We start from the raw sequence: 97,293 nt of genomic DNA, 5'->3' as shown, positions 1-97,293 counted from the left end.
CGGGCGCTTCCCTTCGGTGTTTCCAACCTTACCAGATCCGATTTCTCGTTTCCGGCCCCCTGTCGGAGCGGGGTTTCTCGCCTTTCCGCTTTCGCTTTCCGGCGATTCCGACTTTATCAGATTCGAGGCGAGCCGATCACATCGGCTTTTTCGCTTCCGATAAGGAGTCGAAGATGCTCCGCGTGAATCACGTTCACTGTCGGAAGCGTTTGAGATGCTAACCGTTGCCGACGAACCAGTCCAGTCCGTCTCAACCGTTCGAATCTACCTCCCCCCTCCACCCGTGTCAACGGGTTTCCTGGGGCAGATTGAGACCTTACCAGGCACCCAGCGCACACCGCACATCCGGCCTGGGGTCCAGCCTGGGGTCCGGCATCGGGGCCGGTCAGCCAAAGAGGGAGGGCGGGCTCTCCAGTTCCTCCAGCTCGATGCCCGGGGCCGACAGGACGACGTCGCCGGCCAGGTGGACGGTGTGCTGCTCGCCGGTGTCCAGGGCGCTGACCTGGTACTCGTCCACCTCCAAGGGGGCGTTGTCAGTGGGGTGTGCTGTTCTGCTCACCAAGGCCCACGCCTGATCGATGGTGCGGGGTGCGAGCACGGGGGCGGTGAAGGTGACGAGTCGCAGACGGGTGGCGGGGGCGCCGGGGGTCAGCCTGGCCAGTCGGGCGAGGGCCACCAGGAAGGCGGGGGATGTGCCGCCGAAGCCATGGGCTCGCACATTGCCCTCGGTGGCGTGCTCGCCGGTCGGGTCGGTGCGTACCCAGGTGACGCCGTTGATGGCGGCGCCGCGCACCTGCCAGTCGGCGGAGCGGAGCTGGAGCCGGAGGGGGCGGCCGAGAGCGTCGACGGTGAGATCGACGGAACCGGTCTCGGCACCGGACGGAGCGGTGATCCGGGAGACATAGCGCCAGCCGGAGGGGCCGGTTGCGCACTGGAAGTGTTCGGCACCGAGGGGGGTGCGATCGTGCGGGTCGTGAAGCGAGTAACGGCCGCGGGGCATGGCGGGATCCTTGGCGGGAAAGGGCCAGGCCCCCGCCCTGGAGGCGGGGGCCTGGCCGGCCGGCTGGTTCACCGGCTGCTGACGTCGGTGCGCTCGGCGCGGTGGGCACTGATGCGGTGGTCGGCGTCCTTGGCGCTGTGCTCAGTAACGGTAGTGGTCCGGCTTGTACGGACCCTCGACCTTGACGCCAATGTAGGCGGCCTGATCCGGGCGGAGCGTGGTGAGCTTGACGCCCAGGGCGTCCAGGTGGAGGCGGGCCACCTTCTCGTCCAGGTGCTTGGGCAGCACATAGACGTCGGTCGGGTACGACTCCGGCTTGGTGAACAGCTCGATCTGGGCCAGCGTCTGGTCGGCGAAGGAGTTGGACATCACGAACGACGGGTGGCCGGTGGCGTTGCCCAGGTTCAGCAGGCGGCCCTCGGAGAGCACGATCAGCACCTTGCCGTCGGGGAACGTCCAGGTGTGGACCTGCGGCTTGACCTCGTCCTTGACGACGCCGGGGATCTTGGCCAGGCCGGCCATGTCGATCTCGTTGTCGAAGTGACCGATGTTGCCCACGATGGCCTGGTGCTTCATCTTGGCCATGTCCGAGGCCATGATGATGTCCCGGTTGCCGGTGGTGGTGATGAAGATGTCAGCGGTCTCCACCACCTCGTCCAGGGTGGTCACCTGGTAGCCGTCCATGGCCGCCTGGAGCGCGCAGATCGGGTCGATCTCGGTGATGACCACGCGGGCGCCCTGCCCGCGGAGCGACTCCGCGCAGCCCTTGCCCACGTCGCCATAGCCGCAGATCACCGCGACCTTGCCGCCGATCAGGACGTCGGTGGCGCGGTTGATGCCGTCGACCAGCGAGTGGCGGCAGCCGTACTTGTTGTCGAACTTCGACTTGGTCACCGCGTCATTGACGTTGATGGCCGGGAAGAGCAGCGTGCCGGCCTGCTGCATCTCGTACAGACGGTGGACACCGGTGGTGGTCTCCTCGGTCACGCCGCGGATCTCCGAGGCGAGCTGGGTCCACTTCTGCGGGTTCTCCGTCAGGGTGCGGTTGAGCAGCGTGAGGATCTGGGCGTACTCCTCGCTGTCCGCGGTGGACGGGTCCGGGGCCGCGCCGGCCTTCTCGAACTCCACGCCCTTGTGCACCAGGAGGGTGGCGTCACCGCCGTCGTCCAGGATCATGTTGGGGCCGCCGGTGGGGGCGTCCGGCCAGGTCAGAGCCTGCTCGGTGCACCACCAGTACTCCTCCAGGGTCTCGCCCTTCCAGGCGAAGACCGGGACGCCCTGGGGGTTGTCCGGAGTGCCGTCCGGGCCCACCGCGATGGCCGCGGCGGCGTGGTCCTGAGTGGAGAAGATGTTGCAGGACGCCCAGCGCACCCGGGCGCCGAGCGCCACCAGGGTCTCGATCAGCACCGCGGTCTGCACCGTCATATGCAGCGAACCGGTGATCCGGGCGCCCTTGAGCGGCTGCGCCTCGGCGTACTCCTTGCGGATCGCCATCAGGCCGGGCATCTCGTGCTCGGCGAGGGTGATCTCCTTGCGGCCGAAAGTGGCCAACGACAGGTCGGCGACCTTGAAGTCCTGGCCGGTGGAGGTGGTGGTCATCTGGGCTGCTCCTCTGAAGGGCGAGCGAGGGATGGGTACGGCCGTGCTCACGGCCAGGCTCGACTGACAGATGAGCCCACAGTGGCCCCCTGCTCTCCCCTGGCCGTAGCGCAGTCCGTCGGAGGCCCTCTCTCCCTCGGCCGGTCCGTCGTGCGAACCGCCCGACCGCCATCAGCAGCGACGTCTGGCTCTGGCCCCGAATCTACACCGGACCGGGAGGCGTTCCCCAGCCCCCACCGGCCGCCGATACAGCGGAAGATGAGGTTCCGGACAACCGTCACCATGACGGCGCTGCCCGCCCCCTTTGATCCACTGACGCGCTGTTGCAGGATGCGGTGCGCGAAGGCACGGCGCGGTCCCGCGTACGCCCCGTCAGGAGGAGATCCCTGTGACCAGTCCAGCCGGTCCCCCCGAGGGTGCCGGGAGCGGTGGGCACGATGGGCGGCGGCTGAGGCTGATCGCGGTGACCGCCTGCCCCACCGGTATCGCGCACACCTATATGGCGGCGGAGAAGCTGGCCCAGGCGGCGGAGGCGCTGGGGCATCGGATCAAGGTGGAGACCCAGGGATCCATCGGGGCCGAGAACGTTCTGACGGACAGCGACATCAGCCAGGCCGACGCCGTCATCATCGCCGCGGACACCGAGGTGGACCGCGGCCGGTTCGCCGGGAAGCCGTTGCTGGCGGTGGCGGTGGCGGAGGGGATCCACCACCCGGAGCAGCTGATCGAGCGGGCGCGGCAGGCGCCGGTGTACCGGGGCGGCGGGGGCGCGGGTGCCGCAGGCGCTGCGATGGCCGCGGCGGTGGGCGGTAAGGGCCGCGGGATCACCTACAAGGCGCTGATGAACGGCGTCTCGTACATGATCCCGTTTGTGGTGGTCGGCGGTCTGCTGATCGCGGTCTCCCTGGCGCTGGGCGGCCATGCGACATCGCATGGGCTGGTGATTCCGGAGGGCTCCTTCTGGAAGCACGTCAATGACATCGGGGTCATTGGCTTCACGCTGATGGTGCCGGTGCTGTCCGGCTATATCGCCTATGCCATCGCCGACCGTCCGGCGCTGGTGCCGGGCATGATCGGGGGCTGGATCGCCAACACGGGGGCGCTCTACGGGTCCAAGTCGGGCGCGGGGTTCATCGGGGCCATCGTCACCGGCTTCCTGGCCGGATACACGGTGCTGTGGATCAAGCGGGTGCGGGTGCCCCGGTTCGTCCAGCCGATCATGCCGATCATCGTCATCCCGGTGCTGGCCACTTCGGCGGTGGGGCTGTTCTTCGTCTATGTGCTGGGCAAGCCCATCGCCTGGGTCTTCGAGCACCTCACCGACTGGCTGGGCGGGCTGACCGGGGCCAGTGCGGCGGTGCTGGGAGTGCTCATCGGGCTCATGATCGCATTCGATATGGGCGGGCCGGTCAATAAGACGGCCTTTCTGTTCGGCGCCGGGCTGGTCTCGAAGAACCCCGAGGTCATGGGCATGTGCGCGGCGGCAATTCCGGTTCCTCCGCTGGGGCAGGGGCTGGCGACGCTGCTGCGCCGCCAGATGTTCGACGAGCAGGAGCGGGAGACCGGGCTGGCGGCGCTGTTCATGGGCTTCTTCGGCATCACCGAGGGGGCCATTCCGTTCGCCGCGGCACGGCCGGCGCGGGTGATTCCGGCCAATATGGCGGGCGGCGCGGCGGCCGGGGCGATCGCCGGGCTGGCCGGGGTCAAGGACCGGGTGCCGCACGGCGGTCCGATCGTGGCGGTGCTGGGGGCGGTGGCCGGCGTGCCGATGTTCCTGGTGGCCATGGCCATGGGAGCGGCGGTGACCGGGTTGCTGACAGTGACACTGATGTCCTTGGGGCGTCCGCGTCCGGGGCTCGCCAGGGGGATCATGGCGCCCGTGGGGTCCGGGGCTCAGGTGGGATCCGTGGCGGTGGTCCCCTTGCCGGAGGCCGGGCACCGGCCGGAGGTGCTGTCCGGGTATCTGACCGAGCGGACGGTACGGCCCTTCCTCGCGGCGGACCACAAGGAGACGGCGATCCGGGAGATGGCCGGTCTGCTGGGCGAGAGCGGAGCCGTACGGGATGAGGACGCCCTGGTCTCGGCGGTGCTCGCCCGGGAGGGCCTGGGGACCACCGGGCTCGGTGAGGAGATCGCCATTCCGCATGCCAAGACGGATGCGGTCGGTGCGCCGGTGGTGGGATTCGCCCGCTCCGCGGAGGGCATTGAGTGGGGTTCCATGGACGGCACCAGGGCCCGGCTGATCTTTATGATCGCGGTCCCGGAGGCGGGGGCGGAGAACGAGCACCTGCGGATCCTGGCGCTGCTGTCCCGGCGTCTGATGGACCGGGGGTTCCGGGAGCGGCTGCTGATGGCGTCGGATCCGGGGGAGGTGATGCGGGTGCTGGCGGAAGTGCGGTAGGCACGGTGGCCGGTGCGCCGTGTCTTCTGCCGCGCTTGCGCGGCGTTGGCCAGTTCGGGGTCTCCCCCGCGTTGCGTTTCGGGTGCGGGTTGTCGGTGGTTGATCGCGCCCACGCGGCGGAGCCGCACGATTGAGTCGCCCCGCGCCCCTAACGGGCGCCGCCCGGGGTTGCCATGGGGTCTTCGCCTGCTGCGGCGGCGGCTGGGTCGTAGATATCCGGTTCGAGGTAGATGACGCGGGCGATGGGGACCGCGGCCCGGATGCGGGACTCGGCGGCGTCGATGGCGCGGGCGACCTGGGCGGCGGTGTGCTCGTGGGGTACCGAGATCTTGGCGGCTACCAGCAGTTCCTCCGGGCCCAGGTGGAGGGTGCGCATATGGATGACGCCGGTCACCGTCTCACCGTCCACGGCGGCGGCCCGGATCCTGGCCACCTGTTCGGGGCCGGCCGCCTCGCCCAGCAGCAGGGACTTGGTCTCGGCGGCCAGCACCAGGGCGATCAGCACCAGCAGGGTGCCGATGCACAGGGTGCCCACGCCGTCCCAGACGCCGTCCCCGGTGGCGACCGAGAGGGCCACTCCGGCGAGCGCCAGTACCAGGCCGACCAGGGCGCCGAAGTCCTCCAGCAGCACCACCGGCAGTTCGGGCGCCTTGGCCGTCCGTACAAAGCGGGTCCAGGACTGCTCCCCGCGCAGCTGGTTGGACTCCCGGACGGCGGTACGGAAGGACATGCCCTCGGCGGCCAGGGCGAAGAACAGCACGCCGACCGGCCAGTACCAGTTGTCCAGCCGGTGCGGGTGACGGACCTTCTCATAGCCCTCGTAGAGGGCGAAGACCCCGCCGATGGTGAACAGCACGATGGAGACCAGGAAGCCGTAGACATAGCGTTCCCGGCCGTAGCCGAAGGGGTGTTCCTCGCTCGCCCTGCGCTGGGCCCGCCGCCCGCCGACCAGGAGCAGCGCCTGGTTGCCGGAGTCGGCGACCGAGTGCACGCCCTCGGCGAGCATGGCGGAGGAGCCGCTGAAGGCGAAGGCGGTGAACTTGGCGACGGCGATGGCCAGATTGGCGCCCAGCGCGGCGATGATGGCCCTGGTGCCGCCCGAGGCGCTCACGCCGGGATCACCGTCGTGGCCCGGAACACGGTGCATTCGCCGCCCAGCCGGACCCGCTCCCCCGCCCGCAGGAAGGCGGACCGGCCGCGTTCCAGGGTCAGTTCCTCCCCGTCCGCGCCGTGCAGCAGCGCGGTGCCCTCGGTGCACAGCAGGATCTGCGCGGCGGCCGGGTCCAGTTCGCGGGGCGGGGCGCCGGCCGGGCGTACCCAGCGGGAGAGGCGGAACTCGTCCACCGGGGTCTCATAGACCTCCTCCTCGCCCGCGCCGGCCTCCGGGCGCAGCACGGCGGGGGTGCCGGCCTCGAAGCGGACCACGCGCAGCAGTTCGGGGACGTCGATATGTTTGGGCGTCAGGCCGCAGCGCAGCACATTGTCGGAGTTGGCCATGATCTCCACGCCGAGGCCCTCCACATAGGCGTGCGGCACTCCGGCGCCCAGGTAGAGCGCCTCGCCGGGCTGGAGCCGGATGTGGTTGAGCAGCATGGCGGCGATCACCCCGGGGTCGCCGGGGCAGTGCCGGGCGAGGGTGGCGTAGGCCGCGTACGCCGCCTGGTACGGGCCCGGTTCGGCGGCCAGCGCTTCGGCGGCGGCGGCCGCCTGGGTCACGGTGCCGGCCATGGCGCTGCGTTCGGCGGTGAGGACGGCGGTGAGCACCTCGCGCAGGGCGTCGGCCTCCGGGTGGGCGTGCAGCAGGTCGGCATAGGGCTTGAGGCTGTCGACGTTCAGCGCGGCCAGCAGCTCGGCGGTGTGCAGCGGGTCCCGGAAGCCGCACAGGCCGTCGAAGGGGGTGAGGGCGCAGAGGAGTTCGGGCTTGTGGTTGGGGTCGCGGTAGTTGCGGTCGGGGGCGTCGCGGGGGACGCCCCGGGCCTCCTCGGCGGCGAATCCGGCCTCGGCCTGTGCCAGGTCGGGGTGCACCTGCAGGGACAGCGGTGCGGCGGCGGCCAGCAGCTTGAGCAGGAAGGGCAGCCGGGGGCCGAAGCGCCGGACGGCCGGGGCGCCGAGTTCGCCCTCGGGGTCGGCGGCGATGAGCTCGGACAGCGGGCGCGGGCCGTCGCCCCGGTCGGTCAGCGAGGGGGCGCCGGGGTGGGCGCCCATCCACAGCTCCGCCTGCGGTTCGCCGGTGGGCGGGATGCGGAGCAGTTCGGGGATCGCGGTGGTGGAGCCCCAGGCATAGGGGCGCACGGTGGTGACGAGGCGGTCCATGGAGCGGTTCCTACGGGTTTGGTACGTCCGCTACGGGGTGCCCGCGAGGGCCAGGTAGACGGCGGCGAAGTCGGTGACGGCCAGCAGTTCGGCGGCGGTCTCCAGCGGGCTGCTGCCCTCGGCCGCCTCCAGTTCGCTGACCGGGGTGTCGCGGTGCAGGGCCAGGTCGCGGGCGGCGGCCGCGGGTGAGGTGACAGTAGGGGCCTGCTCACGGAGCAGCACCACCCGGGCGTGCAGGGCCTCGGGCTCCTCGACCCGGTCCCGGAAGAAGTCCTCGGGGTCGGCGCCGGCGGCCAGGGCCCCGGCCAGCAGGGTGCTGTGCGCGGTGAGTGCCTCGGGCAGTTCGGCGGGCAGCGCCGGGCGGCCGGCCAGCGCGGCCAGCACGGTGGCGAAGCGGCGGCCCACGGCGGCGGCCAGTTCGCCCTCGGTCCAGATCAGCGGGAGGGTGTCGGCCAGCTCGGCGGCCAGGGTCTTGGCCGGGTTGCTGTAGGTGGCGATGGCCGGGCCGCAGCGTTCGGCGAGCTGGTCCAGCCGGTCGGCCAGGGTGTCCAGGGAGACGCCGGGGGCGCCGAGCAGGCCGATGCGGTCGGCGAGCGCCAGCAGCGGGGTGAGCAGCGACCAGAGGGTGCCCGGCCCGGTGGGCAGCACCCGGGCGGCCTGCTCGGTGTCCGCGCCGCGCTCGCCGCCGGCCGTCGCGTTCTCGTACCAGGTGGTGGTGAGCGGGATGGCCAGGCCGCGGGCCTGGGCGGTGGCTTCGGCGAGCGGGGTGCCGGCCGGGCTGACCGAGACCACCGAGCAGCCCCGGCGGTATGCCTGTTCGATGAGCAGGCCCAGACCCGGCTCGGTGCCGTCCGGGCTGGCGACCAGCAGCAGGTCCAGCGGTCCGGTCCAGCCGGGCAGGGTCCAGCGCAGGGCGCCGGGGGCGGGGGCCACGCCGGAGGGGCGGATAAAGGCCACCGGGCAGCTGCCGTCGGCCAGGGCGCCCAGCAGGTCGGCGGCGGAGCCGGCGGCCGGGCCCGGGCCGGCGACCAGGACGGCGCGCGGGCGGCCGTCCGGGGTCAGGGTGCCGACGCCCGCCTCGTCCGCGTTGCGCATGGCGGTGCGTACCCGGGCGCCGGATTCGGCCGCGCCCCGCAGCAGACCGTGCAGGTCCGCGCGGGAGAGGGCGTCGGGGTCATCGAGGAGGGACTCGTCGAACACGGTGGATCAACTCCGATCGCCATGGACTCGGTTCACGGTTCGCCGGCCGGCTGGGCCCTACTGCGGGCGCCGGGCCTCGTCGACCAGGAGCACCGGGATGCCGTCGCGGACCGGGTAGGCCAGGCCGCAGCTCTGGCCCTGGCAGACCAGCTCGGTGGCATCGCCCTCGGCTGCCGCCGTCTCGCTCAGCGGTGCGTGGCACTCCGGGCAGGCGAGGATCTCCAGCAGGCCGGCGTCGAGCGGCATGGGTCTTTCCCTTCGAGGGTCTTGCGAGGGTCTTGCCGAGGGCTTTGGTCTTGCGCGGTCAGCGTACCCGCCGGGCCGGGGGCTGGGCGGCCTGGCGCGTCAGGCGCGGACGATGGCCAGCACCTCGTCGCGCACCCGGCGCACGGCGGCCTCCTCGCGGGCCTCCACATTCAGCCGCAGCAGCGGCTCGGTGTTGGAGGGGCGGAGGTTGAACCACCAGTCGGCGGTGGAGACGGTGAGGCCGTCCAGTTCGTCCAGTTGGACGCCCTCGCGGTCCTGGTAGGCGGTCTTGATGGCGGCCAGCCGGCCGGCCTGGTCGGCGACGGTGCTGTTGATCTCGCCGGAGGCGGCGTACCGGTCGTACTGGCGGACCAGCGCGGACAGCGGCTCGGCCTGGCCGCCGAGCGCCGCGAGCACATGGAGGGCGGCCAGCATGCCGGTGTCGGCGTTCCAGAAGTCGCGGAAGTAGTAGTGGGCGGAGTGCTCGCCGCCGAAGATGGCGCCGGTACGGGCCATCTCCTCCTTGATGAAGGAGTGGCCCACCCGGGTGCGCACCGGGTTGCCGCCCTGCTCACGGACCACCTCGGGCACCGACCAGGAGGTGATCAGGTTGTGGATGACGGTGCCGCCGGGGTGCTTGGCCAGTTCCCGGGCGGCGACCAGGGCGGTGATGGCGGAGGGCGAGACGGGGTCGCCGTTCTCGTCGATCACAAAGCAGCGGTCGGCGTCGCCGTCGAAGGCCAGGCCGATGTCGGCCCGGGTCTCGCGGACCTTGGCCTGCAGGTCGACCAGGTTCTTGGGGTCGAGCGGGTTGGCCTCGTGGTTGGGGAAGGTGCCGTCCAGCTCGAAGTAGAGGGGGACCAGGTCGATGGGCAGGCCGTCGAAGACGGTGGGGACGGTGTGTCCGCCCATGCCGTTGCCCGCGTCGACCGCCACCTTCAGTCGCCGGATGCCGCCGAGGTCGACCAGCTTGCGCAGGTAGGCGGCGTAGTCGGCGAGGACGTCCCGCTGGCTGACGGTGCCGGGCACGGCGGCCGGGACGGGGGCACCGAACTCGCACCACTCCTCGACCAGGGCGCGGATCTCGGACAGGCCGGTGTCCTGGCCGACCGGGGCGGCGCCGGCGCGGCACATCTTGATGCCGTTGTACTGGGCGGGGTTGTGGCTGGCGGTGAACATGGCGCCGGGCAGGCCGAGGTGGCCGCTGGCGAAGTAGAGCTGGTCGGTGGAGCAGAGGCCGATCTCGGTGACGTCCACGCCACGGGCGGCGGCGCCACGGGCGAAGGCCCTGGACAGGCCGGGCGAGGAGGGGCGCATGTCATGGCCGATGACGATGGCGTCGGCACCGGTCACCTGGGCGAAGGCGGCACCGAACAGTTCGGCCAGCGCCTCGTCCCACTGGTCGGGGACCACACCACGTACGTCGTACGCCTTCACAAGCTGCGACAGATCAGCCACGGTCAACCCCTCCTGGAGCCGGTACAGGGGCACCAACCTACCTGGCGGGACCGACAATCCGGACGTCGGACGGGTATCGGGGAGCGGAAGTGGCCGCGGACGGCGGGCGAACCCACGGGGTGTCAGAGGGACGGGATGTCAGGAGTCCGGTGAGCGCAGCACTCTGAGGTGGCCTCGGCGGGCGACCTCCATGGGGTTGTCCTCGCGGCCGGAGGGGGCGGCGACGACGGCCGGGCCGGTGCCGGTGGCACGCTCCGGCGGGCGGGCCGCCTCACGCACGGCGTTGGCCAGTGCTTCCAGGTCGTCACCGCTGGGGCGGGCGGGGCCGGACTCCATGGCCAGCCGCACCACATCCCAGCCGCGGGGGGCGGTCAGCCGCTCCGAGTGCTCGGCGCACAGGTCGTAGCAGTGGGGTTCGGCATAGGTGGCGAGCGGGCCGAGAACGGCGGTCGAGTCGGCGTAGACGTACGTCAGTGTCGCGACGGCCGGGCGGCCGCACGCGGTGCGCGAACAGCGACGTACAGGGCTCACGAGGTGGGACGGTACCGCACTCTTGAGCGGGCCGCGATGACTCACCCCTGGCTCACTCCTCCGTGTCGTACCGGTTCGTCCGGTGGACGCCGCCGTTGGGCCGCCCGGTTGACCTGCGAGGAGAGCCGGTGGGCGGGGTTCGGTGGCATGGCCGGACCGTCATCAGTCGGTATCCATAGTGGCATTCGGCATGCGCGCCCCGATCCGGGAGGTGGCTTTAACCGATCGCAAGGGCGACCAGAACGCTCATTGGGCGACATGCGATGAGATGCGCGGCTACCGCGTGCACACCGCCGGGTGGCGGATACTCTCGGAGGTGATGGAGAGCCCCGTACCTCCCCCGGCCGGTGCCGGGGAAAGCCCCGGTCCCGCCGAGCCCCGGCCGCGTCGCCGCGACCGCCATGGCCGCGGTATGCGCGGCCCGGTCGCACCGCCCCAGGTGCCGCTGTCGGTCAGCCGGGCGGAGGCGTTCGTCGATCTGGTGCGGGACTCCGCGGAGCGCCTGGAGCGGCGCTGGCCGCAGCTGGCGGGCGTGGAGTTCGTGGTGCGCGAGGTGCCGGAGCCGGGCGGGGAGAACGGCGCCGGCCTTGACCTGGACCTCCTGGACGGTGAGTCGGTCCCGCTGGGCCGGTACCAGGCCGCGCACGGCGACCACCCGGACCGGATCGTGGTCTACCGGCGCCCGGTGGAGATCCGCTCCAAGAACCGGGACGAGCGCGCCCTGCTGGTGCACGAGGTCGTGGTGGAGCAGGTCGCCGAACTCCTGGGGCTGGCCCCGGAGTCGGTGGATCCCCGCTACGGCCAGGACTGACCGGCCGCCCCCGGCAGCCCCCTTCGGCGTCCGGGTCCCCGTTCAGCGTCCGAGGACGGACAGATCCGGGCTCGCGGCCGGGACGGCCACCGTGGAACGGTCGTCCGGCACCGGCTGGATGGTGAACATGGGGATGCCGTCCTTGGGCAGCGCCAGCGTCCGCGCGGCATAGAGCGGTCCGCCGGAGACCTTCTCCACGGTCAGCGCGTAGGGCCCCTTGCCGCCGGCGGGCTGCGGCGGTTCGACGGCCAGCGTGGCACCGGCCTTGACGGTGTAGCTCTTGGCCGCCGCGCCGCCCTCACCGGTCGCGGTGACCTTCACCTCCGCCGCTTCGCCGGGGGCGGTCAGGGACAGGGTGGTGCCCTTGGGGCGGTTGTCCGCCACCGTGCCGCGGATCTCGATGGGCGCGGTGGCCGGGATCCAGGCGGTCTCCTGCTTGTCGTCCTTGCCCCGGGTCACCCGGAGCGCGGCCACCACCGGCCCGCCGGCGTCATCCGCGCTCAGCAGCAGCGAACCGGCCTCGCCCTTGGTGAGGCCGCCCAGTTCGGCGACGGTCGTCATCCCGCTCTTGATGTGCAGCGACTCATGGCCGGCCGGGGTGATGGAACCGCCGGCTCCGGCCAGCCGCAGCTTGATGTCGCTGTCCTCGGAGCCGGGCGCGAAGACCACCAACCGGACCGCGGTGGCATCCGCCGGGATGCCGGGCAGCACCAGCCGGCGGGCGGCGTCGGCGGTGGGCGGCAGCCAGTCGCCGCCGGACTTCTCGTCGGCGGTCTGCAGCGCGGCGGCCACCCGGCCGGAGCGGGCCACGGCGTGCACGGTGAGGCTGTCGGCGGGGCCGTCGGCCAGCGCGGAGAGCAGCACCGGCACGGTGGCCCGCGGCGGCACCGTGATGCCCTCGCCGGACGGGGCCTTGAGCTGGCCGTCCTTGCCGTAGAGCTCCAGGTCGACCACGGCCGGGGCGTTGTCCGGGTTGACCAGGTGGACATAGTCCTGGCGCCCCTTGGCGATGCCGGCGCCCGGGAACCAGAAGGAGGTGCCGGGCGCCGTGCAGGTCAGGCCGTGCAGGCCGCGCCCGATGCCGGCGCTGATCACTGTGGTCTGCTGCACCGTCCAGCCGGGGGCCAGCGCTCCGTCGGCGGTGCCGATCAGGGCGGGGGCGTCGGCGCTGTCGGTGCCGGCGGTGTAGGTCCGGCCGGGCTGTTGCGGCGCCAGCACCGGCTTGCCGCCCGAACCGGCCTTCTTGGCGCCGGCCGCCGGGACGAGCGTGGCGGAGCCCTTTTTGGTGCTCTGCCCGGCCGGGGTGAAGGAGGTGTAGGTGGTGTCCGCCACATCGGAGGCGGACGGGGCCGGGCACAGCAGGGCGGACTGCTGCACCGGCAGCCGTCCGGGCGCCGTATGAGAGGCCGTCACACGCTTGCCGGACGGCGCGTCAAGAGTGGCCGTACCGGCGACGGCGGCCAGCGCCGCGGCGGCCGCGAACAGGGAGAGGGTGGTGCGCTTCACTGCTGCTCGCTTCCGTCGCGGTGCGTCCGGCCGTCCCCATGGCCCGGGCCCTGGGGCTGCTGACCGTAGCCGTAGGGGTCGTAGACCATCGCCTCCGGGTAGGCGGCGGTGGCGTACGGGTCATGGGGGTCATGGGGGTACGCGGCCTGCTGCGAATAGCCGGTGTCATACCCGTACGGGGCCTCCTGGTACGGCTGGTAGCCGGGGTACGCCTGGGGCTGTGCGGGCTCGCCGGCCCAGGTGGCGTCCGGGGTGTACTCCGGGGCGTACGGCTGCTGGTGGGGCAGCGCGGCATAGGGGTCGGCCGAGGGCTGTTCATAGGGGTCGGCCGAGGGCTGCTGCTGCGCATAGGGCTCGGCGTAGGGACCGGCCGGCTCCGGGTCCGTCAGGGGCGCGGCGGCCGGGGCGGGTTCGGCGGTCTCCGGCTGTTGCTGGGCGGCGGCGCGCAGCCGGCGGGCCCGGCGGCCCTCACCGGCGGTGTCCTGGGCGGGCACCGGGGCCACCGGCTCGGGCTCCGGCAGGTCGTCGTCCATCTCGCGCCGCCGGCCCGGCAGCGCCAGCACCACCAGGACCAGGGCGAGCAGGCCCTGGGTCCACAGCCAGCCGGTGTGCGCCGTGGAGTCCTGGTAGCCCAGCGACAACTTTCCGCCGCCGGCCGGGAGTTGGAAGCCCTGGGCCCAGCCGTCGACGGTGGTGCGCTTGAGGGCGTGCCCGTTGAGGGTGGCCTGCCAGCCGGGCGCGGCCTGGTCGGCCAGGCGCAGCACCCGCCCCTCGGGGCCGTCCGGGATGGTGGTACGGGCGTTCACCGGCCCGGCCGCCACCGGCACCGGGTCCGCCTTGTCGCTGACGATCGTCAGCCGGGCGGCCTTGCGGTCCAGCCGCCACAGCGAGCTGTGGCTCTCCTGGCTGAGCCGGGTGAGGCCGGGGGTGGCGTCCAGGGCCTGGCCGATCGCCTTGTCCGCGCTGTCCCGGACCAGGACATAGCCCACCGCGTAGCCGCCCAGCCGGGCCGCCTGGTCGGCGCCGGAGCCGGCCACCAGGCCGGCCACGGCGGAGTCCAGTCCGCGATCGCGCAGGCCGTCGGCGGTTTCGGCGTCGCCCAGGCGTACCCCGGAGCCGCGCACCAGGGCGTAACGGACATGGGCCGTGTCCCCGTCCAGCACCAGGGTGCGGGCCTGGTCCCGGGTGCCGGCCTCCTCGGCGACAAAGGCGGGCACCTGGGCGGGGTCGCGGCGCTGCAGCGGTCCGCCGGCGCCGGACACCGCCCAGCCCGCCGCGGCCACCAGCGGCGCGGCCACCGCGGCGACCGCGATCAGACCCGCGACCGGCTGCCGCCAGCCGAAGCTGAGCGCGGCCACCCGCTCCCGGGCGCCCTCGGCGCCCACCAGCGCGGCGGCGATCAGGGCCAGGGCGTAGACCAGGGTGGCGGCGCCGGCCCAGTGGTCGTGGTTGAGCAGGACCGCGCAGAGCAGCCCGGCCAGCGCGGCGGCCCAGGCGGTGCGTACGGCCAGCGGCCGGTCGGCGCGCAGCAGGGCGGCCAGCGCGGCCAGCACCAGGCCGAGCAGCAGCACCGCGCCGAAGTTCTTGGGCCCCCCCGGGTCGGCGGTGAGCAGGCCCAGCGGGGCGGAGGTGCCCTGGCCATAGGCGGCGCCGGCCTCGGTGAGGAAGCGGCCGGGGTGTGTGAACAGCCCCAGCGACCAGGGCGCCAGCAGCAGCACCGGGGTGCCGGTGATCACCAGCAGCGCCGGGCCGTGCGCGGCCAGCCGGGCCGCGCCGCCGCGCACCGTGTGCAGCACCAGGGTGCCCAGGCCCAGGAGCAGGGCGAGCGGCCAGACCACGGGGGTGAAGGCGGTGGTGACGGTGAGCAGCAGGGCGTAGGCCCAGCAGGCGCGCCAGGACCGGCGGCCGTCCGGGTGACGCAGTCCGCCGGCGGCCACCGCGGTACGGGCCATCAGCGGCAGCAGGACGGCGAGCACCGCGGTGCCCAGCCGGCCGGTGGCCAGGGCGCCGGTGACGGCGGGCAGGAAGGCGTAGGTGACGGCGCCCCAGGCGCGCAGCAGCCGGGAGTCGACCAGCGGCCGGGAGGCGAAGTAGGCGCTCAGTCCGGCCAGCGGCACCGAGCAGACCAGCAGCAGGCTCAGGGTGAGGCCGGTGGAGCCCAGGAGGAGACCGGCCAGCGCGGACAGCAGCGCCAGATAGGGCGGCGCCCCGCCGGTGCTTCCGGTACCCACCGGGTGCCAGCCGTCGGCGTACCGGCCCCAGAGCTCGCCGAGGTGGTCGGGCACCGGCAGCAGGGCGCCGCCGGAGAGCGCGCCGCCGCCGTACAGGCCGCGGCAGGCGATGGCGGAGACCAGCAGCAGCAGGAGGAAGAGCATGGGCGCGGGTTTGCGGGCGATGCGCCGGACCCTGGCGAACTGTTCGATCTCCAGGAAGTCGGCGTCGTCGCCGCCGGGGCCGGACTCCACCGCGCCATGCCGTCCGGCCGAGGAGGTTTCGGCGTCCGCGCGGCCGCCGAAGCCGGCGGCCAGTTGTTCCACGGTGACCCGCAGGGTGGCGCCGGGGGGTGGGAAGAGCGGCCGCAGCTCCGCCGGGGTGACGGCGCTCGGGCCGCGCCGTTTGCGGGCGGCGCTGACGCGGCCGGGGCGCAGCAGCACCGAGACCAGGCCGGTGATCTCGTCCAGCGCCTGGCCGGGCGCCTTGCCCACCAGGTAACCCAGGGTGCGCAGCAGGGTGCCCAGCACGATCCGCAGCAGGACATAAGGCAGCGCCCGGCCACGGGAGTTGGCGAGCAGGGTGTGCACGGCGCCGGCCTTGTCGACCCGGTGCGGGGAGACCTTGCGGCGGCCGGCGCAGTCCACCGGGCGGCGTTCCCGGGAGGCGGCCTCGGCGTGCCGCAGCACGGCGTCGGGTGCCACCAGGACCCGGTGGCCGGCGGTGTGGGCGCGCCAGCACAGGTCCACATCGTCGCGCATCAGCGGCAGCCGGCCGTCGAAGCCGCCGAGCTGCTGGTAGACATCGCGGCGGATGAGCATGCCGGCGGTGGACACCGCCAGCACGGTGCGTACCTGGTCGTGCTGGCCCTGGTCCTGTTCGCGGCGGTCCAGGCCGGTCCAGCGGCGGCCGCCGCGGGCGATGGAGACGCCGACCTCCAGCAGCTGTCTGTGGTCGTACCAGCTGCGCAGCTTGGGGCCGATGACGGCGGCGGGCCGGCCGGCGGTGATCTCGGCCTCGGCCGCCCGCAGCAGTTCGTGCAGGGCGCCGGGTTCGGGGGCGCAGTCGTCGTGCAGCAGCCACAGCCACTGGACGGGCTCCTGGTCCCGCTGCTCGTAGGAGTCCTCGGTCCAGGTGCGGCTGACGGGGTCCCAGCCACTGGGGGTCCGCAGATAGGGCAGGTCGTCCTCGGTGGGCGCGGGGGTGGCGCGCACCGCCTCCTCGACGGCGGTGCCGAAGCCGGCCCGGCGGGCCAGGTGCAGCACCCGCTGGTCGCCCAGCGCTTCGGCGAGCAGCCGGGCGGAGTCGTCGGTGCTGCCGGTGTCGGCGGCCACCACCCGCTGGACCGGCCGTTCCTGGCCGAGCAGTCCGTCCAGCGCCCGGGGCAGCCAGCGGGCGCCGTCATGGGCGACCAGTACGGCGGTGACCACATGCCGGGGGAAGGCGGGGGCGGTGGCGTCGAGGGGGTCGGTGGCCGGGTAGTGGGCCGTCGTATTGCTGTGCGTCGTATTGCTGTGCACGGACATCGGCGTACGGGCCCTCCGGCCGGGAGCAGCCGCCCGGGGGACGCCCCGGCGGACTGGCGGTGCTGGACTGCGGTACACACCCGGGGGCATGTCTCGGACGGCACCCCAGACTAGTGGCTGCCAACACGACGGTCCGCCTCCCAGAGTGCGGGGCGCGGGAGGCGGACCGTGGATGTGCGTGCTGGTGCGGTGCTGCTGCTGTGCTGGTGCCGGGAACCGCTGGACGGGCTGGTCCCGTCCCCGGCGTCAGACCGCGGCCTTCTTCAGCCGGCGGCGCTCGCGCTCGGACAAACCGCCCCAGATACCGAAGCGTTCGTCGTTGGCGAGGGCGTACTCAAGGCATTCCGAACGGACTTCACAGGCGAGGCAGACCTTCTTCGCCTCTCTGGTGGATCCGCCCTTTTCCGGGAAGAAGGACTCGGGATCGGTCTGGGCGCACAACGCGCGCTCCTGCCAGCCGAGCTCCTCGTCCGCCTCCTCGACCAGCAGTTGCTGAAACAGCTCGGTCATGTGCGCCCCTCGTCTGTCATTGCGTCCCTGTGATGCTGCCGTGAACAGGTACGGCAGAAAGACACGAGTGAAATTACAAGTGCGCCGATCCGGGCCAGTCAAGCCGGGATCTGCTATTGAGCCCCTTATTCACTCTGCGGAACCAAGGACGAGCAGAAAGTTGCCAAATCACCACAAGAATGGACACTTCTCTCGCTCGCCACAGGCGTCCCAGTTACCCCCGGTGAAGGGAAGGACGCCGCGACCCTTGATGCAGTTGCAGCGCCCGGCGGTTCGTCCGTCGGCGGCTGCCCAGCAGACCCGACGCAAAACCCTCCGGTGACCTGGCCCACTGGATGAGGTGAAAGATTCCACCAAAACGGACATCCGGTTGACATGACGCGTCCGTCCCAGGTCTCCTTGTCTGCATGCCAGCGACCTCGCACCTCTGCCTGACCCGTGCCTACGGGTCGCGTTGTGCTGTCCAGGCTCGCTGTCGCTGTTCCAGCTGTTGATGCCGACGAGCTCCGGCTGACCCCGCCTCCTTACCTTCGGGCCCGACCGGCCCGGGCGAGGCGTTCGCGCGCACCCCCTCCTTTGCCTTGCGTCCCCTTTTCGCTTCCCGTCGAGGAATCCGTATATGAACAGCGACGTCCAGATCGCCGGCGACCCGCTTGCCCTCCCCCACCTGATGCCACCGCCCGCCGCCCACCCCGCCACCGTCGCCGAGTGCGCCGGGCTGGCCCGGGCCATCGCCGCCGACCGGGCGAGCTGGGCACACCTGGTCCGCTATGACGCGGTCAGCCGCTGGTACCACCGGCTGCGCACCGGGCCCGGCTATGAGGTGTGGCTGCTCAGCTGGGTGCCCGGACAGGGCAGCGGGCTGCATGACCACGGCCCGTCCTCCGGGGTGCTCACCGTGCTGGACGGCGCGCTCACCGAGCGGCACCAGGACGGCGGGCGCGCGGTGCGGCGCCGGCTGACGCCGGGCGCACAGCGGGTGTTCGCGCCCGGCTACGCCCATGAGGTGGTCAACGACTCCCTGGAACCGGCGGTCAGCCTGCATGTCTACTTCCCCGGCCTGACCGAGATGCCGCTGCACCGGCCGCAGTGCGCCCAGGCGGTGGCCGTCGGCGGCTGAGCGCTCCGCTGGAATTGCGGTACTTCGGCTGCGGGTGATCCGCGGCTGGTCGCGCCCACGCGGCGGAGCCGCATGACGCTGCCGCCCCACGCCCCTTACGGAGCGCGGAACCGCACTGGACTTCGACAAGTCCGCTCAGGACCCCCCGCAATGGCAGCCCTTCGGGCTGACAGACTGACTCCCATGCAGCGCATTGTGGTTCTGGCCGGTGGAATCGGGGGCGCCCGCTTCCTTCGTGGCCTCAAGTCAGCGGTCCCCGACGCGGAGATCACCGTCATCGGCAACACCGGCGATGACATCCACCTCTTCGGCCTGAAGGTCTGTCCGGACCTGGACACCGTGATGTACACCCTCGGCGGGGGCATCCACGAGGAACAGGGCTGGGGCCGGACCGGTGAAACCTTCGCGGTCAAGGAGGAGTTGGCCGCGTACGGGGTGGGGCCGGAGTGGTTCGGGCTCGGCGACCGCGACTTCGCCACCCATATCGTCCGCACCCAGATGATGGCCGCGGGCTATCCGCTCAGCGCCGTCACCGAGGCACTGTGCCGGCGGTGGCAGCCCGGCGTGCGGCTGCTGCCGATGTCCGACGACCGCGTCGAGACCCATGTGCTGATCGACGGCCCCGACGGCACCCGCAAGGCGGTGCACTTCCAGGAGTACTGGGTGCGGCTGCGTGCCTCGGTGGCGGCGCATGCCATCGTGCCGGTCGGCGCCGAACAGGCCAAGCCGGCGCCCGGCGTGCTGGAGGCCGTGGCGGCCGCGGATGTGATCCTCTTCCCGCCCTCCAACCCGGTGGTCAGCGTGGGCACCATCCTGGGCGTGCCGGGGATCCGGGAAGCGGTGGCGGACGCCGGGGCGCCGGTGGTGGGGCTGTCCCCGATAGTCGGCGGCGCGCCCGTACGGGGCATGGCGGACAAGGTGCTGGCGGCGGTCGGCGTGGAGGCCACCGCGGCGGCCGTGGCCCGGCACTACGGTCCGGATCTGCTCGACGGCTGGCTGGTGGACACCGTCGACGCCACGGCGGTGGCCGAGGTCGAGGCGGCGGGCATCCGCTGCCGGGCGGTGCCGCTGATGATGACCGACACCGAGGCCACCGCCGCGATGGCCGCCGAGGCGCTGGCCCTGGCCGAGGAGGTACGCGCATGACGGCGGTCCCCGCCTACCGGGTGTGGGCGCTGCCCGGCATCCCCGAGGTGCGCCCGGGCGACGACCTCACCAAGCTGATCGCCGGTGCGGCCACCGCCGAGGGGCTGCCCGGGCTGGCGGACGGCGATGTGCTGGTGGTCACCTCGAAGATCGTCAGCAAGGCGGAGGGCCGGATCCTGCGGGCCGAGGACCGCGAGGCCGCCATCGACGCGGAAACGGTACGGCTGGTGGCCCGGCGCGGCACCCTGCGCATCGTGGAGAACCGGCTGGGGCTGGTGATGGCCGCGGCCGGGGTGGACGCCTCCAACACCACGGCCGGGACGGTGCTGTTGCTGCCCGAGGACCCGGACGCCACGGCCCGGGCGCTGCGGGCGGGCCTGAAGGAGACGCTGGGAGTGGATGTCGGTGTCCTGATCACCGACACCTCCGGGCGGCCCTGGCGCAGCGGGCTGACCGACATGGCGATCGGCGCGGCCGGCGTGAAGGTCCTGGACGATCTGCGCGGCGGCACCGACGCCCAGGGCAACCCGCTGGTGGCCACGGTGGTGGCCACCGCCGATGAACTCGCCGCCGCGGGCGACCTGGTGAAGGGCAAGGCGGGCGGACTGCCGGTGGCGGTGGTGCGCGGGCTGCCGCATGTGGTGGACGGGGACGCCGAGGGGGCGCGGGCGCTGGTACGGGGGGCCGCGGACGACATGTTCCGGCTGGGCACCTCGGAGGCGATCCGGGAGGCCCTCGGATTCCGGCGCACGGTACGGGAGTTCACCGACGATCCGGTCGACCCGGGGGCCGTGCGCCGTGCGGTGGCCGCCGCGGTGACGGCGCCCGCGCCGCACCACACCACGCCCTGGCGGTTTGTACTGCTGGAGTCGGAGGAGTCCCGGACCCGGCTGCTGGACGCCATGCGGGAGGCATGGATCGCGGACCTGCGGGCGGACGGCCGCTCCGAGGAGAGCGTGGCCCGGCGGGTGCGCCGCGGGGACGTCCTGCGCAGGGCGCCGTACCTGGTGGTGCCCTGCCTGGTCATGGATGGATCGCATGACTACCCGGACGCCCGGCGGAGCACGGCCGAGCGGGAGATGTTCGTGGTGGCGGCCGGGGCGGCGGTGCAGAACTTCCTGGTCGCGCTGGCCGGGGAGCGGCTGGGGTCGGCATGGGTGTCGTCCACGATGTTCTGCCGGGAGGTGGTCCGGGAGGTGCTCGGCCTGCCGGAGTCCTGGGATCCCATGGGGGCGGTGGCCGTGGGGCGGCCGGCGGTGGCACCAACTCCCCGTCCTGAACGGCCGGTTGATGCGTTCATCACGGTCCGCTGACACCGGCGGGGCTCTCTGCCTGCGGGAGACCTTCCGCAGGCGGACGACGGTCACGGCGTTCGTCACGATCCGCTGACGCCGGCGGCGGGCAACCGTCCACGGGAGGGCTTCCGCACGCGGACAACGGTCACGGGTGGGGCGAGCCGCCCCGCAGGGGCGGCCTGAATCAAGGCCTAGATCCCCGCGAAGTCGCGGACCGCGAAACGCGGCGCCCGCCGGGGCGGCCGTGCCCCGCTCAGCAGGATGTACCGGCAGGCCCGGTACCGCTGCCCCGCATACGGCTCCAGCAGCTCCAGCATCCGCTCGTCATCCGTGTTCCGGTCACCGGTCAGCGCGTATCCCACGATCCGTGGCAGATGCAGGTCGCCGACCGTCACCGCGTCCGCCGGGCCATTGCTGCGCTGCAGCGTCTCGGCGGCCGTCCACGGGCCGATGCCGGGGACGGCCCGCAGCCGGGCGGCGGCCTCGGGGGCGTCCATGGCGGCCGCCTCCTCCAGGCGGCCCGCGACCCGCGCGGCGCGCAGGATGGTCGCCGAGCGCTTGGCGTCCACCCCGGCCCGGTGCCACTCCCAGGACGGGATCAGCGCCCAGCCGCGCGGGTCCGGCATCACCCGCATCCGGGCGGCCGGGCTGCCGGCCGGGCCGGGCGCGGGCTCGCCGTGCCCCTGCAGCAGCAGGCGCCAGGCGCGGTACGCCTCGTCGCTGGTGACCTTCTGCTCCAGGACCGAGGGGATCAGGGACTCCAGGACCAGGCCGGTGCGGACCAGGCGCAGGCCCGGATGTCTGCGGTGGGCCTCGTGGACGAGACGGTGCCGGGGGGTGAACGCGGCGGGCTCGTCCTCGGCGCCCAGGAGGGCGGGGAGGCGGTCGAGCAGCCAGTCGGCACCGGGGCCCCAGGCCTCGGCCTCGATCCGGCCGTCGCGCGCCGCCAGGTGGAGGGTGCCCGGCCCGAGGGGCGTGCGGGTGGCTCGCCAGATGCCGTCCATGACCTGGTACGCGGGGTCGCCGGGTCCCCGGGTCAGCACCCCCAGGGTGCGGGCGAGGTCATAGGGACCGGGCGGGGTCCAGGAGCGGCGGGTGGGCATGGTGGCCAAGGGTACGTCGCCGTGGGCTGAGATCCCCGCCCTGGCGGGCGGCCGCCCTCGGCGGCCGCGGATCAGCACACCTGGGCGATTGTTCACGTAATGCGATGAACGCGGTCGTGCCACGTTACCGAGCCGGTCCGGTCGAGCAGGCTCAGATGTGACTCGGTGGCGGGAGCGTGCGCGGTACTGGTTCGACAACACGATGTCCCGCGGCACCCCCGCCCTGATCGGCTGGCTCGCCGCCGCCTGCCTGGCCGTTGTCCTTCCCGCGAGCGTGCTGCTGGTGTGGACGGACCGCCGGGCGCCCGCCTCCCTCCAGGGCAGGCTGGCCGCGGTGTGGCAGAGCGCGGGCCAGACCCTGCGGCTGGGCGGTGAGGCCGGGCCGCCGCTGCGGATCCTGCTGACGGTGGTGCTCGCCCTGGTCGGTCTGTTCTATGTCTCCGCGCTGGTCGGTCTGATCACGGCCGGGGTCAGCGAGCGGCTCACCGCCCTGCGCCGGGGCCGTTCCACCGTGCTGGAGAAGGGTCATGTGGTGGTGCTCGGCTGGTCCGAGCAGGTGTTCACGGTGGTGTCCGAGCTGGTGGAGGCCAATGCCAACCAGCGGCATGGCGCGGTGGCCATCCTGGCCGACCGCGACAAGACGGACATGGAGGAGGCCCTGCACACCAAGGTGGGCGCCACCGGCACCACCCGGCTGATCTGCCGCAGCGGGTCCACCAAGGACCCGGCCGTGCTGCTCCGGGTGAGCCCGCGGACCGCCGGCGCCGTTCTGGTGCTGCCCCGCGAGGAGCCCTCCGGGGACGCCGAGGTGGTCAAGACCCTGCTGGCGCTGGGCGCCACGGCCGGTGAGGACGGCGGGGCCCGGGTGGTGGCGGCGGTCCGGGACGGCCGGTACCGGCTGGCCGCCGGCCTGGCGGCCGGTCCGGACGGGGTGGTGCTGGAGATCGACGACATCACCGCCCGGCTGATCGTGCAGTGCGCCCGCCGCCCCGGCCTCTCCCTGGTCTACCAGGAGCTGCTGGACTTCGCGGGCGACGAGTTCTACACCGTGCGCGAACCGGCGCTGGCCGGCCGTACCTTCGGCGAGGCCCTGCTGGCGTATGCCGCCTCCTGCCCGGTGGGCCTGGTCCGCGCCGGCGGCACCCTGGCGCTGAACCCGCCGCCGGACACCGTGCTCGCCCCGGACGACCTGCTGGTGGTGATCACCGAGGACGATGACACCGCCGTGCTCCGCGCCCCGGCCAGGCCGGTGGACGAAGCGGTGATCGTGCCCCGGGCGCCGCTGGCCGTCCGGCCCGAACGGGCCCTGCTCCTGGGCTGGAACCGGCGCGCCCCGCTGGTGGCCCGCCAGTTGGGCCGCTGCACCGCCCCCGGCTCCGTGCTGGATGTGGTCGCCGACGGACCGGCGGCCGGGGCCGCGGCGGTACGGGCCGCCGGGCCCGCGCTGTCGGTGGTCTTCCGCCAGGGCGACCCCACCCGGCCGGAGACGGTCAACGCCCTGGACATCGCCTCCTATGACAGCGTGATCGTCCTGGGCCCCGACCCGGACGGCCGGGACGAGCCCGACGACCGGACCCTGGTCACCCTGCTGTTGCTGCGCGCCTGGGAGCGGGCGGCCGGGCGGGAGCTGCCGGTGGTCACCGAGATGACCGACGACCGCAACCGGGAACTCGCCCCGGTCAGCCCCGGCGCCGACTTCATCGTCAGCGGCAAGCTGATCGGCCTGCTGATGGCCCAGATCTCCCAGAACCGCCAACTGGCCGGCCTGTTCGAGGAGTTGTTCACGGCGGGCGGCAACGAGGTGCTGCTGCGGCCCGCCGCCCACTATCTGCGGCCGGGCTGCGAGACCTCCTTCAGCACGGTGGTGGAGTCGGCCCGGCGCCGGGGCGAGTGCGCCATCGGCTACCGCGAGCACGTCCGGGCGGCCACCGGACCCGGCTATGGGGTCCGGGTCAACCCGCACAAGGACACGGTCCGCCGCTGGGCCGGGCAGGACGAGGTGATCGTGATCGCCGGAGATCCAGGAGATCCAGGAGATCCAGGGGATCCAGGGGATCCAGGGGAATGACCGGCCCGGCCCCCGGTCCCGCCGCGCCGGCTACTCGTCCGAGGAGAACCGGATGGCGCCGGCCGGAATCTCCGCCCCGCACCAGACCCGGGCGCCCAGGCGCAGTTCGTTGCCGGGGCCCACCACCGCGCCGTCGCCGATCACCGCCCCGTCCAGCACGGTACGGGCGCCGATCCGGGCGCCGGCACCGATCAGCGAGTCACGGACCTGGGCGCCCGCCTCGATGACCGCCCCGTCCAGCACGGTGCTGCCGTCCACCCGGGCGCCGGGGGCGATCCGGGCGCCGGTGCCCACCACCGTGCCGCCCATCAGCTTGGCGTCCGGCGCCACCTCGGCACCGTCCAGCACCAGCCGCTCGCCGCAGCGCCCCGGCACCGCCGGGGACGGGGCACGGCCCAGCACCAGGTCGGCGGAGCCACGGACAAAGGCCTGCGGGGTGCCCAGGTCCAGCCAGTAGGTGGAGTCCACCATGCCGTGCAGATGCGCGCCGGCGGCCAGCAGCCCGGGGAAGGTCTCCCGCTCCACCGAGACCGGGCGGCCGGCCGGGATGGAGTCGATCACCGAGCGGTTGAAGACATAGGCGCCCGCGTTGATCTGGTCGGTGACGATCTCCTCCGGCGTCTGCGGCTTCTCCAGGAAGGCGGTGACCCGGCCGTCGGGGTCGGTGGGCACCAGCCCGTACGCCCGCGGGTCGGCCACCCGGGTCAGGTGCAGCGAGACATCCGCGCCGCTGTCCCGGTGCGTGCCGATCAGCGCTCCGATGTCCAGGCCGGTGAGGATGTCACCGTTGAAGACCAGCACCGGCTCATCCGGGCCGGAGGTCAGCCGGGAGGCCACATTGCGGATGGCGCCGCCGGTGCCCAGCGGCTCCCGCTCGGTGACGTACTCCAGGTGCAGACCCAGGGCCGAGCCGTCGCCGAAGTAGGGCTCGAAGACCTCCGCCAGATAGGAGGTGGCCAGCACGATGTGCTCGATACCGGCCGCCCGGGCCCGGGCCAGCTGGTGGGTGAGGAAGGGAACTCCCGCCGCCGGAACCATTGGCTTGGGCGTGTTGACGGTGAGCGGCCGCAGCCTGGTTCCCTTGCCACCGACCAGGAGAATCGCTTCTGTCACCTTGAGGTCTCTGCTTCCTGCTGGGGGCCGGGCCTTTTAAACGGCGGCCAGTGTATGCAGAACGTACGGTTCCGGCCGCGCCCGGTCAGCGTCCCTGGAGCCGGGCCGCCGTGCTGCGGATGCTGCCCAGCTTTTCGTAGAGCCGGTCTCCCGGGCATTCGGTGTTGTATCCGTCGCGATGTCCGGAGATGGCCTTGAGCTTGACCTTCTTGCCTTTCTTGTAGCGGTTTCCGCCCGCCGAGGTGAGCGTGGCGCGTCCCTTGGGGTTACCGCCGTACAGTCCGAGCTTCCAGGCGGTCAGCCGGGCCACCGCGTTCACCGCGGCGGAGGACGGTTTGGTCTTGCTGTACGTCCCGAGAACCGCGATGCCCATGCTGTTGGTGTTGAAACCGAGCGTATGCGCGCCCCGCACCGGCTTGGCCACACCCCCCGCACGGCCTTCGTAGACGGTCCCGCACTTGTCGACGAGGAAGTTGTAGCCGATGTCCCGCCAGCCGCTGCTGACCACGTGATAGCGGTAGATACCGCGGATGACGGAGGGGGCCTGCGCACAGGTGTAGCTGTTGCCGGAGGCGGTGTGGTGGACAAAGGCCGCCTTCACCGACTTGCTGTAGACAAAGCCCTGCTCCCGGATGGACTCGTCGGCGCCCCAGCCCGCCCGGGTGACGATGCGCGGGCGGGAGGCGGCGTACCCGGAGTAGTCGCTGTCGTCCGAGTCGTCGCCCAGGTCGTCGGGATCGCCGAGGTCCCCGCCGGTGGCGGCGGTCGCCGAGTCGTCCTCGTCGGCCGGGCGCAGCGGTCCGGGCCGCTCCTGCGGCTGGGACTGCTCCGGGGCCCCCTCCTCCGGCTGCCCGGTCTCCGGGGACGGCTCCTGGGCCGACGGGCCGGCCTCCGACGGGGCGTGCTCCGGGTCGTCGTCGTCCACCGCGATCATCGCGGCGGCCTCGTCGGCCGAGGGCGGCTGGTCCCCGGCCGGGATCTCGGTGGCGCCCATGGGTGCCAGCGGGGCGTTGGCGGCGGAGCTGTCGCGCGCCTGGCCGTCGGGGTCGTCCGGCCCGGGCGCCGAGCGGCGGCCGCCCTTGCGGGCCGGGCCGCCGCCCGGGTCCACCAGTTCCAGCCGCATGCCCCGGGGCAGGGCGGCGCTCCGGGCGATGCCCCGGGTGGCGCCCTCGGGGACGACCCGCGCCTCCACGGCGTCCGAGGCGCCCACCCACAGCGGGGCGGTGGCCCCCTTGCGCCCGCTCCGCGCCTCCGGGCTGTCCAGGTCGGGCCGGTCGTGGTCCTGGACCTGGACGTCCTGCCAGGCGGACCAGGTGCGGCTGCCCGCCGCCCGGGTGCGCACCTGGGCCCGGCCGCGCAGTTCGGTGGCGGCGTTGTCCCAGACGATGCCGACCAGCGAGAAGGGCTTGACCCGCTGCGGGGCCACCCCCTGCACCACCGGCACGGCCGCGGTGCGCCCGCCGCCGGCGGGCAGCGCGACCAGGGGCAGCGACTGGGTGGACCCGGGCAGCTCCCCGGTCCCCGCCACGGCGGCCGGGGCGACCGGGACGGCACGGCCGGGGACGGCATGGCCGGAGGCGGCAAGGCCGGGCAGGGTCAGGGCGGCCGCACAGGCCGTGACGGTCGAAGTGGCAAGGATTCCGCGCATGTCAAGCATCCTGGACATACCGTCTTAAATCTGTCCATTCGTAAGCTGATGACCAGTCGGCCGCCGGGCGTGTCCCCTGCCGCCCGCCCGACTGACCGTCACCGGGCGCGCCGCGTACCCTGACGCCGATGAACGCCACCGATCGCACCCCTGCCGACCTGCTGCGTTCCGCGCTCGCCGCGGACCCGTCCCGCCCCCTGGTGACCTTCTACGACGACGCCACCGGCGAACGCGTGGAACTGTCCGTGGCCACCTTCGCCAATTGGGTGGCGAAAACCGCCAATCTGCTCCAGGACGACCTGGCCGCCGAGCCCGGCGACCGCCTGGCCCTGCTGCTGCCCGCCCACTGGCAGACCGCCGTCTGGCTGCTGGCCTGCTCGTCCACCGGGGTGGCGGCCGCGGTGGACGGCGATCCGGCCGCCGCCGGCCTGGTGGTCAGCGGGCCGGACACCCTTGAGGCAGCGCGCGCCTGTTCCGGGGAGCGCGTCGCGCTCGCCCTGCGCCCACTGGGCGGCCGTTTCCCGCAGCCACCGGAGGGCTTCGCCGACTACGCGGTGGAGGTGCCCTCCCAGGGCGACCGGTTCACCCCGTACGCCCCGGTGGACCCCGACGCCCCCGCTCTGACGGTGGGCGGCCTGGAGCTCACCGGCGCCCAGCTGGTCGACCGGGCCCGCCAGGACGCGCTCCGGCTGGGCCTCCAGCCCGGCTCCCGGCTGCTGTCCGGCCTGCCGTACCAGGACTGGGACGGGCTCTCGGCCGGCCTGTTCGCCCCGCTGGCCGCGGGCGCGTCCGTGGTGCTCTGCCGCAACCTGGACCGGCTGCCGGCGGACGGCCTGGCCAAGCGCCTGGAGAGCGAGCGCGTCACCGTGACGGCCCTCTGACGCTGCCGGACCGCCCCGGCCGCGCGATGATCGGGCGTACCCCGTCCATGCGGAGGAGGACGCTCAGCCGTGATCCATCGCCCCATCGCCCCCGGCCCGGTCCGGGTGCCCGCGCACCGGCGCGGGCGCCGCTGGCTGCGCTGGCTGGCGCTGGGGCTGGCCGGGCTGCTGCTGGTACTGACCGGGGTGGGCTGGTACCTCTACGAGCGGCTCAGCGGCAATATCACCACCGACACCCGGACCGCCGAGGAGCTGGCCGAGTACGAGCGCCAGCGCCCCACCGCGCTGGTGGCCGGCGCGCAGAACGTCCTGATCATCGGCTCCGACAGCCGCACCGGCTCCGAGAACTCGAAGTACGGCGAGGACAGCGGCACCCAGCGCTCGGACACCACCATCCTGCTGCACCTCTCCGCCGACCGGCAGCGGGCGACCGCGGTCAGCCTGCCCCGGGACCTGATGGCGCACATCCCCAGTTGCCGCCGGCCCGACGGCAGCCACACCAATGAGCACTTCGCCCAGTTCAACTGGGCCTTTGAGTTCGCCGGCGCGGCCTGCACCATCCGCACCCTGGAGAACATCACCCGGATCCGGATCACCCATCACATCGTGGTGGACTTCAGCAGCTTCAAACGGCTGGTGGACGCGGTGGACGGGGTGCCGGTGTGCCTGCGCAAGCCCGTCGACGACCGTGAGGCGCACCTCCGGCTCCCGGCCGGGCGCCAGATCCTGCACGGGGAGCAGGCGCTGGGCTTCGTCCGGGCCCGCTACAGCATCGGCGACGGCAGCGACACCGAGCGGATGGGCCGTCAGCAGGAGTTCCTGGGCGCCCTGTTCCAGGAGCTGAGCAGCAATGGCGTGCTGCTCAACCCCACCCGGCTCTATCCGGTGCTGGACGCCGCCACCAAGTCGCTGACCACCGACGCCGGGCTGGACTCGCTCAAGAAGATGTACGACCTGGTGCGCACGGTGCGCCATATCCCCACCGAGCGGGTGCAGTTCCTGACCGTGCCCCGCCGGCCCTATCCCTACAACCCGGACCGGGACGAGCTGGTGCAGCCGGATGCCGACCAGCTCTTCGAACTGCTGCGCAAGGACCAGGCGGTGTCGGTCACTCAGCACATCCGCCCGGCCGACAACAAGCCGCCCCGGGACGGGGACGGCGACCCGTCGGCCAGCCGTCCGCCCACCTATGAGGGGACCACGGCGGCACGCGGTATCTGTGACTGATCACTTTTGCCGTCAATTGACCGGTTATCGGCGGTCCGTGATTTGTCACCGGCGTCGCTTGGCGCTGAACTGGGCCGATAGTGTGAGCGATCTGTGCGTAGGCCACGCGACCACGCACCCCTCAGACGACCCGGCACCGACGGAGGATTCAGGCGACCGTGGACGCGCAAGGCCGTGGCCAGGCGGACGGCATCGACCCCGCCGACCAGTGGGTGTTCGACCCCGAGACCGGCAATTACGAACTGCGGCTGAACCCCGCCGGGCAACCGGCGCCGGACCCCGCCCGGCCGGCCACCCCCCAACCGGCCGTTCCCCTGCCGGCCGCCGCCGAACCCGCCGCCGCCAAGCCCGCCGTTCCCGAGCAGCGCGGCACCGGCCGGCGCGGCGGCCGGGCGGGCGCCAAGGCCAAGGCCGCCGCCGGGGCCCCCACCACCGGGCGCCGCAAGCCCCGGCCCAAGCCCTCCGCGAAGAAGAAGGTGCTGGCCTGGACCGGCGGCACCCTGGGCTTTCTGCTGGTCGGCAGCTCCATAGCCGCGTATCTGATCTACGAGCACCTCAACAACAACATCGAGAAGGTCGATGTCGGGGTGAAGAACGACGCGGTGCCCGACGGCCCGGTCAACATCCTGGTCATTGGCACCGACAAGCGCTCCGGCAAGGGCAACACCGGCTACGGCGACGACGGCAGCGTGGGCCACGCCGACACCACCCTGCTCTTCCATGTCGCCGAGGACCGCAGCAACGCCACGGTCGTCTCCATCCCGCGCGACATGATCGTGGACGTTCCGCAGTGCCCCACCAAGCAGGGCGGCACCACCAAGCAGATACCCGGCTCCCACAACGTCCGCTTCAACGAGAGCCTGGGCCAGGAGGACCGGGACCCGGGCTGCACCTGGCGCACCGTGGAGCAGATCACCGGGCTGAAGGTCAGTCACTTCATGATGGCCGACTTCAACGCGGTCAAGCAGCTGTCCTCGGCGGTGGGCGGGGTGGAGGTGTGCCTGGGCAAGGACATCAACGACCCCAAGTCTCACCTCAAGCTGAGCAAGGGCCGCCATGAGATCGAGGGCGAGGACGCGCTGGCCTTCGTCCGTACCCGGCACAGCGTGGGCTTCGAGAGCGATCTGGACCGCATCAAGCTCCAGCAGCAGTTCCTGAGTTCGATGATCCGGAAGATGAAGTCCGGGGACACCCTGTCCAACCCCAAGAAGCTCTACGACCTGGGCAACGCCGCCACCAAGTCGCTGACCGTGGACACCGGCATCGGCTCCATATCCAAACTCACCAGCCTCGGCCGGGAGTTGAGCAAGGTGAGCCTGAAGAACATCACCTTCACCACCCTGCCGGTGCTGGACAACCCGGCGGACGGCAAGGTGCACAAGACCGTCATCATGGACAAGGCCAAGGCCGAGCCGCTGCTGGACATGGTCCGCCAGGATGTCTCGCTCACCGAGGTGAAGCAGAAGGAGAAGGCGGCCAAGGAGGAGAAGGACGCCAAGCAGCAGGCGCTCCTCAAGGGCCCCCGGGCCGACCCCGCGGCCGTCCGGGTCAAGGTGTTCAACGGCAGCGGCAAGCTGGGCGCGGCCCAGGAGACCGTCAGCTGGCTGCAGAACACCAAGGGCATGATCCGGTCCGGCAACGGCGGCAACGCCCCCGCCAAGAAGGTGGCCAGGACCACCCTGGAGTTCGCCCCCGACCAGGCCGACCAGGCCCGCCGGCTGGCCGATGTCATGGGCCTGTCCGCGGACGCGCTCAAGCAGGGCACCGCCAACGCGGGCCCCACCGGGGAGATGACGCTCACCCTGGGCGAGGACTTCAAGGGCGCCGGCACCCCGGTCAACGCGCCCAAGGCCCCGGCCAAGGCGCCCGAGGGCATCCAGAAGATCGAAGCGGACGACCAGAACATCTGCGCGAAGTAGTCCACCAAGTGAACCGTGCGCACAAATTTGCGCATCTAGCCCAGTAACACCAGGTACACCAGGTCATACACGCCTGCCCATCGGGCCGGACGCTTAGGGGAGGCCCGATGGGGCGCAGCAGCGCACAGGGGGATGAGAAGGACACCGCGGAGGCGAAGGGGAAGCCCCGCGGCCGCAAGGCCCGAATACTGCGCTGGAGCGCCATCTCGCTGGCGGTGGTGGTGCTCGGCGCGTCCGGCGCCGCCTATGTCTACTACCAGCACCTCAACCACAACATCCGCAAGAGCGCCCTCAACCTCAGCGACAAGCCGCTGGACCGCAGCGTGCCCAACTCGGCCGGCCAACGCCCGCTGAACATCCTGCTGTTGGGCTCCGACAGCCGGGCCGGCAAGGAGAACCAGGACCTCGGCGGCGCCCGCGACGACGCCGACCGGCCGGGGCTGGCCGATGTGGAGATGCTGGTGCATGTCTCCGCCGACCGCGGCAACATGTCGGTGATCAGCGTGCCCCGGGACACCCGGGTGACCATCCCCAAGTGCACCGACCCCTCCGACGGCAAGGTCTACCCGGAGACCCACAGCCAGATCATCAACACCAGCCTGCAGAACGGCGGTCCGGGCTGCACGGTGGCCGCCTGGGAGGAGCTCACCGGCATCCCCATCGACCACTTTATGATGATCGACTTCTCGGGTGTGGTGAGCATGGCGGACGCGGTGGGCGGGGTGCCGGTCTGTGTGGACGGCAATGTCTACGACGACAAGTCCGGCCTGCGGCTGACCAAGGGCAGCCACACCATCAAGGGCGAGCAGGCTCTCCAGTGGCTGCGCACCCGGCATGGCTTCGAGGACGGCAGCGACATCGGCCGTACCCACGCCCAGCACATGTATATGAACGCGATGGTGCGCCAGCTCAAGAGCGGCACCAAGCTCACCGACCCGGGCCAGCTGACCGGACTGGCCGAGGCGGCCACCAAGGCGCTCACCGTGGACAAGGACCTGGGCTCCGTGAAGAAGCTCTACGACCTGGCCAACGATGTACGCCGGGTGCCGACCGCCCGGATCACCATGACCACCATGCCCTGGGCCGCCGACCCCCAGGACCCGGACGCCCATGTGGTGCCCAAGGCGGGCGACGCCGACAAGCTGTTCTCCCTGGTCCGCAATGACATCGCGCTGGACGGCAAGGACAAGCCCAGGGACGACAAGGACGACAAGAAGGCGCGCGCCACCGCCGACAAGGCCAAGGCCGGCATCCCGGTCACGGTGGCCAACGGCACCGGCACCGTGGTGCTGCCGCCGGTCACCGGGCGCGGCTCGGACATCGCCGCCTTCCTGGTCAAGCAGGGCTTCGCCAAGGCCACCGCGGACTCCACCCCCAGGGCCCAGGCGGACACCACCATCACCTACCCGCACGCCGGACAGCGCGCCGACGCCCTGGCCGTGGCCAAGGCCATCGGGCTGCCCGGCAGCGCGGTACGGCTGTCCCCCGCCGCGGACGGGATCACCCTGGTGGTGGGCGGGGACTGGCGCAAGGGCACCGCCTACCCGGCCCAGGGCGAGGACGACGAGGCCACCCAGGACGACCCGTCGAAGAATGACTCGTCCAAGAAGGACGACAAGCCCTCCGACAACAAGGTCCCGCAGAGCGCCGATCCGCTCAACGGCGAGGACAAGTCGGCCTGTATGAAGGTCAATTCACTCAACCGCTTCTGAGCCGCCCTCAGGAGCGCGGGGCGGCCGCGCCCTGCGGCTCCGCCGCGTGGGCGCGCCCCACCACCGCCGGCCCGCACCCCAAAACGCTAGCCCTTGACCGCCGGCCGCCGGCTGGCGATCACCCGCTCGGCCAGCGAGCGCGGGCTGGTCAGGAAGCCGAAGCCCCAGGACATATGCATGGTCGCCAGGGCCACCGGAATCCGCAGCCGGGCACCTGCCGAAAGGCCCTTGCCGGCCGGCACCGAACCCGCGGCGATCGCGGCCAGATACCCGGCCGGGACCAGCAGGCCCCAGGGGGTGAGCACGGCACCCACCACGATCCCGGCGGCGATGGCCAGCACCGCGGCCGGCGGCGCCAGATAGCGCAGATTGATGGAGCCCTTGTGGAAGCGGGCGACCACATGCCGCCAACGCCCGTAGTCCTTGTACTGCTTGGCCAGCGCCCGCACGCTGGGCCGCGGCCGGTAGGAGACCCTGAGCTCCGGCGAGAACCAGATCAGCCCGCCCGCCTCACGGATGCGGAAGTTCAGCTCCCAGTCCTGGGCGCGGATGAACTCCTCGTTGTAGCCGCCCTGTTGCTCCAGCGCCGAGCGCCGGAAGACCCCCAGGTACACGGTCTCCGCCGGGCCCGCCGCGCCACCGGTGTGGAAGGCCGCGTTGCCCACTCCGATCTTGGAGGTCATGGCGGCGGCCACCGCCCGCTCCCAGTCGTTCTCCCCCTCGGCGTGCATGATCCCGCCGACGTTCTGCGCCCCGGTCTCGTCCAGCAGACGTACCGCTGTGGCGATGTAGTCGGGCGAGAGCATGCCGTGACCGTCCACCCGGACCACGATGGGATGGCGGGACGCCTTGATCGCCGCATTGAGCGCGGCGGGGGTACGGCCGGTGGGGTTGGGCACCGTGTGCACCCGCGGGTCCTCGCGGACCAGCTCGGCGGCGATCTCGTCGGTCCGGTCGGCGGACGGGCCGAGGGCGATCACCACCTCCAGTTCACCGGCGTAGTCCTGCTCCAGGATGTGCCGAACGGCGGTGCGCAGATGGCGCTCCTCGTTGAGCACCGGCATGATCACGGAAACGGGGGGCTGCTGCTCTGGCATGGTTCCTCGGGGGTACGGGGGTCGGGGTCACCCCCCGGCGGACAGCGGAATCATCGGCCCACGTTACCGCCAACGGGGGACATGCCCGGCCCCGCCCGGGTGGCCGGGCCGCTGACCAGCGGCGTGGGGCCGCTATCCGCTGATCGTATGGACCTACCGTGGCGGCGGTTCCTGCCCGCCCTCAGCGGAGGTGCTCGTCATGGCCACACCGGACCGTACCCGCCGCGCCCGGCACGGTGTGCCGCGCCGCCCCCGCTGGGGAATGCGCCTCGCCGCCGTGGTCTCCCTGGCGATCCTGGGCACCAGCGGCATCGGGCACGCCGTGGTCCATGGCATCAACCGGGGCATCGGACGCCTGGACCCCTTCGCCGGCCTGTCCAACCGGCCGCGCGGCAGCGTCGGGCTCAATGTGCTGCTGGTCGGCACCGACAGCCGGGAGTCCATCACCGAGGAGCAGCGCACCCGCTACAAGCTGGGCGGTGACGCCTGTCACTGCACCGACACCATGATGCTGGTGCACCTCTCCGCCGACCGGGACCGGGCCAGCGTGGTGAGCCTGCCGCGGGACACCTACACCGTGTTCCCCGAGCGCACCGACCGCCTGGGCCGCCTCCATCCGGCCCATCCGCAGAAGCTCAACGCGGCCTACGCCGAGGGCGGCCCGACTCTGACCGTCAAGGCGGTGGAGCGGCTGACCGGGGTGCATATCGACCACTATCTGGAGGTCGACTTCAGCAGCTTTATGAAGACCGTCGACCTGCTGGGCGGGGTCCAGGTGTGCACCACCCGGCCGCTGAAGGACAGCTACAGCGGGCTGGACCTGCCGGTGGGCACCAGCACCCTGGGCGGCGGACAGGCCTTGCAGTACGTCCGCGCCCGGCATGTGGACAGCAATTCCGACCTGGGCCGGATGCGGCGGCAGCAGCGCTTTGTCGCCTCCCTGCTGCACCAGGTGACCAGCAGCGGGACGCTGCTCAACCCGGTCCGCTTCCAGCAGGTCGCGGCCACCCTGCTGGGCTCGGTACGGGCCGACCGCGGCTTTGGCACCGATGAGCTGGTGGAACTGGGGCGCAAGCTCAAGGACCTCTCCCCCGCGTCCTCCGAGTTCACCTCGGTACCGGTTTCCACGATCGACTTCCCGGTGAAGGGGGTCGGCTCCACGGTGAAGTGGGACGAGCCCGCGGCGGCCAGGATCTTCCAGGCGCTGCGCGAAGACCGGCCGATCGCGCTGCCGGCCCGGCGGGCCCAGGACGGCAAACCACCGGTGCGGCCGACGCTGGTGGAGGTGGCGCCCGGCCGGATCCATGTCCAGGTGCTCAACGGCACCCGGCGCACCGGTCTGGGCCGGGTCACCGACGAGGCGCTGCGCGCCACCGGCTTCGCCACCACCGGCACCCCCGGTGACGCGCCCCCGGTCCGGCACACGGTGATCGGCTTCGACCCGCGCTGGGACCGCTCGGTGCGCACCGTGGCGGCCGCCCTGCCCGGCGCGGAACTGCGGGCGGTGCCCGGCCAGGGCCCGCTGGTCCAGGTGGTGCTGGGCGATGACTTCGTCGCGGTGCACCCGGTACGGGTCGCCGGGCCGCCGCCCGAGCACCCCAGCGGCACCCAGGTGGTCACCGGCGACCAGGTGGCCTGCGCCGACGGGACCTGACCGGCGCCGGTCAGTCCTGGAAGCCCTCCGCGGCCCGGTTCTCCCGCAGCTCGCGGATGGCCCGGCGGCGGGCCAGGCGGTGGGTGCGCCGGATCTGGGCCTCCTGGTAGCGCCGCCGGTCCCGCTCGGTCTCCGGCATTACCGGCGGCACCGGGCGCGGCTTGCCGTCCTCGTCGACCGCGGCGAACACCAGATAGGCGCTGCCGACCTGGGTGGCCGCGGTGGACTCGTTCCACCGCTCGGCCAGCACCCGCACCCCGATCTCCATCGAGGACCGACCGGTCCAGTTCACCTGGGCCTTCACATGGACCAGGTCACCGACGCGGACCGGCTCCAGAAAGGCCATCTCGTCCATGGAGGCGGTGACGGCCGGTCCCCCGGAGTGCCGTCCGGCCACCGCTCCGGCGACATCGTCCACCAGCTTCATGATCACGCCGCCGTGCACGGTGCCCAGCAGATTGGTCTCATTGGCGGTCATGATGTGGGACAGCGTGGTGCGCGAGGCCGAAGTCGGCTTGCCGGGTATGCCGGACGCCTCCGGCTCCGGGCTCCGGTCCTTGTTGGTCATGTCACCCACTATGCATCAGCTCTGCAACAGCCCTGCTCCGGTCCGGGTACAGCGGCCGGGGCAAAAGGGATCTTCATGCACACTTCATCGTATGAGCGAAGACCGCCGGGCCGTCCGGCGGGACGCAGGCCCCCCACAGCTCCGTCCCGCCGCCCACGACGGCTACAACACGGGACAGATATACGGACGCGGCAGCGGCAACCCCGGCAGCCCCACCCGCCGCCGTCCCCGCTGGGGGCGCCGGATCGGCATCGGCCTGCTGGCTCTGCTGGTGCTGCTGCTGGCCGTATCGGCCGGCACCTACTTCTGGGCCGACTCCAAGCTGCGCCGTGAGGTGGACCTGGGCACGGTGCCGGACCGGGCGCCGTCCGGGAAGGGCACCAACTACCTGATCGTCGGCTCCGACAGCCGCGAGGGCCTGTCGGACAAGGAGAAGCAGGAGCTGCACACCGGCTCCGCCGACGGCAAGCGCACCGACTCGATGATGATCCTGCACACCGGGGACAACGGCACCACCATGCTGAGCCTGCCCCGTGACTCCTATGTCACCATCCCGGCCTTCACCGGCAAGAAGTCCGGCAAGCACTACCCGGCCTCCACCCACAAGCTCAACGAGGCCTATGCGGACGGCGACGCCGAGCTGCTGATCCAGACCATCGAGTACAACACCGGGCTGCATATCGACCACTACGCGGAGATCGGCTTCGGCGGCTTCCGCAGCCTGGTGGACTCCCTCGGCGGGATCGACATCTGCATCGACAAGCCGATCAAGGACCGGGACTCCGGCGCCGACTTCAAGGCGGGCTGCCAGACCCTGGACGGCAAGCAGTCGCTGGCCTACGTCCGCCAGCGCCACCAGGAGGCCGACCAGGACCTGGGCCGGATGCGCAACCAGCAGAAGTTCCTCAACACCCTGGCCAAGCAGGCGGCCTCGCCGTCGACCGTCCTCAACCCCTTCAGGCTCTACCCGGTGATCGGCTCCGGCCTGGACACGCTGATCGTCGACAAGGGCATGGAGCTGTGGGACCTGACCTCGATGTTCTGGGCCATGAAGGACGTCACCGGGGGCGGCGGCCAGCAGCTGACCGTGCCCATCTCCAATGCCAACCTGCCCACCCGCAGCGACGGGGTGGCGGTCAAGTGGGACCCGGTGAAGTCCAAGCGGCTCTTCGGGCAGCTGAAGAACGACGAGAAGGTGGACAAGCCATAGGCGTGCCCGCGCCCCTCACGGGGCGCGGTTGACCCGGATCACCGCGAAGATTCCGCCCTGTGGATCCCGCAGCACCGCCATCCGCCCGGCGATCATGTCGAACGGTGCCCTGAGCACCGTGCCGCCGGCCTTGTCCAGAGCCTCGGCCGTGCGGTCGGCGTCGTCCACCGCGAAGTAGGTCAGCCAGTGCGAGGGGGTGCCCTCGGGCAGCTGCTCCAGCCCCTGCATCCCGCCCACCGCCTGCTCCCCCACCTTGAGGGCGTGGTAGCCGGGCGCATTGTCCATGGGGGTGACGGCGATGCCCAGGGCGGCCGGGTAGAACCGCTTGGCCGCCCCGGGATCGGCGGTGTTGAGCTCGTTCCAGATCACCGCCCCCGGCTCGTTCACCACCTCGGCACCGCCGAAGTCCTGGGCCTCCCACAGCCCGAACACCGCCTCGGTGGGGTCGGCGACCACCGCCATCCGCCCGAAGGTGAGCACCTGCATGGCGGGCATCACCACCTGCCCCTGGTTCTCGATGATCGCCCGGGCGGCGGCGTCCGCGTCCGGCACCGCCAGATAGGTGGTCCACACGGTGGGCGGCGCGGGCTGCCCCTCCCGGGGCATGGACGGCCCGATGCCCGCCACCGCCTTGCCGCCCAGGGTGCACACCGCATACCCCCCGGCCTCCGGCGGCCCCGGCTCGCCCTGCCAGCCGAAGAGATCCCCGTAGAACTCCAGGGCCGCCCGCTGGTCGGGGGCCATCAGGTCCACCCAGCAGGGGGTGCCGGGCGCATACGGGCTGGTTACCTCTGGCATGACACGGGCCTCCGGGACACGGCGAGCTCTCCCTGACAGGGACCACCCTGCTGGCCCGCCCCGGGCCCCGCCATCGGACCGGAGCCGTCCGGGTACGCCGAAGCGGCCCCCGGCGGGACGCCGGGAGCCGCTTCAGGGACGGACTACGGCAGGTTGCGCGCCATCACAATGCGCTGGACCTGGTTGGTGCCCTCATAGATCTGCGTGATCTTGGCGTCCCGCATCATCCGCTCCAGCGGGTAGTCACGGGTGTAGCCATAGCCGCCGAGCAGCTGGACCGCGTCGGTGGTGATCTCCATGGCGACGTCGGAGGCGAAGCACTTGGCCGCCGCGCCATGGAAGGTCAGGTCACCGTCGAGGCGCTCGGACTTGGCCGCGGCGGCGTAGGTCAGCTGACGGGCCGCCTCCAGCTTCATGGCCATGTCGGCCAGCATGAACTGGATGCCCTGGAAGTCGCCGATCGGCTTGCCGAACTGCTTGCGCTCCTGGACATAGCCCTTGGCGTAGTCCAGGGCGCCCTGGGCGATGCCCAGCGCCTGGGCGGCGATGGTGATCCGGGTGTGGTCCAGGGTCTTCATCGCGGTGGCGAAGCCGGTGCCCTCCGCGCCGATCATGCGGTCGGCGGGGATGCGGACGTTGTCCAGGTAGACCTCGCGGGTCGGCGAGCCCTTGATACCCAGCTTCTTCTCCGGGGCGCCGAAGGAGACGCCCTCGTCGGCCTTCTCCACCACAAAGGCGCTGATGCCCTTGGAGCGCTTCTCCGGGTCGGTGACCGCCATCACGGTGTAGTACTCGCTGACGCCCGCGTTGGTGATCCAGCGCTTGACGCCGTTGAGCACCCAGAAGTCACCGTCGCGCACCGCGCGGGTCTTCATGCCCGCCGCGTCCGAGCCGGCGTCCGGCTCGGAGAGGGCGTAGGAGAACATCGCCTCGCCCTTGGCCAGCGGGGAGAGGTAGCGCTTCTTCAGTTCCTCGGAGCCGGACAGCACCACCGGCAGCGAGCCCAGCTTGTTGACCGCCGGGATCAGCGAGGAGGAGGCGCACACCCGCGCCACTTCCTCGATCACGATCACGGTGGCCAGGGCGTCCGCGCCCGCTCCGCCGAACTCCTCCGGCACATGCACCGCGTGCAGGTCGGCGCCGGTCAGCGCATCCCGGGCCTCCTGCGGAAAGCGGCCCTCCTCGTCCACCTCGGCGGCGAACGGCGCGATCTTCGCCTCGGCGAGCGAGCGCACGACCTTGCGGAGCTCGTCGTGCTCCTCGGACGGCCGGTACAGGTCGAAGTCCTTGTTTCCCGCCAAGGCGTGCTCCCCAGAGAGTTAACTACCGTTTAGTAACCGGATTCTAGAGGCGGCCCCCGGGACGGGGATACGTGAGCTTGCCGACAGCCCGGCACACTCCTCGTCTCTCCCCCGGCCGGGCCCCGACTATGCTCGCGGGAGCCAGTCCCCAAGCACGTCCCTGGAGCACTTGATGGCCCTCAAGATCACCGTGATCGGCACCGGTTACCTCGGCGCCACCCACGCCGCGGCCATGGCCGAGCTCGGGTTCGAGGTGCTGGGCCTGGACGTGGTCCCGGAGAAGATCGAGAAGCTGGGCCGGGCCGAGGTCCCGATGTACGAGCCGGGACTGGAGGAGCTGCTGCGCAAGCATGTCGCCGGGTTCGAGGGCTCCACCGGGCGGCTGCGCTTCACCACCTCCTACGAGGAGGTGGCCGAGTTCGGCGACGTCCACTTCATCTGCGTCAACACCCCGCAGAAGCACGGCGAGTACGCCTGCGACATGTCCTATGTGGACGGCGCGGTGGCCGCGCTGGCCCCGCTGCTGCGCCGCCCGGCGCTGGTGGTCGGCAAGTCCACCGTGCCGGTGGGCAGCGCCGCGCGGCTGGCGGACCAGCTGCGCCGGCTCGCCCCGGCCGGCGAACAGGTGGAGCTGGCCTGGAACCCGGAGTTCCTGCGCGAGGGCTTCGCCGTGGAGGACACCCTGCACCCGGACCGGATCGTGGTCGGCGTGGCCGGGGAGCGCGCGGAGAAGGTGCTGCGCGAGGTGTACGCCACGCCGGTGGGCGAGGGCTCGCCGTTTGTGGTCACCGACTACCCGACCGCGGAACTGGTCAAGACGGCCGCCAACTCCTTCCTGGCCACCAAGATCTCCTTTATCAACGCCATGGCCGAGGTCTGTGAGGCGGCCGACGGTGATGTGGTGAAGCTGGCCGAGGCGATAGGGCACGACGAGCGGATCGGCAAGAAGTTCCTGCGGGCCGGCATCGGCTTCGGCGGCGGCTGCCTGCCCAAGGACATCCGGGCCTTTATGGCCCGCGCCGGGGAGCTGGGCGCCGACCAGGCGCTGACCTTCCTGCGGGAGGTCGACTCCATCAATATGCGCCGCCGCGGCCATATGGTCGAGCTGGCCCGCGAGAGCGTGGGCGGCGGCTTCCTGGGCCGGCGGGTGGCCGTGCTGGGCGCCACATTCAAGCCCGACTCGGACGATGTACGGGATTCGCCCGCGCTGAATGTCGCCGGGCAGATCCATCTGCAGGGCGGGCAGGTCACGGTGTACGACCCCAAGGGCATGGGCAATGCGCGCGAGGTCTTCCCCACACTGGCCTATGCGCCGACCGCGCTGGACGCCTGCCGGGGTGCGCATGTGGTGCTGCACCTCACGGAGTGGGCGGAGTTCCGCGCGCTGGACCCGGCGGCGCTGGGTGCGGTGGTCGCCGAGCGGCGCATTCTGGACGGCCGCAATGCGCTGGACGCTGCCGCTTGGCGGGGGGCGGGCTGGTCCTTCCGCGCGATGGGGCGCCCGCACGCGTAGCGATTTCATCGCCAGGTGCGGGGCTCTTGCCGGGCGGGCGTCGCCGGGTGTTTGCGGATTCGTTGCCGGGTGCGGGCCGTCGTGGGCTGATCGCGCAGTTCCCCGCGCCCCTGGCGGGGCGCTTCGCGCCCTGCGGCATGACTGCCCGCGAACCGGCTAGCCGTCCAGCTCGGAGAGCGTGGCGTTGGACGGGCCGCGCGAAGCCGACAACGACCGCGCCACAGACTCCGCTTCACGGAGGACCCGGACGGCGTTCTTCCAGGTCAGCTTGGCAAGGTCGCCCTCCGACCAGCCCCGCCGCAGCAGTTCCGCGATCAGGTTGGGGTACCCGGCCACGTCCTCCAGCCCCTGTGGGGTGAAGGCCGTGCCGTCGTAGTCACCGCCGATGCCGATGTGGTCGACGCCGGCCACCTCGCGCATATGGTCCAGGTGGTCCGCCACCGTGGCGGCGGTGGCCACCGGCCGAGGACGCTCCGCCTCGAACGCACGGTGCACCGCCATCGCCTCGGGCGTGGTGTCCAGGTGGTGGAAGCCATGGGCGCGCATGTTCTCGTCCGCGGCCCGGGTCCAGGCGACGGCCTCCGGCAGGATGAACTTGGGCACAAAGGTGGCCATCGCCACGCCCCCGTTGGCGGCCAGCGAACTCAGCACATCATCGGGGATGTTGCGCGGATGGTCGCATACCGACCGGGACGAGGAGTGCGAGAAGATCACCGGCGCCTCGGTCACCCGCAGGGCGTCCCGCATGGTGTCCGCCGAGACATGGGAGAGGTCGACCAGCATGCCGATGCGGTTCATCTCCCGCACGACCTCCTCGCCGAAGCGGGTGAGCCCGCCCGCACTCGGCTCGTCGGTCGCCGAATCCGCCCAGGGGACGTTGTCGTTGTGGGTGAGCGTCAGATAGCGCACCCCCAGCAGATGCAGTGAACGCAGCGTGGCCAGCGAGCAGTTGATGCTGTGGCCGCCCTCGGCGCCCATCAGCGAGGCGATCCGCCCCTCGGCCCGCGCCGCCTCCATGTCGTCGGCGGTCAGCGCCAGCCGCAGCTCGGCGGGGTAGCGGTCCACCAACTGCCGCACGATGTCGATCTGTTCCAGGGTGGCACTGACCGCGTCGTCGCCGGACATCCCGGTGCGGACGTATACCGACCAGAACTGCGCGCCCACGCCGCCCTCCCGCATCCGGGGCAGGTCGGTGTGCAGTCCGCTGGCGCGCTGATCGGTGGCGATGTCGCGGCGGTCGAGGTCATAGCGGACATGCTCGCGCAGCGCCCACGGCAGGTCGTTATGACCGTCCACCACCGGGTGGGCGGCGAGCAGTTCACGGGCCCGGGCCAGCTCGTTCATCGGGTGCCGTCCCCGGCGAAGCCGAAGCCGGCGGCGCCCTGTGTCCTGGCCCGCAGCCGGGCGCCCTTCTCGGTGGCCTGGGCATTGAGCCCGTCCTGGAACTCCCGCATCCGCCCGGCCAGCCGCTCGTCGTGCGCCGCCAGCATCCGTACCGCCAGCAGTCCGGCGTTACGGGCGCCGCCGACGGAGACGGTGGCCACCGGCACTCCGGCCGGCATCTGCACGATGGACAGCAGGGAGTCCATCCCGTCCAGGTACTTCAGCGGCACCGGCACCCCGATCACCGGCAGGGTGGTGACCGAGGCCAGCATCCCGGGCAGGTGGGCGGCGCCCCCGGCCCCGGCGATGATCGCCTTCAGTCCGCGCCCGGCCGCCCGCTCGCCATAGGCGACCATCTCCCGTGGCATCCGGTGCGCGGAGACCACATCGACCTCGTGCGGAACGTCGAACTCGGCCAGGGCCTTGGCCGCTTCCTCCATGACGGGCCAGTCGGAGTCGGAGCCCATCACAATGCCGACAACGGGAGAGCTACTCATTCCGTGATCGTTCCTCGCAGGTATCCGGCGGCGTGGGCGGCGCGCTCGCGCACCTCGGCCAGGTCGTCGCCGTAGGTGTTGACGTGCCCGACCTTGCGGCCGGGCTTGACGTCCTTGCCATACATATGGATCTTCAAACCCGGGTCGCGCGCCATGCAGTGCAGATACGCGGCGTACATGTCCGGGTAGTCGCCGCCCAGCACATTGGCCATCACGGTCCACTTGGCACGCGGCCGCGGGTCCCCCAGCGGCAGGTCCAGCACGGCCCGGACATGGTTGGCGAACTGCGAGGTGACGGCACCGTCCTGGGTCCAGTGGCCGGAGTTGTGCGGGCGCATGGCCAGTTCGTTGACCAGCACCCGGCCGTCCGCCGTCTCGAAGAGCTCCACCGCGAGATGGCCGACCACCCCCAGCTCCTTGGCGATCTTCAGGGCCAGCTGCTGGGCGTGGGCCGACAGTTCGGGCGCCAGGCCGGGCGCGGGGGCGATCACCGTGTCGCAGACGCCGTCCACCTGGACGGACTCCACCACCGGGTAGGAGACGGCCTGGCCATGCGGGGAACGGACCACATTGGCGGCCAGCTCCCGGACGAAGTCCACCTTCTCCTCGGCCAGTACCGGCACCCCGGCCCTGAAGGGCTGCTCGGCCTCCCGGGCGTCGCGCACCACCCAGACGCCCTTGCCGTCATAGCCGCCGCGCACCGTCTTCAGCACCACCGGGAAGCCGCCCGTCTCGGCGGCGAAGCGCTCCACATCGGCCGGCCCGTCCACCAGCCGGTGGCGCGGGCAGGGCACCCCGATCTCGGTCAGCCTGGCCCGCATCACGCCCTTGTCCTGGGCGTGCACCAAAGCATCGGGCCCTGGGCGGACCGGAATGCCGTCCGCCTCCAGGGCCCGGAGGTGCTCGGTGGGAACATGCTCATGATCGAAGGTGATCACATCGCATCCTTGTGCGAACGCACGAAGGGTGTCCAGGTCGCGATAGTCGCCGATGGCGACCTCGCTGACGACCTGGGCCGCCGCGTCCTGCGGGGTATCGCTGAGCAGCTTGAACCTGATGCCGAGGGGGATGCCCGCCTCGTGGGTCATACGGGCGAGCTGGCCGCCGCCGACCATGCCGACTACCGGGAAAGTCACGCCCCCAGGGTATCCGTACGCACGACCGCCCCACGTCCACATCCTGGATGATCCTCCAAGGAGGGATGCGGGGAAGATGTCCGAACTGCCGGGAGTTCGCCATGGGTTCACCCACTCCCACGGATCGTGACCGGACCCGCTCGCTAGCATGGGGCCCTGCCCCACTCCCCCGAATCTCCCGACCGCCCTCGCAATGGAGCCTGACGATCGTGACGAATCAACGGCGCACAGTGCGCTCCCGACTGGAGCGGCTGGCCCGCGAGATCGCCAAGTTCGGCGCGGTGGGCGCCATCGGGTTTGTGGTCAACCTGGTCGTCTTCAACGCCTGCCGGCACCTGCTGCACCTGGCGGTGGTCCGCTCCGGCATCATCGCCACCGCGGTGGCCATCGCCGCCAACTATGTGGGCAACCGCTACTGGACCTACCGGGACGCCGACCGCACCCGGCGCAGCCGTGAGCTCTCGCTGTTCCTGCTGTTCAGCGGGGTGGGCCTGGTCATCGAGAACGGCATTCTGGCGATCTCGCACTACGGCCTGCACCTGACGGACCCGGTCTCCGACAACATCGCCAAAAATGTGGTCGGCCTGGGCCTGGGCACCGTCTTCCGGTTCTGGTCGTACCGCACCTGGGTGTTCCGGGCGCAGGCGGTGCAGACCGCGGAGTCCTTCCTGGCCGAGCTGCCCCGGCAGCGTGACTCCCGCTCCGAGGCCGCGTCTCAGGCCTCGTCGTCCCCGGGTTCCCGGTCCCGCTCGCTCTGACCGTCCTCCCGGCCGTCCGCCTCCCGGCTGAGGAACAGCGCGAAGATCGGCGGCCGTTGCTGGAGCAGCTCCAGCCGTCCGCCGTCCGCCTCCGCCAGGTCGCGGGCCACCGCCAGCCCCAGGCCGGTGGAGTTGCGGCCGCTGACGGTCCGCTCGAAGACCCGCGCGCCCAGGTCCGACGGCACTCCCGGGCCCTCGTCGGAGACCTCGATCACCGCCTGGTTGCCGGTGACCCGGGTGCGCAGCGCCACCGTTCCATCGCCATGGGTCAGCGAGTTCTCGATCAGCGTGGCGATCACCTGGGAGACCGCGCCGGGGGTGCCGACCGCGCGCAGCCCCCGTTTGCCGGAGCGCACCAGGGCCCGGCCGCTGCCGCGGATGGCCGGCCGCCATTCCTCCAGCTGCTGCTTGATGACCTCGTCCAGGTCGAAGGTGACCGCCGAACCGGTCTTGGGGTCACGGGAGTTGGTCAGCAGCCGCTGCACCACATCGGTGAGCCGCTCCACCTGGGAGAGGGCGATGGCCGCCTCCTCCTTGACGGTGTCCGGGTCATCGGTGAGCGTGATCTCCTCCAGCCGCATGGACAACGCGGTCAGCGGGGTGCGCAGTTGGTGTGAGGCGTCGGCGGCCAGCCGCCGTTCGGCGGTGAGCATCCGGGCGATCCGCTCGGCGCTGCCCTCCAGCACATCGGCGACCCGGTCCAACTCCGGTACGCCATAGCGGCGGTGCCGGGGGCGGGGGTCGCCGGAGCCCAGGCGTTCGGCGGTCTCGGCCAGGTCGGTGAGCGGGGCGGTGAGCTTGTTGGCCTGGCGCACCGCCAGGAACACCGCGGCGATCACGGCCAGCAGGGCCACCGTGAGGATCACCAGCAGGGTGCGGCCGATCTCCTTGCTGACCGTGGACCGGGACGCCTGGACGGTCACCGTCTCACCGTGGTCACCGGTCTGGGTGGAGGTGATCAGGGCACCGTCCGGCTTGCTGCCCAGCACGATGGCGGGGTGGCCGGGGATCTCGACCCGGGCGTAACGGTCCCGGGCGATCTGCTCGGAGAGCACCCCGGACTCCACCCGCTCGGCGCCCGCCATCCGGCTGTCGACGATGCTCACCAGCCGCACCGCCTCGGACTGCACGCTTTCCCGGGCGCTGCTCTCGATGGTCCGGGTTTCCACGATGACCAGGGAGATACCGAAGACGGCGATCACCACGAGCACCACGGCGAGCGTGGAGTTGATCAGTCGGCGGCGCACGGTGCCCGTTCTTCTCCTTGCCGGTCTTTCCGTTGGTTCTTCTAGTTCTTCTCGAAGCGGAAGCCCACACCTCGAACGGTGGCGATATAGCGGGGGTTGGCGGCGTCATCGCCCAGCTTCTTGCGCAGCCAGGAGATATGCATGTCCAGGGTCTTGGTGGAGGACCACCAGGTGGTGTCCCAGACCTCGCGCATCAGCTGGTCACGGGTGACCACCCGGCCGGCGTCCCGGACCAGCACCCGCAGCAGGTCGAACTCCTTGGCGGTCAGCTGGAGTTCCTCGTCGCCCATCCAGGCACGGTGCGACTCCACATCGATGCGCACCCCATGGGTGGCCGACGCCTGCTGCGAGGGCTCGGCGGCGCCGCGCCGGAGCAGCGCCCGCACCCGGGCGAGCAGTTCGGCCAGCCGGAAGGGCTTGGTCACATAGTCATCGGCGCCGGCGTCCAGCCCCACCACGGTGTCCACCTCGTCGGCGCGGGCGGTGAGCACCAGCACCGGAAAGCCATGCCCCTCGGTCCGCAGCCGGCGACAGACCTCCAGGCCGTCCATGCCAGGCAGCCCGAGGTCGAGGACGAGCAGGTCCACATCTCCCTTGAGGCCGGTGGCGAGCGCTGTGGGGCCGTCTTCGCGGACCTCCACCTCATATCCCTCGCGGCGCAGCGCGCGTGCGAGCGGTTCCGAGATGGAAGCGTCATCCTCGGCGAGCAGTACTCGGGTCATGGGTGTGATGGTAGTCCGCTCGGACGCACGTCAGAGTGCACTCAGGGGGACCTGCGTCAACAGATCGCCAAAGGTTTGGCCACGACAGAACGGTCATAAATGGTTCCAGCCCGACCTGTGATCCATGTCTCAACTCCTTCCATATGCGGGCGGGGTGTGACGTATGGTTACGGCAGTCTGTAGCACCAATGGGGGACCTTCGGCACGGCAGTAACGCCGAAGGTCTCTGTCGTGTACAGGGCTGGATCCCCCAGTCTTGTTATCAGTGATTGACCTGTCGACCGGGTTCGCCGCGCGAGGATGCGCGGGGGCGTGGATCCCGGATGCGGCCGTCCTGCCGGTTCCCGAGGGAACCGAACCCCAGAGGGCATGGGGGCGGGCGGTGCGGCAGTCCGGTGCCGGTCACCCCCACACGGACCGCAATAGCTCAACGCGTGTCCTCAGCACTCAAGGAACGACCATGGCGACCAGCCTGACGAAGGGAACCGCGGAGGCGGAGAAGACCTCTCCCGCCTCGGGCGAGAAGACCTTCCTTGGCCACCCCATCGGCCTGGCCCCTCTCTTTATGACCGAGATGTGGGAGCGCTTCAGCTATTACGGCATGCGCGCCCTGCTCGTCGTCTACTTGATCGCCGGCGGCCCCGACGCCAAGCCCGGCAGCCAGGGCGGCGGTCTGGCCATGCCCCAGGCAAGCTCCGTGGCCATCTACTCCGTCTATGTGGCCATGGTGTACCTGCTGGCCATGCCCGGCGGCTGGATCGGCGACCGCATCTGGGGCCCGCGCAAGACGGTCACCATCGCGGCCAGCACGATCATGTGCGGCCACCTGCTGCTGGCCGTCCCGGGCAAGCCGACCTTCTTCGCCGGCCTGGCGCTGGTCGCCATCGGTTCGGGTCTGCTCAAGGCCAACATCTCCACGATGGTCGGCCACCTCTACAACGGTCCCAAGGACCCGCGTCGTGACGGTGGCTTCACGATCTTCTACATGGGCATCAACATCGGTGCCTTCGCCGCTCCGCTGATCATTGGCACCGTCGGCCAGAAGGTCAACTGGCACCTGGGCTTCACCATCGCCGCCGTCGGCATGGCGATCGGCCTGGCCTTCTTCCTGTGGGGCACCCGCCACCTGAACCCCCGCAGCAGCGAGGTCCCGACTCCGCTGACGGTCGAGGAGCGCAACTCCTGGCTGAAGAAGGGCCTGATCTGGCTCGCCATCGCCGCCGCCTTCTACGGCGTCGTCGTCGGCACCGGCAACTACACGATGAACTGGGCCACCGTGCCGCTCGCCCTGCTGGGCCTGATCATCCCGATCACCGTCCTGGTGCGCATCAAGCGCGACAAGGAGCTGTCGGACAGCGAGCAGACCAAGGTCAGCGGCTACATCTGGTTCTTTGTGGCGGCCGCCGTGTTCTGGATGATCTTCGACCAGGCGGGCTCGACGATGTCGACCTTCGCCGAGAAGAAGACCGCCGACAACGTCTTCGGCATCAACTTCCCGTCCACCTGGTTCCAGTCGGTCAACCCGCTCTGGGTCATGGCCCTGGCCCCGGTCCTCGCCTCGCTGTGGCTGGCCCTGGCCAAGCGCAACCGCGAGCCGAGCACCACGGTGAAGTTCTCCATGGCGATGCTCTTCGCGGGCGCCTCGTTCGTCATCTTCGCCATTCCGATGTCGATGGCCACGGGCGGCCACACGGTGAGCCCCGCCTGGCTGATCGCGATCTACATGGTGCAGACCATGGGTGAGCTCTGCCTCTCCCCGGTCGGCCTCTCGCTGACCACCAAGATGGCGCCGCAGAAGTACGCCAGCCAGATGATGGGCGTCTGGTTCCTCGCCGTCACCGCCGGTGACTGTGTGACCAGCCTCCTGTCCACGGCCAACGTCAACCTCGACGGCATCGGCGTGATCCTCGGCGAGGCGGCGGCCGCCGCCCTGGCGGGTGTCGCGATCTGGATCAACCGCAAGAAGATCATGGCCCTGATGGGCGACGTCCGCTGACCCGGACCCCCGTTGTGACCAGGCCCCCGGCGCACCGCGCCGGGGGCCTGGTTCATTCCGGAGCCCGTTCCGGAGCCCGTTCCGGAGCTCGGTCCGGTCCGGGTGGGGACGGCGGCGGGTGCGCGGCCGGCGGCCGCCGCGGAGGCGCCGCACCCGGCACCCGCCCGCTCCCCACCCGGACCGTCCCCGGCCGGAACCACGGCAGCCCCTCACCTGCCGCCCGCGCGGGTACGGGCGGACGGGCCACCCGGCCCACCACCCACATCCCCGCCCGATAGAGCAGCACCGCCCCCACCACCCCCGCCAGCACCCAGAACACCACCACACCCCAGGGCCGGGCCACCTCCCAGGGCTGCTCCACCACCACCCGCCCCTCGTACCGCAGCGACACCAGATACGCCCCGTACGCACCCGCCGACAGCTCCACCGGCAGCGACACCCGTGCCTTGCCGCCCGGCGCCACCGTGCCCCGCCACCGCCGCCGCTCCCACTCCGGGGCCAGCACCCCGTGCGAGGTCCCGAGCTCGAACACCGGGTCCCGGACCGCCGCCTCCCCCGCGTTCCCCACGGTGAGCACCAGCCGTCGCCCGGCCGGGGCGCCGAACCAGGTCAGCAGCCCACTGCCGCCCTCCAGCCGGGCCTCCAGCACCCTCAGCCGCCCCTGTGGCAGCGGCGCCTCCGGGTGCCCGTTGATCCGCAGCACCGTGTCCACCGCCACCGGCGCTCCCAGCACGGTGGCCACATGCACCACACAGGGGCAGGGCTTGGGCGGCGCCACCACCGCCAGGCTCCGGCTGAACGCCCCGTCCTCGGCGGCGGTGACCGTGCGCCCATCGGCGCCGGCACAGGCATTGCTGCCGCCGATCATGTTCTGGCCGCAGATCACCAGCGTCAGCAGCGCCCCGGGCCGCCACCCCGTACCCGAGACGATCACACTCTCGCCCCGCCCCGCCTCACTCCGGTCCACGGACACCGTGGGCCCCTCGGCAGCCGCCGCGACCGCGGGGCGCCCGGCCGCCGCCGTGGGGCGCCCGGCGCCCCCCACCGCGGACCACCCCGCACCCGCCATCACCCCGCCCAGTCCCCCACCCGGCACCAGCGCCCACACCAACGCCAACGCCAACGCCAACGCCCAAAGCAACAGCAGCAGCACTGCCGCCCGCCCCCGGCGCATCAGCTCGCCCTCCCCCGCCGGGTCCGCCGCCGTCGTGCCCACCAGGCGCCCAGCCCGGCCATCGCCACGGCCGCTCCGCCGGCCACCGGTCGCAGCCAGGGCAGCGGGGTGTATGTGCCGGACGCGGACACCGGATCGGCGCCCGGTGCGGTGGCCCGTACCCGGACTCGTACCCGGTCCTCCAGCCGTGGCGCGTCGGGCCACCGCTCCGCCAGCCACACCCCGCGCCCGGGCGCCAGCCGGGCGGGCGCCCCATGGGCGGTGCGCCGTCGCAGCGCCGCCCCGAACAGCCCCTCGGCCTCGATGGACAGCCGGGGGGCCAGCACCGTGGTGCCCCGGTTGACCAGGCGGTACCGGATCACCGCATGGCCACCGCCGGTCCCGCGGACCGTGACCCGCTCCACCCCCAGTGCGGCCAGCCCGCCGCCCCCGACCCGGACCACCACCGGCACCCGGACCGCCCGCCCGTCCCCGGCGACCAGCACCGCGGCCCGGTGGTCGCCCGGGGCGGCCCCCACCGGAACGGTGACGGTCAGGGGCACCTCCGCCCTGGTACGGGGCGGCACCGACACCCGCCCGGCGGCCAGCGCCACCCAGGAACCGGTGCCGCGCAAGGTGACCGTGCGGGCCCGGTACCCGGGGTTGACCACGGTCAGCCGGTCCTGGAGCACCGAGCCGGGGCCGCCCTCCAGGACGAAGGCGGTCCGCCCGCCCGTCCCCGGAGCCGTGTCACCGGCCACGGGCCCGGCCGTCCACGGCGGTGGCGCACCGGCCAGCAACAGGCCCGCCAGCACCACGGCAGCCATGGTCACGGGGCGGTGCGCTTGCGCCGGGTCAGCCAGAGGACGCCCGCGACGCCGGACAGCAGTACGGTCCCGCCCAGCGTGCCCAGGGCGAGCACCGAGTCGTCCGGTCCGGTCTGCGGCAGGTTCTGCCCGCCGCTCGTGGACCCGCTGGTGGACCCGCCGGCGGTACCCGTCGTGCCGCCCGTACCCGTGGTGGTGCCCCCCGTGGTGCCACCGGCAGTCGTCCCGGAGGTCCCGCCCGACGTGCCACCCGATGTGCCGCCCGTCGTCCCGCCCGTCGTCCCGCCCGTCGTCGTCCCCTGCGTCCCGCCCGTTGTATCGCCCCCCGTGGTCTGACCGCCGGGCCCGCCCTGCCCCTTGACCTCCAGGGTCAGCGAGGGCCCGGGGTGGTTGGTGGGCTCGCAGGTCGTGGTGGTGCCCATCGCCTTGATGGTGAGGGTGGACGCGGTGAAGGTGACCTTCCCGCTCTTCTTCGGGGTATAGGTGCCCGTCAAGTTACCGATCTTGATGGGGGTGTTGGGCGGTATCGGCTGGTCGTTCCCCGGTCCGGTCACCGCCACGGTGCCGGCGTCCACACCGCCGAGCTGGATCACCGCACTTGGCTGCATCACACCCTTGGGAAGCTCGATCGGGCTGCTGGAGACGCCCTTCTCGAAGGACATGGTGAGCTGGTACGAGCCACCCCGGTCCGCCGCCTTGATATCGATCGGCGAGACCGCGCTCTTGTCGCCGATCGGGGTCTTGCAGTGGTAATCGACGTCCACCGTCAGGGCGTTGGCCTCCGGCGCGACCAGCAGCAGCGTGCCCGAGGCCAGCGCCGCCGCGAGTGCCGCCGCTCCGGTGCGGCCCGTGAGATGACGTTGAGCGTGGGACACCTGGGGCTCCCCTCTCATCCGGTGCCGTCAGCCGAAAGTTACTGACGGCACATCAGATTCGGCCGCCGACGGTACGCCGGGGACCTTGAGGAGGGAAGACCCGGAACAGGTCGTACCCGGGCTAGGAGGGCGCGGCCAGCTCGGCCCAGACGGTCTTGCCGACGCGTCCTTGATGCCGTACGACTCCCCAGTCCAGACAGAGGCGTTGGACGATAAACATGCCGTGCCCGCCCGGCCGGCCGGCCCGGTGCGGGCTGCGCGGCGCGGGTTCCCCGGCACCGAGGTCGGAGACCTCCAGCCGCAGCGCCTTGCCGCCCCGGCTGACCATCAGCTCCTCCGGCCCGTCGGCGTGCAGGCAGGCGTTGGTCACCAGCTCGGAGACGACCAGCAGGACGTCCTCGGCGGCCGCCCGGCGGTCGGCGGTGGCCGCGGGCAGCCAGCCCCAGTCGTGCAGCGCCTGGCGGGTGAAGTCGCGGGAGAGCGGCACGGCGCCGCTCACTCCGGCGAGGCGAAGGCGACGGACCGGTCCGTCGGGCCCCGACGGGCCGGGCTCGCCCGCGCCGCCCGGCTCCGGACCGGGATCCCCCGGCGCCGACGGGTACGGCCGGGTGGTGCTCATCAGCGCTTCACCTCATCACCGAATCACCGATTGGAATGCTTGCAATGGTCGGCAGTGCACACAGTGCACTCAGCTGGCTCCTGCCCGGCGGTCCGCCATGAACACCTTCGCTCGGTGCGTGTGATGCGCGCAACGCAGAGTAACGCAGAGCGAGGGAGTCAGCGGTCCGGGCAACGTGCCGGACATAACAGGGGGGACGTCATTCGGTGAGCGCCGCGTCCAAGGTGTCATGCACGGTGAACACCGCCCCGACACCGGTGATCTCGAAGACCCGGGCCACCACCGCGCCCATCGCCGCCAAGTGCACCGCCCCGCCCCCGGCCTCGGCCTTCAGCCGTGCGGCGAGCAGCACATTCAGACCGGTGGAGTCACAGAACTCCAGCCGGGAGCAGTCCACCACGACCCGGGCGCCGGGCTCCCCGGCACACGCCTCCAAGGGCTCCCTCAGCAACTCCGCCGTGTGGTGATCGAGTTCACCGGCGGGGGTCACGATCGCGCTCACCCCATGCCGCCGGACGTCCACCCGTAGCCGGGCCACGCTCATGCCGGCACCCCTTCCCTGGCATACCCGCATCCCATTGCGCGCGTCCCTTCGTGATGTGCCGTGTCGTTACGTGGTTGTGATGTGCCCGCGTGACACCGCGAAAACCCTACGCGTTCGATACGTCCAACGAAAACCGAACATCGGTCACTTGCGCTCAAATACGGACAATGTGGACTTGCCAAGCAGGTGTAAAGACCGATACGGCTAGATACGGACATCAATTCACCACGGACGGCTTGGAGGCGCCGCAAACCGCAGCACGAGCTCACGGCTCCGGCGGCCATACGCCGAGAAAGATGGAGGAGACCATGTCACCCCGGCTCGACGAATCGCGTTCCACCCTCCCTCGGGAGACCGCCTCGTCGGCAACCGCAACCACAACCGCGGTCCCGTCCCAACTCCCGGACCTCCCCCCTTATGACGAGGTGGGACCGGTCGACGCACGGGCCCTTTCCAAGACCCTGTTCGCACGCCTCGAGTCGCTCGAGGAAGGCACCCATGAATACGCCTATGTGCGCAACACCCTGGTCGAACTCAACCTGGCGCTGGTGAAGTTCGCCGCCTCCCGGTTCCGCACCCGCAGCGAACCGATGGAGGACATTATCCAGGTCGGCACCATCGGCCTGATCAAGGCGATCGACCGCTTCGAGCTCAGCCGTGGTGTCGAGTTCCCCACCTTTGCGATGCCGACCATCATCGGCGAGATCAAGCGCTTCTTCCGGGACACCAGTTGGTCGGTGCGCGTCCCCCGGCGGCTCCAGGAACTCCGCCTCGACCTGGCCAAGGCCGGTGACGAACTGGCCCAGCGCCTGGACCGCTCGCCGACCGTCACCGAACTCGCCGGGCACCTGGGAATCTCCGAGGACCAGGTGGTCGAGGGCATGAGCGCCAGCAACGCGTACACCGCGAGCTCACTGGACGCCCAGCCCGAGGCCGACGAGCCGGAGGGCGCCCTGGCCAGCCGGCTGGGCTATGAGGACCACGACCTGGAGGGCATCGAGTACATCGAGTCCCTCAAGCCGCTGATCGCCGAACTCGGGCCCCGCGACCGGAAGATCCTCTCCCTCCGCTTCGTGGCCAATATGACCCAGTCGGAGATCGGCGAGGAGCTGGGCATCTCCCAGATGCATGTCTCCCGTCTGCTCTCCAGAACCCTGGTCCGGCTGCGCCGGGGGCTGCTGGTCGAGGACTGACGGCCGCGCGCCCGCGCCGCCGTTGTGCGCCGCACGGAACGTTCGTGCGGCGCATGGCGTTTCACGGTGCGCTGCGGCGCGGGTCCGGCGCCGGATCGGCGGCGGGACTGCCGGGCGCCTCGTCATGGCGTGACGCGTCACGCCGTGAGAGCCTCCTGAGCGCGGAGCGCGGCCAGCGCCGCCACGTCGTCGAGTACGCCGGCCAGTTCCTCGGCGAGTCCCTCGGGGGCCTGGAACCCCTCGGGCCCGACCAGGCCGGGGATGCCCGCGACGGCGACGGACCGCTCGGCGGGCCGCATGCCGACACGGGTGAGGACCGGCAGCAGCATCTCGGCGGCCGGGGCGCCGCCGGAGGGGCCGGCGCTGTAGCTGACGATGCCGACCGGCTTGCCCTGCCACTCGCGGTAGAGGAAGTCGATGGCGTTCTTGAAGGGGGCGGTGAAGCCGCCGTTGTACATCGGCAGTACAAAGACAAAGGCGTCCGCGGAGTCGACGAGGGCGCTCCAGTCGCGGGTGTGCTGGTGGGCGTAGTTGCCGGAGGAGGCGTACTCCGGCTCGTCCAGGAAGGGCAGTGCGATCGTGGCGAGGTCGACAGGGCTGACCTCGAAGCCGCCCCGGGCGCGGGCCTGCTCGACGACCCAGCGGGCGAGGGGGCGGCCGGAGGAGGTGGGGCGAGTGGCCGCGGATATGACGTGCAGGCGGGTCATGGTGCGCTCCAGACGAGGTAGTTGTTGACGTGTCACCTATCTAAGCGGGGGGTGCATGACATGTCAACCAGATAGGTGATGTGTCACCCACTTGGTTTACAGTGCTTGCATGACCCCATCGGAGCCGCGCTGGCTCACCGAGTCCGAGCAGGACGCCTGGTACGCGTGGCGGCGGATGTTCCCGCTGGTCAATGCCGAGATCGCGCGCGACCTCAGCCAGGACAGCGCCCTCTCCGAGGCCGACTACGACGTCCTGTCGGTGCTCGGCTCCACGGAAGGCCACCGCATGCGGATCAGCGCCCTGGCCGTCCTGATGCAGTGGTCCCGCAGCAGGCTCTCCCACCAGCTCACCCGCATGGAGCAGCGCGGCATCGTGCGCCGCGAGGAGGTGGCCTGCGACGGCCGCGGCGCGGAGGTGGTCCTCACGGAGGCCGGCGTGGCCACGATCACGACGGCGGCCCCGCTCCATGTGGAGTCCGTACGCCGCCACCTGATCGACGTCCTCACCCCGGCCCAGCTCCGCACCCTGGCCGAAATCGGCGAGACCCTGCGCGCACGCCTGGGCATCACCCGCAAGGCATAGCCCATACGGTCGCGGAAGTTTTTCTCGTCGACCTGTCACATTCCTTCCCCGCGCCGAGTCATAGCGGCAGAGACCCGGGAGATCGCCTCCCGGGCGGGCACAGAGGATGGTGCGGAGATGACCGCGAAGACCGCTCCCGTTCTGGTCACCGGTGGCACGGGAACGCTCGGCCGCCATGTCGTGCCGCTGCTGCGGGACGCCGGCCGCACCGTGCGGGTGCTCAGCCGGCGTGGCGGCGCTTCCACGGACGCCGGCGTCGAGCACCTGACCGCGGACCTGCTCAAGGGCGAGGGCCTCGACGCCGCACTCGACGGCGCCGCGACCGTGCTGCACCTCGCGGGCGGCCCCAAGGGCGACGACGAAGCCACCCGGCACCTGGTGCGGGCCGCGCGGCGCGCCGGGGTGGAGCACCTGGTGTATGTCTCGGTGATCGGGTCGGACAAGCTGCCGCTGGGCTACTTCAGGGCCAAGCTCGGCGCGGAGCGGGCGGTGGCCGAATCCGGCATTCCGTGGACGACGCTGCGCGCCGCCCAGTTCCACGACCTGGCTCTGACGGTCGTCGAGAAGATGGCGAAGCTGCCGGTGGTCCCCGACCCGGGCGGCCTCCGCTGGCAGCCGGTCGACGCGCGCGAAGTCGCGGCCCGGCTCGTGGAACTGGCCCTCGGCCGGCCGGCAGGTCTGGTGCCGGACCTCACCGGGCCAAAGGTGTACGGCCTGGGCGACCTCAGCCGGGGCTATCTGCGGGCGCGCGGCAAGCACCGGCTGACGCTGCCCGTCCGGATGCCGGGAAAGGTCGGCCGCGCCTACCGCGCCGGCGAGAACCTGACGCTCGAAGGCGCCTCGGTCGGACGGCGGACCTGGGAGGATTTCCTGGCCGAGCGGGTGGCCTAGCAGCGACCCCGGGTCAGCGCGGCACGGGCTGCGGCGGCACCGTGGCCCGGTCGTCGAAGTCCTGCCGGGCCCGGAGGATCTCCGAAGAGTGGTCCATCGCCCACTCCGCGATGGCGCCGGTCAACTGGCCGACCCCGACGCCGAGTTCGGTGAGCTCATACTCCACCCGGGGCGGCACGGTCGGGTACACCGTGCGTCGCAGCAGACCGTCCCGCTCCAGCGCCCGCAGGGTCTGGGTGAGCATCTTCTGGGTGATTCCATCGAGCAGGCGCCGCAGTTCACTGAAGCGCATCGGCCGCTGGTACTGCCGCAGGGCCGCCAGGACGTACAAGGTCCACTTGCTGGCGAGCACTTCGACCACGGTGCGCGAGGGGCAGTCCCGCCGCAGGGCGGCCGCCCAGTCCTCACGGGTCCGTTCCGGGGTGGTTTCCATGAGGTACCTGGATATCAATCAGGTGCCTTCTTCACAAGGGATACCGGTGTTGACCAGGATGAAGTCCACGATCACCGCCCGTCCCAAGGAGACCCTCGATGACCATCAGCATGCGCGCCGTGAGCCAGCGGGCCTATGGCGGCCCCGAGGTGCTGGAAGTCGTCCGGCTGGACCGGCCGGTGCCGCGCCCGGGGGAGGTGCTGGTCAAGGTGCTCGCCGCCGGGGTGAATCCGGCGGACTGGAAGCTGCGCTCCGGACTGGTGCGGAAGTTCGGCGCCCCGCCGTTCGTCCTGGGCCTGGACTTCTGCGGGGTGGTGACGGAACCGGGTGACGACTCCGGCCCGTTCCGGCCCGGCGATGTGGTGTACGGCTGCGGCTTCCCGCCCCGGGGAACGTACGCCGAGTACACGATCGCCCCGGTGACGGCGCTGGCCGCCAAGCCCTCGGGGCTCGATGCCGCCCATGCCGCGGCGCTGCCGGTGGCGGGGCTGACCGCCTGGCAGTCGCTGGTGGAGGCGGCCGCCATCCGCGCCGGACAGCGTGTGCTCATCCATGCGGCGGCCGGCGGAGTCGGCCATCTCGCCGTCCAGATCGCTAAGTCCCGCGGCGCGTATGTGATCGGCACCGCCCGGGCGGAGAAGCACTCCTTCCTGCGCGAGCTGGGTGCCGACGAACTCCTCGACTACACCGCCACCGACTTCGCGGCGGTCCTCCGGGACATCGATGTGGTCCTGGACCCCATCAGCGGGGACTACGGCCCCCGGTCACTCCGGACGCTCGCACCGGGCGGAATCCTGGTCGACGTACGCGGCACGGGCCCCGACCGGACCGCGGTCCGCGCGGACGCGGAACGCCGCGGACTGCGCTTCGCCGAGTTCGGCTTCACCCCCTCCGGGGCGGATCTGCGCCGGCTCGGCGAACTGGCCGACCAGGGCGGGCTGCGCGTCCTCGTCGACCGGACCCTGCCACTGGACGAGGCCGCCGAGGCCCACCGGCTCAGCGAGAGCAACCGCCTCAAGGGCAAGCTCGTCCTCGTGCCCTAGCTCCGGCGCCCCCGCAGGGGCGCGGGACGGCTGCGCTCATGCGGCTCCGCCGCGTGGGCGCGACCAGCCACAAACGACCCGCACCCCCCAACACAACCGGGGCCACCCCGACTCGCCGAACCCCACCTACCGCCCCATCACCGCCGCCACCACCGCCCCCACATCCGCCAGGTCCGGCAGCACGACATCCGCCCCCGCCGCGGCCAGCTCCGCCGCCGAGGTGCGGCCGGTGGCCACCGCGACGGCCAGCGCACCGCCGTGCCGGGCCACCGCCATATCCCGCACCGTGTCGCCGACGATCACCGTCTGGTGACCGGCGTACGCGCGGCCGTACAGCGCGAGGGCCCGCTGCCACGCATGGCCCAGCAGCGCGGTGCGCTCCGGCGCATCGTCGCCATAGGCGCCGCAGTCGAAGTCCAGGTGCTCGATGAGGCCGAACACCCCCAGCTTGAGCTCGGCCAGGGCGCGGACATTGCCGGTGAGCACGGACTGGTGGACGCCGGGCAGCCCGGCCAGCGCCGCCAGCGATTCGGCCGCCCCGGGCAGCGCCCGGCCGACCGCCGCCAGTTGGCCGGCGCGGGCGGTCAGCTCCTCGACCAGGGCGGCCGTGACCCGCTGGACCAGCGCCGGCTCCGCCGCCACCCCGTTGAGCCGGAGCGTGTCGGTGGCGATGGCCAGCTCGGTCCGGCCCGCCATCTCGGCCATGGTGACCAGCCGTTGGCCGGTGACCCGGGTGAACGCCGCCGCATAGGCCTCCCGGCTCACCCCGCCGCCCTCGATCAGCGTCTGGTCGATGTCCCAGAGGACCAGCCGGGCCCCGGTCCCGCTAGTCATCGGCGAGGGCCAGTTCCACCGCCGCCGCCGCGTGCAGCCGGGCGGTGGGGAAGACCGGGACCGGGCTGTCCTCGGCGCCGACCAGCAGCTCGATCTCGGTGCAGCCCAGCACCACGCCCTCCGCGCCGGCGGCCACCAGGTCGCGGATGACCGCGCGGTACGCCTCCCGGGACTCCTCCCGGATGACTCCGGCGCACAGCTCCTCATAGATGATCCGGTGCACCGTGCGCCGGCCCTCCTCGTCCGGGACCAGCACCTCCAGGCCGTTCGCCGCCAGCCGGCCCCGGTAGAAGTCCTGCTCCATGGTGAAGGCGGTGCCCAGCAGTCCCACCCGGGTGCAGCCGGCGGCCCTGACCGCCTCGGCCGTGGCATCGGCGAGGTGCAGCAGCGGGATCCCGGTCGCGGCGCTGACCTGACCGGCGACTTTGTGCATGGTGTTGGTGCAGATCAGCAGCAGCTCCGCGCCCGCCGCCTCCAGGGACTTGGCGGCCTCGGCCAGGATCTCGCCCGCCTCCTGCCAGCGGCCGGCCACCTGGAGGCGTTCGATCTCCGCGAAGTCCACCGAGTACAACAGGCACTTGGCCGAGTGCAGACCGCCGAGCCGTTCCCTGGTCAGCTGGTTGAGCAGGCGGTAGTACTCCGCGGTGGACTCCCAGCTCATGCCACCGAGCATTCCGATCGTCTTCATCGGCTCACTTTCACCGGCGCGCGCCGGGGGTGCAAGACAATTCAGACCTGCCGCACCCCTTGCCGCCAGACCGCCGACACCAGCGGCACTCCCGGCCGGTAGGCCAGGTGAACATGGGACGGGGCGTCCAGCAGGATCAGATCCGCGCGGGCGCCGGGGCTGACGCGGCCGACATCGGTGCGGCGCAGCGCCGCCGCGCCGCCGGCGGTGGCGGACCGGACGGCCTGGTCGGGCGTCATCCCCATGTCCCGTACCGCCAGGGCGATGCAGAACGGCATGGAACTGGTGAAGGACGAGCCGGGGTTGCAGTCGGTGGACAGGGCCACGGTGACACCCGCGTCCAGCAGACGGCGCGCGTCGGGCCATGGGGCGCGGGTGGAGAACTCCGCGCCGGGCAGCAGGGTGGCCACCGTGTCGCCCTGGGCGAGGGCGTCGACATCCGCGTCGGTGAGGTGGGTGCAGTGGTCGGCCGAGGCCGCCCCCAGCTCCACCGCCAGCCGCACCCCGGGGCCGGGGCCCAACTGGTTGGCGTGCACGCGTAGTTGCAGCCCGCGCGCCTTGCCCGCCTCCAGCACCGCCCGCGCCTGGTCGCCGTCGAAGGCGCCGCGCTCGCAGAACACATCGATCCAGCCGGCGTACGGGGCACAGGCGTCCAGCATCTCGCCGGTGACCAGGGCGACATAGCCTTCGGGGTCGTTGTCGAACTCCGGGGCGACCACATGGGCGCCCAGATAGGTCACCTCGTCCACATGGGCGGCCGCGATGCGCAGGGCGCGGGCCTCGTCGGCAGTGGTCAGGCCGTAACCGGACTTGGTCTCCAGGGTGGTGGTCCCCTGGCGCACCGCCTCATGGACAAAGCGCACCAGACCGGCTTCCAGCGCCGCGTCGGACGCGGCACGGGTGGCGGCGACCGTGGTGCGGATGCCGCCCGCCCGGTAACTCTCGCCGGACATCCGGGCGTTGAACTCGGCGGTGCGGTCACCCGCGAAGACCAGGTGGGAGTGGGAGTCCACAAAGCCGGGCAGCCCGCTGCGGCCCCCGGCGTCGACCCGGTTGTCAGTGGCGGGTGCTTTGCTGGTCTCACCGACCCAGGCGATGCGGTCGCCGTCGATGACGACCGCCGCGTCCTGGACCAGGCCCAGTGGACCCGCACCGAGGGAGGTGTCGTTGGTGACCAGGCTGCTGATGTTGATGATGGCCGTGCTCATGAGCGGGTGGCCTTCCTTCGGGGTCAGCCGCTCAGTGCGGCGATGGACTCGGCCAGGACCCTGGGCACTTCGGGTACCAGCTGGTGCACCCCGTCCCGCACGATATGCCGGCCGCCGACGACGGTATCCCGGACGTCCGCGCCGGTCGCCGCGAATACGGCCGTTTCCAGGGCGAGTCCGGGCGGTGCGCCGGCGGTGCGGGCCGAGTCCAGGGTGATCGCCGCGAGGTCGGCGGGCGCGCCCGGCTCGATGCGGCCCGCCTCGTCCCAGCCGAGGGCCGCATGGCCGTCGGCGGTGGCGGCACGCAGCAGCTGGGCCGTGGTCCAGTTGCCCCGTACATGACTGCGCAGCCGCTCGTTCAGCTCCATGGCGCGTGTCTCTTCGAGGATGTCGATGACGGCGTGGCTGTCGCTGCCGAGGGAGAGCGGGGAGCCCGCGTGCTGGAGTGCCCGGGCCGGTCCGATGCCGTCGGCCAGGTCCCGCTCGGTGGTGGGGCACATGCACACCCCGGTGGCCGAGCCGCCCAGCAGCCGGATGTCCCCGGGGGTGAGGTGGGTGGCGTGTACGGCCGTGGTGCGCGGGCCGAGCACACCGTGCCGGGCGAGCAGCGCGGCGGGGGTGAAGCCATGGGCTTCGACGCAGGCGTCGTTCTCGGCCGTCTGCTCGGAGAGGTGGACATGCAGCGGGGCGTCGCGCTCCTGTGCCCACCCGGCGACGGTCGCCAACTGGTCGGCGGGCACGGCCCGTACGGAGTGCACGGCCGCGCCGATGCGGGTGTTGGCGTCGCTCTTGAGGCCGGCCGCGCGCTGTGCCCACTGCTCGGCGGTGCCGTCGCTGAAGCGGAGCTGGTGCCGGCTGGGGCCGGCGCCGAAACCGGAGGAGAGATAGCAGGTGTCGAGCAGGGTGATGCGGATGCCGGCCTCGGCGGCGGCCGCGATCAGGGCCTCGCCCATGGCGTTGGGGTTGGCGTAGGGGGTGCCGCCGGGGGCGTGGTGCAGATAGTGGAACTCGCCGACGCAGGTGATGCCGGCGAGCGCCATCTCGGCGTAGGTCGCGCGAGCGAGGGCGAAGTAGCTGTCGGGGGTGAGCCGTTCGGCGACCCCGTACATGACCTTGCGCCAGGTCCAGAAGGAGTCCGGGGCCCCGGTGCCCAGGCCGGCCTGGACAACGCCACGCAGGGCCCGGTGGAAGGCATGCGAGTGGGCGTTGGCCAGGCCCGGCACGGTCAGCCCCCGGAGGGTGACACTGCCCGTTGGCGGGGTGGTGACCCCCTCGCGTACGGCGGTGATCCGGCCGTCCGCGCCGGTCTCGATGACCACGCCGGTCACCACTCCGGAGGCGAGCAGGGCGCGCTCCGCCCAATAGGTCTGTACCGTCAGCGACACGCGAGGCCCTCCAGTACGTCGGCGAGTGCGGTCACCCCGGCCAGGCAGTCGTCCTCGGTGGCCGCTTCGGCGGGCGAGTGGGAGATGCCGGTGGGGTTGCGGACGAACAGCATGGCAGTGGGGATCACTCCGGACAGGATTCCGGCGTCATGCCCGGCGCCGGTGGGCAGCACGGGTACCCCGCCGAGCAGTCCGGCCAGTTGGTCGCGCAGGTCGTGGGCGAACTCCACCACGGGGGTGAAGGACTCCCGGGTGACGGCCACCCGCACCCCGTCCCGGGCGCCGCGTTCGCTCGCGGCGCGCTCGATCTCGCCGACGACCTCGGCCAGGGTGGCCTCGTCGGCGGCGCGCGAGTCCAGCCAGGCGCGGACCAGGGAGGCGATGGCGTTGACCCCGTTGGGTTCCACGGCGACCTTGCCGAAGGTGGCCAGCGCTCCGGCCAGACGGGCCTTCTTACGGGCGGCCAGCACGGTGTTGGCGTAGGTGAGCATCGGGTCGCGGCGGTCCTCGATGCGGGTGGTGCCGGCGTGGTTGGCCTCACCGTGGAAGTCGAACCGCCAGCGGCCGTGCGGCCAGATCGCGGAGGCGACGCCCACCGGGTGGGGTGTCTCGGCGAGGGCGCGGCCCTGTTCCACATGGAGTTCCACGAAGGCGCCGATGCGGGCGAGGCGTTCGGGGTCGGCGCCGATGGCCTCCGGGTCATGGCCGGCGCGCTCCATCGCCTGCGGCAGGGTGGTGCCGTCGGCGTCACGCAGCCGGTGCGCGGCCTCGACGGTCAGCTGTCCGGCGGTCAGCCGGGAGCCGACGCAGGCGAGGCCGAAGCGGGCGCCTTCCTCGTCGCCGAAGTTGACGATGGCCAGGGGGCGGGTCGGTTGGGCGCCGCGAGCCCGCAGTTCGTCCAGGGCGGCGAAGGAGGAGACCACGCCGAGCGGGCCGTCGAAAGCGCCGCCGTCCGGGACGGAATCCAGGTGGGATCCGGTCACCACGGCGTCCCCGGTGGTGGGGTCGCCCTGCCAGGCCCACTGGTTGCCGTTCCGGTCCACCTCGTAGGTCAGCCCGCGGGACTGGGCCTGTGCCTTGAACCACTCACGGCAGTCGGCGTCGGCGCCGGTCCACGCGAAGCGCTGGTATCCCCCGCTCTCGGGGTCGCGCCCGATGGGGCGCAGGTCCTTCCACATCTCGTGGAAGGACGAGGTTGTGGGCAGTCGTTCCGCATGTGCGGCCCGGTGGTCGGGGTGCGCCCACCCGTGCCGCCCTGCGGCACGATGGCCCGCACCCGGGTTCACGACCCCTCCCGCATCGGGATGCGGACCTCGCGCTCCGCGGCCACCGACTCCGCGATGTCGTACCCGGCATCCACATGCCGGATGACCCCCATCCCGGGATCATTGGTCAGCACCCGGCGGATCTTCTCGCCCGCCAGCGCCGTGCCATCGGCGACCGTCACCTGGCCCGCGTGGATGGAGCGCCCCATGCCCACGCCGCCCCCATGGTGCAGGGAGACCCATGACGCGCCCGAGGCCACATTGACCATGGCGTTGAGCAGCGGCCAGTCCGCGATCGCGTCGGAGCCGTCGAGCATCGCCTCGGTCTCCCGGTAGGGGGAGGCGACGGAGCCGCAGTCGAGGTGGTCGCGGCCGATGACCACGGGCGCGGACAACTCCCCGGACGCCACCATGTCGTTGAACCGCTCGCCCGCCCGGTCACGCTCGCCGTAGCCGAGCCAGCAGATGCGGGCCGGCAGGCCCTGGAAGTGGACCCGCTCGCCGGCCAGCTTGATCCAGCGGGCCAGGGACTCGTTCTCCGGGAAGAGGTCGAGGATGGCCCGGTCGGTGGCCGCGATATCGGCCGGGTCACCGGACAGCGCGGCCCAGCGGAAGGGGCCCTTGCCCTCGCAGAACAGTGGGCGGATATAGGCGGGTACAAAGCCGGGGAAGGCGAAGGCCCGCTCGTATCCGGCCAGTTGGGCCTCGCCCCGGATGGAGTTGCCGTAGTCGAAGACCTCCGCTCCCGCGTCCTGGAAGCCGACCATGGCCTCCACATGCCGGGCCATGGACTCGCGCGCCCGGCTGGTGAAGTCGGCGGGCTTCTCGGCCGCGTAGGAGGCCATCTCGTCGAAGTCGATGCCCAGCGGGAGGTAGGACAGCGGGTCGTGGGCGCTGGTCTGGTCCGTGACGATGTCGATGGGCGCGTTCATCGCCAGCAGCTGCGGGACCAGTTCGGCCGCGTTGCCGAGGACGCCGATGGACAGCGGGCGGCGCGCGTCCCGTGCCTGGACCGCCAGTTGGAGCGCGTGGTCGAGGGAGTCGGCCTTCACATCCAGGTAGCGGTGCTCGATGCGGCGCTCGATGGCGCGCGGGTCGCAGTCGATGCAGATGGCCACGCCGTCGTTCATGGTGACGGCCAGCGGCTGGGCGCCGCCCATGCCGCCGAGCCCGGCGGTGAGGGTGATGGTCCCGGCCAGCGAGCCCCCGAACCGCTTGGCGGCCACGGCCGCGAAGGTCTCATAGGTGCCCTGGAGGATGCCCTGGGTTCCGATGTAGATCCAGGAACCGGCCGTCATCTGGCCGTACATGGTCAGGCCCAGGGCCTCCAGGCGGCGGAACTCCTCCCAGTTGGCCCAGTCGCCGACCAGGTTGGAGTTGGCGATCAGGACCCGGGGCGCCCACTCATGGGTCTGCATCACACCCACCGGGCGGCCCGACTGGACCAGCATGGTCTCGTCCTGCTTGAGGGTGCGCAGGGTGCGGACCATGGCGTCGAAGGACCGCCAGTCGCGGGCGGCCTTGCCGGTGCCGCCATAGACCACCAGCTTGTCCGGGTGCTCCGCGACCTCCGGGTCCAGGTTGTTCTGCAGCATGCGCAGCGCGGCTTCCTGCTGCCAGCCGAGGGCGCTGAGTTCGCTGCCCCGGGGGGCTCGTACGGGTCGCGGTCCTGACATGCGGATGCCTCCGGCGGTGCGCGCTGAATGGGCGGCTGTCTGAATGGGCGGCTATGAATGGGCCACTACACATCTTGGGCCGGTGAATAGAGCTAGTCAACAGCAAGAGCCCGCCATCCCGTAGCGGTACCACCCCGCCGGTGCTGAAGTAGGGACATGGGCAGCAGTGGCGTACGGGTTTCCCGCTGGGACGCGGCCGTCCGGGCGGCCGTCGGTCAGGGCCTGGTCAGCGCGGACCGGCCGGTGGCCGGGCTGCTGGATGTGGCCGGGATCCGGGCCGCCGCCGGGGCGCTGCGGGCCGCGTTCGCCGAGGTGGGCGCGGACGGCACCGAGGTGCTGCACGCCTTCGCGGTGAAGGCGGCGTCCCTGGTGCCGGTGCTGCGGCTGCTCGCCGACGAGGGACTGGGCTGTGAGGTGGCCAGCCCGGGTGAGCTGGCGCTGGCCCGGGCCGCCGGGGTGGAACCGGCCCGCATCGTGCTGGACTCGCCCGCCAAGACGGAGCGGGAGCTGCGGGAGGCGCTGGCACTGGGCGTCGCCGTCAATGCCGACAGCCGGGCGGAGCTGGCCCGGCTGGACGCACTGGCGGGCCGGCACCGGCACCCGGCCTCCTCGCTGGGGGTGCGGGTCAACCCGCAGATCGGCGGCGGCAGCATCGGCGCGCTGAGCACCGCCACCGAGACCTCCAAGTTCGGGGTGGCGCTGCGCGACAAGGGGGCCAGGGCCTGGCTGGTCGGGGCCTTCCTGGAGCGTCCCTGGCTGACCCGGCTGCACGCCCATGTGGGCTCCCAGGGCTGCCCGCTGGAGCTGCTGGCCGAGGGGGTGCGGATCACCTATGAACTGGCCGAGGAGATCAATGAGCTGGCGGGCCGGCAGCAGGTGGACACGGTGGACATCGGCGGCGGGCTGCCGGTGAACTTCGCCTCCGACGACATCACCCCCAGCTACCACGACTACGCCCGGTTGCTGGCGGCCACCGTGCCGGGACTGTTCGACGGGCGTTACCGCCTGGTCACCGAGTTCGGCCGGTCGCTGCTGGCCAAGAGCGGGGCGGTGCTGGCCAGGGTGGAGTACGCCAAGACGGCCGGCGGGCGCCGGATCGCGGTGACGCACGCGGGTGCCCAGATCGCCACCCGCACCGTCTTCGCGCCCGGCTCCTGGCCGCTGCGGGTGGCGGCCTATGACGCCCAGGGCCGGCCCAAGCGGGGCGAGCCGGTGGCCCAGGATGTGGCCGGGCCCTGCTGCTTCGCCGGCGACCTGGTGGCGGTGGACCGGGTGCTGCCGCCGCTGACGGCGGGCGACCATGTGGTGCTGCCGGACACCGGTGCCTACTACTTCTCCAACCACTTCGCCTACAACTCGCTTCCCCGGCCCGGGATTTACGGCTGGGCGGCGGACGGGCCGGGCGAGTCCGGCGAGGGGGACGTGCGCTTCGCCGAGGTGCGCACGCCCCAGACGATGGACGAACTGGTCGCCGAGAGCGGCGGCGGACGGGCGGGAGCGCTCAGCGCGCTGCGCTGACCGCCGTCCGGGACGGGGTCCGGCCGGCCCGGCGCCGGGCCCCGCCCGGCGCGGCATCGCCCGCGGCCGGCCCGGTGGTCAGATAGCCGGGCACCGCCTTGCCTGCCGGGCTGCCCTGCGCCCAGTCGGTACGTACCCACAGCAGGGCACCCCGGCGGCGCTCCAGGCCGCCCAGCCAGCGGGCCTTGGCCCACAGTCCCGCGCCCAGCCCGGCCAGCGCCAGGCCGCCCGCGGCCGGCAGCGCGAAGGAGGAGCCGGCGGCGGCCGCGAAGGCGGCCAGCAGCCACCAGCGCCGGCCGCGCCGCCAGTTGCGCAGCGTGACGGCCCGGTCCTGGAGGAAGGCCGAACGACTGGCGCGGTCGGCCGCCTCCGCCAGGGCGGTGTAGCGGCCGCGCCGGGCCAGGAAGGCCCCCGCCGCGGTCAGTATGAAAATCGCCGCCCCGGCCGGCAGGCCGATCCGGCGGCCGGTGAGCCCCGGCTCCAGCGCTCCCACGCCCGCGGCCAGCAGGCCGGACCACCACAACACCCGGGCCGGCGCCCGGACGATCACCGCGACCCGGGCCAGTGCGTATGTTCCTTGTCCCACCTCGCACCTCCTGATGTCCTCATCCGGTGGACTGCGGGAGGCAGGTTAGTGACTTTTTCTGAGGAGGTCCTGAGAACGGCGCGTCCGGGGGCTCACTCCATGAACAGTCCACGGGCCACCGCCCGGGCGTCGAATTCCTCCAGATGGGCCTGGGCGTCCGGCAGCGCGTCGCACATGGCCTCCAGCAGCACCCGGCCCAGCATCATCGGCGCACAGGCGGTGTCAAAGGCCAGCGCGGTGCCCACCGCGGCGGGCAGCAGCAGGTCGCTGTGCGCGGCCACCGGGGCGAAGGCGGAGTCGGCGACGGTGACCACGGTCAGACCGGCGGCCCTGGCATAGGCCAGGGCCTCCACCACCTCGCGCGGATGGCGGGGCAGCGCGAAGCACAGCAGGGCGCTCGCCCCGGCCCGTACCGCCGCGTCCACCCTGTCCGCCAGCAGGCTGCCGCCCTCGTCCAGCAGCCGGACATCGGGGTGCACCTTGCGGGCGAAGTAGGCGAAGCCGGCGGCCTGCGCGGTGGCGGCCCGCAGCCCCAGCACCGGCAGCGGACGGGAGGCGGCCAGCAGCCGCCCGGCCCGGGTGAGCGGGGCCGGGTCGGCCAGCAGCGCGGCCAGCTGCCGCAGGTTGTCGATCTCGCTCAGCACCGCCTGCTGGTACTCGTTCTCCGAGGACTCCTCGGCCGGCCCCGGCCCGGCCGGTGCCACCTCGCGCAGCCGGCGGCGCAGCGCCGGGTAGCCATCGAAGCCCAGGGCGACCGCGAACCGGGTCACCGAGGGCTGGCTGACCCCGGCCAGTTCGGCCAGTTCCACGCTGGAGAGGAAGGGCGCGTCGGCGGCCCGGCGCACCATGCAGTGCGCGATCCGGCGCTGGGTGGGCGTCAGCCGGTGCCCCTCGAAGAGCTTCTGCAGTCGCGCGGTGGCGTCCGCCTCGCCGCCGGTCTCGCTCATCGCCCCTCCTGGGTCATTCATCGATATCTATGCGCGCATAAAATTATGCAGTGCCCCGTAAGAGGCGCGGGGAACTGCGCGACCAGCCACAGACGGCCCGCAGCCGCATCACCCCCATTCCCAGCGGAGCGCTACGCCTCCGGCAGCAGCTTCTTCTGCGGCTTCCCCATCGCATTACGCGGCAGCGCCGCCAGGAACCGCACCCGGCGCGGCCGTTTGTGCCGGGAGAGGTGCCCGGCGACAAAGTCGATCAGCTCCTGTTCGCCCACACCCTCGGCCACCACATAGGCGACGATCTCCTGGCCGAGGTCCTCGTGCGGCACCCCGATCACCGCCGCCTCACGCACCGCCGGGTGGTCCAGCAGCGCGTTCTCCACCTCGCCGGCGCCGATGCGATAGCCCCCGGACTTGATCAGGTCAGTGGAGGCCCGGCCGACGATCCGGTGGGTTCCGTCCTCCTCGACCGCCGCGATGTCCCCGGTGCGGAACCAGCCGTCGGCGGTGTACGCGGCGGCGGTGGCCTCCGGCCGGCCCAGGTAGCCGGCGAACAGGGTGGGGCCGGACACCTCCAACTCCCCGATGCCGCCCTCCTCCTGGGCCACCAGCCGGGTGCGCACCCCGGGCAGCGGCAGGCCGACGGTGCCCGGGCGCCGCTCGCCGGCCACCCGGGCGGCCAGGGTGATCAGCGTCTCGGTCATGCCATAGCGCTCCACGGGCCCCTGTCCGGCCAGCGCCCGCAGGTCCCGGAAGACCGGGGCGGGCAGCGCGGCGCTGCCCGAGACCAGCAGCCGGGCGCCGCTCAGCGCCCGGGCGGCGGAGGGCTCCCGGGCGATCCGCGACCAGACGGTGGGCACCCCGAAGTAGAGGGTGCCGCCCGCCGCCGCGTACGCCTCGGGGGTCGGCCGCCCGGTGTGCACCAGGCGGGAGCCGGTGCGCAGCGCGCCCAGCACACCCAGCACCAGGCCATGCACATGGAACAGCGGCAGGCCGTGCACCAGGGTGTCCTCGGCGGTCCACTGCCAGGCCTCGGCCAGGCCGTCCAGTCCGGCGGCGATCGCCCGGTGGGTGATCAGCGCGCCCTTGGGGGCGCCGGTGGTGCCGGAGGTGTAGAGGATCAGCGCCACCTCCTCGGGCGCGGGCTCCGGGCCCCGGTGGTCGGCGCGTTCGCCCAGGTCCACCGGGATGCCCTCGCCGCCCAGCAGCAGTTCGGCGCCGGAGTCCCGCAGGATGTGCTCGCGTTCGGCGGGGCCCGCGTCCGGGGGCAGCGGCACCACCGGAACGCCCGCCAGCAGCCCGCCCAGCACGGCGACGACCGTGGCCAGAGTGGGTTCGGCGTGCACCGCCACCGAGGCCGCGCCGCCGATCCGGCGGGCCACCGCGCCGGCCGCGCCCAGCAGTTCCGCCCGGCCGCACGGCCGTCCGGCGATGACCAGGGCGTCGGGCCGGTCGGCGGCACCGGGGGCGGTGAGGGACGACAGCAGGGTTGCGGTCACAACGGCTCCTTCCCGATACGGGGGCTGGCCCCAGCGACGCCGGGGCTGGGGCGACCGTACCGTTGACGGCATGACGGCCCATGACCAAGACCTCAAGAAGGACCTCGACGCGACCCTGCAGACCCGCAAGGAGCTGGGGCCGGAGTACGAGGACGAGCTGATCGAGTCCTTCGCGGAGAAGCTCGACGCCACCGTGGAGCGCCGGGTGCGACGCCAGCTGGCCGAGCGGCAGATGGCCGAGGCCCGGGGTGAACTCCCGCAGGCGCCCTCGGAGTTCGGCACCTTCGGCGAGCGCTTCGGCTTCGCCACGGTGACCCTGGTGCTGGCGATCCCGCTGTCCGCGATCGGAGTGACCCAGGCGCATCTGCCCGGCCTGCTGGTGACCTGGGCGGGCATCGTGGGCGTCAACCTGGTCCAGGCATCGGGGCATCTGCCCTGGCAGCGGCGCAAATCCCGCGAGGAGTGACGCGCCCGTAAGGGGCGCGGGACGGCTACCCGATGCCGCTCCGCCGCGTGGGCGCGACCAGCCCACGACAGCCCGCAGCAGAAACACCCGCAACACGACCACTTGGGCCGGACAGGGCCGCCGCACCCCGGCCGGAGCCGGGGTCGGGACGGCGGCGGACCCCACCAGGGGTACGGACCGAAGATCCGTACCCCGACGACCGGGAGCCGGGAGCCGCTCCGGCGCTCCGGCCGTCACACAACTCCACTATGCCGGGCCCGCGTTAAATCCGTGCTGCCGCCAGGTGACGCATACGAACCCCTGACGGCACCACAGTTGAGCGGACCGTCACTTGGCGGCGCCGTTGCCCTCGGCCAGGAAGGCCAGCAGGTCCTGACGGCTCACCACACCCGACGGCTTGCCCTCCACCAGCACGATGGCGGCGTCCGCCTGGCCGAGCACGGCCATCAGGTCGGCCACCGGCTCACCGGAGCCGACCTGCGGCAGCGGCTCGCTCATGTGCTTCTCCAGCGGGTCGGTGAGCGAGGCCCGCTTGTTGAACAGCGCATCCAGCAGCTCGCGTTCGACCACCGAGCCGATCACCTCGGCCGCCATCACATCGGGGTGCCCGGCGCCGGGCTTGACGATCGGCATCTGGGAGACGCCGTACTCGCGCAGCACCTCGATGGCCTCGCCGACCGTCTCCTCCGGGTGCATATGCACCAGCGAGGGCAGGGCGCCCTCCTTGCGGCGCAGCACATCGGCGACCCGCGCGGTCTCCGGACCCTCCTCCAGGAAGCCGTAGTCCGCCATCCACTCATCGTTGAAGATCTTGCTCAGGTAGCCACGGCCGCTGTCCGGGAGCAGCACCACCACCACGTCGTCCGGCCCCAGCCGCTCGGCGACCCGCAGCGCGGCCACCACGGCCATCCCGCAGGAGCCGCCCACCAGCAGGCCCTCCTCCTTGGCCAGGCGGCGGGTCATCTGGAAGGCGTCCTTGTCGGAGACCGCGACGATCTCGTCGGCCACCGACCGGTCGTAGGCGGTGGGCCAGAAGTCCTCACCGACGCCCTCGATCAGGTACGGCCGGCCGGAACCGCCGCTGTACACCGAGCCCTCGGGGTCGGCGCCGACGACCTGCACCCGGCCCTCGCTGGCCTCCTTGAGGTAGCGGCCGGTGCCGCTGATGGTGCCGCCGGTGCCCACGCCCGCCACAAAGTGGGTGATCTTCCCGTCGGTCTGCTCCCACAGCTCCGGGCCGGTGGACTCGTAGTGGGACAGCGGGTTGTTGGGGTTGCTGTACTGGTCCGGCTTCCAGGCGTTGGGCGTCTCACGCACCAGGCGGTCGGAGACGTTGTAGTACGAGTCCGGGTGCTCGGGGTCGACCGCGGTGGGGCAGACCACCACCTCGGCGCCATAGGCCCGCAGCACGTTGATCTTGTCGGTGGAGACCTTGTCCGGGCAGACGAAGATGCACTTGTAGCCCTTCTGCTGGGCCACGATCGCCAGCCCCACACCGGTGTTGCCGGAGGTGGGTTCGACGATGGTGCCGCCGGGCTTGAGTTCGCCGGACTTCTCGGCGGCCTCGATCATCCGCAGGGCGATCCGGTCCTTCACGGACCCGCCGGGATTGAAGTACTCGACCTTGGCAAGGACGGTGGCCGAAATGCCGTCGGTCACGTTGTTGAGCTTCACCAGCGGGGTGTTGCCAACGAGCTCAATCATCGAATCGTGATACTGCACGGTGATCTCCGCGGTCGGGGGCACTAGCGGTCGTCGCGTGCCCGTACGCCCAGCCTATTGCGCGTCCGACTGCACTAGCGGCGCGTTGCAGGGACCGGCCGCCGGGGCAACCTGCTGTTAGCGCGGCCGCGCAAGGGCGGGCGGCGATCGTGAAGCTTTGATGAACCCTTTGTGAAGCGGGTTTCCCGCGGCGAGGAGGGCCTGCCGATGTCCAAGGCGAGGGCGAGGGCCGCACGCCGGATCGCGGCCGCTGCGGCGTACGGCGGCGGCGGGGTCGGCCTGCTGGGCGGGGCGGCGCTCGGGGTGCTGCTCACCGAGGTGGCACTGGCCAAACGGGTGGTCGGCGGCAACCATGACACCCCGCCGCACGCGGACGGCCGCTATGGCTCGTCCTTCGTCCACCAACTGGGCAGCCGGCCACTGGTGTTGGGCATGCTCGGCGACTCCACCGCGGCCGGCAAGGGCGTGCACCGGCCCCGCCAGACGCCCGGCGCGCTGCTCGCCTCGGGCCTGGCCGCGGTGGCCGAGCGGCCGGTGGAGCTGCGCAATGTGGCGCTGTCCGGGGCACAGTCGGACGACCTGGAGCGCCAGGTCACCCTGCTGCTGGCCGGCCCGGGCCGGCCGCCGGACGTCTGCGTGATCATGATCGGCGCCAATGACGTCACCCACCGGGTGCCGGCCGCCCGCTCGGTGCGGCTGCTGGGCGAGGCGGTGCGCAGACTGCGCGAGGCCGGCTGTGCGGTGGTGGTGGGCACCTGTCCGGACCTGGGCACCATCGAGCCGGTCTACCAGCCGCTGCGCTGGCTGGCCCGCCGGCTCAGCCGCCAGCTGGCGGCCGCGCAGACCCTGGGGGTGCTGGAGGCGGGCGGGCGCACCGTCTCGCTGGGCGACCTGCTGGGGCCGGAGTTCGCGGCCAATCCGCGCGAGCTGTTCGGGCCGGACAACTACCACCCCTCGGCGGAGGGTTACGCCACCGCCGCGATGGCCATGCTGCCCACCCTGTGCGCGGCGCTGGGGCTGTGGCCCGCGGAGGAGGAGCGGCCGGACCTCACCCGCCGCGAGGGCATCCTGCCGGTGGCCCGGGCCGCCGCCCAGGCGGCCGCCGAGGGCGGCACCGAGGTCACCGCGGCCCGGGGCCGCTGGGCGCTGCTCAAGCACCGCCGGCGGCGCCGGCTGCCCAGCCATGCGGAGGCCACGCCCCAGCCACTGCTGCGCCCGGCCGCCGCCGACGGCGAGGGACACTGAAAACCCGGGGCCGAACCCGGCTCGGACCTGAGTCCCGCATCACAGCGGAACCCTGGTGACCCCGGCCTTACGCACGGGTAACTTCACCCGGAGTCAGCCCGAGCCCACAGGAGCCGTGATGCCCGAAGCCGTGATCGTCTCTACCGCCCGCTCCCCCATCGGCCGCGCCTTCAAGGGCTCGCTGAAGGACCTGCGGCCGGACGACCTGACCGCCACCATCATCCAGGCCGCGCTCGCCAAGGTCCCGGAGCTGGACCCGCGCCAGATCGACGACCTGATGCTCGGCTGCGGCATGCCCGGCGGCGAGCAGGGCCACAACCTGGCCCGCATCGTGGCCGTGCAGATGGGCATGGACCACCTGCCCGCCACCACCATCACCCGCTACTGCGCCTCCTCGCTGCAGACCTCCCGGATGGCGCTGCACGCCATCAAGGCGGGCGAGGGCGATGTCTTCATCTCGGCCGGTGTGGAGATGGTCTCCCGCACGGTCAACGGCTCCTCGGACGGGCAGCCCGGCACCCACAACCCGCTGTTCGCCGAGGCCGAGGCGCGCACCGCCGCCCGCGCCGAGCGGGCCGGCGAGGGCTGGCAGGACCCGCGGGAGGACGGCCTGGTCCCGGACGCCTATATCGCCATGGGCCAGACCGCCGAGAACCTGGCCCGGCTCAAGGGCGTCACCCGCCAGGAGATGGACGAGTTCGGGGTCCGCTCGCAGAACCTGGCCGAGGAGGCCATCAAGAAGGGCTTCTGGGAGCGCGAGATCACCCCGGTCACCACCCCCGACGGCACGGTGGTGAGCAAGGACGACGGTCCGCGCGCCGGGGTGACCCTGGAGGGCGTGGCGGGGCTCAAGCCCGCCTTCCGCCCGGACGGCCTGGTGACGGCGGGCAACTGCTGCCCGCTGAACGACGGTGCCGCGGCCCTGGTGATCATGTCCGACACCAAGGCGCGGGAGCTGGGCCTGACCCCGCTGGCCCGGATCGTCTCCACCGGGGTCTCCGCGCTCTCCCCCGAGATCATGGGCTACGGCCCGGTGGAGGCCAGCCGCCAGGCGCTGGGGCGGGCCGGGCTGAGCATCGGCGACATCGACCTGGTGGAGATCAACGAGGCGTTCGCCGCCCAGGTCATCCCCTCCTACCGGGACCTGGGCATCGACCTGGACCGGCTGAACGTCAACGGTGGCGCCATCGCCGTCGGCCACCCCTTCGGCATGACCGGCGCCCGGATCACCGGCACCCTGATCAACTCGCTGCAGTTCCACGACAAGCAGTTCGGGCTGGAGACCATGTGCGTGGGCGGCGGCCAGGGCATGGCGATGGTCATCGAGCGGCTGAGCTGAGCGAGTCGTAAGGGCGGGGGCAAAGTCCTGGCGGCCAGGCCCCCGAAAAATGCCCCTGGCACCCGGCCCCGACCTTGCCCAACCGTGACCGAATCTCCCCCAGGATGTGACCAAGCTCCCGGGGGAGATTCGTTTCCCCAGGTCAGGTCGTTGAAGACGCAACCTCCGGGCCCTAAGTCCTGCCCGTTTGATGACCATTCGCACTGTGGCCCGGCAACGGGGCCCGTCAAGCTGAGGTAGGAATTCGGGGGATCCATCGCAACCGGGAGTACGTCAGTGAGCGCCATGTCTGTTGCCCTGCTGCTGGCCGCCACCACCGCCACCGCCGCGGGGGCCGCCGCCCTGTACGTCACCCGCGGGCTGCGCCGCCAGATCACCGCCCTGCGCGCCGACCTCGCCGCCCTCCACCCGCGCGAGCCGCGCACCGGTGGCGTGCCGGCCGCCCGCACCGCCCCGGTCGCCGAGATACGGGCGGCCGTCGCGGACGCGCTCGCCGAGGAGCGGGAGCGGGAACTGGCCGAGGCACGGGCGTTCTGGGCCGCCCAGGAGACCCGGGACCTGGCCGGCCCGACCGGGCTCGGCGGTCCCTTCGCCACCGGCGAGGAGCTCTACCTCCCCCGGCAGAGCGACTTCGCCGGGCTGGACCCGCTGTTCGCCCCCGAGCCGGAAGAGGACGCCGAGCTGGAGGCCGCCCGCCGCCGGCACCCTTCGCACCCGGACTTCACCCCCGTCACCGCCGTGGACGGCCATGAGCGCATCATCGAGCGGCTCACCGAGCTCGCCGACGCCCGGGTGCCGCTGGCCGACGTCCGGCCCGGACCGCTGGGCACCCTGGACGTCTATGTCTTCGCCGACGGCACCACCATCTGTATGACCCCGGGCCACCGGGAAACCGCCGAGAGCCTGGCCGAGTCCCTGCGCACCGGCGACGCACCGGTCCTGCTGGGCGGCTCCGGCGTGGTCGGCGCCTATGCGCTGACCTTCGGCTGCGCCACGGGGAATGTCTACGTCCTGGCGGACCGGGTGATCGCCTCGATCTAGGGTGCGGGCCGGTCCTGGCCGGCCGCGCCCACGCGGCGGAGCCGCATGACGTAACCGCCCCGCTGCCCCTGGCGGGGCGCCCGCTACAGCCCGCAGCGCCGGGCCGCGGCCTCCACCAGGGCCACCGCCTCGGCCACCCCGTCCCCGGCATCGGGACCCGCACCGGCCAGCGCCTGGGCCAAGTCATGACCGGCCACCGCCACTTGGTCGGCCACCGTGAACATCCCGGCCTCCGGCATCTCCCGGGGCGCCGCGCCCCCCGGCTCCTCGATCCGCTGCGCCCGTCTGGCCAACTCCCGCGCCAGTGCCAGCGCTTCCGCGGCCGCGCCACGGCTCAGGCGGGACTGGGGCAGGGCCCGCAGCCGGTCGGCGAAGGTGTCCACAGCGGTCAGCAGAGGCGTCACATCATCCACGCTCCGAGACTATGTGCCGTCCACCGACTGTTGCCAATGGCTGAACACTCAGGCACGGTGACATGAAGGACCATCATCCGACGCGTCCCGGAGGCGCCGATGTCCCACGTCATCTCCGACGAGACCCACCGGAACCTGCTCTCCCGAATCCCCCATTGCACCGGGCGTGAGATCGCCGACTGGCTGCGCACGGTCGACGAAGGCCCCGCACTCTCCCGGTTCGAGGAGAAGGTCAGCTGGCTGCGCGGAGAACACGGCCTGGCGTACGGCCACGCCAAGGCGATCGTCCATGAGTACGACCTACGACGGGCCGCCCGGAAGCTGGGCTAGTCGGCACGTTCCGGCAGACACCCCCAACAGGACAGGGCCCGGGAAGGCGGTCGCCTTCCCGGGCCCTGTCCTGTGCGGTGCCGTCGGCACCGTCAGTCGTTGCTGTTGAGAATCGCGATCAGCCGCAGCAGCTCGGTGTAGATCCACACCAGGGTCAGCGTCAGGCCGAACGCGGCCAGCCAGGACTCCTCGCGCGGAGCGCCGTAGCGGACGCCGTCCTCGATCTGCTTGAAGTCCAGCGCCAGGAACATGGCGCCGATCAGCACACCGGCGATGCCGACCAGGATGCCCAGGCCGCCGCTGCGGAAGCCCAGGCCGTCCCCGCCGCCGAACATGGCGAACAGGCCATTGGCCACCATCAGCAGCAGGAAGCCGATGCCGGCGCCCACCGCGAAGCGCTGGAAGCGGGCGTTCACCCGGACCAGGCGGGTCCGGTAGGCGATCAGCACACCGGCGAAGACGGCCATGGTGCCCAGCACCGCCTGCATGGGCGCACCCTTGCCGACCTGGTTGTACACCTGGCTGAGCACGCCGAGGAAGAGGCCCTCGCACAGCGCGTAGCCCAGGATCAGCGCCGGGGTGGGCCGGGCCTTGAAGCTCTGCACCAGGCCGAGCACCATCGCCACCAGGCCCGCGCCGAAGCCCACGCCGACCGGGAGCTTCAGCGCCCAGGCGGCGGCCGCCGCCAGGACCACCAGGCCCAGCGTGACAGCGGTGCGGCTGACGACGTCGTCGATGGTCATGGCCCCCGAGGCGGCGGGAGCCTGCGGCATACCGGGCGCGCCCTGCGCATAGGGGTTGGTGGGCTGCGCGTACGGGTTGTCCGCGTACGGGTTGCCGTAGGTCGCGGACCCGGACTGCGGCGCCGCGTTGAAGCCCGCGTAGCCGTTGCCGGGAGTGAACCCCCGTCGCGAGAAGACCGGGTTCCTGCTCTCCATTTCACTCCTCCATGGCCACCCTGCGCGGCCTTGCCGACCAGGGTAATAGGTAGGCAAAGGAAAGACTCTCGTGCTTAGGGACGATCTTTTGCCCGACTGCCCCCGACCGGACAAACGCAATCCCGCGCCGGTCGGTTCCGCAAGTGCGGCGGCGGGAGCGTCAGCGGGGTGTCAAGAACGCGGTGAGGCGGGGTGTGCCCGGAGCCGGACTCGAACCGGCACGGCCCGAAGGGCCAGCGAGGTTTAAGCTCGCCGTGTCTGCTTTCCACCATCCGGGCGGGCCCTCGGACCACACGAGCTGGGACGCGCGGGTCTCCCTCAAGGAGAGCGGGACGAGCCTATCCGGGGAGCGCCCCCCAAACAGCGGAACGCCGACCCGAGGTTGTCTTATTTTATTGGCAACTGAGGGTGTATCAAGGCTGAGCCGACGCCATTGGCACATGCCAACGGCCGATCCACGCCGCTCACCCCCTCACCCCCACAACCCCCCGGAATTGTCGCAATCTCGCCTGCGGCACCCCCGTGACCGCCGTCCTACCCAAGGATGACACCACCGCCCCGGCGTACCTCCGCAGGGTGTCCCCAGAACGGTAGCTGGGGCGGATCCGCTCCCGGTATCCGGGCGGGAGGATGGACCAGGTCCCCGATCCACCGTCCCGCAAGGAGAGTCCTCCGTGACCACCAGCCCCTTCGGCGCCCAGACCGCCGTACGCACCACCGCGCCGGCGGCCGTCGCCACGGATCTCACCAAGGTCTACGGACAGGGCGAGACCCAGGTGGTCGCCCTGGACGCGGTCTCGGTCGAGTTCCACCGCGCCGAGTTCACCGCCATCATGGGCCCCTCCGGCTCCGGCAAGTCCACCCTGATGCACTGCATGGCGGGCCTGGACTCGGTCTCCGGCGGCTCGGCCCGCATAGGCGATGTGGAGCTGACCTCGCTCAACGACAAGAAGCTCACCAAGCTCCGCCGGGACAAGATCGGGTTCATCTTCCAGGCGTTCAACCTGCTGCCCACCCTGAACGCCCTGGAGAACATCACCCTGCCGATGGACATCGCGGGCCGCAAGCCGGACGCCAAGTGGCTGGAGACGGTGGTGGAGACGGTGGGCCTGTCCGGGCGGCTGAAGCACCGGCCCAACCAGCTCTCCGGTGGTCAGCAGCAGCGCGTGGCGGTCGCCCGGGCGCTGGCCGGGCGCCCGGAGATCATGTTCGCCGACGAGCCGACGGGAAACCTGGACTCCCGCTCCGGCGCCGAGGTCCTGGGCTTCCTGCGCAACTCGGTGCGCGAACTGGGCCAGACCGTGGTGATGGTGACCCACGACCCGGTGGCCGCCTCCTACGCGGACCGGGTGGTCTTCCTCGCCGACGGCCGCATCGTGGACGAGATGCGCGAGCCCACCGCCGAGGCGGTGCTGGACCGGATGAAGCGCTTCGACGCCAAGGGCCGTACCAGCTGACCGTCTTAGCCGCCTCGACTTCCCAGGACTGAATCAAAGTGTTCCGTACCGCCTTGCGCAATGTGCTCGCGCACAAGGCCAGGCTGCTGATGACCGTCCTCGCCGTACTGCTCGGCGTGGCCTTTGTCTCCGGCACCCTGGTCTTCACCTCGACCGTCTCCGACGCCTACCAGAAGAGCTCCCAGAAGGGCTTCACCGGGATCGACGTCGCCATCTCGCCGCACCGGGCGAAGGGCGACGACCGGCAGCCCGGTGACGCGCCCAAGCTGAGCCAGGCCCTGCTCGACAAGGCCGCCAAGGTGCCCGGCGCCGCCGACGTCACCGGCTCCGTGCACGGCTTCGCCGGGATCGCCGACAAGGACGGCAAGCTGCTCGGCGAGGGCTTCAACTCCGCCGGCGCCAACTACTACCCGGGCAAGAACGGCCAGGACGCCCGCTACCCGATGAAGTCCGGGCGCGCCCCGCACGCCGCCGACGAGGTGGCCGTGGACCAGCGCACCGCCGACCGGGGCGGCTTCAAGGTCGGCGACACCATACGGATGTCCGTCACCGGCCCCGTCCTCAACCAGAAGCTCACCGGCATCTTCACCACCGACGACGGCAATGTGGCGGCCGGCGGCAGCCTGGCCCTGTTCGACACCCGCACCGCGCAGCAGCTCTACGCCAAGCCGGGTGAGTTCACCGAGATCGATGTGAAGGCCGCGCCCGGCACCTCCCAGGACGCGCTCAAGGACCGGCTGGACAAGATCCTGCCGCGTGACGCCAAGGCCACCACCGGCACCAAGCTGGCCCAGGACCAGGCCGACCAGATCGCCAAGGCGATGGACGGCATGAAGACCGCCATGCTGGTGTTCGCCGGCATCTCCCTCTTCGTCGGCATCTTCATCATCGCCAACACCTTCACCATGCTGATCGCCCAGCGCACCAAGGAACTGGCCCTGATGCGCGCGGTCGGCGCCAGCCGCCGCCAGGTCACCCGCTCGGTGCTGATCGAGGCCTTCGTGGTGGGCGCGGTGGCCGGTGTGGCCGGTCTGCTGGCCGGCATCGGCATCGGCGCGGGCCTGCGCTCCCTGCTGGGCAACACCGGCGCGGTGGTCCCGGACGGCCCGCTGGTGATCTCCCCCTCGACCGTGGCCACCTCGCTGGCCGTCGGCATTCTGGTGACCATGCTCGCCGCCTGGCTGCCCGGCCGCCGGGCCGCCAAGATCCCGCCGGTGGCCGCCATGAACAGCGTGCACGCGGTGGCCACCACCCGCTCGCTGGTGGTGCGCAACAGCATCGGCGGGGCGCTGGCCGCCGTCGGCGCCGCACTGACCATCGTCTCCACCAGCAAGGGCATGCTGGGCCTGGGCGCGGGCCTGCTGCTGATCGGCGTGTTCGTGCTCACCCCGCTGCTGTCCCGCCCGCTGATCGCCGCCGCCGCGCCGGTGCTGCGCATCTTCGGGATCTCCGGCAAGCTCGCCCGGCAGAACGCCGTGCGCAACCCGCGCCGTACCGCGGCCACCGCCTCGGCGCTGATGATCGGCCTGACCCTGATCACCGGTCTGACCGTGATCGCGGGCAGCGTGCAGAGCGCCATCGACAAGATGGCCACCGACGCCCTGCGGGCCGACTATGTGGTCTCCATGGCCGGCGAAGGCGGCGGCATGGGCCTGTCCCCCGAGGTGGGCAAGAAGCTGGCCGCGCTGCCCGAGGTCACCGCCAGCAGCCCGCTGCGCTCCACCGAGGCCCGGGTCGGCAGCGACCTGCACTCCCTCACCGGCGTCAACGGCGACAGCTTCACCAAGCTGACCAAGCTGCACTTCGTCTCCGGCTCCGACCAGCTCACCGGCCGGCAGGCGATCGTGGACGACCACACCGCCAAGGACTTCGGCTGGAAGCTGGGTTCCTCGGTGAACGTCACCTTCGAGGACGGCAAGCGGGACAAGCTCACCATCACCGGCCTCTTCGACGGCAACCGGATGATCCGCGGCATCATGGTGGACAACTCCGTGGTGACCCCGCATATGTCCGAGGTCCGCGATATGCAGGTGATGGTCAAGACCAAGTCCGGTACCAGCGAGGCCACCAAGCGCTCGCTGACCAAGGCACTGGGCGACAACCCGGCCATCCAGATCCAGGACAAGAACGACATCTCCAACGCCATCGCCCAGGGCATCAACCTGCTGCTGAATGTGCTCTACGCACTGCTGGCCATGGCCGTGATCGTCGCGGTGCTGGGCGTGGTCAACACCCTGGCCATGTCGGTCTTCGAACGCCAGCAGGAGATCGGCATGCTGCGCGCCATCGGCCTGGACCGCAAGGGCATCAAGCGGATGGTCCGCCTGGAGTCCCTGGTGATCTCGCTGTTCGGCGGGGTGCTGGGCATCGGCCTGGGCGTGTTCTTCGGCTGGGCCGCCGGTGAGCAGATCAAGAGCGGTCTGGCCACCTATGAACTGGTGCTGCCCTGGGGCCGGATGGGCTTCTTCCTGCTGATGGCCGCCGTGGTCGGCGTGCTGGCCGCGCTGTGGCCCGCCCGCCGCGCCGCCCGGATGAACATGCTCTCCGCCATCAAGGCGGACTGACCGCAGGCGCGTTGACGGGCCCGGCTCCCCAACGGGGGCCGGGCCCTTCGGCGTTCAGCCCCGCCACTCCCTGGCCCGCAGTGGCAGCCCCGGCTTGCCGGAGACGGGCGTGCGCACCGCCAGCACCTGGTTGACGCCGATCCGATTGCGCTCGAAGGACAGCGCCGAGGCGGCCATGTACAGCCGCCACACCCGGGCCCGGCCCGGCGAGGTCAGCCGCACCGCCTCATCCCAGTGCGTCTCCAGATTGGCCACCCAGGCCCGCAGGGTCAGCGCATAGTGCTCGCGCAGCGCCTCCACATCGCGCACCTCGAACCCGGCCCGCTCCAGCAGCCCCACGGTCCGTCCCAGCGGGGCCAGTTCGCCGTCCGGGAAGACATAGCGGTCGATGAACTCGTTCACCCGGTAATGCTGTTCGTCCGCGAGCGGGCGCCGGGCGATCTGGTGGTTGAGCAGCCGGCCGCCGGGGCGCAGCAGTGCGTACAGGTCCGCGGCGTACTCGGCATAGCGGGCCGAACCCACGTGTTCGGCCATGCCGATGGAGGAGATGGCGTCAAAGGGGCCGTCGCCCAGCTCCCGGTAGTCCTGGACCCGGATCTCGACCCGGTCCGCCAGACCGGCCTCGGCCACCCGCTTACGGGCATAGCCGGCCTGCTCCTCGGAGAGGGTGATGCCCACCGCGCTCACCCCGTACTCACGGGCCGCGTGCAGCACCATGGAGCCCCAGCCGCAGCCCACATCCAGCAGCCGCATCCCCGGTCCCAGCCCCAACTTGCGGCAGACCAGGTCGAGTTTGGCCCGCTGCGCCTCCTCCAAGGTGGCGCCGGGCTCCCAGTAGGCGCAGGAGTAGACCATGGACGGGCCCAGCACCCGCTCATAGAAGGTGTTGCCCACGTCGTAGTGGTGGCTGATGGCCTGTCGGTCGCGGCGCAGGGTGTGCAGCGGCCCGGTGCTGGCGCGGGCCTCCTCGGCGGGCGGGGCGGGCGGCACCCAGGGCGCCGTCAGACCGGCGAATTCCCGTGCGGCGGCGCGCAGTCGGGGGTCGCGCACGGCGGCCGGCAGGGCGCGCAGACCGGTGGGACGCGCGGAGTCGGCCACGCGCTCCCAGAGCGAGCCGGCCATAAGCTCCAGCGCCTGGTAGAGATCACCCTGGATGTCGAGGTCCCCGGCCACCCAGGCCCGGGCCAGGCCCAGTTCGCCCGGCTTCCACAGCAGCCGGCGCAGGGCCCGGCGGCGCCGGATGACCAGCACCGGGGTGCCGGGCGGACCGGACTCGCTGCCGTCCCAGGCGCGGAGGCGGACCGGGAGCGGTGCTCCCAGGACCTCTTGGGCGAGCGCGGTGAGCCGTGGGGCGGCCTGGGCCATGTCGCACACCTCCATGATGGAGCGTCAGGTCTGTCTCGATTAACTCGATTAATTCGATGTACCTGACACCTGAACACCAGCGGACTGTGCTGTAGTCCTTCCCGGCGAAAGCAGGTCACCTTCGCCCGCCCGCCGGGAATCCGCCATGACGGCGCAGCGCCCTCCCCCGGGCATGCCGAAGGGCGCCCACCCCACGGATTTGGTGGACGCCCTCGGTATGACCTTGGATCAGCTGGCCTTGGCCTTCTGCGGCGACGCCGCGTCGGCGGGCTTGGGAGCGGGCTTGGCAGCCTCGTAGAACTCCTCGCGGGGGTTCTCCATGGCACCCAGCGAGACAACCTCACGCTTGAGGAACATGCCCAGGGTCCAGTCCGCGAAGACGCGGATCTTCCGGTTCCAGGTCGGCATGGCCATGCCGTGGTAGCCACGGTGCATGTACCAGGCGAGACGGCCACGGAGCTTGATCTTCATCTTGCCCATGACGATCATCGCGACGCCCTTGTGCAGACCGAGACCGGCCACCGCACCCTTGTTGGCGTGCGAGTAGGTCTTCTGCGGGAAGCCGCGCATGCCCGAGACCACGTTGTCGCCGAGCACCTTGGCCTGCCGCAGCGCGTGCTGGGCGTTGGGCGGGCACCAGGCGTTCTCGTTGCCGGCCTTGCGCCCGACCATGTCCGGGACCTGGGCGTTGTCGCCCGCGGCCCAGATGTAGTCGGTGCCCTGCACCTGGAGGGTCTCCGCGGTGTCCACATGGCCACGCGGGCCCAGCGGCAGGCCGAAGCGGGCCAGCGCCGGGTTGGGCTTGACGCCCGCGGTCCACACGATCGTGTTGGCGTCGACCTCGAGGCCGTTCTTCAGCACGACATGGCCGTCAACACAGGAGTCCATCGAAGTGGAGAGGTAGATCTCGACCCCGCGGCTCTCCAGGTGCTCCTTGCCGTACTGGCCGAGCTTGGGGCCCACCTCGGGGAGGATCTTGTCCGCGGCGTCGACGAGGATGAACCGCATGTCCTCGCGCTTGACGTTGCGGTAGTGCTTGGCCGCGTCGCGGGCCATGTCCTCGACCTCGCCGATGGTCTCCGCACCCGCGAAGCCACCGCCGACGAAGACGAAGGTCAGCGCCTTGCGGCGGATCTCCTCATCGGTGGTGGAGTCGGCCTTGTCGAGCTGCTCGAGGACGTGGTTGCGCAGGCCGATGGCCTCCTCGATGCCCTTCATGCCGATGCCCTGCTCGGCCAGACCCGGGATCGGGAAGGTACGGGAGACCGCGCCCAGCGCAATGACCAGGTAGTCGAAGGGCAGCTCATACGCCTCGCCGACCAGCGGGGCGATGGTGGCAACCTTGCGGTCCTGGTCGATGGTGGTGACGCGGCCGGTGAGGACCTCCGCCTTGGGGAGCACCCGGCGCAGCGGCACCACGACATGACGCGGGGAGATGCTGCCGGCCGCTGCTTCGGGGAGGAAGGGCTGGTACGTCATGTACGAGCGCGGGTCGACGACCGTGACGGTCGCCTCGCCGTACCGCATCTTCTTCAGGATGCGGCGCGCCGCATACAGGCCGACGTACCCACCGCCTACTACGAGGATCCGTGGACGCTCCGTGGTGCTCATGATTCGAGTATCCAGCACGGTTCCCAGGGGTGCGCGCGCGCCCCGACCATAGTCGTACAGGGCTGTCTGCTACACTGCGCGGCCCACGTGACCGACGCCATAGCCGAAAAGGGGAACCACGCGGTCCACTCCAGCGTTGACACCCCCGCTGAACTGGCCTTGCGGTCCCGAGCGCCACTGGACCACCGCTCCAGCCGCCCACGCCGGCCGCTCCGCCGCCCCCGGCTCGGTCTGCGCCAAGGCGCCCGTGCGAGCCCGTTCTCGCACGGATGGGCACACCGGGGGCCACTTCTTGGCGGCCGGGAGCGGATTTTCATGTGAAGGATTTCACGAAGTTTTTCCGCGCCGTCCTCCGACGGGCTTCCCCGGGGGCCCGGACGGACCCTTCAGGCGATGCTCCAGGCGATCCCGTCCAGGATGTCGTGCTCGCTCACCACGACCTCCGCGGCACCGGTCCGCTCCATCACGCACTGCAGCACCAGCGCCCCGGCACCGATCACATCCACCCGGCCCGGGTGCAGCACCGGGATGGCCGCCCGCTGCTCATGCGTGGCGGTGAGCAGCCGCGCGGTGACCTCCCGGACCTTCTCCAGCGGGATCCTGGAATGGTGGATGGCCGCCGAGTCGTACTCGGGCAGCTCCAGGGCGATCGCCGCGACCGTGGTCACCGACCCGGCCAGGCCCACCAGGGTGCGCGCCTCACGCAGCGGCACGCTCTGCTCGGCCAGGTCCAGCGCGGCCTGGACATCGGCCCGTATGGCGGCGATCCGCTCCGGCGCCGGCGGGTCGCTGACGGTTCCCTGGTGCACCAGATGACGCTCCGTCATCCGTACACAGCCCACATCCACGCTGCGCGCCGCCCGGACGTGCTCCTCGCCGACCACGAACTCGGTGGAGCCGCCGCCGATGTCCACCACCAGGAACGGCCGGTCCAGGTCGGACCGTCCGGCCAGCTCCCTGGTGGCACCGGTGAAGGAGAACTCCGCCTCCTGGTCGCCGCTGATCACCTCCGGCTCCACGCCCAGGATCTCCACCACCCCGCGAACGAACTCCTCGCGGTTCTCGGCGTCCCGGGAGGCGGAGGTGGCCACGAACCGGGTGCGCTCCGCCTTGAGATCGCGGATCACCTCGGCGTACTCCCGGCAGGCGGCGAAGGTCCGCTCCAGCGCCTCCGGCGCCAGCCGGCCGGTACGGTCCACGCCCTGGCCGAGCCGGACGATGGTCATCCGCCGGTCCAGCTCGGTGAGTTCACCGGTGGCGGGGTCGGCGTCGGCCACCAGCAGCCGGATGGAATTGGTACCGCAGTCAATGGCGGCAACGCGGGTCATGGGTCGCTCTCCAGCGGTCGTTCGGCGGCGCCGCACGGCGGGGCGCCGGGGCCGGGGCTCGGGCGAGCCCCGGGGTCAGCGGCGGACGGGGACTACTCCTCGGTCCCGCACGGCGAGACGCACGGGCCCTTGCGCCACCACTCCGGCAGCATGGCGATCGCCTCGTCGCCCAGCGGGTTGACGCCCGGCCCGGCCGCCAGCGAGTGCCCCACCAGGACATGCAGGCACTTGACCCGGTCCGGCATGCCGCCGGCGCTGGGGAAGCCCTGCAGCACCTCGATGGCGTCCCGGCGCCGGATGTAGTCCTCGTGCGCGGCCCGGTAGGCGGCGGCGAGTTCCGGGTCGGTCTGCAGCCGCTCGTTCATCTCCTTCATCACGCCCTCCGCCTCCAGCGTGCCGATCGCGGAGGCCGCGCGCGGGCACGTCAGGTAATAGAGGGTGGGGAAGGGCGTGCCGTCCTCCAGCCGCGGCGCGGTCTCCACGACATCGGGGTTGCCGCACGGGCAGCGGTGCGCGATGGCGCGCAGACCGCGCGGCGGGCGCCCCAACTGCGCCTGGAAGGCGGCGATGTCGGCGTCGGTGGGCTCGGTGGGCTCGGTCTGGGGAGGAGGGGTTTCCATGGGCTCGCTTGTGCTCGGTCCGGTCGGGTGAATGGTTGGGGGCGGGTCAGCGGCGGTTGTCGGCCGCGTCCACACCGTCCCAGAGGTTGCGGTACCAGGGCCGGTCGGCCGCCCCCTGGTCCTTGGGCCGCTTGGCGGCGCCGCTGCCGTCCAGCACGGTGTAGCCGGTTTCGCCGGGGCGTACATAGTGCAGGTGCTCACGCGCCTGCCGCTCCACATACGCCGGGTCCTCCAGCCGGGCCTTCTCGTCGCTCAGCCGCTTGACCTCCTGGCGGGCGTGCTCGGACTGCCGCCGCTGGTCGTCGATGTCGGACCGCTGGGTGACCCACTGGCGCATGGGGTAGGCGAGGGCGACGACCAGCGAACAGACCACCAGTGCCAGCAGCGCCGCCCGGCCGGTCAGCCGGCTGCGCCGGGGCGGCCCGGTGCGGCGGGCCCGGGCATCCGGCCCCTGGACCAGCACCGTGCCGAGTGCCTTGAGCCTGGTCGCGGTGGAAAACCGTTCCGCCGCCACATCGCCTCCCCTGGGGTCCGGTTACGGACGGGTCCGGTACGGACGCAAAAGCCGTCCTCGGCCACGGTACGGGACCATGGCCGAGGACGGGGTGAAGCTGAGGAGTTGTCAGCCCCTGCTGTGCTTACTGGTTCGCGGAGCGAAACCGGGGGAACGCGCTGCGGCCCGCGTAGACCGCCGCGTCGTCGAGGATCTCCTCGATGCGCAGCAGCTGGTTGTACTTGGCGACGCGCTCGGAGCGGGCCGGGGCACCGGTCTTGATCTGGCCGCAGTTGGTGGCGACGGCCAGGTCGGCGATGGTGACGTCCTCGGTCTCGCCGGAGCGGTGCGACATCATGCACTTGAAGCCGTTGCGCTGGGCCAGCTCCACGGCGTCCAGGGTCTCGGTCAGCGAACCGATCTGGTTGACCTTGACCAGCAGGGCGTTGGCGGCGCCCTCCTCGATGCCACGGGCCAGACGCTCGGGGTTGGTGACGAACAGGTCGTCACCGACCAGCTGGACCTTGGCACCGAGCTGCTCGGTGATGGTCTGCCAGCCGGCCCAGTCGTCCTCGAACAGCGGGTCCTCGATGGAGACCAGCGGGTACGCCTCGACCAGCTCGGCGTAGTACGCGGTCATCTCCTCGGCGGAGCGCTCCTTGCCCTCGAAGAGGTACTTGCCGCCCTTGTAGAACTCGGAGGCGGCCACGTCCAGGGCGAGGGCGATGTCCTGGCCGGGGGTGTAGCCGGCCTCCTTGATGGCCTCCAGGATCAGGTCCAGGGCCTCGCGGTTGGAGCCCAGGTTGGGGGCGAAGCCGCCCTCGTCGCCGAGGCCGGTGGCCAGACCCTTGGTCTTCAGGACCTTCTTGAGGGTGTGGTAGACCTCGGTGCCCCAGCGCAGCGCCTCGGAGAAGGACTCCGCGCCGATCGGCGCGATCATGAACTCCTGGATGTCCACATTGGAGTCGGCGTGCGAACCGCCGTTGAGGATGTTCATCATCGGCACCGGCAGCAGGTGCGCGTTGGGGCCGCCCAGGTAGCGGAACAGCGGCAGGTCGCTGGCCTCGGAGGCGGCGTGCGCCACGGCCAGGGAGACGCCCAGGATGGCGTTGGCGCCCAGCGAGCCCTTGTTGTCGGTGGCGTCCAGGTCGAACATGGCCTGGTCGATCAGGCGCTGCTCGGTGGCGTCATAGCCGACCAGCTCCGGGCCGATCTGCTCGATGACGGCCAGCACCGCCTTCTCCACGCCCTTGCCCAGGTAGCGGTTCTTGTCCCCGTCCCGGAGCTCAATGGCCTCGAAGGCGCCGGTGGAGGCACCGGACGGCACGGCGGCACGGCCCGTGGAGCCGTCGTCGAGGCCGACCTCGACCTCGACCGTGGGGTTGCCTCGCGAGTCGAGGATCTCGCGAGCTACGACGACGTCGATGGACGGCACGAGGGTCTCCTTCGTGTGGGTCTGGAGTTCTGCAGCATGAGCCTAACGGGCCCCGGCGGGTCCACCCGCCGTAGGACCACCGCGCAAAACGAAAAAAGCCGCAAACGTCGAGATCGCGGGAGGAATGGCCGCTTCCTGTGTTCGCTGAACGAAGAAGCGGGAACCCGCATGGCAGGCCCCGGAGAACGCCGGAGCCCCGCTCCGATGCGGCTCGGGGGGATAAGACGCATCGAAACGGGGCGGTCCGGTTGGCCGTTGGGTCAGCTGAGGTGCAGCTTCTGGCCGGGGAAGATCAGGTCGGCGTTCTCCACGATGTCCTTGTTGCGCTCGTAGAGCTTCTCCCAGCCGCCCTTGACCTTCTTGGCCTCGGCGATCTTGGCGAGGGTGTCGCCCTCCTTGACCTGGTACTCGCCGTCGCCCGTCTTCACGGACTTCGGGGCGGAGTGCTGCGGCGCGCTCTGCTTGGGCGCCGGAGCCTCGTCGTCGCTGTCGTCCTGCTGCTGCGGAGCGGCGTGCTTGGGCGTCCAGTGACGCTCGCTGCGGTCGGCGTGGCTCTGGGTCGAGGTGTGGCCGGTGGAGCCGGAGGTGTCCACGTCGGCGGCCGGGCCACCACGGCTCAGCCCGCCCTCACTGGCGCAGCCCCAGGCACCGGGACCCTGCGCGGCGAGCAGCTTCTCGGCGACCGCGATCTGCTGGCTCTTGCTGGCCAAGTCGGCCCGCGGGGCGTAGCTGGTACCGCCCATGGCCTCCCAGGAGGACTGCGAGAACTGCAGGCCACCGTAGTAGCCATTGCCGGTGTTGATGGACCAGTTGCCGCCGGACTCGCACTGGGCCACGCGGTCCCAGGTGGTGACGGAGGCGGCGTGGGCGGAGGTGGCGGCCATCAGCGGAGCTGCGACAGCGGCACCGGTGACACCGGCGAGCGTGGCGATGCGGACGGCCTTGTTCGGACGACGATGCTTGCCCTTGGACATAAGTCGGTTTCCTCACCGGCGCCTACGAGGTGAGCTGTCGGGTTCGGGCGTGAGTTGCCCGGCCGTGCGGCTTGCGCTCGCTCGGCTTCACCCCTAGCCGTCCCGGCCCTCCGGTCCTCGACCGGCGGCCCGTTACGGCGCCTTACCTTGGTTCCCCCGCTCCTGCCTACGGCGCTTGCGCGACGACTCCCCCGGCCGCCGGCAGGATTCGGCGTGACGACCGTGGTGCTCGCGGTGGCGAGCGGTGATGACGTTAAGCACAGGCGGCCGACCGGTTCAAACCCTCCTTTTCAGCCACCCAGTTGTCTCCACCCCGGCTGAAAACAGCTGTTTTCGCAGGTCGGAGACGGTCCGTTGGTTTCCGGCCGCCGACTTTGAGACGAATGCCAAAGAGACCCATGTCTCACTTTCCGCCGGAACGGACATTCGACCCAAACAGCCCCGCTACTTCTTCAGTTCGAGCTGCTGACCGGGAAGGATGAGGTCCGGATCGCTCCCGACCGTCTTCTGGTTGTCGCGGTACAGCCGATGCCAGCCACCCTGGACGGAATGCTGCTCCGCGATGACTGACAGGTTGTCACCGGGGCGCACGGTGTAGTCGTTTGCAGACGGCGGTTCGGTGCGCGCCTCCGCACCACCGCGCGATGCGCGGTCCGCGCCCGAACCCGGGGAGTCCGCACGGTGGTTGCCGATGCCCGCACTCGCCTCCGCTCCGGGTTGCGCGTCCTGCCCGGAGGTGCGGTCACCAGAGTTCGCGCCCGGGTCGGCGGAGCTGCTGGAGGGCGACGGGGCGGGGTCCGCCGAGGGCTTCCGGGCGGGCGGCACCGAGGGGTCGGCGGACGGGCCGGACGTCGGCTTGCGGTGCTTGCCGGTGGGCTGGTCACCGTCCTTGACCGGTGGCCGCTGGTCCGGCTTCTGGGCCGGCACCGAGGAATCGGAACCCTGCGGCGTACCGGGCTTCCCGGACTCGGACGGGCCGGGGGCGGACTTGTCGGGGGTGGCCGGGGAGGCGTCGGGTGCCTTGTGGTGCGGCGCGGTACGGGGCGTATCCGCGGAGTCGGCATCGCCACCCGGATCTACCTTGGGCGTCGGGCCGTCCTTGACCAGGCCGGAGTCCAGTGCACAGCTGGGCCAGGCATACGGGCCGCGGTCCTCGAGTATCCGCTCGGCGACCGCGATCTGCTGGGCGCGGCTGGCCAGGTCGGGGCGCGGCGCGAACTCCGTACCGCCGTGCTGCTCCCACATCGAGCGCGTCAGCTGCAGCCCGCCATAGAAGCCATTGTCCGAGTCGGCGCTCCACAGGCCGCCGCTCTCGCACTGGGCCACCCGGTCCCAGGTCGCGGCGTCCGCGGCCTGGGCGCCGGAGGCGGCCATCAGCGGCATGGCGAGCCCCGCTCCGGTCACCCCCGCGGCGACCACAAGGGCGGGGATCTGACGGGGACGGCGATGTCGGCCGGAACCGGAAAGCATGCGATGACCTTTCACTGGGCAGCACTGGGCAGCACTCGGCGGGCGCCCGGAAGCGCTCGGCGGCGAATATGACCGACGAACATAGCGACGGCTTCCGGTTGTCACAACCCGGTGTATCGCGGGTCACGTAGCGATAAAGGCAGTTGACGCCGGGTCATCAGGGCCGCGCGGTGAACTCCACCGGCAAGGTGCGCAGTCCGCGCATAATGAGGCCGCCGCGCCACCGCAGTTCCGCCGGATCGACGGAAAGCCGCAGGTCAGGGAGGCGCCGCAGCAAAGTCGCCAGGGCTGTGCGACCCTCCAGCCGGGCCAGCGGGGCACCCAGGCAGTAGTGGATGCCATGGCCGTAGCCCAGGTGCTGGTTGTCTGCGCGGGCGAGGTCCAGGGTGTCCGGGCCGGCGAACCGTTCCGGGTCCCGGTCGGCGGCGGCCAGCACCACCAGGACCGGGTCCCCCTCGGCGATGCGCTGCCCGCCGATGACCAGCTCCCTGGTGGCAAACCGCCAGGTCGCCAGCTCCACCGGGCCGTCATAGCGCAGCAGTTCCTCGACACCGGTGGCCAGCAGGCTCTCATCGCCCTCGGCCAGTGCCCGCTGCAGCCGTTCCCGCTGCCCCGGATTGCGCAGCAGGGCGTAGGTTCCGTTACCGATCAGGTTCACAGTTGTTTCAAAACCGGCGAACAACAGAATGAAGGCCATGGCCGCGGCCTCGTTCTCGGTGAGGTGCTCGCCGTGGTCGCTTGCCCGGATCAGTCCGGAGATGAGGTCTTCACCCAGATCCTCCCGCTTGCGGTGGATCAGCTCCGCGAGATACGTCCGCATCCTCTTCACCGACCGGGCCACCCCGCCGCGCGGCCCGCCGCCGTGGCGGATCATCATGCCCGCCCAGTCCCGGAAGTCGTCCTGGTCCTCGGCGGGCACCCCGAGCATGTCGCAGATGGCATAGATGGGGAGCGGGAAGGCGAACTCATGGATGAGGTCCGCCTCACCACGTCCGGCGAAGCCGTCGATCAGACGGTCGGTGAGCTCCTGCACCCGGGGCGCGAACTCGGCGACCCGCCCCGGGGTGAACGCCTTGGACACCAGGCGGCGCAGCCGGGTGTGGTCCGGCGGGTCGATATTGAGCAGGTGGGTCATCAGGTTGGCGCTGCGCTCGCCCGGAATGCCGACCTTGCCCTTGCCATGAGCAGCCTCGGAGTGGTGCACCGGGTTCTTTGACAACCGCTGGTCGGCGAGCGCCTGCCGGGCATCGGCATAGCGGGTGACCAGCCACGCCTCCACGCCGCTGGGCAGGGTGGTGCGGTGCACCGGCGCATGCTCGCGCAGCCAGGCGTAGGCCGGATAGGGGTCGCTCGCGAATTCCCAGGTGAACAGCGGGGGCATCGGGCCGGCGCCGCTACCCGTGTGGTTGTCGTTCTTGTTGTGCACACCCTCGACGCTACTAGTGCCGTCACCGCCGTCAGTGCCGGCCGGCGCCACCGCTGCCGAAGGAGCCACTGCCGCCGGGGTGCCACTTCTTGCGCTCCTCCGAGAGCTCCTCCGGGTGACTGCCGGGGCTCAGCTCATGCGGCAGGAGCCGCTCGGGCTGACCTGGGGGAATGTCCTCCGGCGCCCGGTGCTCGGTGACATATCCGACCGTGTCCTCGTCATCGTCGTGCCCCGGACCGTGGTTCTCCGCCGGCGGCTGGCCGTCCTCGCCCGGGGTGCGCCAGGAACCCATCCGCCGCTGCGGGGCGGAGGGCGGCGCGGGCTCCCGGTCACGCCACCGCATGCCGTAGACGAAGGCGAGCAGCAGCAGAACGGCGACGGCGATCCCGACGATAAAGGGAGCGATGCCGCCGAGATAGGCGGGAAGGGCGATTTCGATGTGTTTCATCACCATGGCCTCCGGGTACCCATCGCCCGCTCCGTCAAGACCACAAATGCGCTGAATGGGTACAAGTCCAAAGATAAGGGATATTGCCGGTGCTTACTCGTCCCGCCCGCCGAATCACGCTCACCACACTCACCGCCTCCTCCCTGCTGCTGACCGCCTGCGGCGGAGCGGAAACCCCCAAGTCCGCGGTCGACAACGCCGCCCGGCCGGTGCCCCGCCCGGCCGCCCGCTCCGCGCACATCACCGCCGGCCAGGCACGGGACGCCCTGCTCGGCACCCGGGACCTGCCCAAGGGCTGGAAGACCGGACACAAGACGGGACACCGGGAAAAGGCCGAGCTCAAGGGGGTCAAGGCCCACTGTCTTCCGCTGGCCGCGGTGGTCAACACCGGCCGCCTGGAGGGCGAGTACATCACCCACGCGCACCGCCTGTTCAGCAAGCAGGACGACGAGGGGCAGGCCACCGGCCTGGCCCAGGACGTCAGCGGCTACCCGAGGGAGCGCGCCGAGCAGGGCATGCGCAGACTGCGCGCCGCCGTGGAGCAATGCGGCAGCTTCCAGGGGACCCTGGCGGGAAACCCGGCCACCCTGCGGGTGAAAACGCATGATGTCCCGCGCTATGGCGAGGACGCGCTCGCCTATTCGGTGAGCGTCACGGTCGACGACATCCGGATGGACTTCGACCTGGCCACCGTGCGCAGCCATGGCGCGGTCACCACGCTGGTGGAGAGCCACCCCGCGGAGAGCAAGCACAACCGTGAGGCCGTGGACCGGGCGCTGGCCGCGGCCGCCGACCGCCTCACCCGGGCCGCCGCCAGGACCGCCTGACCGGCGGGAGGGACCACAGGACAGTCAGGGCGCACCGGACGGTCAAGGCGGTCAGGCCCGCGAGGACCGTGCGCGCTCGGCCGCCAGGATGGCGTCCCGGTAGGTACGGGCGGCCGCGCGCAGCGCAGTCTCCGGCTCCACCCCGGCCGCTTCGGCCCGCACCGCCAGCGCCAGCAGCTCGTAGCCCACGCCGTCCCCGGCCGGCAGGGTGATGTCCAGGCCCTCGGTACGGGCCCGGGAGGCCAGCTTGGCGGCCAGCGCCAGCGCCGGCTGGCCCAGCGGGATGCCCTCGGTGACCGACTCCCGGCCCTTCTCGGCCGCCTTGCGGCGCAGCCAGTGCGCCTTGACCTCCTCGGGCGTCTCGGCCTTCTCGTCACCGAAGACATGGGGATGGCGGTGGATCAGCTTGTCCACGATGCCGCCCGCCACATCGTCGACCGAGAACGGCTCGTCCGGGTCGTCCTGAGCGATCCGGGCATGGAAGACCACCTGGAGCAGGACGTCCCCGAGCTCCTCGCGCAGCGCCTCCCGGTCACCGGTCTCAATGGCCTCGATGAGCTCGTACATCTCCTCCAGGCCGTACTTCCCCAGGTCCTCATGGGTGCGGATGGCACTCCACGGACAGGCCACCCGGATCCGGTCCATCACCTGCACCAGGTCCAGCAGCCGGGCGCCGGGCAGGTCGTAGGAGCCGGGCAGCAGTTCCAGGGCGGGCATGGTCTCCCGGCCCGAACCGGCCAGCCGGGCCAGCCCATCGGTGAGCTCCGACTCGCCGGCCGCCGAGGTCACCACCACGGCGTCGCGCCCGCCGGCCAGGCAGTAGTCCACCAGCTCACGGGCGGTGGGCGCGGTCTGCTCGGCCGCCACTCCCGCTTCCGCCAGATAGGGCAGCAGCGGATGGCCGGGGTCGGCGCACAGGACCCGGTCGGCCTCCCGCAGCGTCTGCCAGGCCGGCCAGGACAACAGCCCGGGGGCGACCCGGTGGCTGGTGGTGAGCAGGACGATGCGGCCGGATGCGGAGTCGTTCACCCTGCCGAGCCTAGGCGACGGCGGCGGGCGCGGGTCAGGCCGGGCGGTCGGCGGCCGGGAGGGCGGCCCGCAGCCAGGGCTCCTGGACCGGGCCGGCGGTGCCCCGCTTGGCGTCCCAGGTGCCGTACCGGGGGTTGATGTCCACCCGCAGATCCTCGGAGGTCCGCATCAGCACCTGATTGGTGCGGGCGGCGCCGAGCTTGCCGTCCAGCCGGGTGCGGACCAGGTCCATGGCCAGCGCCTGGTCGATCTGGCCGGGTGCGATGCCCAGCGCCAGAAAGCGGGCCCGCACCGCCTCGGCACCGCCATTGGCCCGCTCCACCTGGGCGCGCTCCTGCTGGAGGTCGCTGCGGGTGATGTTCACGCCATTGTCCCGGCCGGCCTTGGCCACGATCCGGTACTGGATCAGACGGACCAGGGTGTCCTGGCTGAGCCGGGCGCTGTTGGCGACCAGCTGCTCCGCCTGCGGGGAGGACCGCTGTGCCTGACGTACATCCTCGACCTGGTGCTGGAGCTGCGAGACGGTGATGCGGTCCTTGCCCACGATGGCCGCGGCGCCCGGGTGTGCGGCGGAGCCGCAGGCGGTGAGCGCGGGGGCCAGGGCCAGCAGCCCGGCGGAGACGGAGAGCGCGGCGGTCCTTCGGCGGATCATAGAGCCTCCCGGCAGTGATCGTGCGGCGGTGCGTCGATCGTCCTGGCGTTGATCGATGGTAGGGAGTCCAGCTGGCCCAGGCCACTGATTCGACCAACGATTCGCCGGGAGTTGAGGTGCGCCAAGGCGATCTCCCGTCCTCAGGCGTGCACTTCGCCCAGCCATCTGAGGGTGTGTCGGATCTCGGCGGGCAGCGGATGGTGCGGCCCATACAGCCGCTCGGCGTCGTGCAGCAGGGCGGCCAGGGTGTCCCTGGCGGCCTGCCGGTCCCCCAGGGACAGCAGCAGCTGGGCCATCCGGCGCCGCACTTCCAGCGGGGTGGCCGGGTCGGCCGGGTCGTTCTGGAAGTGCGGCAGCAGGACCCGGTACTCGCTGAGCGCGCCGACCGCCTCGCCCAGCTGCTCCAGGCACTGCGCCGCGTCATACCGGAAACGCAGCACCTGCCGGGCCGCGTGCGGGCCGGACTCCAGGGCGTACTCCTCGGCCAGCCACCGCAGTTCGGGCAGGGCGCGCCGGTACTGGCCGTCGTCCATCAGGGTGGCGGCGTACTGCTTGCGCAAGGTGCGGACGACCGCGGAGCGCTCGCCGTGCTCCCGGGCGGCGGCCGGCAGGATGGCGCCCAGCAGATCCACGGCCTGGGTGATGCCGCCCTGGTCCAGCAGCCGCTTGACCTCCTCCACCGCCTCGGCGACATCCGGGCCGGCGGGGGCGGCGGGCGGCGGAGCGGCCGGAGCAGGGACGGGCGGAACGGGGACGGGCGCAGCGGGGACGGGCGGAACGGGGACGGGCATGGCAGCCGCGGCGACCGGCCGGTCGGGCCAGGGAGCGTGCGGCAGAAGGAAGGGACGGGTGGGATTCATCGGGCCTACCGGCCCACCGGAATACGGACCGGTGACGGCCTGGCCGGGGGCGGGCAACAGCGGGGCGAGCGCCCGGTAGACCTCCTGGGCATCGGCGGGCCGGCCCTGGGGGTCCTTGGCCAGCAGCCTGAGCACCAGCTCCTCCAGCGCGGCCGGCACCTCGGGGCGGACCTGCCGGACCGGGACGGGCGGTTCATAGAGATGGCGGTGCAGCACCCCCAGCGCGGTCGAACCGGCGAACGGGACCTGCCCGCTGAGCAGTTCATGCAGCAGGACGCCGAGCGCATACAGATCGGTGTACGGCCCGACGGCGCCGCCCATGGCCTGCTCCGGGGCCATATAGGCGGGACTGCCGATGGGCGAGCCGGTACGGGTGAGCCGGGTGGTGTCGGTGTCCAGGACCGAGGCGACCCCGAGATCGAGCACCAGCACCGAGCCATCGGGGCGCACCATCACATTCCGCGGCTTGAGATCGCGGTGGACGATGGGCACCGCATGCACCGCGGAGAGCACCGAGCACAGCTGGGCGGCCACCGAGACGGCCCATGGCCAGGGGTAGGGGTCATGCTCTGCCAGATGGTCGGCGAGGTCGGCGCCGTCCACATACTGCATGACCAGATAGAGGTCCTCGCCGTCGCTGCCCGCGTCATGCACGGTGACCAGGCCGTGGTGGTCGACCTGGGCGGTGACCCGGCACTCCCTGACAAAGCGGCGGCGCAGCTCGTCGGCACCGTCGGTGGAGCCCGCCATCCGGTCCGGGCGCAGCAGCTTCACCGCGATGCGGCGGTCCAGCCGCCGGTCGTAGCCGGTCCACACCTGACCCATACCGCCCTGGCCGATGAGCGTTGCCAGCTCATACCGGCCGGCGATCAGACGCCCGTTCACCGGCCCTGCTCCCTGTCCCTGTTATCCCTGGGCTCCTTGCGGAGCAGATGGCTCAACTCATCCAGCTCGGCGCGCACTTGGTCAATGCGCTGGGGCGGTCGCGGTGGATATGGCGCCTGCTGAGGGGCGGGAGTGGCACTGTAGAACACCGGTGCCTGCTGCGGTGGCTGGAGATGCGGCGGCTGCGCGGGCATCGGCTGCGGCGGCTGGGCCGCACCTGCCTGCCCATAGGGCGGGTAGCCGGCGGGCCCGGGCACCGCCGGATGGCCGGGGAGCGGACCGGCCGGGTGGGCCATACCGGTCTTCCGGACGGGCGGCCGATGGTGGCGTATGTCGAACCAGAGGTAGTAGGCGATGGCGGCACACCCCAGGCAGATGTCCGTCGCCATGCCGATGTGCGGCCAGACGGTCTTGGACAGCCGCGACTCCAGCGAGGCCAGGCAGGCGAGGGACAGCACCAGCACCGCCCAGAACAGCGCCCAGTCCCGGGGCCTGCGCCGGAGGATGGCCACCCGCAGCACCGGTACCCAGCTCACCAGGAAGACGGTGCCAACGGTGAGGGCGACGATGACCACCCTGGTGGCGATCACCATGGGTCTCCCCCTGCGGTGGGGCGGCGGCGCGGAACCGGGGCCGGTCATTGCTACTCCTGGAGTGCTGGATGAGTCAGAGCCTATCCAGCGACCCCGCCAACTACCCTGGGGTTGCGGGGATCAGACGGCGTGACAGAAACCACCCTGCTCACTCCGGTCTGACGGCGCCGCCGGTCAGCCCGTCATAGAGCCCCTGTATCAGCTGCCCGCCCAGCCGCTCGGCGCTGCGCAACACCTCCTCGAAGCCGGCCAGGGCCTGGAATCGGGCGCCATAGCGGCGCTGTTCGGCCAAGGGCAGCCGGGGCACCTGGAGCCGGCGCACATCGAGCCGGGTGGCGGTGGACGCATAGCTGCTGGCCTGGCGCTGGTTGGCGGTGCCCCGCAGGAAACCGGCCAGAAACCAGGGGTCCAGGGCGGAGGGATCGGGGCGCAGCAGGAACAGGCCCCGCCCCAGTGCGGCTCCGGCGGTCGCCTCGTCGATCACCCGGGCCACGGTGCCGTCACCGACCACCGGCACCACCACATCACCGGCCTCGACCAGCACCGGCTCCTCCGCGGGCCCCTCGGGCAGTGCGCCGGTCGGCTCGCTGCCCGCCCTGACGTCATAGTCGGTGAGCACCGGCGGCGCATCGGCTCCAGAAGTGGCACCCGGACCGCCGGCCCGCAGCACCAGGGCTCCGGCGCGGGCGAGTTCACCGACGGTGGTGGTGGGCCACCGGGCGGGCTCGTCCGGCGCGGCGGGCGGCACCGGGGCGAGCTCTCCGGTGCGCCGCAGGGCAGCGGTCAGCCGGTCGTGGATACCGGCGAGATCGGCCACGCCACCGCCGGCTGCGACCGGCGGGAGGTGGCGGGCGGGGGCGAGGTCCACAT

The 97,293-nt window shown here is 71.8% G+C and carries 85 protein-coding genes, 1 tRNA gene and 1 riboswitch (1 of these 87 only partly in view); of the genes, 28 read left to right on the top strand and 58 right to left on the bottom strand.

From position 1 onward, the window contains the following. Positions 1-385: 385 nt before the first annotated feature. Both ACIHFE_RS13825 and ahcY read right to left on the bottom strand, forming a co-directional pair. Positions 386-1,000, bottom strand: a complete 615-nt coding sequence (locus ACIHFE_RS13825; protein ID WP_400106054.1) for a hypothetical protein — start codon at positions 998-1,000, stop codon at positions 386-388. A 141-nt stretch (positions 1,001-1,141) separates the two neighbouring features. Continuing rightward, complete coding sequence (gene ahcY / locus ACIHFE_RS13820; protein WP_400106053.1) at positions 1,142-2,599, bottom strand: adenosylhomocysteinase; 1,458 nt, start codon at positions 2,597-2,599, stop codon at positions 1,142-1,144. A 388-nt stretch (positions 2,600-2,987) separates the two neighbouring features. Here ahcY and ACIHFE_RS13815 point away from each other — a divergent pair, with 388 nt between their 5' ends. After that, positions 2,988-5,000, top strand: a complete 2,013-nt coding sequence (locus ACIHFE_RS13815) for a fructose-specific PTS transporter subunit EIIC (protein WP_400106052.1) — start codon at positions 2,988-2,990, stop codon at positions 4,998-5,000. 148 nt (positions 5,001-5,148) lie between these two features. Here the strand turns inward: ACIHFE_RS13815 and ACIHFE_RS13810 are convergent, their stop codons facing one another. The 6 genes from ACIHFE_RS13810 to ACIHFE_RS13785 form a co-directional block, all read right to left on the bottom strand. Then, the gene (locus ACIHFE_RS13810; protein WP_400106051.1) at positions 5,149-6,111 is read right to left on the bottom strand and encodes a cation diffusion facilitator family transporter; all 963 of its coding nucleotides are present in this window, start codon (positions 6,109-6,111) and stop codon (positions 5,149-5,151) included. Continuing rightward, positions 6,108-7,313, bottom strand: a complete 1,206-nt coding sequence (manA, locus tag ACIHFE_RS13805; protein ID WP_400106050.1) for a mannose-6-phosphate isomerase, class I — start codon at positions 7,311-7,313, stop codon at positions 6,108-6,110. The genes ACIHFE_RS13810 and manA overlap by 4 nt, the downstream gene beginning before the upstream one ends. Positions 7,314-7,343: 30 nt before the next feature. Continuing rightward, on the bottom strand, positions 7,344-8,513 hold the full coding sequence (locus tag ACIHFE_RS13800) for an SIS domain-containing protein (protein WP_400106049.1): 1,170 nt from the start codon (positions 8,511-8,513) through the stop codon (positions 7,344-7,346). 57 nt (positions 8,514-8,570) lie between these two features. Then, the gene (locus ACIHFE_RS13795; RefSeq protein WP_400106048.1) at positions 8,571-8,759 is read right to left on the bottom strand and encodes a Trm112 family protein; all 189 of its coding nucleotides are present in this window, start codon (positions 8,757-8,759) and stop codon (positions 8,571-8,573) included. A 99-nt stretch (positions 8,760-8,858) separates the two neighbouring features. Beyond that, on the bottom strand, positions 8,859-10,217 hold the full coding sequence (locus tag ACIHFE_RS13790) for a phosphomannomutase/phosphoglucomutase (protein WP_400106047.1): 1,359 nt from the start codon (positions 10,215-10,217) through the stop codon (positions 8,859-8,861). Positions 10,218-10,355: 138 nt separating this feature from the next. Further along, positions 10,356-10,793, bottom strand: a complete 438-nt coding sequence (locus ACIHFE_RS13785; protein ID WP_400106046.1) for a DUF3499 domain-containing protein — start codon at positions 10,791-10,793, stop codon at positions 10,356-10,358. A 274-nt stretch (positions 10,794-11,067) separates the two neighbouring features. Here ACIHFE_RS13785 and ACIHFE_RS13780 point away from each other — a divergent pair, with 274 nt between their 5' ends. Further along, positions 11,068-11,559 (top strand): metallopeptidase family protein, encoded by a 492-nt coding sequence (locus ACIHFE_RS13780; RefSeq protein WP_400106082.1) that lies wholly within the window; start codon positions 11,068-11,070, stop codon positions 11,557-11,559. Positions 11,560-11,601: 42 nt separating this feature from the next. Here the strand turns inward: ACIHFE_RS13780 and ACIHFE_RS13775 are convergent, their stop codons facing one another. The 3 genes from ACIHFE_RS13775 to ACIHFE_RS13765 all read right to left on the bottom strand — a co-directional run bounded on the left by ACIHFE_RS13775 (position 11,602) and on the right by ACIHFE_RS13765 (position 17,312). After that, positions 11,602-13,065, bottom strand: coding sequence for a DUF5719 family protein (locus tag ACIHFE_RS13775; protein WP_400106045.1), 1,464 nt, complete (start codon positions 13,063-13,065; stop codon positions 11,602-11,604). Further along, positions 13,062-16,802 (bottom strand): glycosyltransferase, encoded by a 3,741-nt coding sequence (locus tag ACIHFE_RS13770; protein ID WP_400106044.1) that lies wholly within the window; start codon positions 16,800-16,802, stop codon positions 13,062-13,064. Before ACIHFE_RS13770 ends, ACIHFE_RS13775 begins: the two co-directional genes overlap by 4 nt. 246 nt (positions 16,803-17,048) lie before the next feature. Then, on the bottom strand, positions 17,049-17,312 hold the full coding sequence (locus tag ACIHFE_RS13765; RefSeq protein ID WP_004952403.1) for a WhiB family transcriptional regulator: 264 nt from the start codon (positions 17,310-17,312) through the stop codon (positions 17,049-17,051). A gap of 619 nt (positions 17,313-17,931) precedes the next feature. Here ACIHFE_RS13765 and ACIHFE_RS13760 point away from each other — a divergent pair. The 3 genes from ACIHFE_RS13760 to ACIHFE_RS13750 all read left to right on the top strand — a co-directional run bounded on the left by ACIHFE_RS13760 (position 17,932) and on the right by ACIHFE_RS13750 (position 20,891). Further along, positions 17,932-18,432 carry a cysteine dioxygenase gene (locus ACIHFE_RS13760; protein ID WP_400106043.1) on the top strand — a complete coding sequence of 167 codons (501 nt, stop codon included), beginning with the start codon at positions 17,932-17,934 and terminating at the stop codon, positions 18,430-18,432. Between the two features lie 195 nt (positions 18,433-18,627). Continuing rightward, positions 18,628-19,578, top strand: coding sequence for a 2-phospho-L-lactate transferase (gene cofD / locus ACIHFE_RS13755; RefSeq protein ID WP_400106081.1), 951 nt, complete (start codon positions 18,628-18,630; stop codon positions 19,576-19,578). Next, entirely contained in the window at positions 19,575-20,891 is a 1,317-nt protein-coding gene (locus tag ACIHFE_RS13750; protein WP_400106042.1) for a coenzyme F420-0:L-glutamate ligase, read from the top strand. Before cofD ends, ACIHFE_RS13750 begins: the two co-directional genes overlap by 4 nt. 173 nt (positions 20,892-21,064) lie before the next feature. On the opposite strand, the gene ACIHFE_RS13745 is transcribed toward ACIHFE_RS13750, so the two are convergent. Next, the gene (locus ACIHFE_RS13745) at positions 21,065-21,976 is read right to left on the bottom strand and encodes a DNA-3-methyladenine glycosylase family protein (RefSeq protein WP_400106041.1); all 912 of its coding nucleotides are present in this window, start codon (positions 21,974-21,976) and stop codon (positions 21,065-21,067) included. A 202-nt stretch (positions 21,977-22,178) separates the two neighbouring features. Here ACIHFE_RS13745 and ACIHFE_RS13740 point away from each other — a divergent pair, with 202 nt between their 5' ends. After that, entirely contained in the window at positions 22,179-24,044 is a 1,866-nt protein-coding gene (locus ACIHFE_RS13740; protein ID WP_400106080.1) for an NAD-binding lipoprotein, read from the top strand. 30 nt (positions 24,045-24,074) lie between these two features. On the opposite strand, the gene ACIHFE_RS13735 is transcribed toward ACIHFE_RS13740, so the two are convergent. Both ACIHFE_RS13735 and ACIHFE_RS13730 read right to left on the bottom strand, forming a co-directional pair. Continuing rightward, the gene (locus ACIHFE_RS13735) at positions 24,075-25,157 is read right to left on the bottom strand and encodes a sugar phosphate nucleotidyltransferase (protein WP_400106040.1); all 1,083 of its coding nucleotides are present in this window, start codon (positions 25,155-25,157) and stop codon (positions 24,075-24,077) included. Positions 25,158-25,242: 85 nt separating this feature from the next. Next, on the bottom strand, positions 25,243-26,805 hold the full coding sequence (locus tag ACIHFE_RS13730; RefSeq protein ID WP_400106039.1) for an N-acetylmuramoyl-L-alanine amidase: 1,563 nt from the start codon (positions 26,803-26,805) through the stop codon (positions 25,243-25,245). A 128-nt stretch (positions 26,806-26,933) separates the two neighbouring features. Here ACIHFE_RS13730 and ACIHFE_RS13725 point away from each other — a divergent pair, with 128 nt between their 5' ends. From ACIHFE_RS13725 to ACIHFE_RS13710, 4 genes are all read left to right on the top strand, one after another. Continuing rightward, entirely contained in the window at positions 26,934-27,686 is a 753-nt protein-coding gene (locus ACIHFE_RS13725) for a TIGR03089 family protein (RefSeq protein ID WP_400106038.1), read from the top strand. A gap of 69 nt (positions 27,687-27,755) precedes the next feature. Next, a complete protein-coding gene (locus tag ACIHFE_RS13720; protein ID WP_400106037.1) occupies positions 27,756-28,913 on the top strand; it encodes an LCP family protein in 1,158 nt (385 codons plus the stop codon). 158 nt (positions 28,914-29,071) lie between these two features. Beyond that, entirely contained in the window at positions 29,072-30,832 is a 1,761-nt protein-coding gene (locus ACIHFE_RS13715; protein ID WP_400106036.1) for an LCP family protein, read from the top strand. A 107-nt stretch (positions 30,833-30,939) separates the two neighbouring features. Beyond that, positions 30,940-32,544 carry an LCP family protein gene (locus ACIHFE_RS13710; RefSeq protein ID WP_400106035.1) on the top strand — a complete coding sequence of 535 codons (1,605 nt, stop codon included), beginning with the start codon at positions 30,940-30,942 and terminating at the stop codon, positions 32,542-32,544. 86 nt (positions 32,545-32,630) lie between these two features. On the opposite strand, the gene ACIHFE_RS13705 is transcribed toward ACIHFE_RS13710, so the two are convergent. Continuing rightward, positions 32,631-33,641 carry a glycosyltransferase family 2 protein gene (locus ACIHFE_RS13705; protein WP_400106034.1) on the bottom strand — a complete coding sequence of 337 codons (1,011 nt, stop codon included), beginning with the start codon at positions 33,639-33,641 and terminating at the stop codon, positions 32,631-32,633. A 262-nt stretch (positions 33,642-33,903) separates the two neighbouring features. Between ACIHFE_RS13705 and ACIHFE_RS13700 the strand changes: the two genes are divergently transcribed. Beyond that, on the top strand, positions 33,904-35,295 hold the full coding sequence (locus ACIHFE_RS13700) for an LCP family protein (protein WP_400106079.1): 1,392 nt from the start codon (positions 33,904-33,906) through the stop codon (positions 35,293-35,295). Positions 35,296-35,305: 10 nt separating this feature from the next. On the opposite strand, the gene ACIHFE_RS13695 is transcribed toward ACIHFE_RS13700, so the two are convergent. Further along, the gene (locus ACIHFE_RS13695; RefSeq protein WP_400106033.1) at positions 35,306-35,863 is read right to left on the bottom strand and encodes an acyl-CoA thioesterase; all 558 of its coding nucleotides are present in this window, start codon (positions 35,861-35,863) and stop codon (positions 35,306-35,308) included. 91 nt (positions 35,864-35,954) lie between these two features. Between ACIHFE_RS13695 and ACIHFE_RS13690 the strand changes: the two genes are divergently transcribed. Beyond that, positions 35,955-37,073, top strand: coding sequence for an LCP family protein (locus ACIHFE_RS13690; protein ID WP_400106032.1), 1,119 nt, complete (start codon positions 35,955-35,957; stop codon positions 37,071-37,073). Positions 37,074-37,088: 15 nt separating this feature from the next. On the opposite strand, the gene ACIHFE_RS13685 is transcribed toward ACIHFE_RS13690, so the two are convergent. Then, on the bottom strand, positions 37,089-37,871 hold the full coding sequence (locus ACIHFE_RS13685) for a VOC family protein (protein WP_400106031.1): 783 nt from the start codon (positions 37,869-37,871) through the stop codon (positions 37,089-37,091). A 143-nt stretch (positions 37,872-38,014) separates the two neighbouring features. Continuing rightward, the gene (locus ACIHFE_RS13680; protein WP_400106030.1) at positions 38,015-39,172 is read right to left on the bottom strand and encodes an acyl-CoA dehydrogenase family protein; all 1,158 of its coding nucleotides are present in this window, start codon (positions 39,170-39,172) and stop codon (positions 38,015-38,017) included. A 172-nt stretch (positions 39,173-39,344) separates the two neighbouring features. On the opposite strand from ACIHFE_RS13680, the gene ACIHFE_RS13675 reads away from it, so the two are divergent. After that, entirely contained in the window at positions 39,345-40,685 is a 1,341-nt protein-coding gene (locus tag ACIHFE_RS13675; RefSeq protein ID WP_400106029.1) for a UDP-glucose dehydrogenase family protein, read from the top strand. A gap of 156 nt (positions 40,686-40,841) precedes the next feature. On the opposite strand, the gene ACIHFE_RS13670 is transcribed toward ACIHFE_RS13675, so the two are convergent. From ACIHFE_RS13670 to ACIHFE_RS13660, 3 genes are read right to left on the bottom strand one after another with little or no spacing between them, the layout of a single operon-like run. Next, entirely contained in the window at positions 40,842-42,029 is a 1,188-nt protein-coding gene (locus tag ACIHFE_RS13670) for a dipeptidase (RefSeq protein WP_400106028.1), read from the bottom strand. Next, positions 42,026-42,565: a 5-(carboxyamino)imidazole ribonucleotide mutase gene (gene purE / locus ACIHFE_RS13665; protein WP_400106027.1), complete on the bottom strand. Its 540-nt coding sequence runs from the start codon at positions 42,563-42,565 to the stop codon at positions 42,026-42,028. The genes ACIHFE_RS13670 and purE overlap by 4 nt, the downstream gene beginning before the upstream one ends. After that, a complete protein-coding gene (locus ACIHFE_RS13660) occupies positions 42,562-43,743 on the bottom strand; it encodes a 5-(carboxyamino)imidazole ribonucleotide synthase (RefSeq protein ID WP_400106026.1) in 1,182 nt (393 codons plus the stop codon). The genes purE and ACIHFE_RS13660 overlap by 4 nt, the downstream gene beginning before the upstream one ends. A 167-nt stretch (positions 43,744-43,910) precedes the next feature. On the opposite strand from ACIHFE_RS13660, the gene ACIHFE_RS13655 reads away from it, so the two are divergent. After that, positions 43,911-44,459, top strand: coding sequence for a GtrA family protein (locus ACIHFE_RS13655; protein ID WP_400106025.1), 549 nt, complete (start codon positions 43,911-43,913; stop codon positions 44,457-44,459). On the opposite strand, the gene ACIHFE_RS13650 is transcribed toward ACIHFE_RS13655, so the two are convergent. Then, positions 44,417-45,706 (bottom strand): ATP-binding protein, encoded by a 1,290-nt coding sequence (locus tag ACIHFE_RS13650; protein WP_400106024.1) that lies wholly within the window; start codon positions 45,704-45,706, stop codon positions 44,417-44,419. The genes ACIHFE_RS13655 and ACIHFE_RS13650 overlap by 43 nt on opposite strands. Before the next feature lie 41 nt (positions 45,707-45,747). After that, positions 45,748-46,428, bottom strand: coding sequence for a response regulator transcription factor (locus ACIHFE_RS13645; RefSeq protein ID WP_400106023.1), 681 nt, complete (start codon positions 46,426-46,428; stop codon positions 45,748-45,750). A gap of 460 nt (positions 46,429-46,888) precedes the next feature. On the opposite strand from ACIHFE_RS13645, the gene ACIHFE_RS13640 reads away from it, so the two are divergent. After that, complete coding sequence (locus ACIHFE_RS13640; protein WP_400106022.1) at positions 46,889-48,424, top strand: peptide MFS transporter; 1,536 nt, start codon at positions 46,889-46,891, stop codon at positions 48,422-48,424. A gap of 52 nt (positions 48,425-48,476) precedes the next feature. Here ACIHFE_RS13640 and ACIHFE_RS13635 read toward each other — a convergent pair whose 3' ends face one another. From ACIHFE_RS13635 to ACIHFE_RS13615, 5 genes are all read right to left on the bottom strand, one after another. Next, positions 48,477-49,640, bottom strand: a complete 1,164-nt coding sequence (locus tag ACIHFE_RS13635) for a hypothetical protein (protein ID WP_400106021.1) — start codon at positions 49,638-49,640, stop codon at positions 48,477-48,479. Further along, positions 49,598-50,410 carry a hypothetical protein gene (locus tag ACIHFE_RS13630; RefSeq protein WP_400106020.1) on the bottom strand — a complete coding sequence of 271 codons (813 nt, stop codon included), beginning with the start codon at positions 50,408-50,410 and terminating at the stop codon, positions 49,598-49,600. The genes ACIHFE_RS13635 and ACIHFE_RS13630 overlap by 43 nt, the downstream gene beginning before the upstream one ends. Then, the gene (locus ACIHFE_RS13625; protein WP_400106019.1) at positions 50,407-51,279 is read right to left on the bottom strand and encodes a peptidase; all 873 of its coding nucleotides are present in this window, start codon (positions 51,277-51,279) and stop codon (positions 50,407-50,409) included. The genes ACIHFE_RS13630 and ACIHFE_RS13625 overlap by 4 nt, the downstream gene beginning before the upstream one ends. Before the next feature lie 121 nt (positions 51,280-51,400). Beyond that, the gene (locus ACIHFE_RS13620; protein WP_400106018.1) at positions 51,401-51,898 is read right to left on the bottom strand and encodes an ATP-binding protein; all 498 of its coding nucleotides are present in this window, start codon (positions 51,896-51,898) and stop codon (positions 51,401-51,403) included. A gap of 199 nt (positions 51,899-52,097) precedes the next feature. Beyond that, positions 52,098-52,442, bottom strand: a complete 345-nt coding sequence (locus tag ACIHFE_RS13615) for an STAS domain-containing protein (protein WP_400106017.1) — start codon at positions 52,440-52,442, stop codon at positions 52,098-52,100. 296 nt (positions 52,443-52,738) lie between these two features. Here ACIHFE_RS13615 and ACIHFE_RS13610 point away from each other — a divergent pair, with 296 nt between their 5' ends. Continuing rightward, positions 52,739-53,635: an RNA polymerase sigma factor SigF gene (locus tag ACIHFE_RS13610; protein ID WP_400106016.1), complete on the top strand. Its 897-nt coding sequence runs from the start codon at positions 52,739-52,741 to the stop codon at positions 53,633-53,635. A 137-nt stretch (positions 53,636-53,772) separates the two neighbouring features. Here ACIHFE_RS13610 and ACIHFE_RS13605 read toward each other — a convergent pair whose 3' ends face one another. Further along, entirely contained in the window at positions 53,773-54,342 is a 570-nt protein-coding gene (locus ACIHFE_RS13605; RefSeq protein ID WP_400106015.1) for an NADPH-dependent FMN reductase, read from the bottom strand. Positions 54,343-54,451: 109 nt separating this feature from the next. Here ACIHFE_RS13605 and ACIHFE_RS13600 point away from each other — a divergent pair, with 109 nt between their 5' ends. Together ACIHFE_RS13600 and ACIHFE_RS13595 are read left to right on the top strand one after the other, a co-directional pair. Continuing rightward, entirely contained in the window at positions 54,452-54,925 is a 474-nt protein-coding gene (locus ACIHFE_RS13600; protein ID WP_400106014.1) for a MarR family winged helix-turn-helix transcriptional regulator, read from the top strand. A 117-nt stretch (positions 54,926-55,042) separates the two neighbouring features. Beyond that, complete coding sequence (locus tag ACIHFE_RS13595; RefSeq protein WP_400106013.1) at positions 55,043-55,816, top strand: SDR family oxidoreductase; 774 nt, start codon at positions 55,043-55,045, stop codon at positions 55,814-55,816. Between the two features lie 13 nt (positions 55,817-55,829). Here the strand turns inward: ACIHFE_RS13595 and ACIHFE_RS13590 are convergent, their stop codons facing one another. Then, a complete protein-coding gene (locus ACIHFE_RS13590; RefSeq protein ID WP_400106012.1) occupies positions 55,830-56,249 on the bottom strand; it encodes a winged helix-turn-helix transcriptional regulator in 420 nt (139 codons plus the stop codon). Between the two features lie 98 nt (positions 56,250-56,347). Here ACIHFE_RS13590 and ACIHFE_RS13585 point away from each other — a divergent pair, with 98 nt between their 5' ends. Next, positions 56,348-57,292, top strand: a complete 945-nt coding sequence (locus ACIHFE_RS13585) for an NADP-dependent oxidoreductase (RefSeq protein WP_400106011.1) — start codon at positions 56,348-56,350, stop codon at positions 57,290-57,292. Between the two features lie 126 nt (positions 57,293-57,418). Here ACIHFE_RS13585 and ACIHFE_RS13580 read toward each other — a convergent pair whose 3' ends face one another. The 6 genes from ACIHFE_RS13580 to hutU all read right to left on the bottom strand — a co-directional run bounded on the left by ACIHFE_RS13580 (position 57,419) and on the right by hutU (position 64,348). Beyond that, positions 57,419-58,126, bottom strand: a complete 708-nt coding sequence (locus ACIHFE_RS13580; RefSeq protein ID WP_400106010.1) for an HAD family hydrolase — start codon at positions 58,124-58,126, stop codon at positions 57,419-57,421. Continuing rightward, positions 58,119-58,814 (bottom strand): aspartate/glutamate racemase family protein, encoded by a 696-nt coding sequence (locus ACIHFE_RS13575; protein WP_400106009.1) that lies wholly within the window; start codon positions 58,812-58,814, stop codon positions 58,119-58,121. The genes ACIHFE_RS13580 and ACIHFE_RS13575 overlap by 8 nt, the downstream gene beginning before the upstream one ends. A gap of 41 nt (positions 58,815-58,855) precedes the next feature. Next, a complete protein-coding gene (gene hutI, locus ACIHFE_RS13570; RefSeq protein ID WP_400106008.1) occupies positions 58,856-60,022 on the bottom strand; it encodes an imidazolonepropionase in 1,167 nt (388 codons plus the stop codon). A gap of 23 nt (positions 60,023-60,045) precedes the next feature. Next, complete coding sequence (locus tag ACIHFE_RS13565) at positions 60,046-61,401, bottom strand: formimidoylglutamate deiminase (protein WP_400106078.1); 1,356 nt, start codon at positions 61,399-61,401, stop codon at positions 60,046-60,048. After that, positions 61,398-62,585 carry an allantoate amidohydrolase gene (locus tag ACIHFE_RS13560; protein WP_400106077.1) on the bottom strand — a complete coding sequence of 396 codons (1,188 nt, stop codon included), beginning with the start codon at positions 62,583-62,585 and terminating at the stop codon, positions 61,398-61,400. Before ACIHFE_RS13560 ends, ACIHFE_RS13565 begins: the two co-directional genes overlap by 4 nt. 104 nt (positions 62,586-62,689) lie before the next feature. Further along, positions 62,690-64,348, bottom strand: a complete 1,659-nt coding sequence (gene hutU / locus ACIHFE_RS13555; protein ID WP_400106007.1) for a urocanate hydratase — start codon at positions 64,346-64,348, stop codon at positions 62,690-62,692. A gap of 156 nt (positions 64,349-64,504) precedes the next feature. On the opposite strand from hutU, the gene ACIHFE_RS13550 reads away from it, so the two are divergent. Next, positions 64,505-65,866: a diaminopimelate decarboxylase gene (locus ACIHFE_RS13550; RefSeq protein ID WP_400106006.1), complete on the top strand. Its 1,362-nt coding sequence runs from the start codon at positions 64,505-64,507 to the stop codon at positions 65,864-65,866. Here the strand turns inward: ACIHFE_RS13550 and ACIHFE_RS13545 are convergent. The 3 genes from ACIHFE_RS13545 to ACIHFE_RS13535 form a co-directional block, all read right to left on the bottom strand. Next, positions 65,850-66,452 carry a hypothetical protein gene (locus ACIHFE_RS13545; RefSeq protein WP_400106005.1) on the bottom strand — a complete coding sequence of 201 codons (603 nt, stop codon included), beginning with the start codon at positions 66,450-66,452 and terminating at the stop codon, positions 65,850-65,852. The two genes, ACIHFE_RS13550 and ACIHFE_RS13545, sit on opposite strands and share 17 nt — an antisense overlap. Before the next feature lie 92 nt (positions 66,453-66,544). Next, on the bottom strand, positions 66,545-67,399 hold the full coding sequence (locus ACIHFE_RS13540; RefSeq protein WP_400106004.1) for a MurR/RpiR family transcriptional regulator: 855 nt from the start codon (positions 67,397-67,399) through the stop codon (positions 66,545-66,547). Between the two features lie 131 nt (positions 67,400-67,530). Further along, a complete protein-coding gene (locus ACIHFE_RS13535) occupies positions 67,531-68,892 on the bottom strand; it encodes an acyl-CoA synthetase (protein WP_400106003.1) in 1,362 nt (453 codons plus the stop codon). 70 nt (positions 68,893-68,962) lie between these two features. Between ACIHFE_RS13535 and ACIHFE_RS13530 the strand changes: the two genes are divergently transcribed. Then, positions 68,963-69,358: a hypothetical protein gene (locus ACIHFE_RS13530; RefSeq protein WP_400106002.1), complete on the top strand. Its 396-nt coding sequence runs from the start codon at positions 68,963-68,965 to the stop codon at positions 69,356-69,358. Between the two features lie 327 nt (positions 69,359-69,685). Here the strand turns inward: ACIHFE_RS13530 and ACIHFE_RS13525 are convergent, their stop codons facing one another. Continuing rightward, positions 69,686-71,080, bottom strand: coding sequence for a cystathionine beta-synthase (locus ACIHFE_RS13525; protein WP_400106001.1), 1,395 nt, complete (start codon positions 71,078-71,080; stop codon positions 69,686-69,688). Positions 71,081-71,287: 207 nt separating this feature from the next. Here ACIHFE_RS13525 and ACIHFE_RS13520 point away from each other — a divergent pair, with 207 nt between their 5' ends. The 3 genes from ACIHFE_RS13520 to ACIHFE_RS13510 all read left to right on the top strand — a co-directional run bounded on the left by ACIHFE_RS13520 (position 71,288) and on the right by ACIHFE_RS13510 (position 74,705). Beyond that, complete coding sequence (locus tag ACIHFE_RS13520; RefSeq protein ID WP_400106000.1) at positions 71,288-72,325, top strand: SGNH/GDSL hydrolase family protein; 1,038 nt, start codon at positions 71,288-71,290, stop codon at positions 72,323-72,325. 118 nt (positions 72,326-72,443) lie between these two features. Continuing rightward, positions 72,444-73,664: an acetyl-CoA C-acetyltransferase gene (locus ACIHFE_RS13515; RefSeq protein WP_400105999.1), complete on the top strand. Its 1,221-nt coding sequence runs from the start codon at positions 72,444-72,446 to the stop codon at positions 73,662-73,664. A gap of 276 nt (positions 73,665-73,940) precedes the next feature. Then, positions 73,941-74,705 carry a hypothetical protein gene (locus ACIHFE_RS13510; protein WP_400105998.1) on the top strand — a complete coding sequence of 255 codons (765 nt, stop codon included), beginning with the start codon at positions 73,941-73,943 and terminating at the stop codon, positions 74,703-74,705. 83 nt (positions 74,706-74,788) lie between these two features. Here the strand turns inward: ACIHFE_RS13510 and ACIHFE_RS13505 are convergent, their stop codons facing one another. After that, entirely contained in the window at positions 74,789-75,118 is a 330-nt protein-coding gene (locus tag ACIHFE_RS13505) for a hypothetical protein (protein WP_400105997.1), read from the bottom strand. A gap of 99 nt (positions 75,119-75,217) precedes the next feature. On the opposite strand from ACIHFE_RS13505, the gene ACIHFE_RS13500 reads away from it, so the two are divergent. Continuing rightward, positions 75,218-75,448 carry a DUF4287 domain-containing protein gene (locus tag ACIHFE_RS13500; RefSeq protein ID WP_400105996.1) on the top strand — a complete coding sequence of 77 codons (231 nt, stop codon included), beginning with the start codon at positions 75,218-75,220 and terminating at the stop codon, positions 75,446-75,448. A 92-nt stretch (positions 75,449-75,540) separates the two neighbouring features. Here the strand turns inward: ACIHFE_RS13500 and ACIHFE_RS13495 are convergent, their stop codons facing one another. Next, positions 75,541-76,386, bottom strand: coding sequence for a Bax inhibitor-1/YccA family protein (locus ACIHFE_RS13495; protein WP_400105995.1), 846 nt, complete (start codon positions 76,384-76,386; stop codon positions 75,541-75,543). Positions 76,387-76,581: 195 nt separating this feature from the next. Next, positions 76,582-76,664 (bottom strand) — tRNA-Leu (locus ACIHFE_RS13490). A 396-nt stretch (positions 76,665-77,060) separates the two neighbouring features. Between ACIHFE_RS13490 and ACIHFE_RS13485 the strand changes: the two genes are divergently transcribed. Together ACIHFE_RS13485 and ACIHFE_RS13480 are read left to right on the top strand one after the other, a co-directional pair. Then, positions 77,061-77,843, top strand: a complete 783-nt coding sequence (locus ACIHFE_RS13485; protein ID WP_400105994.1) for an ABC transporter ATP-binding protein — start codon at positions 77,061-77,063, stop codon at positions 77,841-77,843. 38 nt (positions 77,844-77,881) lie between these two features. After that, a complete protein-coding gene (locus tag ACIHFE_RS13480; protein WP_400105993.1) occupies positions 77,882-80,407 on the top strand; it encodes an ABC transporter permease in 2,526 nt (841 codons plus the stop codon). A gap of 54 nt (positions 80,408-80,461) precedes the next feature. Here ACIHFE_RS13480 and ACIHFE_RS13475 read toward each other — a convergent pair whose 3' ends face one another. The 10 genes from ACIHFE_RS13475 to ACIHFE_RS13430 form a co-directional block, all read right to left on the bottom strand. Beyond that, positions 80,462-81,772, bottom strand: a complete 1,311-nt coding sequence (locus tag ACIHFE_RS13475; protein WP_400105992.1) for a class I SAM-dependent methyltransferase — start codon at positions 81,770-81,772, stop codon at positions 80,462-80,464. Positions 81,773-82,000: 228 nt separating this feature from the next. After that, entirely contained in the window at positions 82,001-83,383 is a 1,383-nt protein-coding gene (locus tag ACIHFE_RS13470) for an NAD(P)/FAD-dependent oxidoreductase (protein WP_400105991.1), read from the bottom strand. A gap of 386 nt (positions 83,384-83,769) precedes the next feature. Then, positions 83,770-84,711, bottom strand: coding sequence for an exopolyphosphatase (locus ACIHFE_RS13465; RefSeq protein WP_400105990.1), 942 nt, complete (start codon positions 84,709-84,711; stop codon positions 83,770-83,772). Between the two features lie 92 nt (positions 84,712-84,803). After that, positions 84,804-85,331 carry a DUF501 domain-containing protein gene (locus ACIHFE_RS13460; RefSeq protein ID WP_400105989.1) on the bottom strand — a complete coding sequence of 176 codons (528 nt, stop codon included), beginning with the start codon at positions 85,329-85,331 and terminating at the stop codon, positions 84,804-84,806. Between the two features lie 46 nt (positions 85,332-85,377). Further along, a complete protein-coding gene (locus ACIHFE_RS13455) occupies positions 85,378-85,845 on the bottom strand; it encodes a septum formation initiator family protein (RefSeq protein WP_400105988.1) in 468 nt (155 codons plus the stop codon). A gap of 124 nt (positions 85,846-85,969) precedes the next feature. Beyond that, on the bottom strand, positions 85,970-87,259 hold the full coding sequence (gene eno / locus ACIHFE_RS13450) for a phosphopyruvate hydratase (protein WP_400105987.1): 1,290 nt from the start codon (positions 87,257-87,259) through the stop codon (positions 85,970-85,972). Positions 87,260-87,519: 260 nt separating this feature from the next. Continuing rightward, the gene (locus tag ACIHFE_RS13445) at positions 87,520-88,233 is read right to left on the bottom strand and encodes a transglycosylase family protein (RefSeq protein ID WP_400105986.1); all 714 of its coding nucleotides are present in this window, start codon (positions 88,231-88,233) and stop codon (positions 87,520-87,522) included. 4 nt (positions 88,234-88,237) lie between these two features. After that, positions 88,238-88,417, bottom strand: a riboswitch (cyclic di-AMP (ydaO/yuaA leader). Between the two features lie 260 nt (positions 88,418-88,677). Continuing rightward, positions 88,678-89,703, bottom strand: coding sequence for a transglycosylase family protein (locus tag ACIHFE_RS13440; RefSeq protein ID WP_400105985.1), 1,026 nt, complete (start codon positions 89,701-89,703; stop codon positions 88,678-88,680). 157 nt (positions 89,704-89,860) lie between these two features. After that, entirely contained in the window at positions 89,861-91,084 is a 1,224-nt protein-coding gene (locus ACIHFE_RS13435; protein WP_400106076.1) for a cytochrome P450, read from the bottom strand. Positions 91,085-91,160: 76 nt separating this feature from the next. Then, entirely contained in the window at positions 91,161-91,577 is a 417-nt protein-coding gene (locus ACIHFE_RS13430) for a DUF6479 family protein (RefSeq protein ID WP_400105984.1), read from the bottom strand. Between the two features lie 89 nt (positions 91,578-91,666). Between ACIHFE_RS13430 and ACIHFE_RS13425 the strand changes: the two genes are divergently transcribed. Continuing rightward, the gene (locus tag ACIHFE_RS13425) at positions 91,667-92,404 is read left to right on the top strand and encodes a hypothetical protein (protein ID WP_400105983.1); all 738 of its coding nucleotides are present in this window, start codon (positions 91,667-91,669) and stop codon (positions 92,402-92,404) included. Between the two features lie 51 nt (positions 92,405-92,455). Here the strand turns inward: ACIHFE_RS13425 and ACIHFE_RS13420 are convergent, their stop codons facing one another. The 5 genes from ACIHFE_RS13420 to ACIHFE_RS13400 form a co-directional block, all read right to left on the bottom strand. Then, positions 92,456-93,433, bottom strand: coding sequence for a nucleoside triphosphate pyrophosphohydrolase (locus ACIHFE_RS13420; RefSeq protein WP_400105982.1), 978 nt, complete (start codon positions 93,431-93,433; stop codon positions 92,456-92,458). A gap of 34 nt (positions 93,434-93,467) precedes the next feature. Continuing rightward, entirely contained in the window at positions 93,468-94,085 is a 618-nt protein-coding gene (locus ACIHFE_RS13415) for a SurA N-terminal domain-containing protein (protein WP_400105981.1), read from the bottom strand. 140 nt (positions 94,086-94,225) lie between these two features. Further along, on the bottom strand, positions 94,226-95,830 hold the full coding sequence (locus tag ACIHFE_RS13410) for a protein kinase (RefSeq protein WP_400105980.1): 1,605 nt from the start codon (positions 95,828-95,830) through the stop codon (positions 94,226-94,228). Beyond that, positions 95,827-96,423 (bottom strand): hypothetical protein, encoded by a 597-nt coding sequence (locus ACIHFE_RS13405; protein ID WP_400105979.1) that lies wholly within the window; start codon positions 96,421-96,423, stop codon positions 95,827-95,829. The genes ACIHFE_RS13410 and ACIHFE_RS13405 overlap by 4 nt, the downstream gene beginning before the upstream one ends. A gap of 148 nt (positions 96,424-96,571) precedes the next feature. After that, positions 96,572-97,293, bottom strand: partial view of an N-6 DNA methylase gene (locus ACIHFE_RS13400; RefSeq protein ID WP_400105978.1) — the end only. Its footprint extends 1,342 nt past the window's final position; 722 of the gene's 2,064 nt are visible here — the last part of the coding sequence; the start codon falls outside the window, past its right edge; the stop codon is at positions 96,572-96,574.

It is taken from the genome of Streptomyces sp. NPDC052396 (genome assembly GCF_044593195.1).
GTDB lineage: Bacteria > Actinomycetota > Actinomycetes > Streptomycetales > Streptomycetaceae > Streptomyces.
Note: the sequence above shows the minus strand (reverse complement) of the source record. Positions and strands in the feature narration are given on the sequence as shown.

Coding starts and splice junctions, on each gene's coding strand:
- ACIHFE_RS13825 (WP_400106054.1), bottom strand. CDS start 1,000: ATGCCCCGCGGCCGTTACTCGCTTCACGACCCGCACGATCGCACCCCC.
- ahcY (WP_400106053.1), bottom strand. CDS start 2,599: ATGACCACCACCTCCACCGGCCAGGACTTCAAGGTCGCCGACCTGTCG.
- manA (WP_400106050.1), bottom strand. CDS start 7,313: ATGGACCGCCTCGTCACCACCGTGCGCCCCTATGCCTGGGGCTCCACC.
- ACIHFE_RS13795 (WP_400106048.1), bottom strand. CDS start 8,759: ATGCCGCTCGACGCCGGCCTGCTGGAGATCCTCGCCTGCCCGGAGTGC.
- ACIHFE_RS13780 (WP_400106082.1), top strand. CDS start 11,068: ATGGAGAGCCCCGTACCTCCCCCGGCCGGTGCCGGGGAAAGCCCCGGT.
- ACIHFE_RS13770 (WP_400106044.1), bottom strand. CDS start 16,802: ATGTCCGTGCACAGCAATACGACGCACAGCAATACGACGGCCCACTAC.
- ACIHFE_RS13765 (WP_004952403.1), bottom strand. CDS start 17,312: ATGACCGAGCTGTTTCAGCAACTGCTGGTCGAGGAGGCGGACGAGGAG.
- ACIHFE_RS13760 (WP_400106043.1), top strand. CDS start 17,932: ATGAACAGCGACGTCCAGATCGCCGGCGACCCGCTTGCCCTCCCCCAC.
- ACIHFE_RS13750 (WP_400106042.1), top strand. CDS start 19,575: ATGACGGCGGTCCCCGCCTACCGGGTGTGGGCGCTGCCCGGCATCCCC.
- ACIHFE_RS13745 (WP_400106041.1), bottom strand. CDS start 21,976: ATGCCCACCCGCCGCTCCTGGACCCCGCCCGGTCCCTATGACCTCGCC.
- ACIHFE_RS13740 (WP_400106080.1), top strand. CDS start 22,179: ATGTCCCGCGGCACCCCCGCCCTGATCGGCTGGCTCGCCGCCGCCTGC.
- ACIHFE_RS13730 (WP_400106039.1), bottom strand. CDS start 26,805: ATGCGCGGAATCCTTGCCACTTCGACCGTCACGGCCTGTGCGGCCGCC.
- ACIHFE_RS13725 (WP_400106038.1), top strand. CDS start 26,934: ATGAACGCCACCGATCGCACCCCTGCCGACCTGCTGCGTTCCGCGCTC.
- ACIHFE_RS13710 (WP_400106035.1), top strand. CDS start 30,940: ATGGGGCGCAGCAGCGCACAGGGGGATGAGAAGGACACCGCGGAGGCG.
- ACIHFE_RS13705 (WP_400106034.1), bottom strand. CDS start 33,641: ATGCCAGAGCAGCAGCCCCCCGTTTCCGTGATCATGCCGGTGCTCAAC.
- ACIHFE_RS13700 (WP_400106079.1), top strand. CDS start 33,904: ATGCGCCTCGCCGCCGTGGTCTCCCTGGCGATCCTGGGCACCAGCGGC.
- ACIHFE_RS13695 (WP_400106033.1), bottom strand. CDS start 35,863: ATGACCAACAAGGACCGGAGCCCGGAGCCGGAGGCGTCCGGCATACCC.
- ACIHFE_RS13690 (WP_400106032.1), top strand. CDS start 35,955: ATGAGCGAAGACCGCCGGGCCGTCCGGCGGGACGCAGGCCCCCCACAG.
- ACIHFE_RS13685 (WP_400106031.1), bottom strand. CDS start 37,871: ATGCCAGAGGTAACCAGCCCGTATGCGCCCGGCACCCCCTGCTGGGTG.
- ACIHFE_RS13675 (WP_400106029.1), top strand. CDS start 39,345: ATGGCCCTCAAGATCACCGTGATCGGCACCGGTTACCTCGGCGCCACC.
- ACIHFE_RS13670 (WP_400106028.1), bottom strand. CDS start 42,029: ATGAACGAGCTGGCCCGGGCCCGTGAACTGCTCGCCGCCCACCCGGTG.
- purE (WP_400106027.1), bottom strand. CDS start 42,565: ATGAGTAGCTCTCCCGTTGTCGGCATTGTGATGGGCTCCGACTCCGAC.
- ACIHFE_RS13660 (WP_400106026.1), bottom strand. CDS start 43,743: ATGTGGACGTGGGGCGGTCGTGCGTACGGATACCCTGGGGGCGTGACT.
- ACIHFE_RS13645 (WP_400106023.1), bottom strand. CDS start 46,428: ATGACCCGAGTACTGCTCGCCGAGGATGACGCTTCCATCTCGGAACCG.
- ACIHFE_RS13640 (WP_400106022.1), top strand. CDS start 46,889: ATGGCGACCAGCCTGACGAAGGGAACCGCGGAGGCGGAGAAGACCTCT.
- ACIHFE_RS13620 (WP_400106018.1), bottom strand. CDS start 51,898: ATGAGCACCACCCGGCCGTACCCGTCGGCGCCGGGGGATCCCGGTCCG.
- ACIHFE_RS13615 (WP_400106017.1), bottom strand. CDS start 52,442: ATGAGCGTGGCCCGGCTACGGGTGGACGTCCGGCGGCATGGGGTGAGC.
- ACIHFE_RS13610 (WP_400106016.1), top strand. CDS start 52,739: ATGGAGGAGACCATGTCACCCCGGCTCGACGAATCGCGTTCCACCCTC.
- ACIHFE_RS13605 (WP_400106015.1), bottom strand. CDS start 54,342: ATGACCCGCCTGCACGTCATATCCGCGGCCACTCGCCCCACCTCCTCC.
- ACIHFE_RS13600 (WP_400106014.1), top strand. CDS start 54,452: ATGACCCCATCGGAGCCGCGCTGGCTCACCGAGTCCGAGCAGGACGCC.
- ACIHFE_RS13595 (WP_400106013.1), top strand. CDS start 55,043: ATGACCGCGAAGACCGCTCCCGTTCTGGTCACCGGTGGCACGGGAACG.
- ACIHFE_RS13590 (WP_400106012.1), bottom strand. CDS start 56,249: ATGGAAACCACCCCGGAACGGACCCGTGAGGACTGGGCGGCCGCCCTG.
- ACIHFE_RS13585 (WP_400106011.1), top strand. CDS start 56,348: ATGACCATCAGCATGCGCGCCGTGAGCCAGCGGGCCTATGGCGGCCCC.
- ACIHFE_RS13580 (WP_400106010.1), bottom strand. CDS start 58,126: ATGACTAGCGGGACCGGGGCCCGGCTGGTCCTCTGGGACATCGACCAG.
- ACIHFE_RS13575 (WP_400106009.1), bottom strand. CDS start 58,814: ATGAAGACGATCGGAATGCTCGGTGGCATGAGCTGGGAGTCCACCGCG.
- hutI (WP_400106008.1), bottom strand. CDS start 60,022: ATGAGCACGGCCATCATCAACATCAGCAGCCTGGTCACCAACGACACC.
- ACIHFE_RS13560 (WP_400106077.1), bottom strand. CDS start 62,585: ATGTGGAAGGACCTGCGCCCCATCGGGCGCGACCCCGAGAGCGGGGGA.
- hutU (WP_400106007.1), bottom strand. CDS start 64,348: ATGTCAGGACCGCGACCCGTACGAGCCCCCCGGGGCAGCGAACTCAGC.
- ACIHFE_RS13550 (WP_400106006.1), top strand. CDS start 64,505: ATGGGCAGCAGTGGCGTACGGGTTTCCCGCTGGGACGCGGCCGTCCGG.
- ACIHFE_RS13540 (WP_400106004.1), bottom strand. CDS start 67,399: ATGAGCGAGACCGGCGGCGAGGCGGACGCCACCGCGCGACTGCAGAAG.
- ACIHFE_RS13530 (WP_400106002.1), top strand. CDS start 68,963: ATGACGGCCCATGACCAAGACCTCAAGAAGGACCTCGACGCGACCCTG.
- ACIHFE_RS13520 (WP_400106000.1), top strand. CDS start 71,288: ATGTCCAAGGCGAGGGCGAGGGCCGCACGCCGGATCGCGGCCGCTGCG.
- ACIHFE_RS13515 (WP_400105999.1), top strand. CDS start 72,444: ATGCCCGAAGCCGTGATCGTCTCTACCGCCCGCTCCCCCATCGGCCGC.
- ACIHFE_RS13500 (WP_400105996.1), top strand. CDS start 75,218: ATGTCCCACGTCATCTCCGACGAGACCCACCGGAACCTGCTCTCCCGA.
- ACIHFE_RS13495 (WP_400105995.1), bottom strand. CDS start 76,386: ATGGAGAGCAGGAACCCGGTCTTCTCGCGACGGGGGTTCACTCCCGGC.
- ACIHFE_RS13475 (WP_400105992.1), bottom strand. CDS start 81,772: ATGGCCCAGGCCGCCCCACGGCTCACCGCGCTCGCCCAAGAGGTCCTG.
- ACIHFE_RS13470 (WP_400105991.1), bottom strand. CDS start 83,383: ATGAGCACCACGGAGCGTCCACGGATCCTCGTAGTAGGCGGTGGGTAC.
- ACIHFE_RS13465 (WP_400105990.1), bottom strand. CDS start 84,711: ATGACCCGCGTTGCCGCCATTGACTGCGGTACCAATTCCATCCGGCTG.
- ACIHFE_RS13460 (WP_400105989.1), bottom strand. CDS start 85,331: ATGGAAACCCCTCCTCCCCAGACCGAGCCCACCGAGCCCACCGACGCC.
- ACIHFE_RS13445 (WP_400105986.1), bottom strand. CDS start 88,233: ATGTCCAAGGGCAAGCATCGTCGTCCGAACAAGGCCGTCCGCATCGCC.
- ACIHFE_RS13440 (WP_400105985.1), bottom strand. CDS start 89,703: ATGCTTTCCGGTTCCGGCCGACATCGCCGTCCCCGTCAGATCCCCGCC.
- ACIHFE_RS13435 (WP_400106076.1), bottom strand. CDS start 91,084: ATGCCCCCGCTGTTCACCTGGGAATTCGCGAGCGACCCCTATCCGGCC.
- ACIHFE_RS13430 (WP_400105984.1), bottom strand. CDS start 91,577: ATGAAACACATCGAAATCGCCCTTCCCGCCTATCTCGGCGGCATCGCT.
- ACIHFE_RS13415 (WP_400105981.1), bottom strand. CDS start 94,085: ATGATCCGCCGAAGGACCGCCGCGCTCTCCGTCTCCGCCGGGCTGCTG.
- ACIHFE_RS13405 (WP_400105979.1), bottom strand. CDS start 96,423: ATGGTGATCGCCACCAGGGTGGTCATCGTCGCCCTCACCGTTGGCACC.